The sequence below is a fragment of the Tsuneonella troitsensis genome, from assembly GCF_001441535.1.
GTDB classification, from domain to species: Bacteria; Pseudomonadota; Alphaproteobacteria; order Sphingomonadales; family Sphingomonadaceae; genus Tsuneonella; species Tsuneonella troitsensis.
Genome location: NZ_LMAU01000001.1, coordinates 1 through 112544 on the forward strand (window position 1 = coordinate 1; position 112544 = coordinate 112544).

109 protein-coding genes, 1 tRNA gene and 1 pseudogene (1 of these 111 running past the window's edge) are annotated in these 112544 nt (G+C 65.3%); 51 read left to right on the forward strand and 60 right to left on the reverse strand.

Going from position 1 to position 112544, the window contains the following annotated elements; all coding sequences use genetic code 11:
• Positions 1-279 precede the first annotated feature (279 nt).
• Genes AR323_RS15015 through AR323_RS00010 form a run of 3 tightly spaced genes read left to right on the forward strand, consistent with a single transcriptional unit; the run spans position 280 to position 2434 of the window.
• Positions 280-846 carry a ParB/Srx family N-terminal domain-containing protein gene (locus AR323_RS15015; RefSeq protein ID WP_235510396.1) on the forward strand — a complete coding sequence of 189 codons (567 nt, stop codon included), beginning with the start codon at positions 280-282 and terminating at the stop codon, positions 844-846.
• Positions 768-1610, forward strand: coding sequence for a DNA-methyltransferase (locus AR323_RS15020; RefSeq protein WP_235510397.1), 843 nt, complete (start codon positions 768-770; stop codon positions 1608-1610). The genes AR323_RS15015 and AR323_RS15020 overlap by 79 nt, the downstream gene beginning before the upstream one ends.
• The gene (locus AR323_RS00010) at positions 1607-2434 is read left to right on the forward strand and encodes a DUF5681 domain-containing protein (protein WP_057881912.1); all 828 of its coding nucleotides are present in this window, start codon (positions 1607-1609) and stop codon (positions 2432-2434) included. Before AR323_RS15020 ends, AR323_RS00010 begins: the two co-directional genes overlap by 4 nt.
• Positions 2435-2641: 207 nt before the next feature.
• On the opposite strand, the gene AR323_RS00015 is transcribed toward AR323_RS00010, so the two are convergent.
• The 5 genes from AR323_RS00015 to AR323_RS00035 are packed head-to-tail and all read right to left on the reverse strand — an operon-like array spanning position 2642 to position 5011.
• The gene (locus tag AR323_RS00015) at positions 2642-3103 is read right to left on the reverse strand and encodes a hypothetical protein (RefSeq protein WP_057881913.1); all 462 of its coding nucleotides are present in this window, start codon (positions 3101-3103) and stop codon (positions 2642-2644) included.
• Positions 3096-3596 (reverse strand): group III truncated hemoglobin, encoded by a 501-nt coding sequence (locus AR323_RS00020; RefSeq protein ID WP_321164516.1) that lies wholly within the window; start codon positions 3594-3596, stop codon positions 3096-3098. The genes AR323_RS00015 and AR323_RS00020 overlap by 8 nt, the downstream gene beginning before the upstream one ends.
• The gene (locus AR323_RS00025) at positions 3593-3931 is read right to left on the reverse strand and encodes a DUF1971 domain-containing protein (protein WP_057881915.1); all 339 of its coding nucleotides are present in this window, start codon (positions 3929-3931) and stop codon (positions 3593-3595) included. The genes AR323_RS00020 and AR323_RS00025 overlap by 4 nt, the downstream gene beginning before the upstream one ends.
• Position 3932: 1 nt before the next feature.
• Complete coding sequence (locus tag AR323_RS00030; protein WP_057881916.1) at positions 3933-4292, reverse strand: response regulator transcription factor; 360 nt, start codon at positions 4290-4292, stop codon at positions 3933-3935.
• 29 nt (positions 4293-4321) lie between these two features.
• Positions 4322-5011 (reverse strand): alternative oxidase, encoded by a 690-nt coding sequence (locus AR323_RS00035; protein ID WP_057881917.1) that lies wholly within the window; start codon positions 5009-5011, stop codon positions 4322-4324.
• Between the two features lie 557 nt (positions 5012-5568).
• On the opposite strand from AR323_RS00035, the pseudogene AR323_RS15025 reads away from it, so the two are divergent.
• From AR323_RS15025 to AR323_RS00060, 6 genes and pseudogenes are all read left to right on the forward strand, one after another.
• Positions 5569-5840, forward strand: a pseudogene (locus AR323_RS15025) (PAS domain S-box protein); the annotation flags it as partial.
• 114 nt (positions 5841-5954) lie between these two features.
• On the forward strand, positions 5955-6641 hold the full coding sequence (locus tag AR323_RS15030) for a sensor histidine kinase (protein ID WP_235510437.1): 687 nt from the start codon (positions 5955-5957) through the stop codon (positions 6639-6641).
• Positions 6631-7254 carry a response regulator FixJ gene (fixJ, locus tag AR323_RS00045; RefSeq protein ID WP_057881918.1) on the forward strand — a complete coding sequence of 208 codons (624 nt, stop codon included), beginning with the start codon at positions 6631-6633 and terminating at the stop codon, positions 7252-7254. Before AR323_RS15030 ends, fixJ begins: the two co-directional genes overlap by 11 nt.
• Positions 7255-7386: 132 nt before the next feature.
• Entirely contained in the window at positions 7387-8019 is a 633-nt protein-coding gene (locus AR323_RS00050) for a tyrosine-type recombinase/integrase (RefSeq protein ID WP_057881919.1), read from the forward strand.
• 128 nt (positions 8020-8147) lie between these two features.
• Complete coding sequence (locus AR323_RS00055) at positions 8148-9626, forward strand: serine hydrolase domain-containing protein (RefSeq protein ID WP_083495163.1); 1479 nt, start codon at positions 8148-8150, stop codon at positions 9624-9626.
• Positions 9627-10130: 504 nt separating this feature from the next.
• The gene (locus AR323_RS00060) at positions 10131-10733 is read left to right on the forward strand and encodes a hypothetical protein (protein ID WP_152980273.1); all 603 of its coding nucleotides are present in this window, start codon (positions 10131-10133) and stop codon (positions 10731-10733) included.
• Between the two features lie 211 nt (positions 10734-10944).
• Here AR323_RS00060 and AR323_RS00065 read toward each other — a convergent pair whose 3' ends face one another.
• From AR323_RS00065 to AR323_RS00100, 8 genes are all read right to left on the reverse strand, one after another.
• On the reverse strand, positions 10945-11742 hold the full coding sequence (locus tag AR323_RS00065) for a DUF305 domain-containing protein (protein ID WP_057881922.1): 798 nt from the start codon (positions 11740-11742) through the stop codon (positions 10945-10947).
• Positions 11743-11774: 32 nt separating this feature from the next.
• Positions 11775-12257: a DUF305 domain-containing protein gene (locus AR323_RS00070; RefSeq protein ID WP_057881923.1), complete on the reverse strand. Its 483-nt coding sequence runs from the start codon at positions 12255-12257 to the stop codon at positions 11775-11777.
• 12 nt (positions 12258-12269) lie between these two features.
• Positions 12270-12959, reverse strand: coding sequence for a DUF2231 domain-containing protein (locus AR323_RS00075; RefSeq protein WP_057881924.1), 690 nt, complete (start codon positions 12957-12959; stop codon positions 12270-12272).
• 99 nt (positions 12960-13058) lie between these two features.
• Complete coding sequence (locus AR323_RS15035) at positions 13059-13775, reverse strand: copper resistance protein B (RefSeq protein ID WP_235510398.1); 717 nt, start codon at positions 13773-13775, stop codon at positions 13059-13061.
• A gap of 556 nt (positions 13776-14331) precedes the next feature.
• Positions 14332-16338, reverse strand: a complete 2007-nt coding sequence (locus AR323_RS00085) for a copper resistance system multicopper oxidase (RefSeq protein WP_057881926.1) — start codon at positions 16336-16338, stop codon at positions 14332-14334.
• Between the two features lie 77 nt (positions 16339-16415).
• A complete protein-coding gene (locus tag AR323_RS00090) occupies positions 16416-16655 on the reverse strand; it encodes a hypothetical protein (protein ID WP_057881927.1) in 240 nt (79 codons plus the stop codon).
• A 36-nt stretch (positions 16656-16691) separates the two neighbouring features.
• Positions 16692-17021, reverse strand: a complete 330-nt coding sequence (locus AR323_RS00095; protein WP_057881928.1) for a hypothetical protein — start codon at positions 17019-17021, stop codon at positions 16692-16694.
• Between the two features lie 48 nt (positions 17022-17069).
• Positions 17070-17876, reverse strand: coding sequence for a glutaredoxin (locus AR323_RS00100; protein ID WP_235510399.1), 807 nt, complete (start codon positions 17874-17876; stop codon positions 17070-17072).
• Between the two features lie 14 nt (positions 17877-17890).
• On the opposite strand from AR323_RS00100, the gene AR323_RS00105 reads away from it, so the two are divergent.
• Complete coding sequence (locus tag AR323_RS00105; RefSeq protein WP_057881930.1) at positions 17891-18295, forward strand: MerR family transcriptional regulator; 405 nt, start codon at positions 17891-17893, stop codon at positions 18293-18295.
• Between the two features lie 349 nt (positions 18296-18644).
• Here AR323_RS00105 and AR323_RS00110 read toward each other — a convergent pair whose 3' ends face one another.
• Positions 18645-19136, reverse strand: a complete 492-nt coding sequence (locus AR323_RS00110; protein WP_057881931.1) for a MucR family transcriptional regulator — start codon at positions 19134-19136, stop codon at positions 18645-18647.
• Between the two features lie 235 nt (positions 19137-19371).
• Here AR323_RS00110 and AR323_RS00115 point away from each other — a divergent pair, with 235 nt between their 5' ends.
• From AR323_RS00115 to AR323_RS00125, 3 genes are read left to right on the forward strand one after another with little or no spacing between them, the layout of a single operon-like run.
• Complete coding sequence (locus tag AR323_RS00115) at positions 19372-19758, forward strand: DUF3489 domain-containing protein (RefSeq protein ID WP_057881932.1); 387 nt, start codon at positions 19372-19374, stop codon at positions 19756-19758.
• Positions 19755-20210 carry a DUF2924 domain-containing protein gene (locus AR323_RS00120; protein ID WP_152980274.1) on the forward strand — a complete coding sequence of 152 codons (456 nt, stop codon included), beginning with the start codon at positions 19755-19757 and terminating at the stop codon, positions 20208-20210. Before AR323_RS00115 ends, AR323_RS00120 begins: the two co-directional genes overlap by 4 nt.
• Before the next feature lie 7 nt (positions 20211-20217).
• The gene (locus AR323_RS00125; protein WP_057881934.1) at positions 20218-21867 is read left to right on the forward strand and encodes a recombinase family protein; all 1650 of its coding nucleotides are present in this window, start codon (positions 20218-20220) and stop codon (positions 21865-21867) included.
• Between the two features lie 186 nt (positions 21868-22053).
• Here AR323_RS00125 and AR323_RS00130 read toward each other — a convergent pair.
• The 5 genes from AR323_RS00130 to AR323_RS00150 all read right to left on the reverse strand — a co-directional run bounded on the left by AR323_RS00130 (position 22054) and on the right by AR323_RS00150 (position 25236).
• Positions 22054-22129: transfer RNA gene (locus AR323_RS00130), tRNA-Lys, on the reverse strand.
• Between the two features lie 27 nt (positions 22130-22156).
• A complete protein-coding gene (folK, locus tag AR323_RS00135; RefSeq protein ID WP_083495215.1) occupies positions 22157-22660 on the reverse strand; it encodes a 2-amino-4-hydroxy-6-hydroxymethyldihydropteridine diphosphokinase in 504 nt (167 codons plus the stop codon).
• Positions 22645-23511 (reverse strand): N-carbamoylputrescine amidase, encoded by an 867-nt coding sequence (gene aguB, locus AR323_RS00140; RefSeq protein WP_057881935.1) that lies wholly within the window; start codon positions 23509-23511, stop codon positions 22645-22647. Before aguB ends, folK begins: the two co-directional genes overlap by 16 nt.
• Positions 23512-23521: 10 nt before the next feature.
• The gene (locus AR323_RS00145) at positions 23522-24250 is read right to left on the reverse strand and encodes an SIMPL domain-containing protein (RefSeq protein ID WP_083495167.1); all 729 of its coding nucleotides are present in this window, start codon (positions 24248-24250) and stop codon (positions 23522-23524) included.
• A 137-nt stretch (positions 24251-24387) separates the two neighbouring features.
• Complete coding sequence (locus AR323_RS00150; protein WP_057882535.1) at positions 24388-25236, reverse strand: class I SAM-dependent methyltransferase; 849 nt, start codon at positions 25234-25236, stop codon at positions 24388-24390.
• A 102-nt stretch (positions 25237-25338) separates the two neighbouring features.
• Here AR323_RS00150 and msrA point away from each other — a divergent pair, with 102 nt between their 5' ends.
• Positions 25339-25881 (forward strand): peptide-methionine (S)-S-oxide reductase MsrA, encoded by a 543-nt coding sequence (msrA, locus tag AR323_RS00155; RefSeq protein ID WP_057881936.1) that lies wholly within the window; start codon positions 25339-25341, stop codon positions 25879-25881.
• Between the two features lie 254 nt (positions 25882-26135).
• On the opposite strand, the gene AR323_RS00160 is transcribed toward msrA, so the two are convergent.
• Positions 26136-27377: an RsmB/NOP family class I SAM-dependent RNA methyltransferase gene (locus tag AR323_RS00160; protein WP_057881937.1), complete on the reverse strand. Its 1242-nt coding sequence runs from the start codon at positions 27375-27377 to the stop codon at positions 26136-26138.
• Between the two features lie 57 nt (positions 27378-27434).
• Here AR323_RS00160 and AR323_RS14265 point away from each other — a divergent pair, with 57 nt between their 5' ends.
• Complete coding sequence (locus AR323_RS14265; protein WP_083495168.1) at positions 27435-27605, forward strand: DUF1674 domain-containing protein; 171 nt, start codon at positions 27435-27437, stop codon at positions 27603-27605.
• Between the two features lie 4 nt (positions 27606-27609).
• Here the strand turns inward: AR323_RS14265 and AR323_RS00165 are convergent, their stop codons facing one another.
• Genes AR323_RS00165 through AR323_RS00180 form a run of 4 tightly spaced genes read right to left on the reverse strand, consistent with a single transcriptional unit; the run spans position 27610 to position 33136 of the window.
• Positions 27610-29028, reverse strand: coding sequence for a cytochrome P450 (locus AR323_RS00165; protein WP_057881938.1), 1419 nt, complete (start codon positions 29026-29028; stop codon positions 27610-27612).
• 36 nt (positions 29029-29064) lie between these two features.
• Complete coding sequence (gene hemH, locus AR323_RS00170; RefSeq protein WP_057881939.1) at positions 29065-30087, reverse strand: ferrochelatase; 1023 nt, start codon at positions 30085-30087, stop codon at positions 29065-29067.
• On the reverse strand, positions 30084-32363 hold the full coding sequence (locus tag AR323_RS00175; RefSeq protein ID WP_057881940.1) for a molybdopterin cofactor-binding domain-containing protein: 2280 nt from the start codon (positions 32361-32363) through the stop codon (positions 30084-30086). The genes hemH and AR323_RS00175 overlap by 4 nt, the downstream gene beginning before the upstream one ends.
• Positions 32364-32365: 2 nt before the next feature.
• Positions 32366-33136: an Mrp/NBP35 family ATP-binding protein gene (locus tag AR323_RS00180; RefSeq protein ID WP_407701064.1), complete on the reverse strand. Its 771-nt coding sequence runs from the start codon at positions 33134-33136 to the stop codon at positions 32366-32368.
• A gap of 279 nt (positions 33137-33415) precedes the next feature.
• Between AR323_RS00180 and hflK the strand changes: the two genes are divergently transcribed.
• From hflK to AR323_RS00195, 3 genes are all read left to right on the forward strand, one after another.
• Positions 33416-34621 carry an FtsH protease activity modulator HflK gene (gene hflK / locus AR323_RS00185; protein WP_407701060.1) on the forward strand — a complete coding sequence of 402 codons (1206 nt, stop codon included), beginning with the start codon at positions 33416-33418 and terminating at the stop codon, positions 34619-34621.
• Positions 34621-35469 carry a protease modulator HflC gene (gene hflC / locus AR323_RS00190; protein WP_057881942.1) on the forward strand — a complete coding sequence of 283 codons (849 nt, stop codon included), beginning with the start codon at positions 34621-34623 and terminating at the stop codon, positions 35467-35469. Before hflK ends, hflC begins: the two co-directional genes overlap by 1 nt.
• A 73-nt stretch (positions 35470-35542) precedes the next feature.
• The gene (locus AR323_RS00195) at positions 35543-37102 is read left to right on the forward strand and encodes a Do family serine endopeptidase (protein WP_057881943.1); all 1560 of its coding nucleotides are present in this window, start codon (positions 35543-35545) and stop codon (positions 37100-37102) included.
• A gap of 62 nt (positions 37103-37164) precedes the next feature.
• On the opposite strand, the gene AR323_RS00200 is transcribed toward AR323_RS00195, so the two are convergent.
• The 7 genes from AR323_RS00200 to AR323_RS00230 all read right to left on the reverse strand — a co-directional run bounded on the left by AR323_RS00200 (position 37165) and on the right by AR323_RS00230 (position 42414).
• Positions 37165-37608 (reverse strand): PilZ domain-containing protein, encoded by a 444-nt coding sequence (locus tag AR323_RS00200; protein ID WP_057881944.1) that lies wholly within the window; start codon positions 37606-37608, stop codon positions 37165-37167.
• A gap of 18 nt (positions 37609-37626) precedes the next feature.
• Positions 37627-37950, reverse strand: coding sequence for a PilZ domain-containing protein (locus tag AR323_RS00205; protein ID WP_057881945.1), 324 nt, complete (start codon positions 37948-37950; stop codon positions 37627-37629).
• 124 nt (positions 37951-38074) lie between these two features.
• Complete coding sequence (locus tag AR323_RS00210) at positions 38075-40243, reverse strand: transglycosylase domain-containing protein (RefSeq protein WP_057882537.1); 2169 nt, start codon at positions 40241-40243, stop codon at positions 38075-38077.
• Between the two features lie 72 nt (positions 40244-40315).
• Positions 40316-40732 (reverse strand): peptide-methionine (R)-S-oxide reductase MsrB, encoded by a 417-nt coding sequence (gene msrB, locus AR323_RS00215; RefSeq protein ID WP_057881946.1) that lies wholly within the window; start codon positions 40730-40732, stop codon positions 40316-40318.
• Positions 40733-40778: 46 nt separating this feature from the next.
• Complete coding sequence (locus tag AR323_RS00220; RefSeq protein ID WP_057881947.1) at positions 40779-41450, reverse strand: glutathione S-transferase family protein; 672 nt, start codon at positions 41448-41450, stop codon at positions 40779-40781.
• Positions 41451-41519: 69 nt separating this feature from the next.
• Complete coding sequence (locus AR323_RS00225; protein ID WP_057881948.1) at positions 41520-41951, reverse strand: hypothetical protein; 432 nt, start codon at positions 41949-41951, stop codon at positions 41520-41522.
• A gap of 97 nt (positions 41952-42048) precedes the next feature.
• Complete coding sequence (locus AR323_RS00230) at positions 42049-42414, reverse strand: hypothetical protein (RefSeq protein ID WP_057881949.1); 366 nt, start codon at positions 42412-42414, stop codon at positions 42049-42051.
• Between the two features lie 95 nt (positions 42415-42509).
• On the opposite strand from AR323_RS00230, the gene AR323_RS00235 reads away from it, so the two are divergent.
• Genes AR323_RS00235 through fghA form a run of 5 tightly spaced genes read left to right on the forward strand, consistent with a single transcriptional unit; the run spans position 42510 to position 46845 of the window.
• Positions 42510-43931: an NAD-dependent succinate-semialdehyde dehydrogenase gene (locus AR323_RS00235; protein ID WP_057881950.1), complete on the forward strand. Its 1422-nt coding sequence runs from the start codon at positions 42510-42512 to the stop codon at positions 43929-43931.
• Between the two features lie 10 nt (positions 43932-43941).
• Complete coding sequence (locus AR323_RS00240; protein WP_057881951.1) at positions 43942-45054, forward strand: S-(hydroxymethyl)glutathione dehydrogenase/class III alcohol dehydrogenase; 1113 nt, start codon at positions 43942-43944, stop codon at positions 45052-45054.
• 59 nt (positions 45055-45113) lie between these two features.
• Entirely contained in the window at positions 45114-45488 is a 375-nt protein-coding gene (locus AR323_RS00245; RefSeq protein ID WP_057881952.1) for a VOC family protein, read from the forward strand.
• Between the two features lie 29 nt (positions 45489-45517).
• On the forward strand, positions 45518-46003 hold the full coding sequence (locus AR323_RS00250) for a prolyl-tRNA synthetase associated domain-containing protein (protein ID WP_057882538.1): 486 nt from the start codon (positions 45518-45520) through the stop codon (positions 46001-46003).
• Complete coding sequence (fghA, locus tag AR323_RS00255) at positions 46000-46845, forward strand: S-formylglutathione hydrolase (protein WP_057881953.1); 846 nt, start codon at positions 46000-46002, stop codon at positions 46843-46845. The genes AR323_RS00250 and fghA overlap by 4 nt, the downstream gene beginning before the upstream one ends.
• 74 nt (positions 46846-46919) lie before the next feature.
• Here the strand turns inward: fghA and rpoC are convergent, their stop codons facing one another.
• Together rpoC and rpoB are read right to left on the reverse strand one after the other, a co-directional pair.
• On the reverse strand, positions 46920-51245 hold the full coding sequence (gene rpoC, locus AR323_RS00260) for a DNA-directed RNA polymerase subunit beta' (RefSeq protein ID WP_057881954.1): 4326 nt from the start codon (positions 51243-51245) through the stop codon (positions 46920-46922).
• 73 nt (positions 51246-51318) lie between these two features.
• The gene (rpoB, locus tag AR323_RS00265; RefSeq protein ID WP_057881955.1) at positions 51319-55497 is read right to left on the reverse strand and encodes a DNA-directed RNA polymerase subunit beta; all 4179 of its coding nucleotides are present in this window, start codon (positions 55495-55497) and stop codon (positions 51319-51321) included.
• A gap of 578 nt (positions 55498-56075) precedes the next feature.
• On the opposite strand from rpoB, the gene AR323_RS14785 reads away from it, so the two are divergent.
• From AR323_RS14785 to rplL, 5 genes are all read left to right on the forward strand, one after another.
• Positions 56076-56618, forward strand: a complete 543-nt coding sequence (locus tag AR323_RS14785; protein WP_057881956.1) for a DUF2975 domain-containing protein — start codon at positions 56076-56078, stop codon at positions 56616-56618.
• Positions 56618-56854 carry a helix-turn-helix domain-containing protein gene (locus AR323_RS00275; protein WP_057881957.1) on the forward strand — a complete coding sequence of 79 codons (237 nt, stop codon included), beginning with the start codon at positions 56618-56620 and terminating at the stop codon, positions 56852-56854. Before AR323_RS14785 ends, AR323_RS00275 begins: the two co-directional genes overlap by 1 nt.
• A 143-nt stretch (positions 56855-56997) precedes the next feature.
• Positions 56998-57327: a hypothetical protein gene (locus AR323_RS00280; RefSeq protein ID WP_057881958.1), complete on the forward strand. Its 330-nt coding sequence runs from the start codon at positions 56998-57000 to the stop codon at positions 57325-57327.
• 316 nt (positions 57328-57643) lie between these two features.
• Positions 57644-58159: a 50S ribosomal protein L10 gene (rplJ, locus tag AR323_RS00285; protein ID WP_057882539.1), complete on the forward strand. Its 516-nt coding sequence runs from the start codon at positions 57644-57646 to the stop codon at positions 58157-58159.
• A 78-nt stretch (positions 58160-58237) separates the two neighbouring features.
• Positions 58238-58615 (forward strand): 50S ribosomal protein L7/L12, encoded by a 378-nt coding sequence (rplL, locus tag AR323_RS00290; protein WP_057882540.1) that lies wholly within the window; start codon positions 58238-58240, stop codon positions 58613-58615.
• A gap of 80 nt (positions 58616-58695) precedes the next feature.
• On the opposite strand, the gene AR323_RS00295 is transcribed toward rplL, so the two are convergent.
• The 4 genes from AR323_RS00295 to AR323_RS00310 form a co-directional block, all read right to left on the reverse strand.
• Entirely contained in the window at positions 58696-59292 is a 597-nt protein-coding gene (locus tag AR323_RS00295) for a phosphatase PAP2 family protein (RefSeq protein ID WP_057881959.1), read from the reverse strand.
• Positions 59293-59358: 66 nt separating this feature from the next.
• Positions 59359-60702, reverse strand: a complete 1344-nt coding sequence (locus tag AR323_RS00300; protein WP_083495170.1) for a cation:proton antiporter — start codon at positions 60700-60702, stop codon at positions 59359-59361.
• A gap of 45 nt (positions 60703-60747) precedes the next feature.
• Positions 60748-62541 carry a cation:proton antiporter domain-containing protein gene (locus AR323_RS00305; RefSeq protein ID WP_057881961.1) on the reverse strand — a complete coding sequence of 598 codons (1794 nt, stop codon included), beginning with the start codon at positions 62539-62541 and terminating at the stop codon, positions 60748-60750.
• A gap of 98 nt (positions 62542-62639) precedes the next feature.
• Entirely contained in the window at positions 62640-63173 is a 534-nt protein-coding gene (locus tag AR323_RS00310) for an acyloxyacyl hydrolase (protein WP_057881962.1), read from the reverse strand.
• Positions 63174-63282: 109 nt separating this feature from the next.
• Here AR323_RS00310 and AR323_RS00315 point away from each other — a divergent pair, with 109 nt between their 5' ends.
• The 4 genes from AR323_RS00315 (at position 63283) to AR323_RS00330 (ending at position 68020) form a co-directional block, all read left to right on the forward strand.
• Positions 63283-64671: an MATE family efflux transporter gene (locus AR323_RS00315; RefSeq protein WP_057881963.1), complete on the forward strand. Its 1389-nt coding sequence runs from the start codon at positions 63283-63285 to the stop codon at positions 64669-64671.
• A 139-nt stretch (positions 64672-64810) separates the two neighbouring features.
• A complete protein-coding gene (gene groES, locus AR323_RS00320; protein ID WP_057881964.1) occupies positions 64811-65098 on the forward strand; it encodes a co-chaperone GroES in 288 nt (95 codons plus the stop codon).
• Between the two features lie 53 nt (positions 65099-65151).
• Positions 65152-66795 carry a chaperonin GroEL gene (gene groL / locus AR323_RS00325; protein WP_057881965.1) on the forward strand — a complete coding sequence of 548 codons (1644 nt, stop codon included), beginning with the start codon at positions 65152-65154 and terminating at the stop codon, positions 66793-66795.
• Between the two features lie 208 nt (positions 66796-67003).
• Positions 67004-68020 carry a serine hydrolase gene (locus AR323_RS00330; protein WP_235510400.1) on the forward strand — a complete coding sequence of 339 codons (1017 nt, stop codon included), beginning with the start codon at positions 67004-67006 and terminating at the stop codon, positions 68018-68020.
• A 3-nt stretch (positions 68021-68023) separates the two neighbouring features.
• Here the strand turns inward: AR323_RS00330 and AR323_RS00335 are convergent, their stop codons facing one another.
• Both AR323_RS00335 and AR323_RS00340 read right to left on the reverse strand, forming a co-directional pair.
• Positions 68024-68683: a DJ-1/PfpI family protein gene (locus tag AR323_RS00335; protein WP_057881966.1), complete on the reverse strand. Its 660-nt coding sequence runs from the start codon at positions 68681-68683 to the stop codon at positions 68024-68026.
• A gap of 87 nt (positions 68684-68770) precedes the next feature.
• Positions 68771-69043: a hypothetical protein gene (locus AR323_RS00340; protein ID WP_057881967.1), complete on the reverse strand. Its 273-nt coding sequence runs from the start codon at positions 69041-69043 to the stop codon at positions 68771-68773.
• Positions 69044-69255: 212 nt separating this feature from the next.
• On the opposite strand from AR323_RS00340, the gene polA reads away from it, so the two are divergent.
• The 3 genes from polA to AR323_RS00355 are packed head-to-tail and all read left to right on the forward strand — an operon-like array spanning position 69256 to position 74580.
• The gene (polA, locus tag AR323_RS00345) at positions 69256-72099 is read left to right on the forward strand and encodes a DNA polymerase I (RefSeq protein WP_057882542.1); all 2844 of its coding nucleotides are present in this window, start codon (positions 69256-69258) and stop codon (positions 72097-72099) included.
• A gap of 39 nt (positions 72100-72138) precedes the next feature.
• On the forward strand, positions 72139-73449 hold the full coding sequence (locus AR323_RS00350; RefSeq protein ID WP_083495171.1) for a sensor histidine kinase: 1311 nt from the start codon (positions 72139-72141) through the stop codon (positions 73447-73449).
• Positions 73450-73500: 51 nt separating this feature from the next.
• Entirely contained in the window at positions 73501-74580 is a 1080-nt protein-coding gene (locus AR323_RS00355) for a mechanosensitive ion channel family protein (RefSeq protein ID WP_057881969.1), read from the forward strand.
• Here the strand turns inward: AR323_RS00355 and AR323_RS00360 are convergent.
• Positions 74577-76919: a CDC48 family AAA ATPase gene (locus AR323_RS00360; protein ID WP_057881970.1), complete on the reverse strand. Its 2343-nt coding sequence runs from the start codon at positions 76917-76919 to the stop codon at positions 74577-74579. The genes AR323_RS00355 and AR323_RS00360 overlap by 4 nt on opposite strands.
• A 376-nt stretch (positions 76920-77295) precedes the next feature.
• On the opposite strand from AR323_RS00360, the gene AR323_RS00365 reads away from it, so the two are divergent.
• From AR323_RS00365 to AR323_RS00390, 6 genes are read left to right on the forward strand one after another with little or no spacing between them, the layout of a single operon-like run.
• Entirely contained in the window at positions 77296-78015 is a 720-nt protein-coding gene (locus AR323_RS00365) for a CoA transferase subunit A (RefSeq protein ID WP_057881971.1), read from the forward strand.
• A complete protein-coding gene (locus AR323_RS00370; protein ID WP_152980275.1) occupies positions 78012-79049 on the forward strand; it encodes an HAD family hydrolase in 1038 nt (345 codons plus the stop codon). The genes AR323_RS00365 and AR323_RS00370 overlap by 4 nt, the downstream gene beginning before the upstream one ends.
• 14 nt (positions 79050-79063) lie before the next feature.
• Positions 79064-79714: a CoA transferase subunit B gene (locus AR323_RS00375; protein WP_057881973.1), complete on the forward strand. Its 651-nt coding sequence runs from the start codon at positions 79064-79066 to the stop codon at positions 79712-79714.
• 6 nt (positions 79715-79720) lie between these two features.
• The gene (locus tag AR323_RS00380; RefSeq protein WP_057881974.1) at positions 79721-80404 is read left to right on the forward strand and encodes a glutathione S-transferase family protein; all 684 of its coding nucleotides are present in this window, start codon (positions 79721-79723) and stop codon (positions 80402-80404) included.
• A 43-nt stretch (positions 80405-80447) separates the two neighbouring features.
• Positions 80448-81578 carry an NAD(P)H-dependent flavin oxidoreductase gene (locus AR323_RS00385; protein ID WP_057881975.1) on the forward strand — a complete coding sequence of 377 codons (1131 nt, stop codon included), beginning with the start codon at positions 80448-80450 and terminating at the stop codon, positions 81576-81578.
• A gap of 5 nt (positions 81579-81583) precedes the next feature.
• Positions 81584-82855 carry a spinster family MFS transporter gene (locus AR323_RS00390; RefSeq protein WP_057881976.1) on the forward strand — a complete coding sequence of 424 codons (1272 nt, stop codon included), beginning with the start codon at positions 81584-81586 and terminating at the stop codon, positions 82853-82855.
• 9 nt (positions 82856-82864) lie between these two features.
• Here the strand turns inward: AR323_RS00390 and metK are convergent, their stop codons facing one another.
• From metK to hisS, 6 genes are all read right to left on the reverse strand, one after another.
• Positions 82865-84082, reverse strand: a complete 1218-nt coding sequence (metK, locus tag AR323_RS00395; RefSeq protein WP_057881977.1) for a methionine adenosyltransferase — start codon at positions 84080-84082, stop codon at positions 82865-82867.
• A gap of 54 nt (positions 84083-84136) precedes the next feature.
• Positions 84137-85714 (reverse strand): apolipoprotein N-acyltransferase, encoded by a 1578-nt coding sequence (gene lnt, locus AR323_RS00400; protein ID WP_235510401.1) that lies wholly within the window; start codon positions 85712-85714, stop codon positions 84137-84139.
• A gap of 22 nt (positions 85715-85736) precedes the next feature.
• Positions 85737-86528, reverse strand: a complete 792-nt coding sequence (locus tag AR323_RS00405) for a DUF4167 domain-containing protein (protein ID WP_057881979.1) — start codon at positions 86526-86528, stop codon at positions 85737-85739.
• A 243-nt stretch (positions 86529-86771) separates the two neighbouring features.
• Complete coding sequence (gene prmC, locus AR323_RS00410; RefSeq protein ID WP_057881980.1) at positions 86772-87599, reverse strand: peptide chain release factor N(5)-glutamine methyltransferase; 828 nt, start codon at positions 87597-87599, stop codon at positions 86772-86774.
• Between the two features lie 6 nt (positions 87600-87605).
• Entirely contained in the window at positions 87606-88676 is a 1071-nt protein-coding gene (prfA, locus tag AR323_RS00415) for a peptide chain release factor 1 (RefSeq protein ID WP_057881981.1), read from the reverse strand.
• Entirely contained in the window at positions 88676-89995 is a 1320-nt protein-coding gene (gene hisS, locus AR323_RS00420; protein WP_083495216.1) for a histidine--tRNA ligase, read from the reverse strand. The genes prfA and hisS overlap by 1 nt, the downstream gene beginning before the upstream one ends.
• Before the next feature lie 93 nt (positions 89996-90088).
• On the opposite strand from hisS, the gene AR323_RS00425 reads away from it, so the two are divergent.
• Positions 90089-92023 carry a M61 family metallopeptidase gene (locus AR323_RS00425; protein WP_057881982.1) on the forward strand — a complete coding sequence of 645 codons (1935 nt, stop codon included), beginning with the start codon at positions 90089-90091 and terminating at the stop codon, positions 92021-92023.
• Between the two features lie 58 nt (positions 92024-92081).
• Positions 92082-92618 (forward strand): inorganic diphosphatase, encoded by a 537-nt coding sequence (ppa, locus tag AR323_RS00430; protein WP_057881983.1) that lies wholly within the window; start codon positions 92082-92084, stop codon positions 92616-92618.
• Between the two features lie 31 nt (positions 92619-92649).
• On the opposite strand, the gene AR323_RS00435 is transcribed toward ppa, so the two are convergent.
• Both AR323_RS00435 and AR323_RS00440 read right to left on the reverse strand, forming a co-directional pair.
• Entirely contained in the window at positions 92650-93993 is a 1344-nt protein-coding gene (locus tag AR323_RS00435) for a TldD/PmbA family protein (RefSeq protein WP_057881984.1), read from the reverse strand.
• A 56-nt stretch (positions 93994-94049) separates the two neighbouring features.
• The gene (locus AR323_RS00440; RefSeq protein ID WP_235510402.1) at positions 94050-94457 is read right to left on the reverse strand and encodes a hypothetical protein; all 408 of its coding nucleotides are present in this window, start codon (positions 94455-94457) and stop codon (positions 94050-94052) included.
• 195 nt (positions 94458-94652) lie between these two features.
• Here AR323_RS00440 and lptB point away from each other — a divergent pair, with 195 nt between their 5' ends.
• From lptB to ctrA, 3 genes are all read left to right on the forward strand, one after another.
• Entirely contained in the window at positions 94653-95438 is a 786-nt protein-coding gene (gene lptB / locus AR323_RS00445) for an LPS export ABC transporter ATP-binding protein (protein WP_407701065.1), read from the forward strand.
• An 8-nt stretch (positions 95439-95446) separates the two neighbouring features.
• Positions 95447-96916, forward strand: a complete 1470-nt coding sequence (gene rpoN / locus AR323_RS00450) for an RNA polymerase factor sigma-54 (RefSeq protein ID WP_057881986.1) — start codon at positions 95447-95449, stop codon at positions 96914-96916.
• Between the two features lie 185 nt (positions 96917-97101).
• Positions 97102-97797: a response regulator transcription factor CtrA gene (gene ctrA, locus AR323_RS00455; protein ID WP_057881987.1), complete on the forward strand. Its 696-nt coding sequence runs from the start codon at positions 97102-97104 to the stop codon at positions 97795-97797.
• An 86-nt stretch (positions 97798-97883) separates the two neighbouring features.
• On the opposite strand, the gene AR323_RS00460 is transcribed toward ctrA, so the two are convergent.
• Positions 97884-98588, reverse strand: a complete 705-nt coding sequence (locus AR323_RS00460; protein ID WP_235510403.1) for an SMI1/KNR4 family protein — start codon at positions 98586-98588, stop codon at positions 97884-97886.
• A gap of 223 nt (positions 98589-98811) precedes the next feature.
• Between AR323_RS00460 and trmB the strand changes: the two genes are divergently transcribed.
• Positions 98812-99513, forward strand: a complete 702-nt coding sequence (gene trmB, locus AR323_RS00465; protein WP_057881989.1) for a tRNA (guanine(46)-N(7))-methyltransferase TrmB — start codon at positions 98812-98814, stop codon at positions 99511-99513.
• Positions 99514-99525: 12 nt separating this feature from the next.
• Here trmB and AR323_RS00470 read toward each other — a convergent pair whose 3' ends face one another.
• Positions 99526-101799 carry an NADP-dependent malic enzyme gene (locus AR323_RS00470; RefSeq protein ID WP_057881990.1) on the reverse strand — a complete coding sequence of 758 codons (2274 nt, stop codon included), beginning with the start codon at positions 101797-101799 and terminating at the stop codon, positions 99526-99528.
• A gap of 136 nt (positions 101800-101935) precedes the next feature.
• Between AR323_RS00470 and mutS the strand changes: the two genes are divergently transcribed.
• A complete protein-coding gene (gene mutS, locus AR323_RS00475) occupies positions 101936-104539 on the forward strand; it encodes a DNA mismatch repair protein MutS (RefSeq protein WP_057882544.1) in 2604 nt (867 codons plus the stop codon).
• Positions 104540-104564: 25 nt separating this feature from the next.
• Entirely contained in the window at positions 104565-104948 is a 384-nt protein-coding gene (locus AR323_RS00480; RefSeq protein ID WP_057881991.1) for a hypothetical protein, read from the forward strand.
• Positions 104949-104957: 9 nt separating this feature from the next.
• Here AR323_RS00480 and AR323_RS00485 read toward each other — a convergent pair whose 3' ends face one another.
• From AR323_RS00485 to gluQRS, 5 genes are read right to left on the reverse strand one after another with little or no spacing between them, the layout of a single operon-like run.
• Entirely contained in the window at positions 104958-105236 is a 279-nt protein-coding gene (locus AR323_RS00485) for a hypothetical protein (RefSeq protein ID WP_057881992.1), read from the reverse strand.
• 56 nt (positions 105237-105292) lie between these two features.
• Positions 105293-106162, reverse strand: a complete 870-nt coding sequence (locus AR323_RS00490; RefSeq protein WP_057881993.1) for a 3-hydroxyacyl-CoA dehydrogenase family protein — start codon at positions 106160-106162, stop codon at positions 105293-105295.
• Between the two features lie 58 nt (positions 106163-106220).
• Positions 106221-106787: a cob(I)yrinic acid a,c-diamide adenosyltransferase gene (locus AR323_RS00495; RefSeq protein WP_057881994.1), complete on the reverse strand. Its 567-nt coding sequence runs from the start codon at positions 106785-106787 to the stop codon at positions 106221-106223.
• Positions 106788-106800: 13 nt separating this feature from the next.
• The gene (locus AR323_RS00500) at positions 106801-107028 is read right to left on the reverse strand and encodes an HIG1 domain-containing protein (protein WP_057881995.1); all 228 of its coding nucleotides are present in this window, start codon (positions 107026-107028) and stop codon (positions 106801-106803) included.
• A 4-nt stretch (positions 107029-107032) separates the two neighbouring features.
• On the reverse strand, positions 107033-107866 hold the full coding sequence (gene gluQRS, locus AR323_RS00505; protein WP_057881996.1) for a tRNA glutamyl-Q(34) synthetase GluQRS: 834 nt from the start codon (positions 107864-107866) through the stop codon (positions 107033-107035).
• 104 nt (positions 107867-107970) lie between these two features.
• Between gluQRS and AR323_RS00510 the strand changes: the two genes are divergently transcribed.
• Together AR323_RS00510 and AR323_RS00515 are read left to right on the forward strand one after the other, a co-directional pair.
• Entirely contained in the window at positions 107971-108576 is a 606-nt protein-coding gene (locus tag AR323_RS00510) for an HNH endonuclease (protein WP_057882545.1), read from the forward strand.
• 109 nt (positions 108577-108685) lie between these two features.
• Positions 108686-108997, forward strand: a complete 312-nt coding sequence (locus AR323_RS00515) for a GIY-YIG nuclease family protein (RefSeq protein WP_057881997.1) — start codon at positions 108686-108688, stop codon at positions 108995-108997.
• Between the two features lie 38 nt (positions 108998-109035).
• On the opposite strand, the gene AR323_RS00520 is transcribed toward AR323_RS00515, so the two are convergent.
• From AR323_RS00520 to dksA, 5 genes are all read right to left on the reverse strand, one after another.
• Positions 109036-109827 carry a tryptophan 2,3-dioxygenase gene (locus tag AR323_RS00520; protein WP_057881998.1) on the reverse strand — a complete coding sequence of 264 codons (792 nt, stop codon included), beginning with the start codon at positions 109825-109827 and terminating at the stop codon, positions 109036-109038.
• Between the two features lie 23 nt (positions 109828-109850).
• Complete coding sequence (locus AR323_RS00525) at positions 109851-110297, reverse strand: DUF4112 domain-containing protein (RefSeq protein WP_235510404.1); 447 nt, start codon at positions 110295-110297, stop codon at positions 109851-109853.
• Positions 110298-110337: 40 nt separating this feature from the next.
• Positions 110338-111708, reverse strand: a complete 1371-nt coding sequence (locus AR323_RS00530; RefSeq protein ID WP_235510405.1) for an ABC transporter substrate-binding protein — start codon at positions 111706-111708, stop codon at positions 110338-110340.
• A gap of 141 nt (positions 111709-111849) precedes the next feature.
• Positions 111850-112278 carry a PilZ domain-containing protein gene (locus AR323_RS00535; protein WP_235510406.1) on the reverse strand — a complete coding sequence of 143 codons (429 nt, stop codon included), beginning with the start codon at positions 112276-112278 and terminating at the stop codon, positions 111850-111852.
• Between the two features lie 69 nt (positions 112279-112347).
• Positions 112348-112544, reverse strand: the 3' end of a protein-coding gene (gene dksA / locus AR323_RS00540; protein ID WP_057882000.1) for an RNA polymerase-binding protein DksA. 262 nt of this gene lie beyond the right edge of the window; only the last 197 of its 459 coding nucleotides appear in the window; its start codon lies off the right edge, out of view — the gene reads right to left on this strand; it ends in the stop codon at positions 112348-112350.

Here is a 112544-nt window from a genome sequence, read left to right on the forward strand (position 1 = left end):
GAATTCCGCCATTTCCTGATGCCAATTCCCTGCGCCCGGAACAGGGAATTCACCCACCTCGAACAGCGACCGGTTGCGCGCGAACAGCGAACGTTCCGCAGCGAACAGCGATCGGGCGTCGGTTGCTGAACGATGGCTACAAGGCAGTGAGCTCGAGACCATTGCTCCTATTCTTGGCACCGGGCAAAGCGGTCCTGTTCCCCCTTCGTTCTTGACATTCCAGCCCAGTTGTGATAAGGGTCGCACTCCATCGCTGGATAGCCGAAGGAGACAACAATAATGAACTACCCTGCCCAGCAGGTGATCGAACTGTCGATCGACCTATTGAAGCCTTACCCGCGCAACGCGCGCACCCATTCCAGAAAACAGATCAAGCAGATCGCGGCGTCGATCGAACGGTTCGGGTTCACTAACCCGGTCCTCGTGTCGGACGGCGGCGAGATCATTGCCGGCCATGGCCGCGTCGAGGCAGCACGGCTGCTGGGACGCAGGACCGTGCCCACGCTGGCGTTGTCCCATCTCTCCGAGGTCGAGCGGCGCGCCTACGTACTGGCGGACACAAGCTCGCGCTCAATGCCGGCTGGGACAAGGAGATCCTCGCGATCGAGCTGCAGGCGCTGGTCGATCTCGAGTTCGACGTCGAGATCACCGGGTTCAGCCTGGCGGAGGTCGACCTTGCGATCGACGAGGCCAGCGAAGCGAGCACCGATGGTCCGCTTTCGCCCGAGGACGCAGTACCGACGGTCTCGGGAGAACCGGTTACCTGCATGGGTGACCTCTGGGAGCTCGGACGACATCGACTGCTATGCGGCGATACGCGCGATGCAGCCGGGATGGACCGGCTGATGGCAGGCCAGCGGGCCGACCTCGTGTTCACCGATCCGCCCTACAACGTCGCGATCGACGGCAACGTCTGCGGGTTGGGCTCGGTCAAGCACCGGGAGTTCGCGTTTGCATCGGGCGAGATGAGCGAGAGCCAGTTCACCGGCTTCCTGGCAGACACACTGGGCAACATCGCGCGGGTCATGCGCGACGGGGCGATAGCCTATGTCTGTATGGACTGGCGCCACATGGGCGAGCTGGTCGCCGCCGGGGAGCAGTGCTTCACCGCGCTCAAGAACCTGGTGGTCTGGAACAAGACCAACGGCGGGATGGGCGCCTTCTATCGCTCGAAGCACGAGCTCGTGTTCGTGTTCAAGCAAGGCACCGCCGCTCACACCAACAGCTTCGGGCTCGGCGAGACCGGTCGCTACCGGACCAACGTGTGGGACTATGCCGGTATCAGCTCGCTCGGGGCGAGCCGCTCGGACGAGCTCGCGATGCATCCCACGGTCAAGCCGGTTGCGCTCATCGCCGATGCGATCCGCGACTGCTCGCGCCGCGGCGAGATCGTGCTCGACGGGTTCGGCGGCTCGGGCAGCACGCTGATCGCAGCCGAGAAGACCGGGCGCTCGGCGCGGTTGATCGAGTACGATCCGATCTACTGCGACACCATCATCCGGCGCTGGCAGGATTACACCGGCAAGCGGGCATGCCTTGCCGGGACCAGCGACTGCTTCGAGGACGTTGCCGAGGAACGGCGGGGCCTTGGGCGGGAGGCCGCGGAATGAGCGCGGCCGAAGATCAGGATGACAAGGGCGAGGTGCTCCCCGTCCCCTACAAGGTGGGATACGGGCGTCCGCCGACCGAGCACCGGTTCCGCAAGGGTTACTCGGGCAACCCGCGGGGCCGTCCGCGCGGCGCGCGCAACAAGCCGAAGATAGATACCGGTATCGGCATGCGCGGCGCCGAGGCGTACCTGCGCGCCGAAGCCTACCGGATGGTCACGCTGCGCGAGGGGGACAATGTCATCGAGCTGCCGGCCATCCAGGCGGTGTTCCGGGCGATGGGCGTGGCAGCAATGAAGGGCAACCGGTTTGCCCAGCGCACGCTGGCCGACATGATCACCAGGGTCGAGCACGAGGACTTCACTTCGCGGCTCGATGCGTTCGGGAAGTGGGCCGAGTACAAGCACGAATGGGGCGAAGCGATTGAACGGGCCAAGCTAGCGGGCAGGGAGCCCCCACGCCCGATCCCCCATCCCGATGATGTGCTGCTTGATCCACACACCGGAGATGTGAAGTTCGCTGGCCCGCTGACGAAGGAAGCCCGCGACCGGCTCGACCAGGCGCTCATGCGCAGGGCCGACGCGCAGGAGGAGGTGACATACTTTTCGCAGAAGTATCGCGAGACCAGCGATGAGCAGTTGAAGGCCCGCTACCTCGAAGACTGGCACTGGGAGCAGCGCATGTTCGACATCATCAACGATACCGTCTCCGAGCGCTACAAGGTCAAGCTCGAGAACCGGTCCTACAAGCAGGGGGCCTCTCGAACAGGCGAAGCGCTCGAGGAAATGAGGGTGAACAAGCGGCTCAGGGACGAGTATGTGGAGTGAGGTCTGCTTTGCGCCACATCAGCGGTCATCCCGGCAACTGTTTCGTCGTCCCGATAGCGGTCGTTTGACGGCGAAGATCGTTATGACCTGCTCGCCTGCTCCCGCGTCGCGAACGCGGTGCGCAATTGCGGATGTCGAGTCGGCCAGGAAAGATCGGCTCTCCGCAGTCAGGACAGAACATGGCTGTTTCTTCTCATCGCAGTTCTCTCACATGACCGTCGCGCTGATGATTGCGATCGCTATTCCGAAGAACGCAACGGCTACGGGCACGACCAGTACCTGGCCGTAGACTTCGCTGCGGGTGAGGGGGCCGAACGCGGTCTGGAGGACGGCTCCGGTGCGCTGCAACGGACTGTCGGGTTGGGCGGGACCCTGGCGCAGGAGGGCCCGCGCAGTTCCGAAGAACATCGCGACATAGAACGCAGAAATCGCAATCGCGAACGCCGCACTTGCTCCGCCGGTCGCACCGAGCAGGGCGAGCAAAAAGACCACGTAGGAACCGATCATCGTAATCCAGACGGCGGAGGAAAGCTCGAATAGCCGCGCTTCCGGCGTAAGCACTCGCACGTTATCGTTCGCTTCGGTTTCGACGACGAGCGACGGACCCGGCGTACCGGTGCGAATGTCCCGAACCGGGTCAAGCTGCGAGCGGAGAAGTGCTTCAGGCATGAGGTAGGTCCTTTCCTGCGCGCCCGGCGGCCAATCCGTCGCGGCGCATTGCGATCGCTGTCAGAAGGCTGTCGGCGATCATCCGGGCGCGTCCCCCGACGAGTTGGGTCGCCTCGCGGTCACCCTCTGCCTCGCGGAGCGTTTCGTAGAAGAGTTCAAGCCAACGAGCGAAGTGTTGCAGTTCGAGGCCCGGGATCGCGAGGTGCTTGAGCATCGGGTTGCCCGAGAACTCGCCGCTGTTGTGCAGGACCGAACGCCAGAAGGTCTTCATGCGCGCCAGGTGCGGAGGCCAGTCGGCAATCCGCTCGGCGAAGATCGGACCGAGCAGGTCGTCCTCGCGGATCTTTCCGTAGAAATTCTCCACCAGATCATCGATGAATTCGGCATCCACTCCGATGGATTCAGCAGCTTCGCGCTTCTCGGCACGCTTGAGCGCTGCAATCTCGCGGGTGTCGGGTCGCTCCTCTTCCGGAAGCGCAGACTGCATGGTCATGCCCCGTCCCCTTCAGGGCGTTCGTCGGCTTGTAGTGGACCGGTCGGCTCCCGCAGGAACCGGACGTGGAAGCGCACCTCGCCAACGGGTTCGACACGGTGCAGGATCGTGGGCTCGACGATACCCGCGTCACCGCCAGCCACGAGAGTCTGTCCGCGATCCGCCCGGCGGGGGTCGGTCACCAGGTAGCGGAGCTGACCGCTCTCGATTTCGATCAGGCCCCAGACTCCTTCTTTCGTCGAGTGATCGCTCAGCAACCCTGCGGGAACGGTCGTTTCGGTGAAAGTCGCGGTTTGTTTGTAGTCCTCTAGGCCGGGGGGAAGCGCGGGTTTCATGTCATGCTGCCTTCTGTTGTCCGAGCAAGGCCGAAATCGCGTCGCTGAGCTCGTCCCCGAGCAGGGGCTTCTCGATGATGTGCGCCCCAAGCGCTCCTGCACGCGTTCGAAACAGCGGGTTCGGATTCGTCACGAGGATGATGGCCAGGGCCGCGCATCCTCTTTCCCGAAGCTCCGCAAGGAAGCGGAGACCGTCGTCCTGATAGCTCTGGTCGATGACCAGAAGACCCTCTGCCGGGATTCCGCTGCTCGCTCGGTCGCCTTCGATAGTCGTCAACCCTTCGGTGGCGAGCGAGAACTGCAGGGAGGAAAGGACCGGTGCATCGTCGATGAACAATCCGATCACGTTCGAGCGGTCCATGTCCGTTGCTCCTTGCTCGCGGCCCTCGATCAGGCCGCCTTCTTCCAGTTGGGTTCGAGAGCGACGTGCGGCGGGCACTCGGCCACCTGGGCCACCGGCAGGCCGGCGAGTTCGTTGGCGAAGCCGTGGTTCACATCGCGGTGGTGTGCCTCATCGGCCCGGACCACGAGGACGACGTCGCGTAGGGTCGCGTCGTCGGGCAGCCCCCAGTAGCGCTTGGCAATCTCTGGTGCCGGTACGTTCTCGCTGCGTCCCTCGTCGATTTCGGAGAGGTAATGGGTGTAGCTGATCACCGCCTCTTCCTCGAAGTAGCCGACGACCCGGTGCGCGGTCTTGCTGCTGACCAGGTAGAGCCCGAAGAAAAACAGGTAAAACACCCACTGGACGCCGATGATGACCGCTCGCTCGAACAGCGTAGGCTTGGAAATCTCGATGAAGGTCATCAGGTGCATGCGCTCATTCTCGGCTTCGTCCATGAGCGTCTTGATCCAGCCCTTGTCGTCGCACATGCGGCGCAGGCAGGCGAGGTGGTTGATCGTCGCCCCGACCATTCCGGGTACGGCAGCTACCGTCTCGAGCACGACGGCGCGGTGGCCGTAACGCTCGGCAAAGAAGGTATCGGCGCACCAGCGAAGCGCCTTGGTGAAACCGAATGCGATCCGGTCCGACATCCCGCGAGGGTTGTGGTGAACGCCCAGATCGATGAAGGGTGCAGTCATTGAAACTTCTCCGCATGGCGGCACGTTGAACTGAAAGCGCCGCTGCTGGAGTTGATCTAGGCCTTTGAACAGGGACGCGAAATTTGGATGATAACCCTACGGAGGGCGCCCTAAGGGCCTTACCGGAGCCTCCCCCCGCAAATCTTATGAGCCGGTTCCTGCCGCGCCTGTCGTTTGCGGCCGCTCTGTTGCTGGCACTCGTCGCGATCGGCGCCGGCGCGGGGATCCGGCTGCTCTTTGCCGAAGAACTGGCGCAGCGCGCGACGTTCATCTTCTTCGTCCCGGGCGTGGTCCTAGCCAGTGCCATGTCGGGCCTGCGCGCAGGCGCCGTTGCTGCCGTCGCCGGAGCGGCCGCGGGCTTGTGGTGCGACGCCCTCGCGGGACCGATTACCGAGGGCAGCTACATCGCGGCGGTCGCGTTCGTGGTCATCGGCGTTTCGGTCGCTTTCGGAGGCGAGTGGTTCCAGCGAGCAAGGGTTGAAACCGAAGCATCGGCATCGATCCTGGCGCGCCGGGAAGCGCACTTGCAGTCGATCCTCGACACGGTGCCCGATGCCATGGTCGTGATCGACGAGGCCGGAGCGATCAGCGAGTTCAGCCCGACTGCCGAGCGCATGTTCGGCTGGAAGGCGTCCGAAGTGGCTGGCCGCAATGTCGCCTTGCTGATGCCCGAGCCCTATCGCAGCGCGCACGACGGCTATCTCGCGCGATACTATCGCACCGGCGAGAAGAGGATCATCGCAAGGGCAGGATTGTGGTGGGATCACGGCGGGACGGTTCCACTTTCCCGATCGAACTCGCCGTCGGGGAAATGGCTGCGGACGGACAGCGCTTTTTCACCGGGTTCATCCGCGACCTGACCGAGCGGCAGCAGGCCGAGGCGAGGCTGCAGGAACTGCAGACCGAGCTGGTCCATATCTCGCGTCTGACCGCCCTGGGTGAGATGGCCTCTGCGCTCGCACACGAAATCAACCAGCCGCTGTCGGCGATTGCGAACTACCTGAAGGGCACGCGCCTCCTCCTAGGGCGCGACGAGGTCCCGCACGAGCGCGTGGCCGAGGCAGTGGAAAGGGCCGCGACCGAAGCCTTGCGCGCCGGAGAGATCATCCGCCGGTTGCGGGATTTCGTGGCGCGGGGCGAGACAGAGCGGACCATCGAAAGCCTGCCCAAGCTGGTCGAAGAGGCGAGCGCACTCGCCCTGGTCGGCGCAAAGGAGCACGGCATTCGAGTGCAATACGCATTCAATCCGGCAGTCGATCTTGTCCTCGCCGACAAGGTGCAGATCCAGCAGGTGGTTCTTAATCTCGTGCGCAACGCGGTCGATTCGCTTGCGGAATCGGAAGCGGGTGAGCGCCACCTGACAATCGGGATAGAGGCGGCGGACGAGGGAATGGCGCTTGTCCGGATAAGCGACACCGGGCCGGGCATCGAGCCCGACGTGGCCGAGAAACTGTTCCAGCCCTTCATCACGACCAAGCGAACCGGCATGGGCGTGGGCCTCTCCATTTCGCGCACGATCGTCGAAGCGCACGGCGGCAGGATATGGGGAAAGCGAGCGCCGGATGGCGGCGCCGAATTCGGCTTTACTCTGCAGGCAGTCGCAGATGAGGAACTCTACGATGGAGAATGAGGCGGTGAAGGACGCGATCGTTTACGTGATCGATGATGATGAGGGCGCACGTCAGTCGCTGGAGTTCCTGATCGACGTCGCCGGGATACGGGTGCGCTCGTTTTCGTCTGCGGACGCCTTCCTGCAATCCGCACCGCCGCTCGCTCGCGCCTGCATCGTTACGGACGTTCGGATGCCCGGCATGAGCGGGATCGATCTCGCCACCAGGATGTCGGAGCGGGATGGCGGGGCTCCCGTTATCGTCATCACCGGCCATGCCGACGTTCCGCTGGCGATTCAAGCGATGAAGGCCGGTGCCGCCGATTTCATCGAAAAGCCCTTCGACGACGAAACGATCCTATCCGCTATCCGCACGGCGCTGGCGCGAAGCGGAGAAGAGGAGGAGGTGCAATCGCGGCGGCGCGAAGTTCTTTCCCGGATCGAGACCCTGTCCGGCCGAGAACGCGAAGTCGTCGACGGCCTCGTCGAAGGCAAGGCCAACAAGGTCATCGCGATCGACCTCGACATCAGTCCACGGACGGTCGAGGTCTACCGGGCGAACGCGATGATGAAGATGCAGGCGAAGACGCTCTCCGACCTGGTAAGGATGATGACGATCGCGACGATCGTCTGATTAGGGCTGAGGCCGAATTACCAGAGTCGGCTTCGGCTGAATGCTGATCAGAAGCTGACAGTCCGTAACCGGCTCAAAAGCATCCACACTCTGCGTTCTGTACTCGGCCAATCATGGCCGAGGAGATGAACCATGGGATACTCTCGATTTGACACCGCCATCCAGGCACGCGCGGCATGGAACGCCGGCAAGACCGTCGGCACCAAGCGACCGCTGACGCAGAAGCAGATTTGGGCGATCCGCTTTCACTTAGATCGCGAAGGGCGACTACGGGACAAGGCGCTCTTCGACCTCGCAATCGACAGCAAGCTGCGTGGCTGCGATCTGGTGAAGATCAAAATTGGTGACGTGGTAGCCGGCGCGGATGTTCGAAACCGTGCGATCGTCATCCAGCAAAAGACCAATCGTCCAGTCCAGTTCGAGCTAACTGCGGATGTCCGCGCGACCCTGATCGCTTGGCTGGAGCGCCGAAAAGGTTCGACGCATGAATATCTGTTTCCGAGCCGAATTGATCACCATGGCCATATGAGCACACGCCAGTATGCCAGGCTGGTCGATGAATGGGTAACGGCCATTGGCCTGCGCAAGTCTGAGTACGGCACGCATTCGCTGCGGCGGACCAAAGCTGCGATGATCTACAGGGCCACAGGCAATATCAGGGCAATTCAAATCCTGCTCGGTCACACCAAGATCGAGAACACGGTCCGTTACCTTGGCGTCGACGTCGAAGATGCATTGCTGTTGGCAGAGCGGACCGAAATCTGACTTTCAAGCGGCCGGCCGGTCACCTCGGCCGGCTGCTTCAGGGTAAAGGCTGAGTTGCGCTGATCGACTGACTTAGGGTGGAAAGCAGACGTTGCGCATGGCGCTGCACTATTGCACCTTGGGCTTCGATGACCGCACCTTTTAGCCGTCGTGACTTCATTCGGTTGTCGGCTGTGGGAGCCGCACTGCCGCTGATAGCAGCATCGCCCGTTGCCGACCCGACCTTTGCCGCCGTGCGACGACAAGCCGTCAAATACATTAAGGACGGGCAGGCACCGTCGCTTTCAGTAGCTGTCTTTCGCGCCGGTCGCCCTATCTGGGTGGAAGCGTTCGGCTTTGCCGACCGAGTTCGGCGCGTGACGGCGAGTGCTGGCACTCGTTATGCCATCGCTTCAGCCTCCAAGGCCTTTACTGGAACTGCAGTCGCGCAGTTGATTGTCTCGGGGAAGTTCGTTCTCGACGAGCCGATCCGGCGACATCTTGGCAACATTGAAATCGCAGAGGAAGGAAGCCCAATAACCGTTCGGGAGGCGCTCCAGCACCGATCGGGAATACCGAAGCACTGGCGCAATTTCTTCAAGGGTCAGGGACGTCCGCCGCCATTTTCCAGGGTCACTCGGGATCACGCTTTCATCACATCAGCGAAGGGCAGGCGCTACCTCTACAGCAACATGAACTATGGCCTGCTCGCCGAGACAATCGAGCGAACCAGCGGCGGCTTTCACCGTTATCTGCGGAGGAACATCTTCCAACCCGCGGGCCTCGCTAGCGCCGGTTTCCTCAACGACCACTTCGAAGACTGGGAAGCCGCTGTCCCATACGAGGACGACGGTAGACCCATCCCACCATACCTCGTTGATGAGATGGGCGCCCGTGACATGGTGATGACCGCGACCGACCTCGCCCGGTTCGGCGTCGCCCATCTCGAAGGTCGCTTCGGCGAGGCGGCTCGCCTGATGCTGTCAGAACGGGCGCCGATTGGTTCAAACGGGCTCGCAAGAGCCTCTTATGGCCTCGGTTGGGTTGTTGAAGAAGACACGCCCGCGGCACTATTCAGCTATGGGCATACAGGCGAAGGGCCTGGCGGCGCGTCGAGTCTTACGATTGTTCCCGAGGAACGGCTGGTGGTCGCAACCATAGCGAACGCACAGGGTCCGCCCGCCTATGTGCTGAACGAGTCGATCGTCGATGCGATAAGCGAGAAGTTCGCAACGCGCCGCCTAGCGCACCCCTTCCAAGAGCCTGTCTCTAACGACAACGCCACTCAGGCATTTGCTGGTAGCTGGGCAGGTCAAGTTCGACTTCCGAGCGGCTGGCATCCCGTCGCCCTCAAATTAGGCTCACCAGCCGACTGTATGATTAGTCTGGGGTCCGGGGACGGCAAGAGCGAGCTGACGCAAGTCAAGGTAAGCGCGGATTTTCTGACTGCGCGAGCCACGATGACGTTGCCTGCAGAGGATGCGCTGCAATGGCCGCATCACGTTCGGCTTAGCCTTGAACGGGTCGGCGACGGACTGGACGGGTCGATTGGCGCCTATGCACAACGTGGGAGCATTCCGCACGATCAGTTCTGGCTAAGCTATCGTTTGCGCCTTCACCGAGATTGAGCGCCGCTCGTCAAATTTGCGAGCAGGGCAGGTCGACCGAACGTCCGCTATTGGGCCGCTACCTGACTGTCCGCTTTCAGCTAGGTAATCTGGCAAAACCGACCTTCAGCTAAAGCCCGCTTAGCGAATAAGGGCGCCACATATTCTGCGACTCTAATCTGAGCCCTTGGAGGTTGCTCCGTTGCTGTAAGTCAGCTTTAGCTCCGGTCTCTTGCTTATCATTGGCTAATGGCGCACTTTCTCAGCGGCACTCTCGAAATGACGAGTCGCAATCGAAGGCAAGTGAAAGTTCCAAAAGGGACGATACCTTCAAAATTGAAAAATGACATTGAGATGCCGACTCGTAGGCGCCTTCCGCAGCACGCGGGGGATCCCCCCATGCGGCTATCGAGCAAGGCGTCGGCTTCGACTTTGGTCAAAGGAGCGAATGTCATGCTAAGATTGGCTAGGAACCTGTTATTCAATTCTTGCGGCAACTCGGTCAGACTTTCGCAGCGGAAGCGCGTGAAACGGCAGACTGTTAGGTTCGCACTCGGTCTCTCTAGTGTTCTGATCGCACCTGCTGCGCTTGCCGAGGTGCCACGCACTCAGCCCGATCAGGCACTGCAAGAACTGGCAAGGCAACTCGAACCATTCAAGGATGTCGCTTACGCGGAGAGCCAAGGTTACGTGCGGTCATCGCCTTGTGAGTCTCATCCCACGCTTGGGACCATGGGCTACCACTACTCAAATCCACGGCTTCTCGGCATAACCGGTGTCGTGAACGGCCGAGTGAACGGCAATGGCACCTACACAGGCGTCAACCCTCCTGCCGTTCTACTTTATGTTCCCGACGGACACGGCGGAGTGAAGCTGGCGGGAATAGAACTGCTCGTTTTTGCAGAAGCTTGGCACGCCGAAAACAAGCGTCCGCCAATGTATCGTGGACGGGAGTATAATTACATGGCGGACGATCCCGCGACGCCGCAGGATGAGGCGCACAACTTCATGCCGCATTACGACCTTCACATCTGGCTGTTTGAGAATAATCCGAGCGGTTTGTATGCGCCGTGGAACCCAGCGCTAAGTTGCAACAACGTTGGCATCGTCGATTTTCCAGACCATTGAATTGGTGTCTTCCAACGGGCATCTTTGCCTCGGCCCGGGTAAGATTGGTCTTCACTCTTGCAGTTATCTGGGTGCGTCTCGGCAGGTCTCCAAGGAAACCCTGCCGAGACGACCTATAAAGCGGGCGACTACATGCGGCCGCATCTGAAAGCTTATCCTCCCGGTCATGGATGAGGAAAGGCGACGCACTCGCCGATGCCATCAACCAGGATCAGCAGTGGCCTGCCGCGCGGTGTTCAGGCGCGCAGGTAGGCGCATCGTCGGCCTCCGCCGTAGGTTCGGGCGAAGCCTTGGGGGCCGCAGCCCTGACGGGAGCCGGTTTCGCCGCAGTGGTCTTCGTAGCGTCAGGCTTTGCGGTGGCGGTCGGAGCAGCGACTGCGTTCTTCGTTTGCGTAGCCGGCGTCGGCTCGCCCTTCAGCATCGCTTCCACAAGGGCGATTTCCTCCAGCTGCTTTGCACGCGTCTGTTCGATCTGCGCCCGCACGGCGCCAGTCGCGCCGCTCGCAAGCGCGATGTCCGACATCGCGACGGCGCCGCGATGGTGCGCCAGCATCTTGGTAAGGTAGGTCTCTGAAGGCGTCGCGCCCGATGCCGCCATCATGTCAGAGTTCATTTCGGTCATCGCAGCTTCGTAGAGCTTGGCGCTGGCGGGATTAGCCGCACCATTGCGGGCCAGCGCCTTGAGCGCTTCGATCTCGGCGCCCTGCTTTTCGATCGTCATCTGCGCCATTTTCGCGAGATCGGCTGTGGGCTCTAGGCCCAGCGCGATCCGCGACATGTTGATCGCGCCTTCATGGTGCGCGATCATTTTCTTGACCCAGGTGTCGGCGGCATCGACGCCGACAGCGTCCTTCATGGCCTTGTCCATCGCCATCTCGGACTCAGCGTAGGGGCCGTCCATCGTCATCGCAGCATCTGGGGCGGTGTCTTCGGCAGGCTGTTCGACGCTTCCGCAGGCGCCCAGAGATGCGAGCAGCGCAAGTGCGGCAATTCCGGTGAGTTTGGTCATTGTGTATCTCCGTGATCCTAGGGCGTATCGGGTCAGAGGCGGTCCATGATCCGCTTCATCTCGGCAATTTCATCTTTCTGAGCCTGGATGATCTCGCGGCAGAGCCGGCGTATCTCAGGGTCGGTAAGCCTGGCTTCCTCGCACATCAGAATAGCCCCTGAGTGGTGCGGGATCATCGAACGCAGGAACTGGTCATCGCCAACGAGGCTCTGTTGCCGGATGCCGACGAGCGACAGGACAAAGATCGCTGCAAACGCCACATAGAGCGCGGCGTTGAGCTTCCGACTGCGATACATACCTCCCATTGTCGCAAGCATGATCGCGCCCATCGGCGCCCACATCACGAGGGCCATATAGAAGAAATTCACGTTCTGGATGAACTCGCCCCAGGTCCAGATCATCGCGAACATGGCGACGTACATCACCAGCAGGCTGAGGCCGAGATTGACGGCCAGCATCATATAAGGCTTCGAGCCGCCGCCACCGGAATGCGCGGACTTCGCGTGGTCTTCCATCGGTCGTTCTCCTTACCAGTTCAGGTGGTCGATGCCGTGCACCAGCGCGCCGCCGAACCATCCCTGCACGAGGATCGCTGCCGTTAGGATCGACAGCCCTACGATCATGGCTGAGCCGCGGTCCTGCTCGGGGCGTCTCAGCGCAAACACTCCCAAGGCAAACGCGCCGATCCCGATCCCGGTCCCAAGCCAGCGGTGGCTCTGCATGACCCAATCGTCGAGGCCGAGTACGAAGCCGCCGCTCAGCCAGCCGGAAAGAAGGGCGAACGGTGCGGTCACCCCCGCAGTCACCACGAGGAACTGGACGGGCTTGGCAAACCCCGGCCGCTTGCGGCCAACGATGGCGGTGAAGAGCGCCGCAGGGATAAAAGCGATCGGGAAATGCACTAGCATCGGATGGAAGCGGCCAAACCAGTCGAGCAGTCGCACACCAAAGCTCTGGGGTGGCTCCTCGGCATTGGCCATGCCAGTCATGGCCGCGGCATGGCCTGGCATCGACATGTCGTGATCCATGGGAGGCGCCTGTGCCGATCCACCCGCCACCGCACGCTTCGCCTCGCGTTGCGCTGCCTCCTGCTTGGCCTTGTGATCCTTGTGCGCCGAGGCGGGCGCTACCGGCATGGAAAGGATGGCGGTCGCTGCCAATAACGCCAACACCGACCGCGCCAGCAATGCATGCGACCATCGGATGACTGAGATCATCCCATGCCTCCGTGGGCCTGCGCGCCGGATTGTGCATGACCAGGATCTCCCAGCGATCTTCGATCCGCGTAAGGACGCATCAGCATTGTTCTTCTCCCCTCAGAACCAGAAGCGAATGCCCGCTAGGAAGCTGAAGCCTCCGGGCGATTCGCCTTCTTCACGCAGGAAATCACGCGTCATCCCGAAGGCGCGCTCATATTGGACGCCAACGTAAGGGGCGAACTCGCGGGCGATGTCGTAGCGCACCCGGACGCCGATCTCGGCATCGGTCAGCCCCGCGCCGACCCCGATGTCCTCGCTGCTTTGCGCCGCGAAATTGAGTTCGGCGCGCGGTTGCAGGATAAGCTTCTGGGTGATGCGCTGGTCGTAATAGCCTTCCAACCGTCCTATCAGCTCGCCCCGGTCCGACAGGAACATCGCGCCTTCGACGTCGAAGAAGCCCGGTGCGAGACCCTCGAATCCGATGGTGGCGTAAACGCGCGACGGGTTGGGCTCGAAATCGTAGCGGATACCGGTCTGGAGATCGAAATAGGGTCCGATGGCGCGGCTGTAGAGCGCCTGGACTTCGGCAGATTCGACGCCAGCGCCAAACTCACCTTCTCCTTCGGTCTTGACGACCAGGCGGTTGATGTCGCCGCCATACCAGGCCTCGCCGCCCCATTCGTAGGCATCGCGCCCATCCTTGACCTTCACCTCGGCGATGTTGAGTATCGCCATGAAGAAGTTCTGGCCGCCGTGATGCAGCGAGAGATGGTGTCGCCCCATCGCCATCGCGGACGGTCCGTAGATCGCATCTGCCGCGTAGTCGGTGGGCACCGGCGGAGCCGATCCCGAGCCCGCTGGCAAGTCCGTTCCCTCGGCGCCGATAGTCGCGGCCGGGGTGCAATGCCCCATAGCCGCGTGTTCCGGAGAACATGCAGCCGGCTGCGCGGGTTGCGGCGCCGGAAGCGAGCAATGCCCCATCGCCGCATGCTCCGGTGTACATGTCGACTGGCTAGGCTGCACCTGCTGCGGTGTCGCCGGGGCAGGCGAGGGAAGCGTACAGTGACCCATAGCGGCATGCTCGGGCGTGCAGGCCGGTTGAGCCTGAGGCGTCGCCTCGGGAGCCGTGGGTGGCGCCGCCGCGGCCGTGCAATGCCCCATCGCCGCGTGGTCCGGAGAGCACGCAGGTTGGCTCTGTCGGGCCGGTTCCGACGTTGCTGCGGGCAAAGGCTTGGGCAGCGTGCAATGGCCCATGGCGGCGTGTTGGGGCGTGCAGGTCAGCGCCGCCGGAGCGGACTGCTTGGGCGCCGCGGCCTGGTCCTGGGCGAGTGCAGGCACGCCGGCGAAGGCCGCCAGCGCAAGGAGCGGAAGTCTGTGAAGCGAGATCATCTTACGCGTCTCCATTGTCGGGACGCACGGTGACGACACGCATCATCCCGGCAGTCATGTGATAGAGATTGTGACAGTGGAACGCCCAGTCGCCCTGTGCGTCGAGGGTGACGTCGAAGGTCGCCGTCCCGCCGGGCTGAACGTTCACCGTGTGCTTGCGAGGGCTAAGGGCGCCGTGCCCGGTCACCAGCTCGAAGAAGTGGCCGTGCAGGTGGATGGGGTGCTGCATCATCGTGTCGTTGACCAGCCGCACCCGCACGCGCTCGTTATGGCGGAACGGGATCGGCTCGGCCGGCTCGCTCATTTTCACCCCGTCGAACGACCACATGTAGCGTTCCATGTTGCCGGTGAGGTGGATGTCGAGCTTACGCGACGGCGCGCGCACGTCGGGATTGCGATCGAGCGCAATGAGATCGCGGTAGGTCAGTACCCGATGGCCGACGTCTTCCAGGCCCGTTCCCGGATCGCCCATCCGGTCGACCGGCATCGGCGAGATCGTCTGCACGCCCGGGTTCCTGTCGACCTGCGGCGCGTTGGCGAAGTCGCGCATGCCCATCGAGCCGTGGTCCATCGGAGCGGCAGCATGGCCTGCTGACGCTGGCGCGGGCATCGAACGGCCCCTCGCGGCGTGATCGACGGGAGTGACGGCTGTGGCCGGGTCGGCGCTCGGGCCGTGCCCCATCGCCGCGTGATCCATGCCCGCCATGCCCGCTGCCGTTGCCGTTGCCGCCGCGGCGCCTGTCTCTTTCCAGCCGGTCAGCTTCCACAACTCGCCGGAGGCGTTCTGTCGGGCAGTCGGATCGACGCCGCGCGTCTTCGCAGGGGCAGTTGATCCAATGCCTATCGCGCCATGATCCATTCCGCCATGTCCCATGCCGGAATGATCCATGTCGCCCATGCCCATGTCCTTCATGGTGAGCAGCGGGCGCGGGCGCAGCGGCGGAACCGGCGCACTCATACCCTCGCGCGGGGCAAGCGTGGCCCGGCCCAGGCCTGACCGGTCGCTCGCCTCGCTGACGAAGCTGTAGGCCCGATCTTCGGGAGTAATGACGACGTCGTAGGTCTCCGCGGTGCCGATCTGGAACTCTTCCACGGTCACGGGCCGCACATTGAGGCCGTCGGCCTGCACGACCGTTATTGGGAGGCCGGGTATGCGGATGTTGAAGGTCGTCTGCGCCGAGGCGTTGATGACGCGGAGCCTTACCCGCTCACCTGGCGTGAACAGGCCGGTCCAGTTGTCGTAAGGTCCGAACCCGTTGATGGTGAACGCGTAGGTCGAGCCGGTGACGTCCGCGATGTCCGCCGCGTCCATCCGCATTTGCGCCCATTCCCACCGCTCCTGCGCGGTAAGGTCCTTGCCGGCCATCAGACCCGACAGCGTCATCCGCTGGCGGTTGAAATAGGGCCCGCCCATCTGCTTGAGCTTGCGGTAGATCGTCGCGCCTGCAAGCGGACTGTGGTCCGACAGAACCAGCACATGTTCGCGGTCATAGGCCACCGGATCGGGCCCGGCAGGATCGATCACGATCGGACCGTAGACGCCGTCCTCTTCCTGATAGGCGCTGTGGCTGTGGTACCAGTAGGTCCCCGCGTGGCTGAGGTCGAACTCGTAGTCGAAGGTCGAGCGCGGCATGATGCCGGGAAAGCTGACGCCTGGCACACCGTCCATCTCGAACGGCACCAGGAGGCCGTGCCAGTGGATCGAGCTGTCTTCGTCGAGCGTGTTCTGCACGCGCAGGCGGACGCGCTGGCCTTCCTTCAGGCGGATCAGCGGTCCCGGCACGGTGCCGTTGATGCCGATCGCACGGCTGACCTTGCCGTCGACCTCGACGCTGACCTGGCCGATGGCGAGCGAGATGTCGTTGCCACTGACGGTAGCCAGGGGCCGGACCAGACCTATCGAGAGAGGTTGGGCCCAGGCGGGCAGGGCCTGCGCCAGGCCGAAGCCTGCGCCGGAGACGGCGGCGGCGCGTAGCAGCGCACGCCGACCGAGGACGAGTTCATTCATCGATGGATTCCTTGGGCTCACTGACAGCGACGACCGTCTTCCGACGGAGCAATGCCCCGCCGGAAGTCCAGTGCCGCTTAGTGGTGCGCGTGCCCGTCGGCCGGAGCCGCGGACTTCATATTATGGCCTGCGTGCGGGTCAGCCGAAGGTGCCGAAGTGCCGCCGGCGGGCTTGCCCGACATCTTGTCGCAGCACGCGCACTTCTCCTTCATCTTCTCGCAGCATTCCATCTTTGGCTTTTCAGCGGGAGCAGCCTGGGCGTGCGCGACGCCGGGAAGAGCGATCGCCAGTGCGACCGCGGTCATCAACTTGTTCATGATCCTAAACTCCGTGAAATCTAAAAAAGAGCGATTTCACGCAAGTCTGGGAGGTGGAGTGGGCAGCTTTGCCAGGAAAGCGCGATGTTCGGACGAACGAAAGCCCGCAAGGATCGGTGCGTGAAAGGCTAGTCGCTCGACCGGGGCGGCACCGAGCGGCGTCACTGCAGAACACATCGCGATACAGCACTGCGTCATCGCGCCGGACCTGTCTTCGTCACCGGCATCCTCGTCGCCGCAATGCCCGGTTTGCGCCATCTCGCCATGATCCATCGGCATCGCCGCCATGGCCATGCCCGACTGCATCGCCAGCGGGGCGACCAGCATGGCAAGCGCAGCCAGGAGGAGATGGAGTCGGCGAAGCATCAGGGGGTGTCCTAGGCGTAGGCAAAAGAAGGGTCAAATTTCGTGCGGTCAATGCGTGACTAGCAACGCGGGCTTGGCAAGCATCCACACAGCCATGGCCACCATCATTACGTTCTCGGTTAGGGACACAAAGCCCAGCGGCACGCGGCTGTCGCCACCGACGCAGGCGCATTTGAGTTCGCGCTTATCGATATAGACCGCCTTGAACACCGAGACTGCGCCGATCGCGCCGATGAAGAGCGCAATGGGGATCGAGAGCCACATCAGAGCGCCCGCGAGCATCAAAACGCCGGCCGCCCCTTCCGCGAAGGGGTAGATGCGCCCGTAAGGAACCCATCTTGCAGCGAGCAGATCGTAGTTCAGGAACATGGTCGCAAAGGAATCGATGTCCTTGAGCTTTTGTAGTGCCAGCAAACACATCGAGATTGCGATGAACCATTCGGCGGCGCGAATTGTGAATAGTTCGCCGAGCGAGGCCCAGCTTCCAGCCAGTGCCATCGCCGCCGCCATCGCGAAAAGCGCGATCACCGGCGTATAGGTAACGGCATCCTTGTCCTTTACTTGGCCGCCCAGGTAGCGAACGAGGTCGTCGTGCCCCCCGATACGCTCACCGCCGATGAATATCTGCGGTGTCGTAGCGACGCCATGCTTGGCCTTGAACGCGTCGGTCTCTTCACGTGTGGCGAGGTGGTGATCCTCGACGGAGAAGCCCTTTCGCTTCAGCAAATCGAGAGCCTTGAGTCCGTAGGGACAGACATGATCGGCCTGAACCATTCGATAGAGAACCGCCGCCTTTGTAGGATGACCACTCTTATCCGACATTACATCACTCCTTGTGATCGGGTCGGCACTCATATAGGTTCTGTACTATGGTACAGAGTCAAGCGCCAAATTCGCTCACCATCTCGAAACTCGCCGCCGGCGGAGGTGTGGGGGTCGAGACGATCCGTTTTTATCAGCGCAAAGGGCTGCTTGAGACCCCAACGCGCGAGAGCGGTATACGGCGTTACGGATCAGAGGACCTGCGGAGGCTGCGGTTCATACGGCAAGCGCAGGCGGCGGGATTCACTTTGGAAGAGATCAAAGAGTTGATCGAGTTGGACGCCGGTCACGATCGCGCGCGAGCTCGAGAACTGGCCCGGCTTCGCATCGAGGCCTTGGATACAAAAATGTCTGAACTGAGCCGGGCTCGGGAGGCGTTGCAGAAACTCGCCAAGCAATGTGCAAAGGGCGCGAAAGGACCGTGCCCAATTCTCGCATCCTTTGGCATCTGACGATGGACCGTATTTGGCGCGTCTGCTTTCGGGACCCGCTTCCGGATCGTTCTATGACCTAATTTAGGGCGCAAAGCAGACACCCCTGAAAGCTGGTTATCGACTTCCCCAGCCTTCCGAGCATGGTCAGCTCATGCCCTCTGAAGCCAGCCTGCTCTTCGTTCAGCATCTCTGCCTCCAGGCAGGGAGCATTATGGAGAACGCAAGCGTTCACTTGGCCCACGCGCTTCCAGCCGACCTGGATGAGAGGGCCGCGCGCCTCTTGCGGATTCAAAGGGCCGCAGCCGACATCTCTTCCCTGATGAACGCCGCCGAGGCGTTGAACCGTCGAGGCAACGGACCGACTAGGTCACCCCGCCTTGGGCTTCCTGGCACCGCGGGGAGCCGAAGCAGCGCCCTTTCGCGCGCCGGGCCTCTCGCCCGGCTTTCGGCCAAGCCCGATCTTCTTCGCCATGTCGCGACGGACCTGTGAGTAGCTCTCGGACACCATCGGGTAGTCTACCTTGAGGCCGTAGCGCTCGCGGTATTGCTCCGGTGTCATGCCATGCGTCGATAGATGCCGACGCAGCGTCTTGTACGGCTTGCCGTCTATCATCGAGATGATGTGGTCTTTCGAGGCGAGCGATTTCCGGACCGAGACGGCCGGCTTATACTCAGGTTCATCGGGTGCCCCGTCGGATTCAGTTCCCGAACCAAGACTGGTGAGCGCGCCGTAGACCTTCTGGAGAAAGGCGGGGACTTCGTCAGCCGAAGCATTCGTATTCGGGTTGGACAACCACGCGATCGCCAGATCAGTCGCGAGCTCAAGCGGGCTGGACAGATCGTTCTCTTCGGCCACCATCGTTCTCCTTATTAAGATCTGCGATCCGAACTAGCATCACGCTGCCTTGCGTCAATCACCGCGAAATATTCGCAGCGGTTAGGACATTCCATTCGACTTCGTTGGCAGACGAAGCATTGGTGTCTTTACTGAATCGCAGCCGACCCGGTTGGCTGAGCCCCCCGACGACACGCTCGGTCGGGGCTGTGGGTGGTGGGAGCAGCGAAGGTCGCTGCCCGCATCAGGAGCGTCACCCATGACCAGCATCACCACAACCAAGCCCTCGACCAAGAACCCACGTCGCATGGCGCGCGCACCGCAGGAAAAGGTCGAAGTTGCCCAGTCTCCAGGCGGGCTGCCTGGCCAAGCTGCTGACGCTCCTCTTCCGGATGGAGATGCTGCGAAGCCTGCGACGAAGTCCGCCATCGTTATCGAGCTGCTGATGCGCAGAGAGGGCGCAACACTCGAGGCGATGGTCGCAGCCACCGGCTGGCTGCCCCACACGACACGCGCCGCGCTGACCGGCCTCAAGAAGAAGGGCATGACGATCAGCAGCGAGAAGGTGGACGGCGTCCGTAGGTACAGCGCGGACCTGCCCGACAAAAAGGTGGAGGTGGAGGTTGGCGAGGTAGCAGGATCGTGAACCTCGCAGCTCGGATGCAAGCTATCGAGGCCATGTCCGGCAAGGAACTCAAGGCGGAGTGGGAACAGTTGATGAAGTCGCCTGCTCCACCAGCATTCGGCAAGGGACTGCTCACCCGTGCCCTAACTTACCATCTACAGGAGAAGGCATTCGGCGGATTGCCGGGTGCAGACCGCAGACGCATCCGGTCGCTCGCAGCCCGTCCCGATGGCTCGCCGACTGATGCCGGGCAGCAGCAACTTCGCCCCGGAACCTGGCTGTCGCGGACGTGGCACGGCGAAGTCCATCAGGTCGTGGTGCTCGAACACGGCGTCGATTACCGCGGCGCAAGATATTCCTCGCTCAGCGCCGTCGCCCGCGAGATTACCGGCGCGCACTGGTCGGGCCCGCGCTTCTTCGGGCTGCACTCTCCACGGCTCGGCCCGCTCGGGGTCACCGCCAATGCGCAGTGACACGAGGATGCTGCGCTGCGCGGTCTACACCCGCAAGTCGACAGACGAGGGACTCGAGAAGGACTTCAACAGCCTCGATGCCCAGCGTGAAGCGTGCGAAGCCTACATCCTGAGCCAGCAGCACGAGGGCTGGTCGCCGATCGCCGAGCATTACGATGATGGCGGGTTCTCGGGTGGTGACATGGAGCGCCCTGCCTTGCGGCGGCTTCTTGCCGCGGTGAAGGCCGGACAGATCGACGTTATCGTCGTGTACAAGATCGACCGCCTGACCCGGAGCCTTTCCGACTTTGCCAGGATCGTCGACATCCTCGACGCTGGAGATTGCTCGTTCGTCAGCGTGACCCAGTCGTTCAACACCACCAGTTCGATGGGTCGCCTCACACTCAACGTCCTGCTCTCCTTTGCCCAGTTCGAGCGTGAAGTCGCGGCCGAACGCATCCGGGACAAGATTGCGGCCTCCAAGAAGCGCGGCATGTGGATGGGTGGGCCGCTGCCGCTCGGCTATGAAGCCATCGATCGCAAGCTCGTAGTCGTACCGGAAGAGGCCGAGACCGTTCGCGATATCATGCGGCGCTATCTTGCAGCCGATGGCGTCCCCTCGCTCGTCGAGGAACTCGAACGCAACGGTATCTTCAGCAAGCGGAGGAAGATGCGGGACGGCTCCATTGCCGGAGGGATACCATTCCGACGCGGTGCGCTCGCGCATCTGCTCTCCAATCGCGTGTACCTCGGGCTCACCACGCACAAGGGACAGGCGTACGAGGGGCAGCATAAGGCCATCGTCGACCGCGAGTTGTTCGATGCCGTGCAGGCGAAACTCGAAAGGCGCGAACATGACCGCTGGAGCGATCAGGACTCCGAAGCCATCAGCGTACTGGCGGGGCGCATCCGTGACCAGCATGGGCGTCCGATGGTCCCGACCCACACGCGCAATCATAGCCGGCGGTATCGCTACTATGCTTCGATTCCTCGCGATGGCAGCAACGAGCCTGCAGTGCGGATGCCCGCGATTGAACTCGAGCATGCGGTGACCAAGGCCATTGTCCAGAAGCTGGAGAACCCTTGGTCGCTTCGGGAGCAATTCGACCGGCTGCCTGATGACGTCCGGACCAGCGCTGCATCCGCGGTCGTCAGATTTGCCCGCGAGCTTAAAGCGTCCAGCGGTATCGATCGCAAGCGGATGCTTGCAAAACTCAACCTGGAAGTCTGCGTATCCTCGAAGTCCATCGAGGCCGCGATTGAGCTGAACAGCCTATTCCCATCTCACTCTGACGAGATGCCCGCCAAGCTCCGGGCAACAATCAGTGTTCCCGGCTCCCTTGTTCGCTGCGGTCACGAGCTCAGGTTGAAGCTTGAACCGCCTGCAGGTGATCCATCACGTCAGCAGTCAGCACTGGTCGATCTCATCACCCGGGCGTTCGAAGCGCGGGAGCAACTGATCTCCATGGATGACGGCGAGGTTGCGTCCATGCCGAATCGGCAGCGGCGGCATCTCGAGCGCACGGCACGGCTCAGCTATCTTGCCCCTGATATCATCAGGGGCATCCTCGATGGCAAACAGGGGCCAAACCTGGCAGCGCGCAACATGGTGCGCATGGCGTCGCTCCCGCTCGACTGGGCGGCGCAGCGCCGGGCCCTGCAGCTCGAGCCTAACTGACCCAATCCATTCGTAGGACAGGTTTTCAGCCCGAGAGACGCTTGGACCGGAATCTCGGTTGGTTTCGCCAAGCGAGACCGCTTCGTAGAGCGGCCGCTGAATCGGCCGCTCCAAAGTCGCGGAAATGCGGGCGAAATTTGGCACAGTCAGAGAATTGCCGGCAATCGCGGAAAACTCTGGACTGCGTGGTGAGCCCTGCTGGGTTCGAACCAGCGACCTACTGATTAAAAGTCAGTTGCTCTACCGACTGAGCTAAGGGCCCAAACGCGTGGCTTGGCGCGTGGGCGCCCTAGGCCAGCGGATCCGCGCGGGTCAAGCGTGCTTGGAGTTGGGCGAGAGTCAGGCCGGTGATCGGGTCGCGCCAGTCCGATGCGATTTGCGTTGCGGGGGCGAGCACGAAGGTGCGGGCGCGGAATTGCGGATGCGGGACGATTAGCCGCGGTTCGGCCCACGCGCCGCCGCTCCACAGCACGATATCGAGGTCCAGCACCCGCGCCCCCCACCGTGCGCCGCGGCGGATACGGCCGAAGGCGCTCTCTATGTCCTGCAACAGATCCAGCAACTCCGGTGGATCGAGCGAGGATTCCAGCACGGCGGCGGCGTTGGCGTAGCGGCGGCGCGATGGCCCGAGCGGCGGGGTTTCGATCACGCGCGAGACCGCTTCCACGTCCAGCCCCGCGTCCTGCAGCGCCTCGATCGCAGCCGCCAGGACTTCTCGCGGCGGGCCGAACCGCGGGTGGCGGACGTTGGAACCCAGCGCGATCAGGTACCTGTGGGTCAGATATCCTCGCAGATCCGGCCGTAGAGTTGCGGACGGCGATCGCGAAAGAAGCCCATGCCGGCGCGGTGCTTTGCCGCACGATCGAGATCGATCGCGGCGACCAGAACGCCGGTTTCGCCTGCGCCGAATTCGGCCAGGTAATCGCCCCACTCGTCCGCGATGAAGCTGTGGCCGTAGAAGCGCTGGCCGTCGCCTCCGCACTCCTTTTCGGTGCCGATCCGGTTGGCGGCGATCACCGGCATGCAGTTCGATACGGCATGGCCCAGCATCGCCCGGCGCCACATCCGGCTGGTGTCGAGCTCCGCGTCGTAGGGTTCGGAGCCGATGGCGGTGGGATAGAACAGCAGCTCTGCGCCCATCAGCGCCATGACGCGCGCTGTTTCGGGATACCACTGGTCCCAGCAGATGCCGACGCCGATGCGGGTGCCGGCGACGTCCCACACCTTGAACCCGTCGTTGCCGGGGCGGAAATAGTACTTCTCCTCGTAGCCCGGCCCATCGGGAATGTGGCTCTTGCGATAGGTGCCGAGGATCTCGCCCCGCTCGTCGATCATCGCCAGCGTGTTGTAATAGTGGTGCCCGTCGCGCTCGAAAAAGCTCGTCGGGATCGCGACCTTCAACCTTGCGGCGAGCGCCTGCATCGCCGCGACCGAGGGATGCTCGGCGGTCGGCCGGGCGAGCGCGAACAGCTCCTCGTCCTCGACCTTGCAGAAGTAGGGACCGGAGAACAATTCGGGCGGCAACACGATGCGGGCGCCCTTCCCGGCGGCCTCTTCGACGAGGGCCGAAACGGCGGCGATGTTCGCCTGCTCGTCCTGCGAGGACAAGTCGAGCTGAAGCGCGGCGACGGTGACGATAGCCATGCGGCGCGGACTATTTCGCTCGCAGCGCGAAGTCCACCTGAATGAACACGTCGGAGGCCGTGGTGCCGAGCATCACGCGCGGCGGCATCACCGCCGGCGGAGGGGGCTGCGCCACCGGCACTGCCATCCGTGGAGACGACGACTGCTCGGTCTGGATCGCCATCGCATCGGCGCCGCGCAGGTAGGTCTGCCCCTGCTGTCCGCCTGCGTCACGGATGTAGATCACCCGCGCGATCTCCATGTCGGCGGCTTCGGCATAGGCTTCGGCACGATTGCGCGCCGCCTTGTACGCGTTGGCATAGGCGACATTCGCGACGGCCTCGGGATCGGTCATCGACAGGTTCGGCCCGGACAAGACGTTCGCCCCGGCCTCGGTCACGGCGGTAACCGCTTCGCTTACCCGGTCGGCCCGACGCATGGTGACGTTGACCACGTTCGACGCCTGGTATTGCCCGCGGCGCGCTCCGTATTCGACGCGGCTCACGCTGACGGCACGGGTCTGGATGTCCTTTTCGTCAACCCCGACCTTTTCCAGCGCGGTCACGATCTCGGCGATCTTTGTTGCATTCGCGGCGCTTGCGGCGGTGGCGGACGCGGCGAACGTCTCGATCCCGGCCTGGAATTCGGCCTTGTCGGGCCGACTTTCGGCATGGCCCGACGCGCTGACCGAAAGCAGGGTTTCATTTCGGTCGATACCGCGCGGATCGGGGGGGCGTTTCGCCGCAAGCCGCAAGGGCAAGCGGAAGCGCCGTAGCGGCTAACAGGGTACGGATCGGCATGGCGGCTCTCCCGGGCGGCCCAATTGCCACCCGGTCGCCTTATTTTCGCCGCAATGTGAACCCGCTGTGAATGTTACCTTGTAACATGCATCTGCCGTCAAGCGCGCTTGCGGAACAACAGGGTCATCCGGTCGGTCTCGCCCAGGTTTTCGAGTTCTGGGCGCTTCGTCCGCCACGACGGCTTCATCTCCCACACGCCCTCGGCGTGGTTGGCCGGGTCGTTCGGGTTGGCATTGGTGTCCGCGCTGCCGACGAATTCGAAGCCGTTCACTTCCATGAACTTGATCACGTCCGCCTCGCGCAGATAGCCCTTGCTTCCGTCGGCGTAGCTGTACGGCGCATCGGGCTTCGCACGGTGCTGTTCGATGCCGATCATGCCGCCGGGCTTGAGCAGTTCGCGCATCGCCTTGATCTCGCTATCGGCGATGTTCCAGCGCATCAGGTTGTGCATCATCCGCATCACGAGGATGCGGTCGAACGTGCCCTTCTCGGCTTCGGGCAGGTTCTCGAGCGTCATGCCGGCAAAGCGGTCTGCCGGAATGCCGGACCAGCCGGCGATATCCGCCGGATACTTTGCCGCGCCGTCGCGGATGCCCTGCTGCGACTGGGCGTTGAACGGGCCCGATGTGGGATTGAAATAGAGCCCGACGAGCTTGCCCTTCGGCCCGAGGTAAAGGCCAAGGAGGCGTGAGTACCATTCGCCGCCGGGTGCATATTCGCCCACCTTCATGTCGGGCGCGACCTGGAAGAACGTCAGCGTCTCGCCGGGCTTGCGCCACTGGTCGCGCGCGCGGTCGGCATCGCGTTTCGGATCGGCGACCGCTGCGGCAAGTACGGGGTCGACCGTGATCGCGGCCGAATTGGTCACCGGCTTTGCGTGATGGTCGGCGGCAGCAGGTACGGCAAGTGCGAGCAAGGGGATCGTGCAAAAGGCGAGCAGGCGCATGGAAGTCTCCCGGGTTTCGTTGCGAGCAGCTTTATCGGCATGGCGAGCGATGACAAGCGCCGCCGCCATTCCTATCTGGATGGCCGAAGGAGATTTTCGAAGATGAGCGAACAGGCGATCGTTGCCGGCGGGTGCTTCTGGTGCACCGAGGCGGTATTCCGCGACATTGTAGGCGTAAGCCAGGTCGAGAGCGGATATATCGGCGGGCACACGGCGAACCCCACCTACAAGGAAGTCTGCTCGGGCAGCACCGGCCATGCCGAGGCGATCCGCGTCACCTTCGATTCCGCGATCATCACCCTGCCCGAGATCTTCGACGTGTTCCTGGGCACCCACGATCCGACCCAGCTCAACCGCCAGGGCAACGACGTCGGCACCCAGTACCGCTCGGCGATCTTCCCGACGGACGACGCGCAGCGCGCCGAGGCCGAGGCGGCGATCGCCCGCTGGAACGCCGATCATTCGGGCCAGCAGGCCGTGACCGCGATCGAAGGTCCGGCCGAATGGTATCCAGCCGAGGACTATCACCAGGAATACTGGGAAGGCGAAGGCCAGCGGAACCCCTATTGCCTCGCGGTGATCCCGCCCAAGCTGATGAAGCTTCGCAAGAGCTTCCAGGACAAGGTGAAGGGCGAGACCGCCTAGCGGTTCGCCTTCGCCCTGCGGGCGTGGCCATCGGAGCATTTTCCTACTCGCGCGCCGTGTGGCAGCGTGCTCCGTATGGATTGCGCCGGGAGAACAGTTGACGGACGAGGTTGCTGCGTCGGGTCGGCGGAGAAATGGAAAGTCACGCCTAATGCGGTGAGAAGCGCCTCAACCCGTTGTGATAACGATAGAAAATCTCTCGGGCGAGTTTCAAAAAGAGCCGCAAATCCGTGACATGCCAGCGAGAATCGCGTTCAGTCCGGATGGCGCCAACGGGCCACGAAGAACCCGTCGAGGCCGCCGGCGTCGGCCAGCATCGACGGCTCGGTCCGGAGCCAGCCCTCGGTCGTCGGGAGGAGGCCGGCGGGCAGTTCACCCGGGGCGATGGGCAACGGTTCGAGGTCTACGCCGGCGACTTGCGCCTCGCCTTCTTCGGGTTCGAGAGAGCAGGTGGCGTAGACCAGCGTCCCGCCGGGCGCGAGCCAGCCTTGCGCGCGGCCCAGCAAGGCGGCCTGCAGGTCGGCCATTTCTTCGATCTGGCGCGCGCCGATGCGGTGCAGCACGTCGGGATGGCGGCGGCAGGTGCCCGTGGCGGTGCACGGCGCATCCAGCAGGATCGCATCGTACGGGCGCGCCGGTTCCCACGTCAGCGCATCGGCGGCCACGACTTCGGCGGACAGGCCCGTGCGTTCGAGGTTCTCGACCAGCCGGTCGAGGCGTTTCAGACTCTTGTCGAAGCTCGTCACCTGCCAGCCCGCGGCTGCGAGCTGCAGCGTCTTGCCACCTGGCGCGGCGCAAAGGTCGAGAACGCGGCGCCCCTCCCCCTTTCCCAGCAGCCGGGCGGGAATGGTCGCGGCAAGGTCCTGCACCCACCATGCGCCTTCATCGAAGCCCGCCAGCCGCTCGACCGCCGTGCCGCGGGGCAGGCGAACATGGCCCGGGGCAAGCGACACTCCGCCGAGTTCTTCGGCCCAGCGCGCGGTGGCGATCCAATCGGCCAGCGCGAGGTCGAGCGGCGGAGGCTCGGCCAGCGCGGCGGCGATGCGCGCGGCCTTTTCACCCCAGCGCGCGATGACTGCGGCCGGAAGCGTCGGCACTTCGGGCAACGCCGCGTCCTGCTTCGTCAGCGCGGAGAAGACGCCGTGCGCAAGGCGCCGCGGGCCACCGCTCAGCAGCTCGAGCCCGGTCGCGATCGCGGCGTGCGGCGGAGTGTCCAGCCTGTACACCTGGGCCAGCATCATCCGCAGCACGGTGCGCGGTTTCGCATCGTCGGGCAGGACCTGCTTGGTCGCGCTGTCGATCAGCGCGTCGAGATCGACCAGCCAGCGCAGGCTCTCTCCGGCGATCGCCCGGGCAAGGCCGCGGTCGGACGGGGTCAGGCCCTTGGCGAAGCTTCGCTCGGCCAGGTCCAGCGTCTCGCCCCGGCGCAGAACCGCGTCGAGCATCCGCAACGCCGCGGCGCGCGCCGCCAATCCCTGAACTTTTGCCTGAGCCATCGCGCACGCCCCTATCGGCGATTGCACTCCGGCGCCAGCGCGCCCATCTCATGGGACATGACCAAGCGTGCCACCCAGCGTCCCGCTCAGTTCGTCAAGCCTGCCCACTGGTCGAACGACCCGCCGCCGGCTCCCGCCGAGCCTCCCGCACCGACCGGGGCGGAGGAGGAGCTGAGCCCCACCCGCTACGGCGACTGGGTCCGCAACGGCATCGCGGTGGATTTCTAGGAAGTCAGAGCGGCTTCAGGGTGATCCTGAGACCGTCCCTGGGCTTGGGTATCGGCCACGGTTGCCACTCGGGCACGTAGCCGTCCTCGACCTCGATCCGGTAGCGCTGGAGCATCTGCGCCATGAGGATCTTCACCTGCATGTAGGCGAAGTGCAGGCCCAGGCACATGTGCGCGCCGCCGCCGAAGGGCACCCAGGCGTACTTGTGCCGCGCCTTCACCTTGTCCGGCGTGAACCGCATCGGATCGAAGGTTTCCGGGCTGTCCCAGTAGTCCTCCATGTGATGCGTCAAGTGGACGTTGAATCCGCACGCCGCGCCCGCCGGGATCCGCACGCCCTTGAACTCGAAACTGCGCAGCGCGCGGCGCGGGATCGAGGGGACCGGCGCGATCAGGCGCAGCGATTCCTTGAAGGCCATCTCCAGCAGGTCGAACTTCGGCAGGTCGTCGTAAGTCGCGCCGCGTGGATTGCCCTTCGCATCGGGACCGCCGGTGACCGCGAACACTTCCTGCCGGACCTTTTCCTGCCACTCCGGGTGCTTGGCGAGCAGCCAGACGAGGCTCGTGGCCGAAGACGTGATCGTGTCATGCGCGGCCATCATCAAAAAGTTCATGTGATCGACGACCTCGTCGATCGGCAGCATCTTGCCGTCCTCGCTCGTGGCGGTGGCGAACTGGCTGAACATGTCCTGCCCCAGCCCCTCGCCCGCGCGCCGCTTGAGGGTTTCCTGGGTGAAATAGTCGACGAGAAACTCTCGCCCCTTCACGCCCTTGCGCATCTGGGTGAACGGCAGCGGCTTGCGGACCGGGGTAATCGAGGCCTGGACCATGTCCACGAAGGCCTGGTTGATCTTCGCCGATTCCGGCCCCCAAGGCACGCCGATGAAACTGTCGGCAGCCAGTTCGAGAGTGAGTTCCTTGATCGCCGGATAGAACAGCATCGTGCCGTTCCACTTCGCGACCTCGGCCGCGATCCCGCGATCGAGCGCGTCCGCATAATGCCGCATCGGCTCGGGCTTGAAGGCGATCGACAGCGCGCGGCGATCCGCGCGGTGCTTGTCGAAGTCGAGCAGCATGAGACCGCGCGGGAACAACTGGTGCAGCGTCGGGCCCCAGCCCTGTTCGGAAGAAAAGTTCTTGTCGCGATCGAACAGGAGAAGCTCGTTCGCTTCGGCCCCGATCAGCATCACGTGCCAGTAGCCGATCGTCTTGTTCTTGTAGACCGGCCCGTACTTGCGGAACATGCCCCAGTGGAACCCGTGAGGGTCCTTCAGCATCCGGAACAGGTTGCCGATGACCGGCGGACCGGCATCACCCGGGATGTGCGCCAGATCGGCATCGGTAAGCCGCCCCTCGGACCAGTGCGCGGGGGAAACTTCGGCAGGACGGTGCGGCGCAGTGATCGGTTCGGCGAGCGTCGCCATGGGTGGCTCCTTGAAACTTACCCTGTTGTAAGTGGGCTAGAGCCAGCCCGCAAGCTCCCGCCGTACAAGCGTTTCGAGCATCGCCATTCCGTGCTCGCCGGCGTTCAGGCACGTCAACGCGGTGAAGTGCGTTCCGCCTGCGTCGGTGAACTGTTCGAGACCGCGGATGGCCAGTTCCTCGAGCGTTTCGAGGCAATCCGCAGAGAAACCCGGCGCGGCCACCGCGAGCCGGCGGGTGCCCGCCTTCGCCTCTTCCTCGAGCATGTCGTCGGTCGCCGGTTCGAGCCACTTGGCCCGGCCGAACCGGCTCTGGAACGTGGTGACGATCCGAAGGCCCGGTCGGGCTAGGGCGCCCTCCAGCAATCTTGCCGTCTTGCGGCACTGGCAATGGTACGGATCGCCGAGGTGGAGCGTCCGCTCGGGCATGCCGTGAAAGCTGAGCAACAGCACCTCGGGCTCGAAGTCGAGCGCATCGAGCTGCGCGCCGAGGTCGGCGGCGAGCGCATCTATGTGAACCGGATCGTCATGGTAGGGGGGCAAAGTGCGGATCGCAGGTTGCCAACGCATCGTCCGCAGTTTGTCCGCAGCCTTGTCCACAACGGTCGCCGTCGTCGCACCGCTGTATTGCGGATAGAGCGGGGCGAGCAAGATCCGCTCGCACCCTTCGTCCATCAGCGCCTGCATCTCGTCGCCGATTTCCGGCCTGCCATAGCGCATCGCGTGGCGCACGCGGACGCCCGGCCCCAACCGGTCCTGCAAGCGCATCGCCTGCTCCGCGGTGATCGCGGCGAGCGGGGAACCCTTGTCGGTCCAGACCTGCGAATAGGCTTCCGCACTCTTCTTGGGGCGCGTGTTGAGGATGATGCCGCGCAGGATCGGTTGCCAGATGAGCGGCGGGATTTCGACCACGCGCCGATCCGAGAGAAACTCCGCGAGATAGCGCTTCACCGACTTGGTATCGGGCGCATCGGGCGTGCCCAGGTTCACCAGGAGTACGCCGATGCCTCCGCTCCTGACAGGCGGGTGATCGGCAGGCAGCGATGGCGGTTGCCAGGTCATAGGCCCTCGGAGAGCAGGGGAAGGCGGCGCAGGCGCAAGCCGGTCGCCGAGTGGAGTGCATTGGCGATGGCCGGAGGCGCGACCGCGACCCCGATCTCGCCCGGGTCGGCCGGCGGCCCGTCGCCCGGCACTATCTCGATTGCGATCTCGGGACAATCCGCAAGCGTCGGCAGATTGAGGCTGGCGAGGCGCCCGCTTGTGGGGAGACCCGCCGCGTATTGCAGCGCCGAACCGGTCGCGAGGCTGGCTCCGAACACCAGTCCGCCCTCGATCTGCTGGCGAGCCATGTCGAGATTGACCACGCGCCCCAGATCGACGGCGACCGAGAGCCTTTCGACCCGGACGCCGCCCTCGCCCGCGCGCGCGGTCGCCACGCAGGCGATCCTGGCGACCGGGCCGCCGCCCGCCGGGTCGCCAATGCGCCAGCAGGCGATCCCGTTGCCGCTCTGCCCCGCCCCGCCGTCCCACTGACCGAGCCGCGCGGCCCGCTGGAGGCATTCGGCCAGTCGCGGGTCGGCGCCGAGCATCGCCATGCGAAAGCTCAGCGGCTCTCGGCCGACGCGCGCTGCCAGTTCATCGATGAAGCTTTCGATCAGGAAGGCGAGGTAGCCGTCGGCATTGCCTCGCAGCCGCCCGCTCGGGAGGCCGACATCGACCGGAACGTGGTCGATCGCCACATCGGGTATCGCGTAAGCCGGAAGGGCGCCCGCGAACGCGAGCGGATCGGGGCCTGCGTCCGCCGCCCGGCGCGCCGCGAGAGCGGTCTTGTTGCCGAACAGCCGCGCCCCGAACTCGGTCGTCGTCGCGGGCATCGCGACCCGCAGACGCAAGGCCGTGGGCGTTCCGTCTTCGATCGCGGTCCAGGCGCTCGCCAGGCAGGCGAGGGGTGCGCGCGGACGCCCCGCGACATGCTCCTGCCAGCGCGACCAGACAAGCTGGACCGGCGCGCCCACCCTGGCGGCAATCACCGCTGCCTGGATCACGTGGTCGTGCTCGAGCCGCCGGTCGAAGCTTCCCCCGGCGGCCACCGGGTAGAGCACGGTGTCCTCCGCGCTCAGTCCTACGGCCTTGGCGGCAGCGGCCTTCGCCTGGGCAGGCGCCTGCGTGGCGGCCCACAGTTCCAGCCTCCCATCCGTAATTCGGGCCGTGACACTGGCCGTTTCCAGCGTTGCGTGGGTCGCGGGCGCGATTTCGTAACGATAGGTGGCTTGCGGTTCGTCCCGGTCGGCATCGCCGCCACCCCGGGTCGCGATCCTTTTCGCATCGCCCTGTGTCAGCGCCTGGTCGAGGGCGGTTGCGATACGCTCGCTGCTGGCACGCCCTGTGGTGCGCCAGACCGGGCTCATGGCCGACAGCGCCTTTTCGGCCGACCACCAGGTATCCGCGACCGCCGCGATCCAGCCGCGCGCCTTCACGACGTGCCGCAATCCGGAAACGCGTGCACCCGCTTTCTCGTCGAAGCCGAGAAGCTCGGTATCGCCGATCGGACCGTGCCGGATGGCGGCGTAGAGCATGCCCGGCATCCGGACGTCACCGGCAAACGTGAACGAACCGTCCACCTTCGCGGGCAGATCGAGGCGCGGGAAGCGCACGCCCTCCGCTTCCGCTACCGGGTCGGGCACCTCGCCATAGGCTGCGGACTTGAGCGGCGGCGGATCGGGCGGTTCGTAAGCCGCCGCATCTTCGGCGAGCGCGGCGAACGACAGGTATTTCTCTCCATGGAAAACAAGGCCGCCGCGCACCTCGCATTCCTCCCACGACACGCCCCAGCGATCGGCGGCGGCCATGCAGAGCATCGCCCGCGCCGCTGCGCCGGCCTTGCGCGCGGGCGCTTCGTAGGCCGCCAGCGCCGTGCCTTCGGCGGTCGCGGTGAACCCGGTCATCCCCGCCCAGCGTTCGGTGACGAGCGCATCGGGATCGTCGGCCAGGCCGGCGGCGAACGGCATCCACAACGGAGCCCATTTCGCCGCAAGCGGGAGATTCGGGTATGCCCCCGATACGGGCGCGGGCTCCACCGCCACCGTGCGCCAGTCCGCGCCCATTTCGGCGGCGACGACCTGCGGTATCAGCGTGGTAATGCCCTGCCCCATCTCGAGCTGCGGGACGGCGACGGTCAGTACCCCGTCGCGCGCCAGCTTGAGCCAGGCGGAATAGGCCCACTCGCCGCGTCCGGGAGTGAGCGGTGTGCCATAGTCGCGCGGCCACAGCCCCCAGGCGACGAGCAAGCCGCCGCCGACCGCGGCTCCTGCAAGGATGCCCCGGCGGCTGAGGTGCATCGCTACCCGGCCCTCTTGTCTAGCCAGTCCGACACCTGCCCGCCGATGCCGGCGAACAGGTTGGCGACCTCGCCCTCGCCTGCAGCGGGCGGCTCTCCCGCGTCGCTGGCCTCGCGCAAGCTGAGCGTGAGCGGTATGCGTCCGAGGAACGGCAGACCGGCGGCTGCGGCTGCCGCCTCGACCCCGCCCCGCCCGAACGGATCGCTGACCTCGCCGCAGTGTGGACAGGCGTATCCGGCCATGTTCTCGACCAGACCGATGACCGGGATCGAGCCTTTGGAAAAGAGCTCGGCGGCGCGCTGCGCGTCGATCAGCGCCAGATCCTGCGGCGTCGATACGATGACCGCGCCCGCGGGCTTGTGCTTTTGCAGCATCGTGATCTGCACGTCGCCGGTGCCCGGCGGGAGATCGAGAAGCAGCAACTCGACCCCGTCCCAGTGCGCGTCGATCAACTGGCCGAGCGCGCCGCTCGCCATCGGACCCCGCCAAGCCAGGGCCCGTCCCGGCTCCACGAGGTGCCCCATCGACAGCATCGGCACGCCGAAGCGGCTCTGCACCGGCACCAGCTTGTCGTCGCGCGCTTCGGGCCGCTGCCCCAGCGTATCGAGCAGTGTCGGCTGGCTGGGCCCGTAAATGTCGGCATCGACGAGGCCTACCTTGCGCCCAATCCGCGCCAGCGCGACCGCCAGGTTGGCGGTAAGCGTGGACTTCCCCACACCACCCTTGCCGGATCCCACGGCAATCATCAGCGGCTTGACCGGCTTGTCAGCCATGACCGCCACCCGCACCTCCGAAACCCCTTCGGATTGGCCGAGCAGGTCCTTGACCGCAGCCTCCAGATCCGCCCTCGCGCTTGCCGCCAGCCCCGATCCGTCGAGGATCGCGGTGACGATGCCGTCGCGTAGCTTGAGTGACCGGACCCGGGCCGCGACTAGATCGGGCAAGCGGGCGGCTAATGTGCTCTCGTCCATCCTGACGGGGCACCTAGCAGCAAAATCGAACGTGCCACCCCTGTTTTTCCGCTGGATGGTTCCTATAAGTGGCCCATGGACATGAAGGATGGGTTGGGACGCGTGATCGGCCTCGCAATGGCGGGCAAGAGCCCGTGGGGCGGCGGCAAGAAGCCTGGCAGCGAGCCGGAGCCGGATGTGCCCGCGGGCGACGAGCCTGCCGTGCCGTTCGAACCCGCGGCGGACAAGCCGGCGGACGACAAGCCGGCGGACGACAAGCCCGCGCGCAAGGGCCCGCGCAATCCGTGGCTGCCTCCCAGCGACGAACCGCGCCGCTCCGCGAGCATCGAGGACATATTCAAGAACCGCGGCCCCGAGGGCCCTCGCCGCAAGATCGGCGGCGGCGGCGGAGGAGGCCCTGGCTTCCGCATCCCCGAGCGGCCCGGCGGCAAGAGCTGGTTTCCGCTGGCCGTCGGCGCGATCCTCGTGGTGTGGCTGGGCTTTTCGATGGTCCACCAGGTCGGCCCGAAGGAAGAAGGCATCGTCACGACCTTCGGCAAGTATTCGAGCACGATGAGCCCGGGCCTCAACGTCTCTCTTCCGTGGCCCATCCAGAATGTCGACATCGAGCCGGTGAGCGAGTTCCGGATCGAACAGATTCCGGAAGGAACCGCACAGAAGCTCATGCTGACCGGCGACCAGAACCTGGTCGACCTCAGTTATATCGTGCGCTGGTCTATCAAGGATCTGAAGCAGTTCCGCTTCGAGCTCTCCGACCCCGAGGCGACCCTGCGCGACGTTGCGGAAGCGGCGATGCGCGCGTCGGTCGCGACCAAGCAGCTCGACGACGTTCTTTCTGGCGCCGGTCGCGCGGACATCGAAGGCTCGGTCATGACGCGGATGCAGGCCATCCTCGACGCCTATCAATCGGGCATCGCGGTCCAGGGCGTGCAGATCCGCAAGACCGACCCGCCGAAGGAGGTCGAAGAGGCATTCAAGGACGTTTCGGCGGCGCAGCAGGATGCCGACGCCGAGATCAACAAGGCCGAGCTTTACGCCCAGCAGGTGCTTGCGCGCGCGCAGGGTGATGCCGCCTCGTTCGACAAGATCTACGCCGAATACAGGCTCGCGCCCGAAGTCACCCGGCGGCGCCTCTATTACGAGACCATGGAGCGCGTCTTGCGCAACACCGACAAGACCGTGATCGAGGCACCCGGCGTGACGCCGTACCTCCCGCTGCAGGAAGTGCGGCGGCGACCGGCGCCGAACACCCCTGCGGGCACCCAGGCCGGCGAGGGAGCCCAGTGATGGAAAACTTCTTCGAAACCCACCGCAATTCGCTGATCGCGGTCGCTGTCGCTCTCGTCGCGATGCTGTCCTCGATCGTGGTCGTCCCCGAGACCGAGGAAGCGGTGATCATCCAGGCGGGCCGGCCCGACCGGGTCGCCAACCGCTTCGTCCCCGATCAGGCCTACGGCGAGACCGGCGCAGGGATCATCCTGCGCATCCCGTTCTACGAGCGCGTGCAGCGTGTCGACAAGCGCGTGCTGAATGTCGACATGGAGCCGCAGACCGTCCTTTCGACCGATCAGCTTCGCCTCAATGTCGATGCCTATGCCCGCTACCGGATCATCGACCCCGTCCTGATGGTGGAGACCGCGGGCACGCTCACCACGGTAGACAGCCAGTTGGCGGCGGTCCTTTCCTCGGTCGTCCGACAGGAGCTCGGCCGCCGCAGCTTTTCCTCGCTGTTGACCGCCGAGCGGGGCACGACGATGGCGAACATCCGCGCCAAGCTCGACGATCAGGCGCGCCGTTACGGTGCCCAGGTGATCGACGTGCGGATCAAGCGCGCCGACCTGCCCGATGGCAGCCCGCTCGAGTCCGCGTTCCGCCGGATGCAGAGCGCCCGGAAGCAGGAGGCCGACACGCTGCGTGCGCAGGGCCTGAAGGAAGCGCAGATCATCCGCGCCACCGCCGAGGCCGAAGCCGCCAAGATCTATGCCGACGCATATGGCAAGGATCCGGAGTTCTACGACTTCTACCGGGCAATGCAGAGCTACGACACGACCTTTGCCCAGGATTCGCAATCGGGCAGCTCGATCATCCTGTCGCCCGACAACGAGTATCTGAAGCAGTTCCGCGGACAGCGTTGACCGTTGGTCGATGCGTTCAATCGCGGTTAAGCCCCGCAGGCGAGATTCAGGCCACGGGGGACATGGAAACAAGATGCAAGACAAGGAAAACACGCGCGTGCGATATTCCTACGGATTGACTTCTGCGCTGCTCGTGGGCGGCGCTGCACTGACCCTGGTTACCGGCTTTCCCGCGGGCGCGCAGGTGGCACAGAACGACGAGGGCCAGATGGCCCGTGTGGTGCCCCGCGCCGGCGCGCCGGAGAGCTTTGCCGACCTGACCGCGCAGCTACAGCCGGCGGTGGTCAACATCTCCACCCGGCAGCGCATCCAGGTAACGTCCGGTGGCAACCCGTTCGCCGGAACTCCCTTCGAAGGACTGTTCGGCAATCGCGGAACCCCTGCGCAGCCGCAGACCCGCCAGGCCCAGTCGCTGGGTTCGGGCTTCATCATCTCGGCCGACGGCTACATCGTTACCAACAATCACGTCATCGCGCCGCAGGGCCGCGGCGAGGTGGAAGAGATTACAGTGACACTGAGCGACGGCACCGAGCTGCCGGCAACGCTTGTCGGCAACGATGCCTCCTCGGACCTCGCGGTCCTCAAGGTCGAGCGGCGCGAAGCCTTTCCGTTCGTCAAGTTCGGCGATTCCAGCCAGGCCCGCGTCGGCGACTGGGTGATCGCCATCGGCAACCCCTTCGCGCTGGGCGGAACTGTGACGTCCGGCATCGTGTCGGCGGTTTATCGCAATACCGGGTCGGGCGGAGCGTACGACCGTTACATCCAGACCGACGCCAGCATCAACCGCGGCAATTCCGGCGGCCCGCTGTTCGACATGCAGGGCAACGTGATCGGCATCAACAACGCGATCTTCTCTCCTTCGGGCGGCAGCGTCGGCATCGGCTTCGCCATCCCGGCCGAGATCGCCGCGCCGATCGTGCAGAAGCTGCGCAGCGGTCAGGAGATCGAGCGCGGATATCTGGGCATCCAGATCCAGCCCGTCGCCGGCGATCTCGCCAATTCGCTGGACCTGCCGCAAAACCGGGGCGAATTCGTCCAGTCGGTCGAGCCGGGTCAAGCCGCCGATCGTGCCGGCATCAGGCCGGGCGACGTCGTCACCAAGGTCAACAACCAGGACGTGACGAGCGACCAGACCCTGTCGTTCCTGGTCGCCAACATCGCACCGGGAACGCGCATCCCGATCGAGCTCTACCGCGAGGGCCAACGCCGGACGGTAACGGCTACGGTCGGCAAGCGCCCGAGCGACGAGGAACTGGCCCAGTCGCAGATCCTCAACGGCGACGGTTCGGACGAAGCCGATCGCCCCGCCCCCGATGCCAACAGCGGCGAAGCGCTGGCGCAGAGCCTTGGGCTTCAGGTCTCCCCGCTGACGCCGCGCTACGCCCAGCAACTGGGTGTAGCGGCGGATAGCGGCGGCCTCGTGATCCTGGGAATCGATCCGAACTCGGATTCGGGCCAGAAGGGGCTTCAGCGCGGCGACATCGTGGTCACTGCGAACTATCGCCCGGTGAATACCGTCGCCGATCTGGAAGGCATCGTCAGCCAGGCCAAGGCCGCAAATCGCGAAAGTGTGCTGCTGCGCATCCAGCGCCGGGGCCGTCCGCTGACCTACGTTCCCATCCGACTGCGCTGATCGGCAGCGTCGGTCTGTAGCGACAGCCCCGCCCGGTTTCGACCGCGGCGGGGCTTCGCATATCAGGTCGGGCCGCGCAGTATGCGCCGTAGCCAGTGGGGTAGTTTCCGAGCGGGCGCGATCGGCGGCTCCGGGATATCCTCGATCTCGACCGTCGCGGCCGGCTCTACGCCGAGCGCCGAGGCGAGCGGCCCGGATATCGACTGCGAAAACCGGATTCCTGCCGTACGCGGACCGGACCACATCACCATTCCGGTCAACCGTCGTCCCGGTCCGAACTCGAGATGCACCGTCGATCCGATCGGCACGGCGATCCCACCTGCGATTCGCACCTGGCAACCGGTTCGCGACACGTCGATCAGAGTGACGCGGTGCGGGCTGGCCGGAATGCGGGCGATGGCCGAAGCGCCGGATGCGATGCGATCGGACCGGCGCCGGTCCCGCCCTTCGCCCTGAGGACCAGTCGGGACCGGCTCCTCACTCGTCTGATGTGCTCCGCTGATCATAAACGCCCCGTTCCGAACCTATTCGTCGTCGACCATGGCGGGGTGCGCGCGGACCACGTGGTCGAGCACTGCAGGATGCAAGGGATGCGAGAAGCGGAAGCCCGCGCGTTCGGACGCCGTCCAGCAAAGCTCCGCACCCAGACTCTCGAGACCGGGCATCCGTATCGCGAAGCCACTGTCCGCGGTAAGGCCAGGCTGCGCCATCTCGGCGTTGAAGCCACTAGTCGACAGATCGACGATCTCGACCTTCGATCGCGAGCCGTTGCTGCAATCGAGGATGCCCTTCATCGATGTTTCGTGGCGCACTGCCTTTCGGCGCTCCGCGCTGTAACCCTTCGTCATGTGACGCGCTCTTTCGTTGATCAGGGACGAGAGCGACCTTGTGTTATCCGTACTTTTTCGCAGGAATAACTGAAGAGTGCGTTAATCGGCACGCCGGAAAAACGCTTCCCAGCCTGGGCGACGACTATTGCGGCACCGGCTGCGCCGGCTGTACGGGCGCACGCTGACGCTGCGGCTGCGGCGCGGGAGGCGGCGGACGATCGCCGATTGCTCGATCGAGGAAATCGTCGCTCGCCGCCTGGGTCGCTTCGTCGACGGGTGGCGGACGGCGACCGGGTATGGCCTGCGGTTGTTCCCCCTCGACCGGGAAAGGATCGCCCCCGTCAGCCGGACCCGGCCGTTGCGGTTCGATCAGGTTACCCGCTTCGTCGATGTAATAGTAATCGTCGGGGTCGCCGCCGAACATGTATTCCTCGTCGGGCTCGAGCTGCCATTCGGGCAGTTCGAGATCGGTTTCGAATTCCTCTACCGGGCGGTCCTTCACCGCGTATCGCATATAGGCGGCGAACGCGCGCGCCGGCGCCGTGCCGCCCTGCAGGCCGGCCACCGCCTTTGCGTCGTCGCGGCCCATCCAGACACCCGTGGTGATCCCGCTGGAGAAGCCGAGGAACCAGCCGTCCTTGTTGGAGGTCGTCGTTCCCGTCTTGCCTGCCACCGGACGACCGATCTGCGCGGCGCGCCCGGTCCCGGTGCTGACGGCGGTCTGCAAAAGGTCGGTCATCCCCGCCGCCACGTAATCGGGCACCAGGCGCGTCGTGCGGGTGTCCTCGTGCTGGTAGAGCAACTCGCCGTCGGTGGTCGTCACCTTGACGATGCCGAAAGGCTCCAGGCTGATCCCGCCGGCCGACACGCTGGCGAAGGCGCGGGTCATGTCGATCACGCGGGTCTCGCTCGATCCGAGAACCATCGAGGGATAGGTGGAGATCGGGGTGGTTATCCCGAACCTGCGCGCCATCGACGCGACCGTCCCGAATCCCACTTCGTTGCCGAGCTGGGCCGCAACGGTGTTCTTCGAATAGGCGAATGCCGTTCGCACGTCGATCTCGCCGGCAAAGCCGCCGCCCGAATTGCGCGGGCTCCAGCCATCGATCGTGACGGGCACGTCCTTGACCCGGTCCTCGGGCTGATAACCGGCCTCGAGCGCGGCGAGATAGACGAACAGCTTCCAGGCCGAACCCGGCTGTCGGACCGCTTCGGTCGCCCGGTTGTAGTTGGATGTCACATAATCGGTTCCGCCCACCATCGCGAGGATGGCTCCATCGCGGTCCATGCTGACGAGCGCGCCCTGTGCTCCGCCCGGCACGTTCGCCTTGATCGCCGTGGCAGCCGCCTGCTGCATGCCGACGTCCAGCGTGGTCCAGACCTCGATCGGCTCGAACGTCTCGGGAAGCAATATCTCGAGCTGCGGAAGGGCCCAGTCGGTGAAATAGCGAACCGAGTTCTGGCTGGTGTCCTTCTTGAGCCGGACCGCACTGGGATCGACCTGGGCCTGGCTCGCGCTGATGCGGCCTTGCTCGCGCATCAACCGCAGCACGACGTTCGCCCGGCCCACGGCGGCGTCGACATCGGCAGTGGGCGAATAGCGACTGGGCGCCTTCACCAGGCCGGCGATGATCGCGGCCTCGGCTACCGACAGTTCGGTCGCGTCGTGGCTGAAGAACTTGCGGCTGGCGCTGTCGACCCCGTACGCGCCGCCGCCGAAATAGACCTTGTTGAGATAGAGCTCGAGGATCTGCTGCTTCGAGAACTTCGTTTCGAGCGCCATCGCCAGCACGATCTCGCGCAGCTTGCGATCGACCGAGCGGTTGGAATTGAGGAACAGGTTGCGGGCGAGCTGCTGGGTGATCGTCGACGTGGCGCCAAGGCGGCGATCGCCGGTCAGCCAGACATAGACCGCACGTGTCAGGCCGATCGGGTCGATGCCGGGGTGGGAGAAGAAGCGCCGGTCCTCGACCGAGATCATCGCGTCCTTCATCACCTCGGGAATCTGCGAACTGTCGAGCCATTTGCCATAGCTCGGCCCCAGCTCGACGAGCTCGGTACCGTCGCGGGCGCGCACGACGATCGTCTGGCCCGGCTGGGTTGCCTTGAGGGTCGAATATGTGGGCAGCGACCGCGCGGCGAACAGCACCGCGATCGCCAGGAAGATCACCGCGAGGATGGTCGCACCGCCGCCCCAGATGACGCCGCGGCGCAGCCACAGCCGCCAGCCGCCCGGCTCGCGCTTCGTTACCGAAGATTGTCGCCGGCGCTGCGCCTGTCCCGCCGCGCGCCGGCTACCTCGCTCCGCCATCTGGCCTTCCCGCACCCTTTGTCCGCGTCATGCGTGGGGGTGCATAGGCGAACAGGAACCCGGCGTGAACGGCTATTCGCCGTCGCCCGCCGCGGGCTTGAAATCGAGCGAGGCCGAATTGATGCAGTAGCGCAGGCCGCCGGCTTCGCGAGGTCCGTCGGGGAACACATGGCCCAGGTGTCCGTCGCAGTTGGCGCAGACGACCTCGGTCCGGATCATCCCGTGGCTGACGTCGCGATGCTCTTCGACGGGGGCGCCGTCCGCCGGAGCGGTGAAGGCGGGCCAGCCGCAGCCGCTATCGTACTTGGCGTCGCTCTCGAACAGGATCTCACCGCACCCGGCGCAGCGGTATTCGCCTTCGGCCTTGTTCTTGTCGTACTTGCCGGTGAAGGCGCGCTCGGTACCCTTTTCGCGCAGGACGTGAAACTGCTCGGGGCTCAGTTTCTGGCGCCACTGGTCGTCGGTCAGATATTTGGGGTCGACAGTCATCGGAAGGTCTCCTTCCCAGGCGATATGGGAAGCGATCGCCTCTCCCTCAACCGTCGACCTGCGCGTAGTGGACCGGCGGCTGGATCACTTCCATCCTTTCGGTCAGCAGCGGGCGGAAGCTCGGCCGGCTCTTGAACACGGCATACCACCCGCGCGACTGTTCGTGCCCGGTCCAGTCGATCCCGCCCAAGTAGTCCGCGACCGAGATCTGCGCCGCCGCGGCCAGGTCCGCCAGGCTCATCGTCGAACCGGCCAGCCACGCGCGGGTATCGACCAGCCAGTCGACGTATTCGAGATGTTCGTGCGCCAGCTTCATCGCTTCGCGCAGGACGCGGCTGTCGGGTGGCTGACGCAGCACGAGGCGCTTCTTCATCCGCTCGTGCAGCAGCGGGGCGACGACATCGCCGTAGAAATTCTCGTCGAACAGGGCGACCAGCCGGCGGATTTCCGCCCGGTTGGCGGCGGTGCCGTTGATCATCGCGGCCCGGTCGACCGTTTCCTCGAAATATTCGCAGATCGCGCGGCTATCGGCCAGCACGATGCCCTTGGCCTTGTCTTCGAGCACGGGCGTACGGCCCGCCGCATTCAGCCGCCAGAACCCCTCGCTTGGCTCCCACGGGTTTTCGCGCCAGAGTTCATAGCCGACGCCCTTCTCGCTCAGCAGCAGGCGAACCTTGCGGCTGAAAGGGCAGAGCGGGAATTGATAGAGGCGCCACATCGCCTGCGCTCATGCACCAGCGTCGGCGGCAAATCCACCGATGAAGCGAGATTTACGCGGCGAAAACCGTCAGTAACGTGGGCTGGCCGCTTCGACGGCGGCGCGCATCCGATCAGCCATTTCGCGCAAGGCCGGAATCATCGCGCCCATGCCGCCTGCCATCGAGCCCATCGCCCCCATTACGCGCGGCAGGCTTTCGCGCACCCGATCGGGCGCGTCCTGGGCGTCGGGGGAGACGCTGCGCAGCGTCATGTCCGGATCGACATCGTCGGGATTGTCGCCCGCAGCTTCGGCCACCGCCTTGGCGAGCGGGGCCAGCGGAATGTCGAGCAGCGCCTCGCTCGCAGCGGCCATGCCTTCGGCGATGGCGGCCTGGGCGACCGGATCCTTGAGCGTCGCTTCGACTTCGGCGGTCGCAACCTCGGCATCGCTGACCTGCGCCAATGCGGGCAGCGGTGCTGCGAGCGCGACAAGCGCGGTGATACGGGTCAGGGTTCGCATAAGCGTGTCTCCAGCCGGCAAAATTCCGGCGAATCGAACGCAGATTCTACCCAGTTTTCAGTTGCCGCGACCTGAACGCCGCCCTCGGCCTGTCGCGTCAGAGGCCCGACGCGTCGAGCAGCAGCAGGCACGGAGGCATCGCCGCATCGAGCGCGCCACGGTTTGCCGCGAGGGGCCGCGCGTACTCTGCGAGCGAACTAGCCACCGCCTCGCGCGTGCGTCCGGTCTCGTCCATCACCTGGGCGGATGTCCGCACGAAGAATTCGCGCCCGCGCGCGGCGAGCGGCGGCCAGGTCGTCGCTTCCCCACGGGACTGCAGCGCGGCCCCCAGCGCGAAAGCCGCCGAGCAGCGCAGCGCCGTCGATTGCTGCAGCGAGAGCGGTGTCGGCTCGACCGGCGCGGATTGCGCCGATGCGGGAACTGCGAGGAACAGCGATGCGGCGGCGATGGCGATGCGGATCATACCGCGGCTCTAGCGCGCTTCACCTGAACCGCGCCAGACCGCATTGACGCGGGCGCACCCCGTGGGCATCGCATCGGCAACCAAGGAGATCATGCATGAACGACAGTCACCTTCTCATCGGCGGCAAGACACTGACGGGCGGCGGGCGCGACGATGCGGAAGTGCTCGATCCCGCAACCGGCGTGACGGTCGGCCGGGTCACCCATGCCACCCCGGCGGATCTCGACCATGCGCTCGACGCCGCGGAAAAGGGCTTCAAGGCCTGGCGCGATACCAACGCCGATCAGCGGACTGCCATTCTGCTGAAGGCCGCCGGCCTCATCCGCGAGCGCGCGAAGGACATCGGCACGTCCATCACCCGCGAGCAGGGCAAGCCGCTGAAGGAAGGCATCGGCGAGACGATCTATTGCGCGATGTTGCTGGAATTCTACGCGCAGGAGATCAAACGCATCTACGGCCGCACGCTGGTTCGACCCGCCGGAAGCCGCGTCGAGGTGCAGTATCATCCGGTCGGTCCGGTCGCGGGGTTTGCCGCATGGAACTTCCCGGCCCTCAACGTCATGCGCAAGATCGGCGGCGCGCTGGCTGCCGGCTGCTCGACGATCGTGAAACCGTCCGAGGAAACGCCGTCCGCCGGCCTGGCGCTGGTTCAGGCGCTGATCGATGCGGGCGTTCCCGGCGACGCGGTGCAATGCGTTTTCGGTGAGCCTGACGCGGTCAGCCGACACCTGCTCGCCAGCCCGGTGATCCGCAAGGTGACCTTCACCGGGTCCACCGCCGTCGGCAAGCACCTCGCCAAGCTCGCTGCCGAAGACCTCAAGATCGCGACGATGGAACTGGGCGGACACGCTCCGGTGCTGGTCTTCGCCGACGCCGATATCGACAAGGCGCTCGATACGATGGCCGCCGCCAAATTCCGCAACGCGGGGCAGGTCTGCGTCAGCCCGACCCGGTTCCTGGTCGAGGAGCCGGTGTTCGAGAAATTCCGCGACGGGTTCGTGGAACGCGCCAAGGCGGTCAAGGTCGGCAACGGCTTCGACGCCGATACCGACATGGGCCCGATGGCCTCGGCCCGCGGGCTGGAGCGCATGGAAAGCATGATCGGAAATGCGAAGGGCCAGGGCGGCAAGGTGCTCACCGGCGGGGAGCGCATCGGCAACCAGGGCGGATTCCACCAGCCGACGGTCCTGTCCGAAGTCCCTGTCGATGCCGAGATCATGAACGAGGAGCCGTTCGGCCCGGTCGCGATCATCAACTCGATGAAGGGCGAAGACGCGATGATCGCCGAAGCCAACCGCCTGCCTTACGGACTGGCGGCATACAGCTGGACATCGAACCCGGCGCGCCGCCGACGCCTTGCCGCGGAGGTCGAAACGGGGATGCTCGCGATCGATACCGGCGGCGTGTCGGCAGCCGACGCACCGTTCGGCGGCGTAAAATGGTCGGGCTACGGCAGCGAGGACGGACGCGAAGGCGTGCTCGCCTGCATGGTCACCAAGACAGTTCACGAAGGTTGAGGATCGTTCGATGAAAACCCGCGCCGCCGTAGCCTTTGCGCCCAAGCAACCGCTCGAAATCGTCGAACTCGACCTCGAAGGCCCCAGGGCCGGAGAGGTGCTGGTCGAGATCATGGCGACAGGCATCTGCCATACCGACGCCTACACCCTCGATGGCCTGGACAGCGAGGGCATATTTCCGAGCGTCCTGGGCCATGAAGGCGCGGGGATCGTGCGCGAAGTCGGCGCCGGGGTCACCTCGGTCAAGCCGGGCGATCACGTGATCCCGCTCTACACGCCGGAATGCCGCCAGTGCAAAAGCTGCCTTTCAGGCAAGACCAACCTGTGCACCGCGATCCGAGCCACGCAGGGGCAGGGCCTGATGCCGGACGGCACGTCGCGCTTCTCGTACAAGGGGCAGACGATCCATCACTACATGGGCTGCTCGACGTTCTCGAACTTCACCGTCCTGCCCGAGATCGCGGTGGCCAAGATTCGCGAGGACGCGCCGTTCCAGTCGAGCTGCTACATCGGCTGCGGCGTGACCACCGGGGTGGGCGCGGTGATAAATACGGCGAAGGTACAGGTCGGCGACAATGTCGTGGTCTTCGGACTCGGCGGGATCGGCCTCAACGTGATCCAGGGCGCGCGACTGGCCGGGGCGGACAGGATCGTGGGTGTCGACATCAATCCGGACCGCGAGGAGTGGGGCCGCCGCTTCGGCATGACCGACTTCCTCAATTCCAAGGGGATGAGCCGCGAGGAGACGGTCGCGAAGATCGTCGAAATGACCGACGGGGGGGCCGACTACACCTTCGACGCCACGGGCAATACCGAAGTGATGCGCACCGCGCTGGAAGCCTGCCATCGCGGCTGGGGCACCTCGATCATCATCGGTGTCGCCGAAGCGGGGAAGGAGATCGCCACGCGCCCGTTCCAGCTCGTCACCGGTCGCAACTGGCGCGGCACCGCGTTCGGAGGCGCCAAGGGCCGCACCGACGTTCCCAAGATCGTCGACATGTACATGACCGGCAAGATCGAGATCGATCCCATGATCACGCACGTCATGGGGCTGGAGGAGATCAACACCGCCTTCGACCTGATGCACGCCGGCAAGAGCATCCGCAGCGTCGTGGTCTATTGACGCCTTCGACTGCGCCGATACGGGTAGCAAGTCGCAACGGAAATCACGGAGAGAGCCCGATGTACAGCCACATGATGGTCGGATCGAACGACATCGACCGGTCGAAGAAATTCTACGATGCCACGTTCAAGGCGATGGGCGGCCGCGAAGGCAGCGTCGATCCGAAGGGGCGCCTGGTTTACGTCCACAACGGCGGCGTGTTCCTGGTCACCAAGCCGATCGACGGTAACGGGGCGACCGCCGGTAATGGATGCACCGTCGGCTTCGCGATGACGCCCGAGCAGGCCGACGCCTGGCATCAGGCCGGGATCGAGAACGGCGGGACCGCGATCGAGGATCCGCCGGGCGTTCGCGACGGCGGCGCGGTCAAGATGTACCTCGCCTACCTGCGCGATCCCGACGGCAACAAGCTTTGCGCGCTTCACCGGATGTGACGATAAGCCGGCGCGGCGAGACTGGCCTCATGGCCGACCTCGCCGCGCTCGGCATATCTTTTGGATCGCACGAGCACGTGGCGGTGTTCACCGTCGCCGAAAGCCAGGCGATCGATCGCGACATTCCCGGTGCCCATACCAAGAACCTGTTCCTGAAGGATGCGGCGGGCGACTTCTGGCTCGTCACCGTCCCAGCGGAGGCGCGGGTCGACCTCAAGGCATTGCCGGATGCCATCGGGTGCAAGCGGGTAAGCTTCGCCAAGCCCGAGGACATGGTCCGGTTGCTGGGGATCGAACCCGGCTCGGTGACGCCGCTCGCGATGATCAATGCCGCGCCCGGAAGCGTCGGCGTCGCGCTCGATACCACCCTGGCCGAAGCGCACAGGATCAACGTCCACCCTTTGCGCAACACCGGCACGCTCGGCTTGGCGGGCAAGGACGTGGCGAGTCTGCTGAAGCACTGGGGCCACGCGCCGATCATCGCCGCGATCCCGACGAAGGAAACTGCTCCATGACAATCGAAACCGTCAGCGAGATCCGCAGTTATGACGGCGTCCAGGGGGTCTACCGCCATCCCTCGACCGCCACGGGCACCGACATGCAGTTCTCGGTCTTCGTGCCCGACCATGCGCCCGGCACCAAGCTGCCGGTGCTGTGGTTTCTTTCCGGCCTGACCTGCACCCACGCCAACGTGACCGAGAAGGGCGAATATCGCGCCGCTTGCGCCGAGCACGGCATCGTCTTCGTCGCGCCGGATACAAGTCCCCGCGGCGAGGGCGTGCCGGATGCCGAGGGTTACGACTTCGGGCAAGGTGCGGGCTTCTACGTCGACGCGACTTGCAGCCCCTGGGACGAGCATTTCCGGATGCGCAGTTACATCGAAGACGAGCTTCCGGCGCTGGTCGCCGCGCATTTCCCGATCGACGTCGATCAACAGGGCATCACGGGGCATTCGATGGGCGGGCATGGCGCATTGACGATCAGCCTGCGCAATCCGGGGCGGTTCGCCTCGACCAGCGCATTCGCCCCGATCACCAGCCCGCTGAATTGTCCGTGGGGCGAAAAGGCGCTTGGCGGATACCTCGGGCCCGATCGCGCGGCCTGGCCCCCGTACGATGCGTGCGCCTTGATCGCCGACGGCGCGCGGTTGCCTGCGCTTCTGGTCGACCAGGGGACCGCCGACCCGTTCCTCGACGAGCAGTTGAAACCCCACTTGCTGGAAAAGGCGTGCCGCGAAGCCGGGATCGATGCGACGATCCGGATGCAAGAAGGCTACGACCACTCGTACTACTTCATTTCGACGTTCATGGCCGACCACATCGGCTGGCACGCAGAAATCCTCGGCCGAAAACGCTGAATTCATCGCATCCGGAATAGAGAAAACCCGCCGGATCGCTCCGGCGGGTTTTCCTTTTGTCGCTCGTGAGCGGCTCAGCTTTCGGTTTCGGTATCCTCGACCGGAGCCTCGTCGCTCTGCTGCAGGTACTCGCCTGCATCCGCGTCGGTGCCGTGGGTCTCGCCCTCCATCACCGCCAGCGGATCGTCGCCGATCGCCGCTTCCGGACCCTGCTCGAGCTCGGCAGCGTGCTCCTCTTCGGCGGTGTTCGCCATGATGAGGTGATCCTGTGCCTTGCGCCATGCGGCGCGCAGCGCGGCATCCCGACCCGACGCGGCGACCCGCATGCGGTTCATGCCCGCGCCGGTACCCGCCGGAATGAGGCGGCCGACGATGACGTTCTCCTTGAGCCCGATCAGGCTGTCCTTCTTTCCTTCGACCGCCGCCTGCGTAAGCACGCGAGTGGTTTCCTGGAACGAGGCCGCCGAGATGAACGAACGCGTCTGGAGCGAGGCCTTGGTGATGCCGAGCAGCACCGGGGTCCCGCTGGCGGGCGACTTGCCCTTGCCCAGCTTGCCGTTGATCTCGTCCATCTCCTCGCGGTCGACCTGTTCGCCCGGCAGCAGCACCGTGTCGCCGCCGTCGGTGATCTCGACCTTCTGCAGCATCTGGCGAACGATCACTTCGATGTGCTTGTCGTTGATCTTCACGCCCTGGAGTCGATAGACTTCCTGGATCTCGTTCACGAGGTACTCGGCCAATGCCTCGATCCCCATGACCTCCAGGATGTCGTGCGGGTTCGGAGAGCCCGAAACCAGCGTATCGCCCTTCTTGACGTGGTCGCCTTCCTGGACGTCGATCACCTTGGTCTTGGCGATCAGGTACTCCACCGGATCCCCCTCCTCGGGCACGATCGCGATCTTGCGCTTCGCCTTGTACTCGCGGACGAACTCGACCCGGCCGGAGATCTTGGCGATCACCGAAACGTCCTTGGGCATGCGCGCCTCGAACAGTTCGGCGACGCGCGGCAGACCGCCGGTGATGTCGCGGGTCTTGGCGGCTTCGCGGCTCGCACGGGCAAGAATGTCGCCCGCTTCGACCTGCTGGCCGTCCTCGACCGAGAGCGAGGTGCCCGGAGCCAGCATATAGCGCTGGGCCTCGGTCTCTTCGCCCTTCTTGCCCGCTTCCTCGCCCAGCAGGGTCAGGCGCGGACGAAGGTCGTCCTTCTTCTTGCGGCTCGACGCGCGCAGTTCGGTAACGACGCGCTGGGCGATGCCCGTCGCATCGTCCACGCGTTCTTCCATCGTCACGCCGTCGACGAGATCCTGGAAGCGCACGATACCCGACTGTTCGGTGATGATCGGCAGGGTGAACGGATCCCATTCGGCAAGCCGTTCGCCGATCGTCACCATGTCGCCGCTCTTGTGCATCAGCACCGTACCGTAAGGCACGCGGTGAAGCTCGCGCTCGCGACCTTCGGCGTCGATCACCACGATCTCGCCGTTGCGGGCGAGGCTGAGGATACGGCCACGCTTGTCGACGATCGTGGGCATGTCGCGGTATTCCACGCGGCCTTCCGAAATCGCCTCGAGGTGCGAAGTTTCGTTGAGCTGCGCCGCGCCGCCGATGTGGAACGTGCGCATGGTGAGCTGGGTACCCGGCTCGCCGATCGACTGCGCCGCGATGACGCCGACCGCTTCGCCGATGTTCACCGGCGTACCGCGGGCAAGGTCACGACCGTAGCAGGTACCGCACACGCCCTGTTCGGCCTCGCAGATCAGTGGCGAGCGGATCTTGGCCGACATCACCTCGGCAGCCTCGATCTCGGCGACCATCGGCTCGTCGAGCAGGGTGCCCGCCTTGACGATGACTTCGCCGGTTTTGGCGTTGACTAGGTCTTCGGCCGTGGTGCGACCGAGGATACGCTCGCCCAGCGAAGCGATCACCGAACCGCCCTGCACGATCGCGCGCATTTCGAGCGCACGCTCGGTGCCGCAATCGTCCTGCACGATCACGCAGTCCTGCGACACGTCGACGAGGCGGCGAGTCAGGTAACCCGAGTTCGCCGTCTTGAGCGCCGTGTCCGCGAGGCCCTTGCGTGCGCCGTGGGTCGAGTTGAAGTATTCAAGAACGGTCAGACCTTCCTTGAAGTTCGAGATGATCGGAGTCTCGATGATCTCGCCCGAAGGCTTGGCCATCAGACCGCGCATACCGGCGAGCTGCTTCATCTGCGCCGGCGAACCACGGGCGCCAGAGTGGCTCATCATGTAGATCGAGTTGATCTGCGCCTCACGACCGTTCTCGTCCTTGGGACGGGCTCGGATCTCGTCCATCATGGCGTTCGCCACCGTGTCGCCGCAACGGCTCCAGGCGTCGATCACCTTGTTGTACTTTTCCTGCTGGGTGATCAGGCCGTCCTGATACTGCTGCTCGTAATCGGCCACCAGCGACTTGGTTTCTTCGATCATTCCTTCCTTGCTGTCGGGAATGATCATGTCGTCCTTGCCGAAGCTGATGCCGGCCTTGAACGCGTGGCGGAAACCCAGCGCCATGATGGCGTCGGCGAACAGCACCGTGTCCTTCTGACCGGTGTGACGATAGACCTGATCGATGACGTCGCCGATTTCCTTCTTGGTGAGAAGGCGGTTGATGACGTCGAACGGCACGGTGTGCCGCTTTGGCAGGCATTCGCCGATCAGCATGCGGCCCGGAGTCGTCTCGACCCGCTGCATGTACTCCTTGCCGGCTTCGTCGGTCTGGGGAACGCGGCTGACGATCTTCGAGTGCAGCGTGACCGCACCGACGTGAAGCGCCTGGTGCACTTCGGCCATGTCCGACAGCATCATGCCTTCGCCCGGCTCGCCTTCGCGATCCATCGACAGGTAGTACAGGCCCAGCACCATGTCCTGCGAAGGAACGATGATCGGCTTGCCGTTGGCAGGCGACAGGATGTTGTTCGTGCTCATCATGAGCACGCGCGCTTCCAGCTGGGCCTCGAGGCTCAGCGGAACGTGCACGGCCATCTGGTCGCCGTCGAAGTCCGCATTGAACGCGGCGCAGACCAGCGGGTGAAGCTGGATCGCCTTGCCTTCGATCAGCACCGGTTCGAACGCCTGAATGCCAAGGCGGTGGAGCGTCGGAGCGCGGTTCAGGAGGACCGGGTGTTCGCGGATGACTTCATCTAGGATGTCCCAGACTTCCTTGCGCTCCTTCTCGACCCACTTCTTCGCCTGCTTGAGGGTCATCGACAGACCCTTGGCGTCGAGGCGCGCGTAGATGAACGGCTTGAACAGTTCGAGCGCCATCTTCTTGGGCAGGCCGCACTGGTGCAGCTTGAGTTCCGGACCGGTCACGATGACCGAACGGCCCGAATAGTCCACGCGCTTACCGAGCAGGTTCTGGCGGAACCGGCCCTGCTTACCCTTGAGCATGTCGGACAGCGACTTGAGCGGACGCTTGTTGGCACCCGTGATCACGCGGCCGCGGCGGCCGTTGTCGAACAGAGCGTCGACGGCTTCCTGCAGCATGCGCTTTTCGTTGCGAACGATGATGTCCGGCGCGCGCAGCTCGATCAGGCGCTTGAGGCGGTTGTTGCGGTTGATGACGCGGCGATAGAGATCGTTGAGATCCGACGTCGCGAAGCGGCCACCGTCGAGCGGCACCAGCGGGCGCAATTCGGGCGGGATGACCGGGATCACTTCGAGGATCATCCATTCGGGACGGTTGCCCGAATCGATGAAGCTCTCGACGACCTTCAGCCGCTTGATGATCTTCTTGGGCTTGAGCGTCGACTTGGTCGTTTCGAGCTCTTCGAGCAGGGCATCCCGCTCTGCCACGAGGTCGAGGTCCATGAGCATGAACTTCACCGCCTCGGCGCCGATCCCGGCGCTGAAGGCGTCCTCACCATACTCGTCCTGCGCGTCGAGCAGTTCGTCCTCGGTGAGGAGCTGGAACTTCTCGAGCGGGGTCAGGCCGGGCTCGGTGACGATGTAGCTTTCGAAGTACAGCACGCGCTCGAGCTGCTTGAGCTGCATGTCGAGCAGCAGGCCGATTCGCGAAGGCAGCGACTTCAGGAACCAAATGTGCGCGACCGGAGCTGCAAGCTCGATGTGACCCATGCGCTCGCGACGCACCTTGGTCACGGTCACCTCGACGCCGCACTTCTCGCAGACGACGCCCTTGTACTTCATGCGCTTGTACTTGCCGCACAGGCACTCGTAGTCCTTCACCGGACCGAAGATGCGCGCGCAGAACAGGCCATCACGCTCGGGCTTGAACGTGCGGTAATTGATGGTCTCCGGCTTCTTGATCTCGCCGAACGACCACGAGCGGATACGCTCGGGGCTGGCGATGCCGATCTGGATCTGGTCGAACGTCTCGGGCTTGGCGAGCTGGTTCGTGAATTTCGAAAGTTCGTTCATGGCTTTAGTCCCTTACGGGTGAATTTCTCTGGGCGGAGTGGGAGGGGACCACGCAGGCGTGGCCCCCGCCGATTTACTCCGCCGCCTCGGCCAGCGGCTCGCCGTCTTCGCCGACGTCGATCGACGACAGCTCGACGTTGAGTCCCAGGCTGCGCATTTCCTTGACCAGCACGTTGAAGCTTTCCGGAATGCCGGCCTCGAAGGTGTCGTCGCCCTTGACGATCGCCTCGTAGACTTTCTGCCGACCGACGACGTCGTCCGACTTCACGGTGAGCATTTCCTGCAAGGTATATGCCGCGCCGTAGGCCTGGAGCGCCCAGACCTCCATCTCGCCGAAGCGCTGTCCGCCGAACTGCGCCTTGCCGCCCAGCGGCTGCTGGGTGACGAGCGAGTAGGGCCCGATCGAGCGCGCGTGGATCTTGTCGTCGACCAGGTGGTGAAGCTTCAGCATGTAGATGTAGCCCACGGTCACCTTGCGGTCGAAGGCTTCGCCCGACCGTCCATCGAACAGCGTCACCTGGCCCGAGGTGGGCAGGCCGGCCTGCTCGAGCATGGCCGACACGTCCGCCTCGCGCGCACCATCGAATACCGGCGTTCCGAACGGCACGCCGTTCTTCAGAGTTCCGGCCATCTCGATGATGTCGGCAGCCGTGCGGCTTTCGATGTCGGCGTGGTACTGTTCGCCGTACACTTCCTTCAGCTTCTCGACGACCGCGGTCGGTGCCGCGGCAGCCTCCGGATCGGGATTCGCCTCGCGCCATTCGTCGAGCGCCGCGGTCACCTGCTGGCCGAGGCCGCGTGCGGCAAGGCCAAGGTGGGTCTCGAAAATCTGGCCCACGTTCATGCGGCTAGGCACGCCAAGCGGGTTCAGCACGATGTCGACCGGAGTGCCGTCTTCCATGAACGGCATGTCCTCGGCAGGCAGGATGCGCGAGATGACACCCTTGTTACCGTGGCGGCCGGCCATCTTGTCGCCCGGCTGCAGCTTGCGCTTCACCGCGACGAAGACCTTGACCATCTTCAGGACACCCGGAGCGAGCTCGTCGCCGCGTTCCAGCTTTTCCTTACGATCCTCGAACCGGTCGTCGATGACCGCGACGGCCTCGTCGTACTGGCCCTTGATCGCTTCGATCTGGGCCTGGCGACCATCGTCGGCGACGGCGAACTTGAACCACTCGAAGCGCTCGATCCCTTCGAGCAGCTCTTCGGTGATCGTCTCGCCCTTCTTGACACCCTTGGGCGCTGCCGAAACGACCTGACCCACCAGCATTTCGCGCAGGCGGTTGTAGGTCGCACGGTTGAGGATCGAACGTTCGTCCTGGCTGTCCTTGCGGAGCGCCTCAATCTCCTGGTTCTGAATCGCGCGGGTACGGTCGTCGACCTCGATGCCGTGGCGGTTGAAGACGCGCACGTCGACGATCGTACCGGCCACGCCCGGCGGCAGGCGAAGCGACGTGTCGCGCACGTCGCTGGCCTTCTCGCCGAAGATCGCGCGGAGGAGCTTTTCCTCAGGCGTCATCGGGCTTTCGCCCTTCGGCGTAATCTTGCCGACAAGAATGTCGCCCGGGTGCACCTCGGCGCCGATGTAGACGATGCCCGCTTCGTCGAGGTTGCGGAGCGCTTCCTCGCCGACGTTCGGGATGTCACGCGTGATGTCTTCCGGCCCGAGCTTGGTGTCGCGCGCCATGACCTCGAATTCCTCGATATGGATCGAGGTGAAAACGTCGTCCTTCACGATGCGTTCGGAGATCAGGATCGAGTCCTCGTAGTTGTAGCCGTTCCACGGCATGAACGCGACGAGGCTGTTGCGGCCCAGCGCCAGCTCGCCGAACTCGGTCGACGGACCGTCGGCGATGATGTCGCCCTGCTCGACCACGTCACCTACTTTCACCAGCGGGCGCTGGTTGATGCAGGTCGACTGGTTCGAACGCTCGAACTTCTGCAGGCGATAGATGTCGACGCCCGACTGGCCGGGTTCGACATCACCGACTGCGCGGATGACGATGCGAGTCGCGTCGACCTGGTCGACCACGCCGCCGCGGCTGGCGGTGATCGCCGCGCCGCTGTCACGCGCCACGGTTTCTTCCATGCCGGTGCCCACGAACGGAGCCTCGGCCTGGATGAGCGGCACCGCCTGGCGCTGCATGTTCGATCCCATGAGCGCGCGGTTGGCGTCGTCGTTCTCGAGGAACGGAATGAGCGATGCGGCGACCGAGACGAGCTGCTTGGGCGAAACGTCCATCAGCGTGATCTGGTCGTTGGGCAGCATCACGAACTCGCCGCTCTGACGGGCGGACACGAGGTCCTCGACGAAGCGACCTTCGCCATCGGTTTCTGCCGAAGCCTGCGCAACCGCATGCTTCTGCTCTTCCATGGCCGACAGGTACACAACGTCACCGGACACCTTGCCGTCCTTGACCAGACGGTAGGGCGTCTCGATGAAACCGTACTTGTTGACGCGGGCGAAGGTCGAGAGCGAGTTGATCAGACCGATGTTCGGGCCTTCCGGCGTTTCGATCGGGCAGATGCGGCCGTAGTGCGTCGGGTGAACGTCGCGCACTTCGAAGCCGGCACGCTCGCGAGTGAGACCGCCCGGCCCGAGAGCCGACACGCGGCGCTTGTGGGTGACCTCGGACAGCGGGTTGGTCTGGTCCATGAACTGGCTGAGCTGCGACGAACCGAAGAACTCGCGCACCGCGGCAACGGCGGGCTTGGCGTTGATCAGGTCGTTCGGCATCACGGTCGACACGTCGACCGAGCTCATGCGCTCCTTCACGGCGCGCTCCATGCGGAGCAGACCGACGCGGTACTGATTCTCCAGCAGTTCGCCGACAGAGCGGACACGGCGGTTGCCGAGGTTGTCGATGTCGTCGACCTCGCCCTTGCCGTCCTTCAGGCCGACCAGCTCCTTGACCACGGCAAGGATGTCTTCCTTGCGCAGGGTGGTCACGGTGTCCTCGGCATCGAGGCCCAGGCGCATGTTCAGCTTTACGCGGCCCACGGCCGAGAGGTCATACCGTTCGCCGTCGAAGAACAGGCCTTCGAACAGGGCTTCGGCGGTCTCCTTGGTCGGCGGCTCGCCTGGGCGCATGACCTTGTAGATCGCCTCGAGGCCCTCTTCGCGGTTCTCGGCCTTGTCGACCTTCAGCGTGTTGCGGATCCACGGGCCGGTGTTGACGTCGTCGATGTCCAGCAGGTCGAGTTGGTCGACGCCTGCCTTGTCCAACGCTTCGAGGTTCTCGGGGCCGACTTCATCCCCGGCTTCGATCCAGATGCGGCCGGTCTTCTCGTCGATGAGGTCGTTGGCGGCGTAGCGACCGAAGATTTCCTCGGTCGGAATCAGCAGCGCCTCAAGCCCGTCCTTGGCAGCCTTGTTGGCGGCACGGGGCGAAATCTTCTGGCCTGCGGGGAAGACTTCCTCGCCGGTCTTGGCATCGATGAGCGCGAACGCCGGCTTCTGGCCGCGCCATGCCTCGGCGGTGAAGGGGACCTTCCAGCCATCCTTCGCGCGCTTCCACGAAACGGTTTCGTAGAAGTGGTGAAGGATTTCCTCGGCCGACAGACCGAGCGCATAAAGCAGCGCCGTGACGGGCAGCTTGCGCTTGCGGTCGATGCGAACGTTGACGATGTCTTTGGCGTCGAACTCGAAGTCCAGCCACGAACCGCGGTACGGGATCACCCGCGCGGCGAACAGCAGCTTGCCCGAAGAGTGGGTCTTGCCGCGGTCGTGATCGAACAGCACACCCGGCGAACGGTGCATCTGCGAGACGATGACACGCTCGGTGCCGTTGATGATGAAGGTGCCGTTGTGCGTCATCAGCGGCATGTCGCCCATGTAAACGTCCTGCTCCTTGATATCGAGCACCGACCGGGTCTCGGTCTCGGTGTCGACTTCGAAGACGATCAGGCGCAGCGTCACCTTCATCGGCGCCGCATAAGTGATCCCGCGCTGACGGCACTCGGTGGTGTCGTACTTGGGGTCCTCGAGTTCGTAGTGCACGAAATCGAGCTCGGCGGTACCGGCGAAATCGCGGATCGGGAATACGCTGCGGAGCGTCTTCTCGAGGCCGGAGACATATCCAGTGGACTTGTCGGAGCGAAGGAACTGCTCGTAGCTCTCGCGCTGCACCTCGATCAGGTTCGGCATCTTCACGACTTCGTGAATGTCGCCGAAAATGCGCCGGATGCGCTTCTTCGCGGTGCCGGTTTGCTTGGTGCGGGTCGGGGCCGGAGCCTTCGCCTTGGTAGCCATAGGAGGGATATCGCCTCTTCATCTTCGCCGCGGAGAGCGGCGGTGCCTTGAATCTCGTGCGCGAGCGAGAACCGTGACGCGAAAAGCCCGCAGCACAAACGCACCCCTTCCGGAGGCCGGCTGCAGGACTGTGCATCGCGATTATGGAAACGCCGCTTCCATTCCTTGGTCCGTCGCCGCGCAACGACAGACCTTGCCCGAAGCGAGCGGTCGGGGGCGCATATAGGCAGGCGACCCAGACGAGTCAAACGAGTCCAAGGCGATTCGCGGGCCTGTTCGACCCTGTCACCCCACGCTCGGCCCAAAATTTTCGTTTCTCGATCAATCAATTATCGTTTTTCGATATTTATCGATTGACGATAATTTTTAGCGTGTTTATCGATTATCGACATCAACCGTATTGGAGTTCAACAAATGACGCGCTATTCGAACTACATCCTCGCCATCGCCGCCTCGCTCCTCCTAACTCTGGTGACGTTTCAGCAGGCAGTGTCCGTACCTGGTGCGCCGGCACCGGTCGGCACAGTCCAACTCGCCTGATCGCATCGCGAAGCCGACCGGCCAAAGGGGACTTTCTCGTGCAGACCATCATTAGGGATCCGCTGCTTACTGCAGCGCGGCTCATCATCACGTTTTTCATCGGCGTCTTTGCCTTCGTGATCGCGGCGATCGCGATCGGCATACCGGTGATGCTGCTCAACCAGGAGCGGATCCTGGCTGCGGTTTCCGCAGAAGGGGTCGAAGTAGGGACCGAACTGTTCGGCGCGCTTGGCCTCATGTTTGTCGGACTAGCCGCCTTTCTGGCGCTAATGATCTGGTTCCTGGTCCTGCTGCGGCGGATCGTGAACACGGTCGGAGAAGGCGACCCCTTCGTACCCGAGAATGCCGATCGGCTTTCGCGCATGGGATGGATCGCAGTCGGCACGCAGTTGCTGGCGATACCTATGGGGGCGATGGTCCTCTGGCTGGCAGAGGTTTTCAAGGAAGCCGACGACATCCACGTCGATGCCGACATGGGAATCGATGGCGGCGCGATCGTCCTTATCCTCGTATTGTTCATCCTGGCGCGCGTGTTCCGTCGCGGTGCCGCGATGCGCGAAGACCTTGAAGGAACGGTGTGATGCCAGCCGAAGAAGGAACCAGCATCGTGGTTACACTCGACGACCTGCTCTACGCCCGGCGGATGACACTCACCGAATTGGCGGAACGTGTCGGCCTCACTCTCGCCAACTTGTCCATTCTCAAGACCGGCAAGGCCAAGGCGATCCGGTTTTCCACCCTCGAGGCGATCTGCCGCGAACTGGAATGCCAACCCGGTGACCTGCTTGGGTACCGCCCGACAAGCTCCGCCGAGTGACCGTCTCTCTCCGGGGATTGTGATACCCGTCCCCACCCCTGGTCCCCCGGACAGACACCCGCCGGGCCCGCAGCAAGCGCGGGTCCGGCGGGAACCTTGTCAGATTGTGGCGATTGTATGGCGCAGATATCAGGAGAATTCCTATGAAGAAACTCGCACTTTTCGCCGCCCTTCCGTTCGTTCTCGGCCTCGCAGCCTGTGGTGACAGCACCCCCGAAGTTGCCGAAGGCGACATGACCGCCGCCGAAGCCACCGACGACGCCATGGCGACCGACACCAGTGCCGTCGGCCCGACCGATACGTCCCCCGCCGGCTCGGCCATGACCGACGCCCAGGAGGCCGAGATCGCCGACGAAACTGCCGAAAACCTCGAAGAGCGTGCCGATCGGGTCGAGGACGTGAACGAGGCCGAAGCCGACCGTCTCGAGGCCGAGGCGAAGCGCCTTCAGGAAGAACGCGACGCCAAGCGCTAAGCGATCGCCAAACGGCGCGCAGTTGACTTCGCGCCGCTTTAGTCTAGAGGCCCGCCCCGTCCGGCGGGCCTCTTTGCATCTGCAAGAGGCGTGCAGGGCGTCCGTCCGAGACAGTTGGTGGCCGGGAATCGCCCGGCCTTAATCTCCAGCCTAGACGGGGAAACGAGATTTTTCGCGATCACACTTATGGGTGGTCGCCTGCACGGTGTTCGCACCGCTCCTTCCCCATCGGTGGACTCGCCCATTCGTGCTTCGGCGCGGGTGGCAACGTGAGCCGGTCGCGGGTCCGCCCGCGGCCATAATGAAGGAGCAAGGCATGGATCGTTCGCAGAAAGCCGACGCGGTCGCCGAGCTGAGCGAAGTCTTCAACGAGGTCGCTGTGGTGGTCGTCACCCGCAACCTCGGCATGTCGGTGGCCCAGTCCACCGCCCTGCGTACGAAGATGCGCGACGCCGGTGCGACCTACAAGGTAGCGAAGAACCGTCTGGCCAAGCTGGCACTCAACGATACCCCCTATACGGGCCTGGACGAGTTTCTGTCCGGACCCACGGGCCTCGCCTGGTCGACCGACCCGGTGGCGGCGGCGAAAGCCGCGGTGGATTTCGCCAAGACGAACGACAAGCTCGAGATCGTCGGCGGATCGATGGGGAGCCAGGTGCTCGACGCGGAAGGTGTCAAGGCGCTCGCCTCGATGCCCAGCCTCGACGAGCTGCGTGCCAAGCTGATCGGCCTCGTCAACGCGCCGGCGACCAAGGTCGTCCAGCTCGTCAACGCGCCCGCCAGCAAGCTTGCCCGTGTCTTTGGCGCCTATGCCGCCAAGGACGCTGCGTAAGCGGTTTTTCCCGGAAGCAACAATTCTCGGGCCACGGCAATCCAGCCACTGGCCCGGCCCTAATTTGGAGTGAACATCATGGCCGATATCGCCAAGCTTGTTGAAGAACTGTCGAAGCTGACCGTCCTCGAGGCGGCTGACCTTGCCAAGGCCCTGGAAGAAGCATGGGGCGTTTCCGCCGCTGCTGCCGTGGCCGTGGCTGCTGCCCCCGCCGGTGGCGACGCCGGTCCGGCTGCCGAAGAGCAGACCGAATTCGACGTCATCCTGACCGGAGACGGCGGCAAGAAGATTCAGGTGATCAAGGAAGTCCGCGCCATCACCGGCCTCGGTCTGACCGAAGCCAAGGCGCTGGTCGAAGCCGCGCCGAAGGCCGTCAAGGAAGGCGTCAACAAGGCGGAAGCCGAAGACATCAAGAAGAAGATCGAGGAAGCCGGCGGCACCGTCGAGCTCAAGTAAGCCTTTCGCTTACTTACCTCGTCTCTTTCTTCGAGACGTTCGAGAGGGCGGCCTGCACCAGCGGGCCGCCCTTTTCGCGTTCAGGCGCGCCGCGCGACCAGCCGTGCGGCTTGTCGCCACGCCGCGTTGACGAGCCCGGCTGCGACCGCGCCGATGGCGGCGCCTGCGGCCACATCGGACGGGTAGTGCGCACAGCCTGGTATCCGCGCGAGTGAGACGCCCGCTGCTGCTGCATTCGCAGCGGCAGCGTGCTGCGGATAGACCGCCGCTGCGGCCCGCGCGACGGCGACCGCACCCGCGCTGTGTCCCGATGGAAAGCTCGACGCCTCCTTGCGGGTGTCCCGCCCCTTGCGCGGCTTGTGTTCCTTGCCCGCGGCGCTGCGCGGCCGCGCGCGGATCACGCGTCGCTTGACGAAATCCTTCATCAGCGTGGCGACTTCGTGCGCTATTAGCATGCGGACCCCGGCCCCGATCATGCGCGGATCGCACCGAACCAGACCAAAAACGACGGTTCCCCCGGCCAAGACCCGCAACTGCGCCTGATCGCCGATCTGGCTGAGCCGGCCGATCGCCTCGACGGGCTTCGTCTCGCGATACGGTAGCAGCGCCTTGCGGACTTTCTTGTCGATCTCGAACACCGGCTCGGCAGGTTTCGCGGCGCGTTTCTTTTTGCTCATGGCATGACAACCGCCGCCGCCGAGTTCGGTGCCGACCTTTCGAGGGATTTCCGACCTACTGTCCTGTCACTCGGAAACGGCAGGGCTCTCCGTCTCGGGCGTCCGGCGGAATCTTGTCGGCCAGTTTGCATGGTATTTCTGACTGAGCCGGTCGAACGCCGCGGTCACCGTCACGCCGTGCATCACGATCGAGGCAGCGATGATGAGGCCTAGCGTGCCCCACAGGCTATACTCGTAATCGAAGGTGCCGTGATTGAACCCGTAGCTGAGATAATAGACCGAGCCCAATCCGCGGATGCCGAAGAACGCGATCACGCCACGCTCGTATGCGGGGCGCTTGAAACCGATCAGGCTGATCCAGCCTGCGAGCGGCCGGATCACCAGAAGCATCGCGGCAGCGAAAGCCGCTTCCTCCCACCCCACATTCGCCAGCAAGCCGCCGGCGATCATCCCGCCGAACATCAGCAGCATGAACATCGCCAGCAGACGTTCGGCCTCATCGGCGAAATCGTGGAGGCGCTTGTTGAAGTCATGGCCCTCGGCCGCACGGCGGATCATGACCCCCGCGACGAACACGGCAAGGAAGCCATAACCGTGCGCGAATTCGGTGGCCGTGTAGGCGACCAGCGTAACTCCCAAGGCGACAAAGCCATCACCCGTCCGCGACAACCGGGTCGTCGCGGGTAACCGGTACGTCATCCAGCCGATCAGCCAGCCGATGCCCGCGCCCATCGCGAGACCGGCGGACAGCTTCCACAGCACGTCCTTAATCAGCCAATCGGTAGCCACCGACTGCGTGAGAGCGCCGGCGGCAGCAATGGCGATCGCCAGATGGATGAAGGGAAAGGCCAACGCATCGTTGAGCCCCGCTTCGCTGGTCAGCGCGAATTTCGCCTCGGCCTCGCGCTCGTCTTCGTCATGCTCGATTTGGACGTCCCCGGCCAGCACCGGATCGGTCGGTGCGAGCGCCCCGCCGAGCAGCAACGCAGTGGCAAGGCTCAACCCAAGCAGCCAGTGGCCCAGCCCCATAACCATCAGGATCGTGAGCGGCATGGCGATACCCAGCAATCGCCATGTCGCGTTCCAGCCCTTCCAGCTCACCTTCCGACCCATCTTCAGGCCGGCCCCCATCAGCGAAACGATGACGATCAACTCAGCCGATCGCTCGACCAGTGCAGGAGCCTTGTCGGGATGCGGTGCCCAGCCCGAAAGCGGAGTGAATGTGAAGATCGCAATGCCGATGAGGACGCAGACCATCGGCAGCGACAACGCCATGCGGTGCAAAGCGATGGGTAGCCATGCGACAAGGAGGATCAGCGCTCCGAGCGCAAACAGTATCTCGAAATAGTAAGCGCCGATCGTCGGAGCCTGTGCTGCGATCGTCGCGGCCTCTGACAGCACCGTAAGCACGCATGTTCCTCCTCAGGGCGGGGAGGCCCTAGACGCACCAGACGATCACGAGGGGCGTACCGTTCCCGCCGATTGCACGGCATCCCCGCCCTCGCGGCGACGGCGGGGTCGGATGACCATGTCCCGCGCCGCCCGATAATCGCCTGCCTCGCGCTGCAGATCGAGCCGTTCGCGATCGGCCTTACGGTAGTCCTCCTCCGCGTCGTCGATGGTCTGGAGCGAGTTGCCGAGCACTTCGAGTGCGGCGCGACCCATCGCGACGGCCGATTCCATGACTTCGCGCACTGCATAGTCATGCGGCGCGTCGCGCAGATCGATGAGTGTCCGCCGGTCGAACGCCCGAATGAATATTCGTGCGTCGGGAAAGGCCTCGCGCACAGCCTCGAGCGTTCCATCGCCCAGCTGGCTACCGTCGAGACAGAACAGCAGCACGTCGGCCTCGCCTGCGCCCGCCTGTCGCAACAGGTCGATGCGCGTGCCGTCTCCGAAATAAACCTTGCTGCCGAACTCGCCGGCGACGTCTATAATTTCGGTGTCGCGATCGATCAGCGTCACGTGGATGTCGCTTGCCATCAGCATTTGCGCGACGGTTTGCCCGAAACGTCCGTAGCCGATCACGAGCGCGCTTGCGCCGTCTGCGTGCGGGCCCTCGCGCTTCTCACCCTTCTCGGGCGCCCGGCGCAACGGGGTGGTGAGCATCATCAGGAACGGTGTCGCAGCCATCGAGATCGTCACGACCGCACCGAACAGGCTGGCGGCTTCGGGCTCGATAAGCAGGCCTTGCTGGGCCTGCGCGAACAGCACGAAGCCGAATTCTCCACCTTGGCTCAGCAGCAGGCCCAGCGCCAGCGAAGCGCGCCAGCCCATGCCCATCAGCATTCCCAATCCGCCGATAACGGCGGCCTTGATCGCGATGAGACCGATGGCGGCGAACAGAACGAAGAACGGTCGCTCGGCAATCGCCTGAAGGTCGAGCATCATCCCGACGGCAAGGAAAAACAGGCCGAGCAGGATCGAACGGAACGGCTCGACATCGGTCTCGAGCTCGTGCCGGTAGGGTGAATCGGCGAGCATCACACCGGCGATGAACGCCCCCAGCGCCGTGGACAAGCCGAGCAGCGCCATCGTCGAGGCGCTGGCGGCGACGGTGAACAGTGCCGCGACCACGAACATTTCGCGTTCGCCAAGCCCGCCGATCAGCCGGAACATCGGCCGGATAACGAACCGGCCCGCCAGTATCAGCCCCACGATGGCCGCGACGGTCGTGAGGCCGAGCTGCCAGCCCGGAGGACCGGCCGTGTCGGCCGGGTTGCGGCTGAGCGCTGCTACGACGGTGATCATCGGGATCAGAGCCAGGTCCTGGAACAGCAGGACCGAAAACGCCCGCTCGCCGAACGGTGTTCGCAGTCGACCCGCGGACTGCAGCATCGGCAGCACCTGCGCGGTCGACGACAGCGCCAATGGCATGCCGAGGGCAACCGCGGCGGGCCAGGAAAAACCGGTCGCCAGCCCGATTGCACCGGTCAGCGCGACACCGCACAAGACGACCTGCGCGAGCCCGAGCCCGAAAATTTCCTTCCTCATGCGCCACAGGCGTTGCGGCGCAAGTTCCAGCCCGACAACGAACAAGAGGAGGACGATGCCCAGCTCGGCAATGGCAATCTTGCTTTCGGCTTCGCCCGTCAGGCCGAGAACCTGCGGCCCGATGACCGCGCCGGCAACGAGGTAGCCCAGCGTCGCCCCCAGTCCCAGGCGGCGGAACAGCAGCACGAAGCCCAGCGCGAAGCCGAGCATGACAACCGCATCGCGCAGGAAATGCGAAGCGGCTTCGTGCTCCATGGGCAGACTTTCGTGCGGGCGCCCGGCTTGCTTCGAACGGAGCTTGCCGGAGACGCGAGGTTACGGTCCCGGTGCTTCTACGATTTAGCGCCCCGTGGTCAAAGCCTCAGGTTGGCCCGCACACCGATCATGTCGATTCCGGGGTTCTGCTGGCTGTCGAACAGCCGGGCGTTCGAGATGTGCACCCAGCTGGCTTCGATGCTGAGACGCGGAGCAACCGCCATGCCAATGGCGATCTCGGGCGCGAACAAGACCCTGCTCCCAAGATCGGTTCGCAAGCCAGTCAGTGGATCGACCCGCAGGTCCGGTGCGTTGTGAACCACCAGGCCGACACCGGGGCGCACGAAGACGCCCCCAAAGCCAAACTTGCGGCTGACGCCGCCACCCACGAAATCGGTCCCGCCCTGCTCGCTGTTGACCGAACCGAAGACATACGGCTCGATCCGGGCAAGAGGCAGGACCGGGTCGAAGCGATAGCCAAGCTGGAGGTCGACACCGTCTTCGCGCGTATCGAGGGTAAACGGCGTGTCGACGGCGTGCTTATAAACGCCCCCATACAGCTCTCCTGCGAATGCCGGTGCGGCGACTACGAAACTGGTGATGGCCCCTGCGAGCGCGACGATCCTGAACATGGTGCGGCCATACGCTGTGACTTGCTTGCCGCAAGCTGAAGGGAAAATCCTGCCCCCATCGATCTCCCGCTTTTCGGGATCGAGCGGCGCGACTATCCGGGCCGGCTTTATGTCAGAGACACGCGCCCTTTCCCCCTGGCGGATCGAGCTTCGCGAGACCCTGCGTCTCGCATGGCCGCTGGCGCTCGCCAACCTTCTCCAGATGCTCGTCCATGCGGTGGACGTGATCTTCGTCGCCCGCCTGGGTGAGCGCGAACTGGCCGCCTCGGCGCTCGGCATCGCGCTGTTCGGCCTTCTGATGTGGGCTTTTTCCGGCCTCACCGGAATCGTCGCCGCGCTTATCGCCGAGGAGCTCGGTCGCAGACGTCATGCCGTCAGGCAGGTGCGCCGTTCGGTTCGCATGGGGTTGTGGCTGGCGGTCGCTTCGGGCGTCGTCGGCATGGCGATCTGCTGGCAGGGCGAGGCGCTCATGCTGCTGAGCGGGCAGTCCGCAGAGCTTTCCGCGCGGGCTGGCGATTTCCTGCGGATCATCATGTGGGCGATGATCCCGATGGTTCTCGCCAGCGTCCTACGCAATTTCGTGTCCGCGCTCGGCCGGCCGATTTTCGCGACCGCGATCACCGGGCTGGCGCTGGGCGCGAGCCTGCTGTTCAACTGGATGTTCGTGTTCGGCAACCTCGGCGCGCCGGCCCTTGGCCTCGAGGGATCGGCGCTGGCAAGCGTGCTGACTTCGGTGTTCGTCTTGACGAGCTATGTCGTCGCGATCGGTGCCGATCGCCGGCTGCGACGCTATCGCGTCTTCGGCAACTGGTGGCGGCCCGAGTGGTCGCGCCTGCGCGAGATCGTAACTCTGGGCAGTCCGGTGATGATAATCATCATCGCCGAAGCAGGCTTATTCAGCGGTGCGGCACTGCTGATGGGTCGCATCGGCGAATCCGAATTGGCGGGTCATACGGTAGCGCTGCAGATCGCCGCGCTCGCCTTCCAGGTGCCGTTCGGCGTGGGTCAGGCCGCGACGATCCGGGTCGGATATCACTTCGGCGCTGGCGACCACGCCGCAATCGGTCGTGCCGGCTGGATCGGTATCGGGGTCGCTGCAGGCTTCATGTGCCTGACGGCGGCGCTGATGATATTCGCGCCGATGCTGCTGCTGCAGATCTACGTCGATCCCTTCGCGCCCGAGAATTCGGCGATGGTCGGCTTCGCGGTCGCCTACATGCTGGTGGCCGCCGGCTTCCAATTGTTCGACGGGGTCCAGGCCGTTGCCGCTGGCGCCTTGCGCGGCTTGCAGGACACCCGGGTGCCGATGCTCATCGCGATATTCAGCTACTGGGTGCCCGGGTATGGAGTGGCCATCTGGCTCGGCTTCTACACCCCGCTCAAAGGAACGGGCGTATGGATCGGGCTTGCCATCGGGCTGGTGTTCGCCGCCGGGCTGCTTACCTATCGCTGGGCCCGGCGCGAGACGTTCGGCCTGCTGCCCTCCCCGTCGGCCTGAAATAGCCATCGGCCTGAAATAAAGGTCGGCCAGACGGGTTGACGCTCCTTCGCGGCGCACTAAATGCGCTCTCGCTGGCACTCTCCATGGGGGAGTGCCAAGGATATCCATTCATTCAACCCGAGAGAGGGCAAGCACTATGGCATTCCGTCCGTTGCACGACCGCGTTCTCGTCCGCCGCATCGAGGCAGACAGCAAGACCGCCGGCGGCATCATCATCCCCGATAGCGCGCAGGAAAAGCCGAGCGAAGGCGAGATCGTCGCCATCGGAGACGGCGCGCGCGACGACGATGGCGATCGCATCGCGCTCGACGTCAAGGTCGGCGACCGCGTGCTCTTCGGCAAGTGGTCGGGCACCGAAGTGAAGATCGACGGCGAAGACCTGCTGATCATGAAGGAAAGCGACATCATGGGGATCCTCGGCTGATTGCCGGATCCTGACGCTTTCCACCAACCAGACGAATTCCAGGAGAAACGAAAATGGCTGCCAAGGACGTAAAGTTCGGCCGCGACGCACGCGAGCGGATTCTCGCCGGCGTCGACACTCTCGCCAATGCCGTAAAGGTCACGCTGGGCCCCAAGGGCCGCAACGTCGTGATCGACAAGAGCTTCGGAGCTCCGCGCATCACAAAGGACGGCGTTACCGTCGCCAAGGAAATCGAACTCAAGGACAAGTTCGAGAACATGGGCGCGCAGATGCTCAAGGAAGTTGCGAGCCGCACCAACGACAACGCCGGTGACGGCACCACCACCGCCACCGTGCTGGCCCAGGCGATCGTGACCGAGGGCATGAAGTCGGTTGCCGCCGGCATGAACCCGATGGACCTGAAGCGCGGGATCGACATGGCGGTCGAGAAGATCACCGAGAACCTCAAGGCGCGTTCGAAGGAAGTCTCTGGCTCCCATGAGATCGCCCAGGTCGGCATCATCTCGGCCAACGGCGACACCGAAGTCGGCAACAAGATCGCGGAAGCGATGGAGAAGGTCGGCAAGGAAGGCGTGATCACCGTCGAGGAGGCCAAGGGTCTCGAGTTCGAACTCGACGTCGTGGAAGGCATGCAGTTCGACCGCGGCTATCTGAGCCCCTACTTCATCACCAACCCCGACAAGATGACCGTCGAGCTGGATAACCCCTACATCCTGATCCACGAGAAGAAGCTGTCGTCGCTGCAGGCGATGCTGCCGATCCTCGAGGCCGTGGTGCAGTCGGGCCGTCCGCTGCTGATCATTGCCGAGGACATCGAGGGCGAGGCACTCGCCACCCTCGTGGTCAACAAGCTGCGCGGCGGCCTCAAGGTCGCGGCCGTCAAGGCCCCCGGCTTCGGCGATCGCCGCAAGGCGATGCTGCAGGACATCGCGATCCTGACCAAGGGCGAGATGATCTCCGAAGACCTCGGCATCAAGCTCGAAAACGTGACCGTGGGCATGCTCGGCGAAGCCAAGCGCGTGTCGATCGACAAGGACAACACCACGATCGTCGATGGCGCTGGCTCGGCCGACGACATCAAGGCGCGCGTGGGCGAGATCCGCACCCAGATCGACGCCACGACCAGCGACTACGACCGTGAGAAGCTGCAGGAGCGGCTGGCCAAGCTCGCCGGCGGCGTTGCCGTGATCAAGGTCGGCGGCGCGTCCGAAGTCGAGGTGAAGGAGCGCAAGGACCGCGTCGACGACGCGCTCCACGCGACCCGCGCTGCGGTCGAGGAAGGCATCGTCCCCGGTGGCGGTACCGCGCTGCTCTACTCGGCCAAGGCCCTCGACGGCCTGACCGGTGCCAACGAAGACCAGACCCGCGGCGTGGATATCGTCCGCAAGTCGCTGACTTCGCTGGTTCGCCAGATTGCCTCGAACGCCGGCCATGACGGCGCGGTCGTTTCGGGCAAGCTGATCGATGGCAACGACGAGAACATGGGCTTCAATGCCCAGACCGACACGTACGAGAACCTCGTCACTGCCGGCGTGATCGACCCGACCAAAGTCGTCCGCACCGCACTGCAGAACGCGGCATCGGTCGCCGGTCTGCTGATCACCACCGAAGCGGCGATCAGCGACAAGCCGGAAGACAAGGCTGCCGGCGGAATGCCCGGCGGCGGCATGCCCGACATGGGCGGCATGGGCTTCTAAGCTCGCACCAACATCTGAGCTACACGAGGGGCTGGCGGAGCGATCCGCCGGCCCCTTTCATTTTGTGTCCGCGTCCCATCGTTGCCGAGCCATTGGCATGTCTGAGCCGCCGAGGTGGCTTCGTGTCGCGTTCAGGACACTTTTCGTCGCGTGGCCCTTGATGGAAAATCGAATGCCCTGTTAATCTAATGCAAAGCATGATGGGGACATGATCGGGATCATGACTATGGGACGGATAGCGCGGCTGGGGGCCGCATTCGCGCTCGCGTTGACGGGCATTTCGACCGCTCACGCAGCGGAGGCCGACTTCAAGACATCGTTCGACGCGGTGCTGGGCACCGAAGTCCGCAAGCCGCAAAGCTTCGACGCAAAGTACGCCTGGCCGCTCGAAGCGACGGTCGCCCAAATCGCCAATGGTTCGGCTGGGCGGATCGGTGTCTATGCCGTCGACCTGGCCAGCGGCCGCGAAGTCTCCGTGCTTGGCAACCAGCGCTTCCCGATGGCATCGACCAGCAAGATCGCGATTGCCGCGACATTCCTCGAAGGCGTTGAGAAGGGCCGCTGGAGCCTGACCAGCGAATTCCCGCTGATGGTGCCGGTCGCATCCCCGCGCTTCTCGGGCAGCAAGGCGCCCGTCCGCCCTGGTCAATACATGAAGGCGATCGACCTGATCGAAATCATGATCACCCGGTCGAGCAATCCGGCGACCGACGCGCTGCTCGCAGTGGTCGGCGGACCTGCGGCGGTGAACAACTGGGCGAGCCGCAACGGCATTACCGACTTCAACATCACGCGCGACATCGCCACGTTGGTGCGCGACGACGGCGAGGTCGACCCTGCCCATCGGATCGACGTGCGCGACAGCGCCACGCCGCAGGCGATGGTCCAGCTCCTCGCCGGATTGTATCAGGGCAAGTTCCTCAAGGAATCGAGCCGCAAGGTCATCCTCGGCGCGATGGAGCGCTGCCGGACCGGCACCCGCCGTATTCCGGGCATGCTGCCCGACGGCGCGCGCGTCGCCCACAAGACCGGCACGCTGTCGAACACCGCCAGCGATATCGGCATCATCCATACGCCGGACGGCCGCGCGATCGCGGTTGCCATCTATGTCACGGGTCAGGGTTCGAAGCCCGCGCGTGACGCCAAGATCGCCAGCATAGCCCGGGCGCTGTACGATGGCTACCAGGCGACGCCTGCGCGCGCATACGCCAACGCCAATTACTAAAGGCTAGACCAGCGCGGCGGCCATGCGCGCCGCCGCCGCATCGTAGATGTGCTCCCTGAGTTCACGAGTCTGCTCTTCGCCAGCAGATGAAGGCGTCCCGCTGTCGAAGGGCGGATGCGGATCGTATTCCAGGGCGAGTTGCACCCTGCGTGCCGCTTCCTCGCCGGCGTAGCGCGCGGTCAATGTGAGCGCGAAGTCGATCCCGGCGGTCACTCCGCCGGCGGTGATCACATTTCCGTCTTCGACCACCCGTTCGGCAACGTGCCTTGCGCCGACGAGGGGGAGAAGGTGCGTGTAGGCCCAGTGGGTCGTGGCGCTCTTTCCTTCGAGCAATCCTGCCCGCCCGAGCAGGAACGCACCGGTGCATACGCTGGTCACCCATTTCGCGCCGAGCGCCTGGCGACGGATGAAATCCACCGTCGCATGATCTCCCAACGCCTCGGTTACGCCGTGGCCGCCAGGAACGCAGAGGATGTCTGGCTGAGGCGCGTTGTCGAAAATCGCGGTCGGAACGAGGGCAAAGCCGGAATCGGTGTCGACAGGGTCGAGCGTTCTTGCAGCGACAGCCACCGTGCCACCCGGAATTCGGCTCAGGACCTGTGCCGGCCCGGTCATGTCGAGCTGGGTCACCCCTGGAAACAGGACGAATACGATCTGGGTCATTGCGATTGCCTAGGCCGCGTCTGGGCAAACGAAAAGGGCGGCGCCTTGCGGCACCGCCCTTCCCGAATTTCGCGTGAAAGCGAAGGCTCAGTCGACCTTGGCTTCTTCCACGGTCTCGTCCTGCACTTCGGCTTCAGCAGCAGCAGCAGCTTCGGTCGTCGCAGCAGCAGCTTCGGTCGCGGTCGCGGCGGTCGCGTCGGCAGCAGCGTCAACGGCTTCGCCAGCGGCGTCGGCATTGGCTTCAGCGTCGGCCATCGCAGCGTCGGCGGTCTCAGCAGCGGCGTCTTCGGTCTTTTCCGAGCAAGCCGAGAGGGTCAGGGCGGCGGCGCCAGCGGCGGCGGCGAGAATGATCTTACGCATAGTTCGTTGTTCCCTTGAACAGCGGTTTTAAAAGCCCGGCGAAACCCGCCGTGCGCCGCCTAAATAATGGCGACTTTGTGGCACTGCAAGTCGATTCGCACATTTTCGCCCGAATTCTGCCGCAAACTGCCTTGAAGTTGCCCGAATTCCGCCATTTTTCCGTCCGGTCAAAATCGGCTGACCGGCCCGTCATCGGATGCTAGCAGGTGTCGATGGCAGACAAGCAGCATCTCTATCTGGTCGACGGGTCGGCCTACATCTTTCGCGCCTATCACCGCCTTCCTCCGCTTACGAACCCGGCGGGCACCCCCGTTGGCGCGGTTTACGGCTACACGACGATGCTTTGGAAGCTGGCGGAGGACCTGAACAAGGCCGACGGGCCCACCCACCTGGCCGTGATCCTCGACAAGGGTTCGACGAGTTTCCGCAACGCGCTTTACGACCAGTACAAGGCCAATCGCCCGCCCCCACCGGAAGATCTGGTGCCGCAGTTTCCGCTGATCCGCGACGCAACGCGGGCGTTCAGCCTGCCGTGTATCGAAGAGGACGATCTCGAGGCGGACGACCTCATCGCCAGCTATGCGCGCGAAGCGACGCTGCGAGGATGGGACGTGACCATCGTCAGTTCCGACAAGGATCTGATGCAGCTAGTGGGCAAGTGCGGCGAGGGTGGCGGCTGTATCGACATGCTAGATACGATGAAGAATCAGCGGATCGGCATCCCCGAAGTGGTGGAGAAGTTCGGCGTCCCGCCCGAGCTGGTGGGCGACGTCCTCGCGCTGATGGGCGACAGCGTCGACAACATTCCGGGCATCTACGGCGTCGGCCCCAAGACTGCGACAAAGCTGATTCAGGAGCACGGCAGCCTGGCGGGCGCGCTCGACGCGGCACCTTCCATGAAACCGTCCAAACTGCAGGAGCGGCTGGTCGCAGGCCGGACGATGGCGGAACTTTCGCGCGTGCTGGTCCAGCTCAAGGAAGACTGCGCGCTGCCGATTCCGATCGACGAAATGAAGCTGGACGGCGTCCCGCCCGAACCGCTCGCGGCGTTCCTCTCCGAGCACGGGTTCACCAGCCTTCTGAAGCGCCTCGATGGCGGCAGGGGCAGCCCGGACCGACCGACCCAGCTCCATCCGGCGAAGCCTCAGACACCCGGCGCTGCGGCAAGTTCGAGCGGCAACCGCCAGCCGCTGCCGGACATGCCTTCGATCGACCGCACCACATACGAGTGCGTGACCTCGATGGAGCGGCTTACCTACTGGATCGAACGCGCATTCGCGGCTCGGGTGGTGGCCATCGATACCGAGACGAGCAGCCTCGACGCCATGCGCGCGGAACTCGCCGGGATCAGCCTCGCGCTCGGTCCGAACGACGCCTGCTACATTCCGTTGGGCCACGGCGGCAGCGACATGTTCGCCGAAAAGCCCGTGCAGGTTCCGCGCGCGGCGGCCTACGACGCGCTGCGCCCGTTGCTCGAGAGCGATGCGGTCCTCAAGATCGGACAGAATATCAAGTACGATCTCAACATCCTCTCGCGCTGCGCCGGGATAAGCGTGGCCCCGATCGACGACACGATGATCCTGAGCTTCGCGCTGGATGCCGGACGCAGCCTCGACGGGATCGGGGGTGGGCATGGCATGGACGAATTGAGCCAGCGGCACCTCGGTCACACCACGCTGACGTTCAAGGACATCTGCGGTAGCGGCAAGAAGGCGATCCCGTTCGGCGAAGTCCCGCTCGACCGGGCAACCGAATACGCCGCGGAAGATGCCGACGTCACCTGGCGCCTGTGGAAGCACCTGCGGCCGCGACTCTCCGAAGAGGGCGGCACCCAGGTCTATGAGCGGGTGGATCGCCCGCTGATCCCGGTAGTCGCGCAAATGGAGCGGCACGGCATCAAGGTCGATCGCCAGCGACTTGCACGCTTGAGCGATGAGTTCGCGACCGAGATGGCGCGGATCGAGCGCGAGATCTTCGACATCTGCGGCTTCGAGTTCACGATCGGCAGCCCCAAACAATTGGGTGACGTGCTGTTCGACAAGCTCGGCTACAAGGGCGGCCGCAAGGGCAAGAGCGGCCAGTATTCGACCGACCAGGCCATTCTCGAAGGACTCGCCGGACAGGGTGCTGTCGTGGCGACCAAGGTGCTCGAATGGCGCCAGCTGACGAAACTCAAGTCGACCTATACCGACTCGCTCCAGGCCGCCATCAATCCGGACACTGGCCGCGTCCATACCAGCTACAGCCTCGTGGGCGCGCAGACCGGTCGGCTTTCCTCCACCGACCCCAACCTGCAGAACATTCCCATCCGCACCGAAATCGGGCGCCAGATCCGGGAGGCCTTCGTGGCCGAGCAAAGCAACGTCCTGCTCGCGGCGGACTATTCGCAGATCGAACTGCGCCTTGCCGCCCATATGGCCGACGTTCCGCAACTGAAGGAAGCGTTCGCCGCAGGCGAGGACATACATGCGCGCACGGCGCTGGAAATGTTCGGCACCGTCGACCGCGACACGCGCGCTCGTGCAAAGACCGTCAACTTCGCGATCCTGTACGGCATCAGCCGGTGGGGCCTTGCCGGAAGGCTGGGGATCGAGGCGGACGAGGCGCAGGCGATCATCGACACCTATTTCCAGCGTTTTCCGGGCATTCAGGCCTACATTCACTCCACGCTCGAGAGCGTGCGCGAGACGGGCTATTCGCAGACATTGTTCGGTCGCAAGACGTGGTTCCCGCGGATCAAATCCGGCAATCAGGCAGAACGACAAGGCAGCGAGCGCGCTGCGATCAACGCACCGATCCAGGGCACGAGTGCCGATATCATCAAGCGCGCGATGGCGCGGATGATGCCGGCGCTGAACGATGCAGGGCTGGGCCATGTGCGGATGCTGCTGCAGGTCCACGACGAGCTCGTGTTCGAATTGCCCGAAGGCGACGTTGCGGCGGCATCGCCCGTCATCGAGCGGGTGATGGCCGAAGCGGCGCTTCCGGCGGTCGCGCTCGAGGTGCCGCTCGGAATCGAAATCGGCCACGGGTCGAACTGGGGCACGGCGCACTAGCGCTTGTCTGCCTACTCCCGGGACCGTAATCGACCGCATATGGACGAGAGGGCAATAGCGGCCGAGGCTGGCCAAGCGCGATACAGCGCCCCTGCCATGCGCAGGCACTGGGGCACGCTTGCCACGCTGGGAGTCGTCGCGGCCGCCCTCATCTCCGCGATCTTCCTGATCTACCAGACCATCGAAGCCGAGCGCGCCCAACGGGCCCAGGTCGTGCGAACCAACGCGATCCTGGTGGAACTGCAGAACGTCAGCCGGTCCGCGCTCAATGCCGAGACCGGTCAGCGCGGATACGTGCTCACGCTCGATCGCCGCTACCTGCAGCCCTACAACCTCGGCAGCGCACAATATCGGCCGGCTCTCGAACGTCTCCGCACGCTGCTGGGGAACGAAACGACACCCCGCCAGCGCGAGCTGGTCGACGAGATCGAGACCTTGTCGGGCGCCAAGTTCGCAGAGATCGAGCAATCGCTGGAACTCGTTGCGGACGGCAATCTCATCGGGGCCCGCAGCCTGATCCTCACCGACGAAGGTCAGGAGGCCATGGAGCGCCTGCGGCAGGCGGTGCGCGAAATGGAGGACATCGAGCGAGGCATCCTCCTCGAAGCGTCCAGCGATGCGGCCCGCGCGGAAGGTCGCGTTCTGCCACTGCTGCTGGGGCTGCTCGCGCTCATCCTGGTGGCGCTTTGGCTGGGCCTTCGCCTGTCGATCCGCACTGCCAAGGCAGAGGCCGAGGCCGCCCAGACTACCGCGCTGGCCGAAGCGCGCGACCGGGCCGATCTGCTGGCCCGCGAACTCAACCACCGGGTGAAGAATCTCTTCGCCGTCATCCTGGCGATCGTGCGGATGAGTGCGAAGGACAGCCCCGAAGCCAAGCCCACGGTCGATCGAATTGCCGAACGGATCAACGCGCTCCTTACCGCTCACGAGGTGACCCAGGGGACCCTGGAGACCCCGGTGGCTTCCCTGAGGGCATTGGTGGAAACGACCGTGCGTCCTTACCTGACGTCGGCCCGCAAGGCGGATCTATCAGGCCCCGAGGTCCAGTTGCCCGCGAAGCAGGTCACGCCGCTCGGCCTGGTTCTTCACGAGTTGACGACCAACGCCGTCAAGTATGGCTGCTGGCAATCGGGCGGGACCCTGAAGGTCCACTGGAAGCAGCAGGGCGATACGGTCACGATCGAATGGCGCGAGGAATGCCCGGGCGACGGCGTGGAGCCCGAACGGCAAGGTTTCGGCAGTTTGCTGATGACCGGTTCGGCAAAGCAACTTCGCGGATCGATCGATCGCCAATTCACCAAGGACGGCGTCGAGGTGACCATAAGTTTCCCCGCGAATGGCAACGCATGAGGAAACGCGACCAACTTGCCACCGCCCCGTGCGAACCATAAGCGGCAAGGAATGTTCAGCGATTTCGATCTCGGCCGTCTAGACCCTGCGCGATATACCATCGACTGGGCCGCCATCGTCCACGCTGCGATCTTCGCGGTCGGTGCGATCCTGTTGGCTTTCGCGTTCCACCGGCTCGTGTTCGCGATTGCCGGGCGCCTTGCCGCGCGCACGGAGACCCAAGTCGACGAAATGGTCGTCGATCAGTTGCGCGGGCCAATGCGCTGGGCTGCGGTGGCAATCGGCCTTTCAGTTGCCGCGCAGGGGGATCCCTCGATCGCAACCGTCTGGCACGCGATTGCGCGGTTTGCCGTTCCCGCCCTGCTCGGATGGATCGCGTACACGCTGGTCAAGGCGTTCGCGGCTGCGATCGATTACAGGGCGGAAATTTCCACCGACGTGGCTGCCGCACGAAGCCGCCGCACCCGCGTCGCGATCCTGTCGCGGACGGCGATCTTCGCGATCGTCTTCGTAACCGTCGGCCTCATGCTGTTCCAGCTTCCAGGGGTGAGCGAGGTCGGCGCTACCTTGCTCGCCTCCGCGGGCCTCGCGGCCCTCGCGGTGGGCGCTGCGGCCCAACCGGCGCTTAAGTCGTTGATCGCGGGCCTGCAGATGGCAATTACCGAGCCGCTGCGCTTGGGCGACATGGTGGTCATCGATGGCCATACCGGCCGTGTCGAGGATATCCGCATGAGCTTCGTCGTCGTGCGGATGTGGGACGAACGGGCCGCGATCGTGCCCACGAGCCGGTTCCTCGACAATACGTTCGAAAACTGGTCGCGCGCCAGCGAAGTCCTGACCGGCCCGGTGTTCCTGCACCTCGCGCCCGAAACGCATGTCGCGCCGATCCGAGCCGAGTTCGAACGATTCCTGGGCGAGCAGCCACAGTGGGACCGGCGCACCGCCACCGCCCTGATGACCGAAGCGCGCGCCGGGTCCATCGAACTGCGACTGGCGATGAGCGCGGCAACCATCGGCGAACTGTTCGAACTGCGCTGCGCGGTGCGCGAACACATGCTCGACTGGCTGCGGCGGGAACAGCCCGATGCGCTGCTCCACGCCGCCATTACCGCCGGCGCCGGTCGGCCCTAGTCTTCCTTGCGGTCGACCGCCACGGGCGCGTGCTTGTGCTCTCGGGTCGGTGTGAGAATACCATCCGGAACGAAGCCGATGCCCGTCGCTGCCGCGGCGACACGTTTCTTCAGTTCGCCGCGCATCTTGCGGTATTCCTCTTCCATTGCGGGAGTCACCGTCGCGCGTGAATCCTCGAGCGCGTCGGCGAAATCTGCGGCGGTCACTTCCTTGACCTCGCCGCCTGCCCGGCGAAGCGCGTTGAGACCGGCTCGCCTGACCACGTCCTCCAGGTCTGCGCCCGTGAAACGATCCGTATCCGCAGCCACCTTGCCCAGATCCACGTCCTTGGCGAGCGGCATGGCGCGCGTGTGGATGCCCAGGATCATCGCCCTGCCCGCCTTGTCCGGTGTGCCGACATACACGAGCTCGTCGAACCGCCCCGGCCGAAGCAAGGCGGGATCGACCAGCGTCGGCCGGTTGGTGGCTCCGATCACGACGACCGACTGCAGTTCTTCCAGTCCGTCCATTTCGGCCAGGATCGTATTGACCACGCGGCCCGTCACCTGCGGCTCGCCCTGGCCGGAGCCGCGGGCGGGCACGAGGCTGTCGATCTCGTCGATAAACAGGACGCACGGCGCGACCGAGCGGGCGCGCTGGAAGAGGCGGGCGATCTGCTGTTCGCTCTCGCCGTACCATTTCGACAGGAGGTCCGAGCTCTTGATCGATATGAAATTTGCCTCGGCCTCCTTGGCGACGGCCTTTGCGAGCAAGGTCTTGCCGGTGCCCGGAGGGCCGTAGAGCAGGAATCCCTTAGCCGGCCGGATGCCCAAGCGGCGGAAGGCTTCTGGGTTCTTGAGAGGGAGTTCGACCCCTTCCTTCAGCTTGTCGATGGCATCGGTAATCCCCCCGATATCGGACCAGCCGATGTTGGGAACCTGCACCATCACCTCGCGCATCGCGCTGGGCTGCACGCGCTTCAGCGCCGCAACGAAATCCTCGCGACCGACATACAGCTCTTCAAGCACCTCGGCGGGAACCTCGCGCGCATCGAGGTCGAGCTTGGGCATGATCCGCCGCACGGCTTCGATCGCCGCCTCGCGCGCCAGCGCCGCGATGTCGGCACCAACGAAACCGTGGGTGGTGCGGGCGAGTTCGTCCAGGTCGACCTTGTCGCCAAGCGGCATGCCGCGGGTGTGGATCGACAGGATTTCGCGGCGCCCCTTCTCGTCCGGCACGCCGATCACGATCTCGCGATCGAACCGGCCCGGCCGCCGGAGCGCCTCGTCGATTGCGTCGGGACGGTTGGTTGCCGCGATCACCACGATGTTGGACCGCGCCTCGAGGCCGTCCATCAACGTCAGCAACTGCGCGACGAGGCGCTTTTCGGCCTCCCCCGACACCTGGCTACGCTTGGGCGCGATCGAATCGATCTCGTCGATAAAGATGATCGCGGGCGAACTTTTCGATGCTTCTTCGAAAACCTCGCGCAGGCGCTTCTCGCTCTCGCCATAACCCGAACCCATGATCTCGGGCCCGTTGATGGTGATGAAGTGCGCATCGCTTTCGTTCGCGACCGCCTGTGCGAGCCGGGTTTTGCCGGTTCCAGGCGGGCCGTGAAGCAGCACGCCCTTCGGCGGATCGACACCCAGGCGCGTGAAGAGTTCGGGATACCGGAGCGGCAACTCCACCATCTCGCGCAGCTGCTGGATGGTGTCGCCTATACCGCCGACGTCATCGTAGTTGACCACTGCGCGGCCATCGCGCGGCTCTTCGAATTCGGCGCGCAGTTCGACCTCTGTGTTCTCGTCTATATGGACGATGCCCTTGGGCGTCGTCGAGACGACCGAGAGCCTGATCTGCGTGAGCGCATAGGCCGGGGCGTTGAACATGCGGCGCACTTCGGGCGGCATGTTCTGCACCGGTTGCTGCCCGGTAGTCGCGACAACGTCTCCCGCGAGCAGGGGTTTGCCGAAGAAGTTGCGCTGCAGGGCCTGCGTCGGGCCCTGAAGGCGCATTTCACGCTGTGCCGGGGCGAACACGACGCGGGTGGCCGGCCGCGACTGCGCGGCTCGGATTGTGACGTGCTCGCCGGATCCGATTTCTGCATTGCCACGCTGCAGCCCGTCCAGTCTGACGACTTCCAGCGCCTGATCCTCGTCATAGGTTGGAACGGCGACCGCCGCGGTCGTCCGCTTGCCTTGGATTTCGACGATATCGCCCTCGGTAATGCCGAGCGCCTTAAAGGCAGAACGCGGCATACGCGCGATACCCTGTCCGCTTTCTTCCTGCCGGGCCGCCGCGACCTGCAGCCGGATGGTCTTTTCGCCTGCCGATGTATCGGCGTCCACTTCGGCCATTGATGCGGGCCCCTTCCTCGTCGTTCCTGTCGTTCCCCTTCAGCTAGGGAGCGGGGGGCACTTTGCCAATGAACGGGGGACGATTTGGTGCCGGGACCTGCGTGGGCTCGAGGCGAAAAAAAGGCCCGGAGGGAAAACCCGCCGGGCCTTGAAAGTCTTGGGAGAGGATGCCTGAAAGGCAGAGAGGGATATGCTGCGTTGCGGCAGATTGTGCAAGTGCGAAAAGAACAAACACCCTGCCGTTTTTTGCAACTGCAGTCCGATTTTAGCTTTGCGACCGGTTCGTTACGGCAAACCGACAATGGTGCACTGCGGCGTGAACGGGCCTACGCAACAGGATGACAGCCCCGCCGACGAACGCTAGAGCATGGCGCCAATGGACAAGATCTACCCTTCCGCAGCGGCCGCGCTCGACGGCGTTCTCACCAACGATATGCTGATCGCAAGCGGAGGCTTCGGCCTTTGCGGGATCCCCGAGCGTCTGCTCGACGCAATCCGAGACAGCGGCGTGACCGGCCTGACGTTCGCCAGCAACAATGCCGGGATCGACAACGAGGGTATCGGAAAGCTGCTCCGGACCCGGCAAGTCAAGAAAATGATCGCATCCTACGTGGGCGAGAACAAGGAGTTCGAAAGGCAATTCCTCGCCGGCGAACTCGAGGTCGAGTTCTGTCCGCAGGGAACGCTAGCCGAACGGATGCGCGCCGGCGGCGCGGGTATTCCGGGCTTCTACACGAAGACCGGTGTCGGCACACAAGTGGCCGAAGGTAAGGAAAGCAAGATTTTCGACGGCCCCAATGGCGCCGAAGAGTACATCCTCGAGCGCGGCATTTTCGCCGACCTTTCGATCGTGAAGGCCTGGAAAGCGGACGAGACCGGGAACCTAGTCTTTCGCAAGACCGCCCGGAATTTCAACCTGCCGGCGGCGACGTGCGGCAAAGTGTGCGTGGTCGAGGTGGAAGAGATCGTCCCCGTGGGTAGTCTCGATCCCGACTGCATCCACCTGCCGGGTGTCTATGTGCAGCGGATGATCGTCGGCGCGCCGTACGACAAGAAAATCGAGTTCCGCACCGTCCGGGAACGAGAAACGGCATGACGGAGGCTCGGCGGCGGGCATTGCGCAGCGCGTTTCGCGCCGCGGCGACTGTCATGCTGGCCGCCCCTTTCCTTTCCGGATGTGTTGCGGCGGCTCTCCCCGTACTCGCGGCAGGCGGCATCATCACGACTCGCGGAGACGACCGGCCCAAGACAGCCCGGCCGCCGGTCGCACTCCCATCGCAGGCAGTCACCGCGTCTGCCGGTACTGTAGTTGTTGCACCTGGCACCTTGCCCTCTCCGGTCTCGCGCGAAGTGACCTATGCGGACGGTTCCGTCGTCACCGTCACCAATGCTCTGCCCACCGCGCGCGAAGGGGCTGCGACCGTCGGGCCGCAAATGGCAGCCGCAGAAGCGTTGGCCCCTTCGGAACGGGACGCGATCCCATCCGCATCGACGATTTCGCCACCTGTGGCGCAGCTCACCGGTTTGACAGAGCTACCACCGCCTTCCGGGTACGATGGCAAGGCCGTCGCGAGCGGAGCTCAGGCCGCATTTGCGGCTTTCGCCGTGGAGCAAGCTGCCATTCCCGTCGTAGGCTCGGAGCGTCGCTCGGTGTTGCTGGCGGACCCCTTCGCGATGACGCCCGAGACCCGGACATGCTCGATCCACCCGGCAGCGGTGCTGGTTGATCTGGACCCCGAAGGCACCACGATCGATCTGTCTCGACCGCTGTCCGGCGATCGAATGCTGGCTGAAAAGCTTGCCGCTCTGCGCGCCGAGGGCGTCACGGTTGGTTGGACGAGTAGCCAGACTGCCGACCGGGCCGGCGAAGTTCGAAAAGCGCTGGTTTCGTCCGGTCTCGATCCTGCCGGGCGGGACGAACTCGTCCTGTTGCGGTTTCCCGAAGAGCGCAAGCAGACCCGGCGCGACGAATTCGCGCGGGCGCACTGCGTCGTGGCCATCGCGGGCGACGAACGCGCCGACTTCGACGAGCTGTTCGCCTACCTGCGCAATCCCGCTGCCGCAGCGCCACTCGAGCGCCTGATAGGTGCGGGCTGGTTCATCATCCCCGCACCGCTTTCCCCGAATTAAGGACCCGACGACCGATGCCCGAAACTACGAACGGCTGGACGCGTGACGAAATGGCCGCGCGCGCCGCGCGCGAATTGCAGGACGGATATTACGTCAACCTCGGCATCGGCATCCCGACGCTGGTCGCAAACCACATCCCCCAAGGCATGCACGTGACCCTGCAGAGCGAGAACGGGATGCTGGGAATTGGACCTTTCCCCCACGATGACGAAGTCGATCCCGACCTAATCAATGCCGGCAAGCAGACGATCAGCGAGCTGCCGCACAGCGCCTATTTCGACAGCGCGGCCAGCTTTGCGATGATCCGCGGTGGGCACATCGACCTTACCGTGCTTGGCGCGATGGAGGTCTCCCAAGGCGGCGACATCGCCAACTGGATGATTCCGGGCAAGATGATCAAGGGCATGGGCGGTGCGATGGACCTCGTCGCAGGCGTCAAGAAGATCATCGTGGTGATGGAGCACACCGCCAAGGATGGCAGCCCCAAGTTCATCCCCGAATGTACCCTGCCGTTGACCGGGCGCAACGTCGTCGACATGGTCATCACCGACCTAGCGGTATTCCAGCGACCAGATCACGACAGCCCATTCCGCCTGATCGAGATGGCGCCGAGCGTCACCACCGAAGAGATCGCCGCGAAGACGACCGGGCATTACGAATTCTGAGCGGACATGGCGGCCTATACCCTCGTAACCGCCAACCGGAACTATTCGAGCTGGTCGCTCAGGCCGTGGGTACTGATGAAGGCGCTCGGGATACCCTTCGCCGACCGGATCGAGCCGTTTACGAAACCGTCGAACTACGAAGAGTTTCGCGCCTTCTCTCCAACGGGGCAGGTGCCCGTGCTGATCGACGGAGCGCGTACGGTCTGGGATTCATTGGGGATCGTGCTCTACCTGGCCGACAGACATCGGGGCGTCTGGCCGAACAGCGATGAAGCGCGTGCCTTCGCGCAATCGGCAGTCACCGAAATGCACGGCGGATTTTCCGCCCTGCGCAGTGCCTGCACGATGAACGTTGGAGTACGCGTCGAGCCGGTCGCGCACAGCCCTGCCCTTGCCCGTGACATCGCGCGCATCGGCGAATTGTTCGAGACTGCGCTGGACCGCTTCGGGGGTCCCTGGCTGGGCGGTGCCACGTTCACCGCGCTCGACGCGTTCTACGCTCCGGTTGCGTTTCGCGTGCGGACCTATGGGCTCAATGTCGGCAGGGGACTGGGTTGGGTCGAGCGGGTCATCGACCACCCGGCCATGCAGGAATGGGAAGCGGCCGCATTGGCCGAGGAATGGCGGGAGGCGAGCCACGAAGAAGAGCTTGCCGCCGCGGGCCGAATCGTCGCAGACTATCGCGCATAAACCCGGCGGTCGCCCTTATGATGATCGCGGGTCGGGAGAGTTCATGGACAATCGCGTTTGCGCGCTGACCGGCGCGGAGTTTCCCTTGTTCGCGTTCAGCCACTGCCGCGACGTCGTGGCCGCGGTCAGCAAGGCGGGCGGTTTCGGCGTGCTGGGTGCAACGCGCTTCAGCCCGGAACAGCTCGAGGAAGAGCTCGCCTGGATCGATGCCCACGTGGGCGGCGCCCCGTATGGCGTCGACGTGATCGTACCCGAAACGATCGATCCGCGCGTGGCCGCATTGTCTGACAACGCCACCCGCGCAGCGGCGATCGATCCCAAATATGCCGAGTTCGCCGCCGATCTCCTGGCGGAATACGGGATTGAGGCAAACCGCACGGTCGCGCCTTTGCGTGAACGGATGGGCATCACTCCAGAAAACGGCATGGCCCTGATGGAAGTCGCCTTCCGCCACCCGATCCGCCTTATCGCCAACGCGCTCGGGATCGCACCTCCCGCCATGATCGCTGAGGGCAAGAAGCGCGGCGTTCCGGTCGCGGCCCTTGTCGGAGCCAAGGAGCACGCGATCCGCCAGGCCGAGGCCGGGGTCGACATCATAGTCGCGCAAGGGGGTGAGGCTGGCGGCCACTGCGGCGAGGTATCGACGCTCGTCCTCATTCCCGAAGTCGTCCGCGCGCTGCGGAATGCCGGTCACGATACGCCGGTGCTCGCCGCCGGCGGCATCATGACCGGCGGGCAGATGGCCGCGATGATGGCAGCGGGCGCGGATGGGGCCTGGACCGGCAGCGTCTGGCTCGCCACTCCGGAAAGCGAGGCGAGCGAGACGTTTCGGCAGAAGATGGTGACCGCGCGCAGCCGCGACACCGTCCGCTCGCGCAGCCGCACGGGCAAGCCCGCGCGCCAGCTGCGCACCGCCTGGCACGAGGCGTGGGATTCCGAAGGGGGCCCCGGCGCGTTGCCGATGCCGCTGATGGGCATGGTGTCCGAACCCGCGTTCGCCCGCATCGAACGCGCCGCCGAGGCAGGAAACGCCGAAGCGCGCGATCTCGTCACTTATTTCGTCGGTCAGGGTGTGGGGCTGGTGGAGGAAATCCGGCCCTCGCGCGCTGTCGTTCAATCGTTCCGCGAAGAATACGTCGAGGCGATTGAACGCCTCGCTGCATCGCTCGGCTGACCGGCTTGCGCCGTTTTCGCAGCACCTCGCCCCAGCGAGCCCTGTTCCTGCTGACGGCCATCGGCACGATAGGCTTCGTCGACCGGATCGTCGTCAACGCGCTGGTCGAGCCGCTGAAGGCAGAGTTCGCACTGTCCGATGCCCAGATCGGTCTCCTCGGTTTCGCCTATGCGGCGCTCAACATTTCGCTCGGCGTGATCGTCGCACGACTGGCGGAAAGTCGGCGACGCCTGACCTTTACGGCAGTCGGCACATTCCTGTGGTCGCTCGCCGCGACCGCCAGCGGCCTGGTGACGACATGGGGGCAACTGCTTGCCGCGCGGATCGCAGTGGGCGTTGGCGAGGCGGTGGGCCTGCCCGCGAATCAGTCGGTCATCGCCGACTATTACCCGCCGCACAGGCGGGCGAGCGCCATGTCGATCCTGCTGCTGGCGCCGCCGATCGGCGCGTTCATCGGTTTGGCCGGGGGAGGTTACATCGCGCAGATATGGGGCTGGCGCTGGGCGTTCATCGTCACGGGCGTCCCGGGCCTGCTGCTGGCGTTGCTCGTCTGGCTGCTCGTATCCGAGCCGCAGCGCGGCGTGCATGACGCCAACACCGACGACAACGTCCCCTCGACATGGGCGGTCGTACGCCGCTTGTGGGATGTCCGCAGCGCGCGTCATCTGGTTGCGGGCTCCTCGCTTGCCGCGCTCATGGGATTCGGGCTGCTGGCGTTCGTTCCGGCGCTACTTTCGCGGCGCTTCGGCCTAACCACCGGAGAGGCGGGCCTGGCAACCGCGCTGATGGCCACGGTGCCTGCCGCACTGGCGATCCTGGGAGGCGGGTTCATCGCCGATCGTTTCGCGGACCGCTTTCCGCGTATCTACGCCTGGCTGCCGGGAATGAGCCTGCTGCTTGCCTTTCCCGTTTATGCGCTCGCCATTACCCGCTCGGATCTCTGGACGCTGATCGCGCTGATCCTCGTGTCGACACTGCTGCAGTTCAACTATCTCGGGATGACGACGGGGACGGTTGCCAATCTCCTGCATCACCGGATGCGGGCGACTGCCAATGCGCTCACGAACGTTCTGGGCGGACTGGCGGGCGGAATCGGCCCACTGATGATCGGCTGGGGAAGCGATCGCCTGTCCGACGCCGGTTACGACACCGGACAGGCGCTTGCGCTCTCAATGGCGGCATGCGCTGCGATCTACCTATGGGCAGGCGCGCACTACATGCTGGGGGCGCGCACGATCGCAGGCGACCTCGCGGCCGTGCGCGAAGGCCGGATTTAGTCGTACGACTTAGGCGGCGGCAGCCTTCAGCGCGTCGACGAGGTCGGTCTTTTCCCAAGGGAAGTCGTCACCGGTCGCGGTGCGGCCGAAGTGGCCGTATGCGGCGGTCTTGCGATAGATCGGCTTGTTGAGGGCAAGTCCCTCGCGGATGCCGCGCGGGGTAAGCCCGCCCAGCTTGTCGCCAGCCACCTTCGTGATGGCCGCTTCCAGCTTTTCGTCCGAGACCGTGCCCGTCCCGTGGGTGTCGACGTAGAGCGAAAGCGGCTGCGACACACCGATCGCATAGGCGATCTGGATCGTGCAACGCTTCGCAAGGCCGGCGGCGACGACATTCTTGGCGAGATAGCGGGTCACATATGCGGCAGACCGGTCGACCTTGGTCGGATCCTTGCCGCTGAACGCGCCGCCGCCGTGCGGCGCCGCGCCACCATAGGTATCGACGATGATCTTGCGACCGGTCAACCCGGCGTCGCCGTCAGGTCCGCCGATCTCGAAGCTGCCGGTCGGGTTGATGTGGTAGACGGTCTCGTTGGTCAGCAATTCGCGCGGCATGACATCCGCGATCACGCCGCGGACATAGGTGTGCAGCTCCGCTTCCTTGGCGCCTTCGTCGTAGCCCTTGGCGTGCTGCGTCGAGACGACGATCGCGGTCGCCGCGGCGGGCTTGCCGTCACGAAAACGCAGGGTCACCTGGCTCTTGGCATCGGGCTCGAGAAAGGGCGCCGCTCCGCTCTTGCGGTCGCGCGCCATGCGCTCGAGGATCTTGTGGCTGTAGTCCAAGGTCGCCGGCATCAGGTCGGGCGTCTCGTCGCAAGCGAAACCGAACATGATGCCCTGGTCGCCCGCGCCTTCGTCCTTGTTTTCGCCGGCATCGACGCCCTGCGCGATATGCGCAGACTGCGGATGCAGGTTGTTGGAAAAGTCGAGCGTCTTCCAGTGGAAGCCGTCCTGTTCGTAACCGATATCGCGCACAACGCCGCGCACGGTATCCTCGATCTCCTGCTCGACGCCGGGGGCCCAGTTGCCGTCGGTGTCCATGATCCCCTCGCCGCGAATCTCGCCCGCCAGGACGACTTTTTGCGTGGTCGTCATGGTCTCGCAGGCCACGCGTGCGTGCGGGTCCTTCGAAAGGAACAGATCGACGATGGCATCGGAAATCTGGTCGGAAACCTTGTCGGGATGGCCCTCGGAGACCGATTCGGACGTGAACAGGAAATCGGAACGCATGGCTTTTTTGGACCCCGATATAAGGAAAGCTTTATGTGTGAATGTGGCCGCGACCTAGCCGCCGATGCGCCGCCTGACAAGCAACGAAAGTGCAAACAGCAACAGGCCCCATCCCAGCGATAGCGGGTTGCCGAGGCGTGAGAACCAGGTCGGTTCGAGTGCGGGGGGCACCCGCGCGTCCATGCGCCCGCCGGTGAAACTGGTTGGAAGATGATCGCGAACCACGCCGTTCGCGTCGATAACCGCACTGATGCCGCTCACCGTGGCGCGCAGGACCGGGAGGCCCTCTTCGATCGCGCGCATACGGGCCTGAGCAAGATGCTGGGGTGGCCCGAACTTCCCGAACCAACCGTCGTTCGACGGATTGAAGATGTAATCCGGCCGGTTTGCGCGATCGACCACCTGGCCTGCAAAGACGATCTCATAGCAAATCTGCATCCCCGCTTGGCCCCATCGACCCAGATCGAGGGTGCGCGGTCCCGGACCGGGTATGAAGTCGATCGCGCCGGCTACCAGCCGCGTCGCGCCGAGCGGTTCGAGGAGCCAGCGAAGCGCCAGATATTCGCCATAAGGTACAAGGTGCGCCTTGCTGTAGCTGCCGACGAATTCGCCCCGGTCGTCGAGCGCGGTCACGGCGTTGTAAGCACCGACGGCCTTGCCATCCTCGATCTCGAGATCCACCGCCCCGGTCAGCAGGACACTGCCAGGCCCGATAACCCTCGCGATCCGGGCGCGCGCGAAGTCGGGGTCGGCCCCGGCCGTGGTCGCGAGATAGTAGCGCTTCGGATAACCCGGGCGAAGGTAGTCGGGCAGGCCGGACTCCGGCCAGAGCACAAGCCGCTCGCCAGCATCGCGTCGCGGTGCAGTGAGAGCCGCCAACTCGCGAAACTGTTCCTCGTAGAGGGCTGGATTGTCGAGTTCGCGCTGGGTAAAACCGGGCTGGACAAGCGCGACCTCGACCGAGCCCTCGCGCGATGGCGGCGCGGGTAAGTACATGGCCACCCCCAACAGCGCGAAGACCGCGAAAGCACGCAGCCAAGCACGCCGGGAAAGCAGCACGACCACGCCTGATCCCACCAGTGCCGCCAGCCCAGACAGCGCATAGGTCCCCGTCCACGGCAGGAGGGCGGCGAGGCCGGGCCGATCCCAAGGCCCCAGGAACATCAGCCCCAGCGGATCCCATGCATAGCCGGTAAAGACCCAGCTTCTGAGCCATTCGGAAATGACCCAGGCACCGCCGAACGCAAACGCCAATGGCAGGGGACGCGCGCCGCCGACCGCGCGAGACAGGCCCGCAGCGATCGCGGGATAGACCGCGAGATAGAGGGCCAGCAATGGCACCGCGATCATGCCCAGGAAGGCGGGCATCTGCGACTGGTGGGTAAAGGCGGCCGCGATCCAGTTGTTCGCGAAGGTGAAGTGCGAGAGGCCGAATAACCAGCCGAGCAGCGCGGCCCTGCGCCAGTCCGGCGCCGCCCCGATTAGCCCGACCAAGCCTGCAACTCCGATGAGCGCAAGTGGCCAAAGGTTGAGCGGCGGGAACCCGGTCGCTGCAAGCAGGCCGAAAGCCAGCGCCGCCGTGCGCGGCCACGAAGTGATCGCCGACCAGACGCGGGAAAGCCGTTCCTCCACCGCGCTCGCCTCCGTCAGCGGATCAGCCGAGTGCCTTCAGGCTTTCGCCGTCGTCGCCCGCCTCGTCGGCAGCAGGCCGTCGGCGGCGGGGCGGAAGCTTGCGCTTGGGCTTTTCATCAGCCTCGTCCGCGTCGCCGACTGGAGCGTCGATCGAGGAAGAAATCGAAGGCGGAAGCGCGGCTACGTCGATTTCACCGCCATTGCCGGCCGGCGCTTCGTCGCGGACGCTGTCGCGGCGCGGGCGACCGCGGCGCGGGGCGGCATCCGCTCCGGCATCGCGCGAACGGTCGCGGCTGCGGTTATTGCGCGTGAACGGATTGTCCGTCGGGACGAAGTCATCGTCCTGTGTGGACTCCCCGTCCTGCCGGGGGTCGATGCGCTGCTGGCCGGAGGCGTCATCGCGCTCGTCGCCGCGATTGCGCGAACGTTGCCGATCGTTCGGCCTGTCCTGACCGCGATCGTTCGCGCGATCATTCAGGCGACTCTGCGGCTGGCGCAGCACGTCGAATTCGTCGTCGTCGCCGTCTTCCTCGGGCTGGAAGTCGCGATCGTCGCGCCGGCCGCTACTACTGCGGGTATCGTCCTGCCGCGACTTGTTGTCGGCGATGACGCGGAAATAGTGGTCCGCGAACTGCAGGTAGTACTCGGCCTGCACCCGGTCGCCGTTATGGGCGGCGTCCTGTGCCAGCTTCTTGTACTTGTCGAGCATCTGCGGGGCATTGCCCCTTGCGCGGCTGTCGATGCGGTTCTGGTTGCCACCGCCCTGCGGACGGTTGCCGCGGCCGCGGCGGCGATTGTTGCGATTGTTATTCAAGGAAAAATGCTTCCTTCTGAGTGGTAGTCCCGATTATCTCCCTGATACCGGGTACGACCGCATGACCCCTTTTGCCGCGGGTCGAGACCGACGCGCGGTGCCCCATTTGTCCTGTGCAGAACAGGTTCTCACCCGGACAGCGCAGCAAATGTAGGAGCTAGACCTGACCGGGAGGCGTCATGCCATGACCGGTCGGTCTGGAATCAGAGTTAGACACCGCGACGCGGTTTGCCAAGCCCTAACTCAGTCGCGGCGGAGGATAAGCGCTCGTGCGCGCCCCCCGAGATCGCGGCGCAGTTGGGCCGTGAAGCCGGCATCGGCGGCGATCGCCGTTACGCTTTCGGCCTGCGAAAAGCCGATTTCCAGCACCGCTATGCCCGATGAATTCATCACCAGAGGCAGTCGAGGTATGAGGATTCGATAGTCATCGAGGCCGTCGGGACCCGCGAAAAGCGCCGAAGCGGGTTCATGGTCGCGCACATCGGCCGAAAGATCGGCATCGTCCTCAACATATGGCGGGTTGGCGACCACCAGGTCGAACGATCCCAAGCCGTCGCTCCATCCGCTTGTGGTCCAGTCGGAAACAATGATTCGCGCGCGGTCGGCGAGTCCGTTTGCCGCCGCGTTCGCTTCGGCGACCGCGCAGGCTGCCGCGCTCGCGTCGATCCCCACGCCCGTCGCAGCCGGAAGTTCCGCGAGCAAGACCAGGAGCAAGGCGCCCGAACCCGTGCCGCAATCGAGAATGCGAAGCGCGTCCGGATTTGCTTCGAGCGCCGCGTCGACGACAGTCTCGCTATCGCCGCGCGGGATCAGGACGGCAGGCGACACCTCGAGGGTGAGCCCGCGAAATTCGGCCTCGCCGAGGATGTAGGCGACCGGCTCTCGACCCATACGGCGGCGAACGACATGCCCCCAGCCCGACGGCACCTCGTCGGCCATGCGGCGCAGCAGCATGTCGCTGCGGTTCGTGCCGAGCAGCCCCGCCATCAGCAATTCCGCGTCGAGCCGCGGAGTATCGGACGTTGGCGCGAGCGCCTCGGCAGCTTCGACGATGGCGACCCGGACGCTCACCCGCGTCTATTCGCCCAGCGCGGCAAGCCGCTTCGCCTCGTCCTCGGCGGTGAGGGCGTCGATCAGTTCACCAAGGCCCGGACCGGCCAACACTTCGTCGAGCTTGTGCAGCGTCAGGCCGATCCGGTGATCGGTGACGCGCCCTTGCGGGAAATTGTAGGTGCGGATGCGCTCGGACCGGTCGCCCGAACCCACCATCGCCTTGCGCGCCTCGGCCTCGGCCCCGTGCGCCTCGGCGCGCTTGAGGTCGTAGAGGCGGGTGCGGAGCACCTGCATCGCCTTGTCGCGGTTCTTGTGCTGGCTGCGCTGGTCCTGCTGGATCACGACGAGGCCGGTCGGCAGGTGAGTCAGGCGCACGGCGCTGTCGGTGGTGTTCACGTGCTGGCCGCCCGCCCCGCTGGCGCGGTAGATGTCGATCTTGACCTCGTTCATGTCCAGCTGGACGTCGACTTCGTCGGGTTCGGGCAGGACGGCGACGGTCGCGGCGCTGGTGTGGATGCGTCCGCCGCTTTCGGTCACCGGCACGCGCTGGACGCGGTGGACGCCCGATTCGAACTTGAGCTTGGCGAACACCCCGCTGCCGGCGATGTTGGCTACGATTTCCTTGAATCCGCCAAGGTCGTTGGCGTTGATGCTGACCGGCTCCACCCGCCAGCCCTGTTCGGCGGCGAACCGCTCGTACATCCGATAGAGGTCCGCCGCGAACAGCGCGGCCTCGTCACCGCCGGTGCCGGCGCGGATTTCGAGCATCGCGGGCCGCGCATCGGCCGAATCGCGCGGTAGCATGGCGACCGCCAGGGCGCGCTCGGCGTCGGGAAGATCGTTGCGCAGGCGCATGATCTCTTCCTCCGCCAGCGCCTTCATGTCGGGGTCGGCGTCGTCGAGATCCTGCAGTTCGGCCAGCTCGCCGCGCATGGTCCGGACCTGCTCGGTCAGGCGCACGATCGGTTCGAGCTCGGCATAATCGCGGCTCGCGGCGACGAACGCCTCTCCGTCCAGCGTGCCCGACGCCAGCCGCGCCTCGAGCTCGGCGAAACGATGCGCGATCTGGTCGAGCCTTTCGGCGGAAATCGTCATCAGGCGTCCGGATCGATCCAGTCGGGGAGGCCGATGCCCGAATGCTCCGTCTGGCGCAGCCACTGCGCGTTCTGGGCCTTCGCGACGATGCCGGACACGTCGGCGGGAGCGACGCGGGCTTGCTCGCCATCGTGGAGGTCGCGCACGGTGACTTCGCCGGCGGCGATTTCGTCCTCTCCGATGAGCACGGCGACGAGCGCGCCCGCCTCGTTGGCGCGGGCCATCCGCTTCTTGAGCTTGCCGGTGGCGTAGATCTCGACGTTGTTCCACTCGGCCCGCAGGGAGCGGGCGAGCGAATTGGCCTGGGCCAGACCGGCATCGTCCATCGGGATGATCGCGACGTCGAACCGCTCTTGCGGGGCACGTTCGCCCACCAGCATCGCCAGCCGCTCGATCCCGGCGGCCCAGCCGACCGCCGGGGTTGCCGGTCCGCCGAGCGATTCCATCAACCCGTCGTAGCGCCCGCCGCCCAGCACGGTGCCCTGCGCACCGAGGCGGTCGGTGACGAATTCGAACGCGGTGTGGCGATAGTAGTCGAGACCGCGGACCAATGCAGGGTTGCGTTCCCACGCCACCCCGGCGGCGTCGAGGCCGGCGGTGACCGCCCCGAAGAAGTCCTGCGCTTGCGGCGACAGGAAGTCGTCGATCTTCGGCGCATCGGCGACGAAGGCCCGGTCGCGCGGATCCTTGCTGTCGAGGATGCGCAGCGGGTTCTTCTCGAGCCGTTCCTGCGAATCCTCGCTGAGTTCGCCGCGCACGCCGCGAAAGTGCTCGACCAGCGCGGCGCGCCAGGCTTCGCGGCTGTCGCCATCGCCCAGCGTGTTGAGGTTGAGCGTCACCCCGTCGGCAATGCCGAGTTCCTTCAGCAACTGGTCGGCCATCGCCAGCAGTTCCACATCGGCCTGCGGCTCGCCCGCGCCCAATATCTCGGCATCGAGCTGGTGGAACTGGCGGTAGCGGCCCTTCTGCGGGCGCTCGTAGCGGAACAGCGGGCCGTGGGTCGCGACCTTGAGCGGCGCGTGCTGCTGCCAGCCGTTGGTGATGTAGGCGCGCGCGATCCCGGCGGTGAATTCGGGCCGCAGCGTCAGGGATTCGTCGCCCCGGTCGAGGAACGAGTACATTTCCTTCGAGACGATGTCGGTCGTCTCGCCGATCGAGCGGGCGAACACCTCGGTCCGTTCGAACACCGGCATCTCGATCCGGCGGAAGCGATAGAGCTTGCGGACGCGCTCGAAGGTCTCGACCACGAATGCGAACGCCTCGGCCTCGGCGCCGAAGATGTCCTGTGTCCCTCGAATGGCCTGTGGCGTCTTGCTCATGGTGCGGGCCGTTAGCGCGTTCGTGCCGCGCACGGAAGCCACTCGTCGAACCGAGGGTTGCGCGGGGCGAAACGTTCCCCCATGCGGCGCGCCATGAAGTCACGTGTCACGGTCGCAGCCGCCCTTCTCGCCGCATCGCTTTCCACCCCCGCAATCGCCGAACGCTCAACGCCGCCGGTGACCGCCGCGGCGCCTGTTCCGGCCCTGCCGCCAAGCCGCGACGTGGCCTATCCCGGAACGATGGCGCTTACCGTCGATGCCAGCGACACCGTCGGCCGCGCATTCCGCACCGTGCAGACGATCCCGGTCGAACGCGGCGCGCGCGAGATCGTGCTGGTCTATCCCAAGTGGCTGCCCGGCAACCACGGCCCGACCGGGCAGATCCACCGGCTGGGCGACCTTCGGTTCTCCAGCGGCAACCGCACGCTGGAGTGGGAGCGCGATGCAGGAGAGCCATACGCCTTCCGCGTGACGCTGCCCGCCGGCACGCGCGAGGTGACCGCGCACCTCACCTATACATCGCCCTTCTCGTCGGGCGACTGGCGCCCGCTGATGACGCAGGCGATCGCCAACGTGCAGTGGGAGAAGATGACCCTCTATCCCGCCGGTCACGCGGTTCGCCAGATCCGGGTCAAGCCGAAGCTGATCCTGCCCGCGGGCTGGACCGCCGCCGCCGCGCTCGACGGGGCGAGGCAGACCGGGCGCACGGTGGAATGGGCCGAGACCGATTACGAGACGCTGGTCGATTCGCCCGTGTTCGCCGGCGCGCACCGCGCGAACTGGGACCTGGGGCAGAACGTCACGCTGAACGTCTTCGCCGACCAGCCGCGCCAGCTTGCCGCACCCGACGAGCTCTTGCCGACCCATCGCAAGATGGTCGCGGAGACCATCGCCCTGTTCGGCACCCGCCAGTTCGACCGGTACGAATTTCTCGTCGCCCTGACCGACGAGCTGGGCGGGATCGGGCTGGAGCATCACAGGTCGAGCGAGAACACCTTTTCGGGCAATGCCTACACCGACTGGAAGGGCCAGGCGCATCGCCGCAGCCTGCTGCCGCACGAGATGGTGCACAGCTGGAACGGCAAGCACCGACGCCCGGCGGCGCTGTGGGCACCGGATTATCACACGCAGGTCAACGGCGGCCTGCTGTGGGTCTACGAAGGCCAGACGAGCTTCTGGGACAGCGTGCTCGCCGCACGATCGGGCGTGCAACCCAAGGATATCGCACTGGGCGAAATCGCCGAGAACGCCGCGAACTATTCGACGCAAGCGGGGCGGACGTGGCGGTCGGTCGAGGACACGACCTTCAACCCGGCGCTGGCCTATCGCAAGCCGCAGCCGTTTTCGTCGCTGTCGCGCGGGACCGACTACTACAGCGAGGCGGCGCTCATCTGGCTCGAGGCCGACCAGATCATCCGGCGCGGGACCGGCGAAGCGAGGGGGCTAGACGACTTCGCCAAGGCGTTCTTCGGTACGGCAGAGGGCGACTGGGGAACGAAGCTCTACACCTTCGAGGATGTCGTTTCGACGTTGAACGCCGTTCACCCCTACGACTGGGCGACGTTCCTCGACGCGAAGTTCCGCAAGCCGGGTCAGCCCGCGCCGACGAAGGGCATCGAGATGGCGGGCTACAAGCTCGTCTGGAAGCCCGAGCCCAACCCCTTCACCAAGGCCGGCGGCGCGGCGGGCGATTTCGCGTGGTCGCTGGGCTTCTCGGTCGGAACCGACGGCGCGGTATCGGGCACCCGCTGGGGCAGCCCCGGCCACGACGCGGGCCTCGTCCCCGGAACCACGGTCGTTTCGGTCGACGGGTTCGCCTTCACGCGCGACCGGCTCACCACCGCGGTCAAGGAAGCGAGCGGAGGCAAGGCGCCGATCAAGCTGATCGTGAAGCGCGGAGACCGGTTCGACACCGTGGACCTGCAATGGAACGGCGGTTTGCGCTTTCCGTGGATCGAACCGGCGGGCGAAGGCGAACAGCCGCTCGACCGTCTGCTCGCGCCCCGCACGGCCCAACCCACGCAATAGCCTCGCCCCGCCGTATTCGTGTTGCGGCGCAGCAAGGCTGCGCCTAAAGGCCCGCCCCATGCAGATCGACAAAATCCCCGTGGGCGACAATCCGCCCGAGAGCCTCAACGTGATCATCGAAGTGCCCACCGGCGGCGAACCGGTGAAGTACGAATTCGACAAGGCCAGCGGCGCGCTGTTCGTCGACCGCATCCTGCACACGCCGATGCGCTACCCGGCGAACTACGGCTTCATACCGCACACCCTGTCGGACGATGGCGATCCGCTCGATGCGCTGGTCATCAGCCGCTCGCCGTTCATTCCCGGCTGCGTCGTGCGGGCCCGCCCGATCGGCGTTCTAAACCTCGAAGACGAGCACGGCGGCGACGAAAAGCTGATCTGCGTGCCGGTCGACACGACGTTCCCCTATTACTCGGACGTCGCGGAGCGGCAGAACCTGCCCTCGATCGTGCTGCAGCAGATCGAGCACTTCTTCACCCACTACAAGGATCTCGAAGCCGAGAAGTGGGTCCGCGTCGGCAAGTGGGGCGACGCCGCCGAAGCGCGCCAGATCGTGCTCGACTGCATCGCCCGCGCAAAGGCCGCGAAAGCCTAACCCGGCAGGCTGGCGTGGGCGCCATGGCGCCTTAGCCGCCGGCCACCGTCATCCCGTCGACCCGCAGGCTGGGCGCGTTGACCGGGCGCCACGTCTCGAGGTCGTTCGCCGCGCGCAGGCTGGCGAACATGTCGAGCAGGTTGCCCGCGATGGTGAACCCGGCGACCGGTCCTTCGACCCTGCCCTTCACGATTCGCCGCCCGGCAGCGCCGCGGCTGTAGTCGCCGGTCACCATGTTGACGCCCTGGCCGATGAGGTAATCGACCAGGATGCCGTCCTCGATATCGGCGATCAGTTCGTCGAAGCTCGCATCGCCCGCGAGCAGGTCCACGTTGGATGCGCCCACGCCCGGCGCGCCGCCGGTGCCCCGGCTCGCATGCCCGGTCAGCGGGAGCGAAAGCTGCGCGGCCGAGGCGACGTTGGTCAGCCAGCCGGTCACCCGTCCGTCCTCGACCAGCACGCGCGGGGCGCAGGGCACGCCCTCTCCGTCGAAGGGCCGCGATGCGATTCCCCGGGGACGCAGCGGATCCTCGACCACGCGGATGCCCGGTGCGAACAGCGCGGCACCCTCGCGCCCGGCGAGGAAGCTCGCCTTGCGCGCGATCTGCGGCGCGCCCATCGCCCCCAGCAGGTGGCCGACGATCGAGGCCGAGACGCGGTTGGCGAACACCACCGGCATCGGCCCGCCGGCAGTCGCGGCGGGTGCGAGGCGGGCCACCGTGCGCTCCCCCGCCAGACGGCCGATCACCTCGGCTCCCGGCAGGTCGGACAGGTGCCGGGCGCTGCGCATGGCATAGTCGCGCTGCATCGCCTCGCCCTCGCCCGCGATCACGCTGACGCCGATGCTGTAGGCGGTCCCGTGATAGAGCGCGGCGAACCCGGTGCTGGTCGCCAGCGCGGCTGCGGCGCGGGTGGCGCTGGCCGAGCCGCCTTCGCTGTTGGTCACGCCGGCAACCGCGCGCGCCGCTTCCTCAACGGCGAGGGCGGTTTCGCGCAGCTCCTCGGGCGACGGATCGGCGTGGTCCGCGATGCCGAGGTCGGGGAACGGGCCTTTCGCCAGCGCTTCGACGGCCGCGAGGCCGGCATAGGGGTCTTCGGGCGCGAGCCGGGCCATCGCCACCGCGCGCTCTGCTAGCGCCTCGATCCCGGCAGGAGAGAGGTCGGCGCTCGATACGCTTGCCGAGCGGCGGCCGACGAACGCGCGCAGGCCGACCTCGACATTTTCGGAGCTGTCGACGTCTTCCAGTGCGCCGAGCCGGACGCCGACACCGCGCGCGATGCTGCCGCGACCGACCGCGTCGGCCGAATCCGCGCCGTGCCGGCGAGCGGCGGCTACGAGTGCCTCTGCGGCATCGAGCAGGTTTTGCGTGTTCATGCCATGCCGCTAGGCGGCGGCGCGGCGCGCGGCAAGCGCGCCCTTGGCGGGACCGCTCAGATCGAGGAGATGAACCGGAACAGGGCGGTCAGCGCGAACGGCAGTCCAATCGCGAGCGCCCAGAGCATCATCTGGTCGCGGCGGTAGGCAGGGCGAAACGAAGGATCCGCCGCGGCTTCGTCCGAAATCTGCATCCAGCGCGCTTCGAACAGGCGGCAGGCCGGAATGATCGCGGCGACGAGCACGGCCAGGGCGAGATAGGGCAGGAGCGAGGTCGATCCGGATCGCAGCGCGCCCACGGTCACGAAAATCTGCAGGCCGGTATAGACGAGCAGCGCATAGGCGATGTTGTCGCTCATCCGCTTGCGCCAGTCGAGCTTGCGCTCGCCGCGTTCCTGATAGCTCGAATAATGCGGCTGCGAACCGTGCGGCTCCGCGTCGGTGCGATCGATCGCCTTGACCATCGGTCTTGTCTCCCCAGACCTCTCTCCGGCAGCGACTATCTCACTTTCGCCCGCGCCCTACAAGGCTGCTGTAACGATAGTGTAACGCAATGATACGCCAGTGCCCTGCCGCGTATCATGCACGAATCCTGCCAAGCGGATGCCGATGGGGGTTTTCAGGCACTCGCACGGTGCTACATGCCTGTTCCGATGAGCATGCTCGATCCCCAGGCCCCGACGCAGGCGCCGCCCGTCGCCCACGCCAATGCCCCGCTCCCCAACGGCGGGCTCGAGGTGATCTCGATCGCCAAGAGCTACGACAAGCGTTCGGTGCTGTCCGACATTTCGCTGACCGTCGGCAAGGGCGAAGTACTCGGCCTGCTCGGCCCCAACGGCGCGGGCAAGACGACCTGCTTCTATTCGATAATGGGCCTCGTGCGCCCCGATTCGGGCCGCATCCTGATGGACGGCGAGGACGTGACGAAGCTGCCGATGTACCGCCGCGCGGTGCTGGGCCTCGGCTACCTGCCGCAGGAAACGAGCATTTTCCGCGGGATGACGGTCGAGCAGAACATCGACTGCGTGCTCGAACTGGTCGAACCCGACAAGGCCACCCGCGCGCAGGAGCTTGAGCGGCTGCTCGACGAATTCGGCCTGACACGCCTGCGCGAGAGCCCGGCGATGGCGCTTTCGGGCGGCGAGCGGCGGCGTTGCGAGATCGCCCGGGCGCTGGCCGCCAAGCCTTCGATCATGCTGCTGGACGAGCCGTTCGCCGGGATCGATCCGCTGTCGATCAGCGACATCCGCGACCTGGTGAAGGACCTCAAGACCCGCGGCATCGGGGTCCTGATCACCGATCACAACGTGCGCGAGACGCTGGAGATCGTCGACCGCGCGTGCATCATCTATGGTGGCCAGGTGCTGTTCGCAGGCACGCCCGAGGCACTCGTCGCCGACGAGAACGTCCGCAGGCTCTACCTCGGCGAGAACTTCACGCTGTGACCTGACCGATGGCGCTGGGTCCCCGTCTCGACCTTCGGCAGTCCCAATCGCTGGTGATGACGCCGCAGCTGCAGCAGGCGATTCGCCTGCTCGCGCTGTCCAACATGGAGCTCGAGGCGTTCATCGGCGAAGCGCTCGAGGCCAATCCCCTGCTCGAGATGGGCGAGGTCAGCCGCGACGATGCAGCCGATGCGCCGCTCGAGGCGATGCCTTCGGAAACCGGGGCCGACGCGCTGGGCGAAGGCGAATCGGCGCTCGACATCGACCCGGCCACGCTCGACCGCGATCGTGACACCGGCGATGCCGACTGGAGCGCCGCGTCGTCCGGGTCCGGCGATTCCGGTCCCTCGATCGACGAGCGCGGGTCGGGCGACGGGCCGAGCCTGGCCGATCACCTCCACGCGCAGATCGGCGCCGCGGCGCGCGACAGCCGCGAGGAATTCATCGCCCGCGCGCTGATCGACCAGCTCGACGAGGCGGGATATCTGTCCGTGCCTCTCGGCGAAGTCGCCGCCGCCCTGGGCGTGCCGCTGGCCGAAGCCGAACGGGCGCTGGGCATCGTCCAGACGCTCGAGCCCACCGGCGTCGGCGCGCGCACGCTGGCCGAATGCATCGCGCTCCAGGCCAGGGAAGCCGACCGCTACGATCCCTGCATGGCGCGGCTGATCGACAACCTAGACCTGGTCGCACGCGGCGACGTCGCCCGCCTCAGGCGCCTGTGCGAGGTCGACGAGGAGGATTTCGCCGAAATGCTCGCCGAGCTGCGCGCCTACGATCCGCGTCCGGGCCTGCGCTTCGGCGGCGGCGGCGAGGCGGCGATCGTGCCCGACGTGCTGCTCAAGCCCGCGGGCACTGGATGGGACATCGCGCTCAACGAAGCGACCCTGCCCCGCCTTATCGTCAACCGCAGCTACTTCGTGGAACTGCGCGGCGGAGCGGGGGGCGACAAGGCCGCACTGGGCTGGCTGAAGGAACAGCTGGCGGAGGCGAACTGGCTGATGAAGGCGCTCGACCAGCGCGCCAAGACGATCCTGAAGGTCGCCGCCGAGATCGTGAAGCGGCAGGACGGCTTCTTCCGGCGCGGCGTATCGGAACTGAAACCGCTGACGCTGCGCGCCGTGGCCGAGGCGATCGAGCTGCACGAAAGCACCGTCAGCCGGGTGACGAGCAACAAGTACCTGTCGTGCCCGCGCGGCACGTTTGAGCTGAAGTACTTCTTCACCAGCGGCGTCGCCACGTCCGACGGCGAAGGCGCGGCGAGCGCCGAGGCGGTCAAGTCGGCGATCCGCCAGCTCATCGAGGCGGAGGATCCGCGCGCCATCCTGAGCGACGACACCCTCGTCGACCTGCTCAAGGACAAGGGCTTCGACCTCGCCCGCCGCACGGTCGCCAAGTACCGCGAGGCGCTGGGGATCGGTTCGAGCGTCCAGCGGCGGCGGCAGAAGAAGCTGGCGGGAGCGGCCTGCGCCGGGCTCTGACGGCATCGCCTGCGGGGCGGGAATCGTCCGCAAGTGACTGTTGCACAAAAGACTCGTTAATTTTCGCGGGTGCGCTTTACTCGCCGTTAACCTTTTTCCTTCAGATGTTTTGTGGTTAATCCGAAGCAACACCCGTTGACGGGTCGTTACTACGGGGACTTGGGCACTCAGGGGGGAACCTGGCCATGCGCGTGTTGCTGATCGAAGACGAGCCGACGACGGCCAAGGCGATCGAGCTGATGCTCACGACTGAAGGATTCAACGTCTACCAGACCGATCTCGGCGAGGAAGGCTTGGACCTCGGCAAGCTGTACGATTACGATATCATCCTGCTCGACCTGAACCTGCCCGACATGCACGGGTACGACGTTCTGAAGAAGCTGCGCGTCGCCAAGGTGCAGACGCCGGTTCTGATCCTGTCGGGCATCTCGGAAATGGATTCGAAGATCCGGAGCTTCGGCTTCGGTGCCGACGACTACGTGACCAAGCCGTTCCACCGCGAAGAACTGGTGGCGCGCATTCACGCCGTGGTTCGCCGCAGCAAGGGACATAGCCAGTCGGTCATCCGCACGGGCAAGCTGGCGGTCAACCTCGATGCCAAGACGGTCGAGGTCGACGGCGCCCGCGTGCACCTGACCGGCAAGGAATACGCCATGCTGGAGCTGCTTTCGCTCCGCAAGGGCACGACGCTGACCAAGGAAATGTTCCTCAACCACCTCTACGGCGGGATGGACGAACCCGAGCTCAAGATCATCGACGTGTTCATCTGCAAGCTGCGCAAGAAGCTGAGCCACGCGTGCGGCGGCGAGAACTACATCGAGACCGTCTGGGGCCGCGGCTACGTGCTGCGCGATCCCAACGAGGAGGCAGAAGCCGCCTGAATTCAATCTTTCCTTTTGGACGGGGGAAGAGCCGCCCGGAGTGTTCGCACTCCGGGCGGTTTTCGTTTGCCGGCAGACAAGTCGGCTCAGATGAACTGACCAGGCGCTCCGAGCAGCATGCGGGCGCCTTCATGGAAATGGTCGACCGGCGGGTCCTTCAGGCGGAATTCCCGCAGGACCTGTTCGCCCGGCGCTACCCCCAGTCGGAAGTTGCCGCCTTCGAGCAGTCCGGCGATCCATTCCAGGAAGCAGCCGAGCGATTCGGCCAGCACGACCTTCACGTCCTCGTCCCGTCCGAACAGGATCACCTGACCCACGCGCCCGCCCGGCCACGGATCGAAATCGAGGCCGATGTTTCCGCTCGATCCATCGTTGGTGAGTGGTATCCATTTCGGGTTCACGTATGCAGGGTCCACCGCGCCCTCGGGCCAACCTGCCCCGGGCACCGGATACCGGTTGCCCCCGAATTCGGCCAACGTCTTCTGCCACTGCTGCCAATCCCGCGCCGCCTGTTCGAGCGGCAGGATCGGCAGGCCGTAGATGTGGCCTCGGCGATCGTCGTTCTCGCCATCGTGCCACTTGTAGAACTGGCGCCAGGATCGCGGCATCGCGATGCCGACCACCTGCTCGAACGCATCGATCTGCGCGTCGGTGGCCGGCGGATTGAACGCGTATTTCTCCGGCGGCAGATGGGCGGCGTACCACGCGTCCAGCCGGGCCAGCACCGGCGCGATATCCTCTTCGAGCAGCGGCCGCGGTTCGCCGCTCGGGCGCGCAGGAGATTCGGTCATCGACAACTCCGGGTTTCGGTTGAAGCGCATGATCGCGCAAGCGGTCGGCAGCAATCCACCGGCGGCAATGACACCGAGAATCGAACCGCCGATCAACAGCTTGCGCCTCGTGGGGTCATGCTCGTCCATCCGCACGGACTATCGCGCAGTTGCTAACGTCCGGTCACCAGTGTGCGCGAGGTCTGGACCGCCCGACGCAAATGCGGCTAGGCGCGCGGCCCTTATGACCGCGCACAAACCCGGCGATCCGACGACCCTCAACCGCCTCTACGGCCGCAGCCAGGGCAAGCCACTGCGCGCCGGGCAGCAGGCGCTGGTCGATACCCTGCTGCCGCAGATCGCGGTGCCCGCCGAGGGGCCGGTGACGGCGCAGGCGATGTTCGGCGATGCGCGCCCGCTCCATTTCGAAATCGGCTTCGGCGGCGGCGAGCACCTGGCCTACCGCGCGGACCTTTTGCCCGATCACGGCTTCATCGGGGCCGAGCCGTTCGTCAACGGCGTGGCCCAGGCGCTCGTTCACGTGCGCGAAGGCGGGCTCGCGAATGTCCGCATCCATCACGGCGACGCGCTCGAGGTGCTGCGCCGCGTGCCCGACGAGTCGCTGACGATGCTCTACCTGCTCCACCCCGATCCGTGGCCCAAGGCCAAGCACGCCAAGCGGCGGATGATGAACGACGGTCCGGTGCGGATGATCGCTGACAAGCTGAAGCCGGGCGGCGAATTCCGCTTCGGCACCGATCACCCGGTCTATCTGCGCCACGCGCTGATGGTCATGCGGCGCTTCGCGGACGCGTTCGAGTGGGTCGTCGAAGGCAAGCAGTCCTGGCAAAACCGCCCATCCGGCTGGCCCGAGACCCGCTACGAACACAAGGCCCGCACGGTCTATGGCCACGAGGTCTGGTACTTCAGGTTCCGCCGCCGCTGACTGGTCGCGTCGTCAGCCCACCACACCCGCTGCCGCGAGCACCGCAAGCGTCAGGACGTCGGGCGCCAGTGCGGTCATCGGGGCGATCTGGACCGGCTTTTCCATGCCGACCATCATCGGGCCGATCGTCGTCGCGCCGGCGAGTTCGCGCAGCAGCTTGGCCGAAAGGTTGGCCGACTGCAGCCCGGGCATGATGAGCACGTTCGCGGGCGCCGACAGGCGGCTGAACGGATAGAGCTCCATCACCTTGGGATTGAGCGCGGCGTCGGGCGCCAGTTCGCCTTCGTACTCGAAACCCGGATCCTCGGCATCGAGGACGGCCACCGCCTCGCGGATATTGCCCAGCCATTGCCCCGGCGGATTGCCGAAGGTCGAATAGGACAGGAACGCGACCCGCGGCTCGTGCCCCAGACGCTTGGCGACCGCCGCGGTTTCCTTGGCGATGTGCGCGAGCTGGACCGCCGTGGGCCGCTCGTTGATCGTGGTGTCGGCGAGGAACACGGTGAAGTTCTTGCCGATCATCAGGTGAATGCCGAACGGCACGGCCCCGGGCTTGTCGGCTTCCTTGGCATCGAGGACCAGGCCCACTTCGCGCGCGGTCTGCGCGAACGTGCGGGTGAGCCCCGTGATCATCGCATCGCCGTGGCCCAGCGCCACCAGCAATGCGGCGAACACGTTGCGTTCCTGGTTCACCATCCGCCGCACGTCGCGCATGGTCCGCCCGCGCCGCTGGAGCCGCTGGTAGAGATATTCGACCATCTGCGGCACCAGGCTGCTGTCGGCCGAGTTCTGGATCTCGAATTCGCCGGGCCTGCTCGCGCCCAGCATGTGCAGCTTGTCGACGATCGCCTTGGTCCGGCCGACGAGGATCGGGGTGCCGTATCCGAAATCGCGGAACTGGATCGCGGCGCGCAGCACGACGTCTTCCTCGGCCTCGGCAAAGACCACGCGCTTGGGATTGGCTTTCGCGTCCTCGTACACGCGGGTGAGCACCGATGTCGTCGGGTTGAGCCGCGCCTTCAGGCTGTGGCGATAGGCCGCCATGTCGGCGATCGGCGCCTTGGCGACACCCGAATCCATCGCCGCCTGCGCGACCGCGCTGGAGACGACCTCCATCAGGCGCGGATCGAACGGCGCGGGGATGATGTAATCGGTGCCGAACTTGTGGTTCACGCCGTAAGCGGCGGCGACCTCGTCCGGAACGCGCTCGCGAGCCAGGCTGGCGATCGCCTCGGCCGCGGCCATCTTCATCTCTTCGTTGATCGCGGTCGCCTGCACGTCGAGCGCGCCGCGAAAAATGAACGGAAAGCCGAGGACGTTGTTCACCTGGTTGGGATAGTCCGAGCGGCCGGTGGCGATGATCGCATCCGGACGCACGGCCTTTGCAGCTTCGGGGCGGATCTCGGGCTCGGGATTGGCCATCGCGAAGATGATCGGACTGGGTGCCATCTTCGCGACCCATTCCGGCTTGAGCGCACCCGCCGCGCTGAGGCCGAGGAACACGTCGGCGCCGACCAGCGCCTCTTCCAGGCTGCGGGCGTCGGTGACGGTGGCGTGCGCGCTCTTCCACTGGTCCACGTCCGCGCGGCCCGGATAGATCGGACCCTGCCGGTCGCAGACGATCACATGGTCGCTGGGCACGCCGAGCGACTTGATGAGTGCGGTGCAGGCCAGTGCGGAGGCGCCGGCACCGTTCACCACCATGCGCACGTCCTTCAGGCTACGCCCGGTCAGGTGGCAGGCGTTGATCAGGCCCGCCGCGGCGATGATCGCGGTACCGTGCTGATCGTCGTGCATGACCGGGATCTTCATCCGCTCACGCAGGGCCGCTTCGATCACGAAGCATTCGGGCGCGGCGATGTCTTCCAGGTTGATGCCGCCGAACGTCGGCTCCATCAGCGCGACCGCTTCGATGAACTTGTCCGGGTCCTCGGTATCCAGCTCGATATCGATCGAATCGACGTCGGCGAAGCGCTTGAAGAGGACGGCCTTGCCTTCCATCACCGGCTTGGCCGCCAGCGCGCCGAGATTGCCCATGCCCAGGATCGCGGTGCCGTTCGTGATCACCGCGACAAGGTTCGAACGGGCGGTGTAGCGCGCGGCGTTCGCGGGGTCGTCGGCGATGGCCTGGACGGGGGCCGCGACGCCGGGAGAATAGGCCAGGCTCAGGTCGCGCTGGGTCGCCATCGGCTTCGATGCGACGATCTCGATCTTACCGGGACGAATCGTTTCGTGGTAGAACAACGCCTCGCGTTCGGTGAAGGCGGTGGGCTTGTCGTCGGCCAAGGTGTCCCCCTGTTGTGTGGCGCGGCTGCCCTAACGGAACTTGGCGCGAGGCAACAGGGGAAAGGCGCGCGGTGCGCCGTTCCGAATCGGCAGGCCAGCCGCTACCCCCCCTGGCGTGGCGGCAGGCGCAACTCCGATGATGGCCCAATACCTTGCGCTGAAGGCGCAGGCCGATGGCTGCCTGCTGTTCTACCGCATGGGGGATTTCTTCGAGCTGTTCTTCGACGATGCCCGCATCGCCGCGCAGGTACTCGACATAGCCCTGACGAGCCGCGGCGAGCACGACGGGGCGCCCATCCCGATGTGCGGCGTGCCGGTGCATTCCGCGGAAAGCTATCTCGCGCGGCTGATCCGTTCCGGGCAGCGCGTCGCCATCGCCGAACAGGTCGAGACGCCCGACGAGGCAAAAGCCCGTGCCAAGCGCGAGGGCACGCCATCGTCGAAGGCGCTCGTCGCGCGCGACATCGTGCGGTTCGTGACGGCGGGCACGCTGACCGAGGAATCGCTGCTCGAACCGCGGCGCGCGAACGTCCTTGCCGCGGTCTGCGACGTGCGCGGCACCTGCGGCGTCGCGGCGGTGGACGTGTCGACCGGTCGGATGACGCTGGAGGAATGTGCTCCCGAAGACATCGCAGCGGTCATCGCGCGGCTTTCACCAAGCGAGACGGTCGCGCCCGAAGGCTGGGACCAGGCGCCGGACCAAGTCATGCCCCGCCCCCGCCAAGACTTCTCGAGCGACGGCGGCGTCGAGCGACTGTGCAAGGTCCACGGCGTCGCGACGCTCGACGGGTTCGGCGTATTCGGCCGCGCCATGACGGCGGCGGCGGGCGGACTGATCGCCTACCTCGACCATGTCGGGCGCGGCACGCTGCCGCTCCTGTTGCCGCCGGTCGCGGTCGGCAGCGGCGGAACGCTGGCGATGGACGCGGCCACACGCGCGAGCCTGGAGATCGTCGAAGCGAGCCGAGGGGGCCGCGCGGGCAGCCTGATCGACGCGATCGACCGCTGCGCGACGGGCGCGGGGGCGCGGCAACTCGCCGAAGACCTGTCCGCGCCGCTGACCGACAGGGCGGCGATCGTCGACCGGCTGGCGCTGGTCGATCGGCTGCACGGCGACCCGCTGCTGCGGGCGGACGTTCGCTCCGCGCTGCGCGCCTTGCCCGACATCGGCCGCGCGATCGGGCGCGTGGTGGCTGGACGCGGCTCGCCGCGCGATCTCGGCCAGTTGCGCGACGGCCTCGACGGCGCGCGGCGCCTGCGCGATCACCTGGCGGCCCAGCCCGATCGCCCCGCAATGCTCGACGCGCTCCTGCCGGACCTCGGCGGGCATGGCGCGCTGACCGATCTGTATACCCGCGCGCTGGTCCCCTCGCCGCCGACCGAGCGCGGCCAGGGCGGCTTCATCGCCGAAGGCTACGACGCGGCACTCGACGACCTCCGGCGCACCAGCGGCAACGCCCGCCGCGCGATCGCCGCGCTGGAGGCCAAGTATCGCGCGGAAACCGGCACGCCCTCGCTGAAGATCCGCCACAACGGTGTGCTCGGCTACTTCATCGAGGTGCCCGCCAGGCACGCGGACGCGCTGATGGCGCCGGACAGCGGGTTCACCCATCGCCAGACGATGGCCGGCGCGGTCCGCTTCAACTCGCTCTCCCTGCACGAGGAAGCGAGCCGGATCGCCGAAGCCGGCGGCCATGCGCTCGCAGCCGAGGAATCGCATTTCGAGGAGCTCGTGACCCATGCCGTGGCCGCGCGCGAGAATATCGCGCGCACCGCAGCAGCGCTGGCCCGGATCGACGTGGCCGCCAGTCATGCCGAACGCGCGGCAGAGGGCGGATGGGCGCGTCCTGAGATCGTGGACGAGCCGGTTCTGCGGGTGACGGGCGGGCGACATCCCGTGGTCGAGACCGCTCTCGCCGCGTCCGGCGAGCGGTTCGTGGCGAACGATTGCGCACTGGCCGATGACGACCGGCTGTGGCTCATCGGCGGGCCCAACATGGGCGGCAAGTCGACATTCCTGCGCCAGAACGCGCTGATCGTCCTGCTGGCCCAGTCGGGTGCGTTCGTGCCCGCTCTCGGTGCCGTCGTGGGCCTCGTCGACCGCCTGTTCAGCCGGGTCGGCGCGAGCGACCAGCTGGCCCGAGGCCGATCGACGTTCATGGTCGAAATGGTCGAGACCGCCGCGATCCTTTCGCAGGCGACCGAACGCAGCTTCGTGATCCTCGACGAGGTCGGTCGCGGCACCTCTACCTATGACGGCCTCGCACTTGCCTGGGCCGTCGCCGAGGCGGTCCATTCGACCAACCGCTGCCGGTGCCTGTTCGCGACGCACTATCACGAACTCGCGCGACTGGCGGACACTTGCGAGGCGCTTTCGCTGCACCATGTTCGCGCGCGCGAATGGAAGGGCGATCTGGTTCTGCTGCACGAACTGGCGGAAGGGCCGGCGGACCGCAGCTATGGCCTTGCGGTCGCGCGGTTGGCCGGCGTGCCGCAGCAGGTCGTCGCGCGTGCGAAAGCCGTGCTCGACAAGCTCGAAAAAGGTCGCGCCGAAACCGGAGGGCTGGCTGCGGGGCTCGGCGACCTGCCGCTGTTCGCCGCCGCCGCGCACGCGGAAGAAGCGGCGTGCGACACCCTGCGCGATCGTCTGCGCGCGCTCGACGTAGATGCGTTGTCTCCACGCGAGGCGCTGGAAGAACTCTATTCACTCAAGCGCGAGGCGGGTGAAAGCGAGCCTTAACCTTCCGCGGGCATGATAGCGTCCCATGCGCGGGTACATGTTTCGCAATCGCTGGCTGGCCATGCTGTTCGTCGCCCTCGTCCTAGCGGGGGTGACCCGGGTTGTCGGCACCGGCAAAGGCGACGGCATCATCGACGAAGCGACCGAGCAACTCGCAGCACAGCGCGAGCGGGCCGAGGCATTATCGGACGAGATCGAGGCGGAAGCCCCCGAACAGGCCGAGACGGAAGATGATGCCGCCGAGTTACTCGCATCCGACGAGGACCTTATCGATCCCGCGATTGGCGAAGACCCCACGCCGCCGGACGAATTCGCCGGCGACAATGGGGTCGATTCGGCAGTCGTGGAAGAAGGCGATATCTTCCTGGTCGACAACGGCCCGGCGGAGACGGTCCAGCCGGGCTATTGATCGGTTCGGTCAGGCGTCGTCGGGATCGCGGCTCTCGCCGTACGTTTCGTCCTCGTCGTCCATGTTCGGCTCGCCCCGGAAGGCGCCCATGTCGATCCGGCCCGACGCTTCCATGTCGCGCATGTGATCGACCAGATCGGGAGTCTCGGTCGTGTCGTGCTTCACGCTGGCGGTCGGATCGCCCTTGCGCAGGGCGTTCGCCTGCTCGGCGACCGTCTGCGCCTGCGACTGTTCGTCGTCCTGTTCGGAATTGTGGGTTTCGGGGGCGAGGTTCGGATCGGTAGCCATCGGTCGTGTCTCCTTTGCTCCCTGAACCAGCAGCGGCTCGGAGTCGTTCCCGCAGCTCAGCGCGACGGAACGGGCTCCGGACCCGAATAGTCGTAGAATCCCCTGCCGACCTTGCGGCCGAGCCAGCCGGCCTCGACATACTTCACCAGCAGCGGCGCGAGCCGGAACTTGGGATCGCCGGTCGAGCCGTGAAGCACCCTGACGATCTCGAGGCAGGTATCGAGCCCGATGAAGTCCGCCAGTTGCAGCGGTCCCATCGGATGATTGAGGCCGAGCCTGCAGGCCGCGTCGATGTCGGCCACGCTCGCCACGCCCTCGCCGAGTGCAAAGGCGGCTTCGTTGATCATCGGCATCAGGACGCGGTTCACGACGAAGCCGGGGGCATCCTGCACCTCGACCACGTGCTTGCCCAGGCTTTCGCCGAGCGCCTTGGTCCGTGCGATGGTATCGGGCGAGGTGGCGAGGCCGGCGATCACCTCGATCAGGCCCATCACCGGAACCGGGTTGAAGAAATGCAGCCCGATGAAGCGGGCAGGGTCGGCGGACCAGTTCGCCATGCGCGTGATCGGGATAGAGCTGGTGTTGGAGGCCAGGATCGCATCGGCGCCCAGCACCTTGCTAGCGGCCTCGAAGATTGATTGCTTGACGCGCTCGGTTTCCGTCGCGGCCTCGATCACGAAGCCTGCGGCGGACATCGGCGCGAGGTCGGCGACGGGCTCGATCCGGGCGAGGGCCGCTTGGGCGTCCGCAGCAGCGAGCTTGTCCTTGGCAACCAGCCGGGCAAGGCCCTTGTCGATCCCCGCCTTGCCCTTTTCGGCGGCGGCCAGATCGATGTCCGACAGGAGCACCCGGTAGCCGTGCTGGGCGAGGGTCTGGGCAATGCCGGTCCCCATCTGTCCCGCGCCGATGACGCCGATCGTGTCCATGCCGAAATCCCTTCGCAGTTGCAGCGAAGGGGCGGTTAGCGAGCGGGCCGATGTAAAGCTAGCGGTTTGCTCCCGGCACCCAGGTCACGTCCGTACGACCCTCGTCGTTCTCCAGCCGGGCAAGCTGGAAGAGAAAGTCGGACAGCCGGTTGATATAGGCAAGCGCGGCGGGATTCACCGGCTCGTGACCGGCGAGCGCGGTCATCGCACGCTCGGCCCGGCGCACCGAAGCGCGGGCGACGTGAACGCGCGCAGCGCCCTCGCTGCCGCCGGGCAGGACGAAGCTCGTCAGCGGCTTCAAGCGCTCGGTCGCGGCATCGATCCGGCCTTCGAGCCAGTCGACCTGCGCGGAGACCACGCGAAGCGTCATCTCGCCCGGCTCGAAGTCGTCTCCGGGCGTCGCGAGATCGGCGCCCAGGTCGAACAGGTCGTTCTGGATGCGGATAAGGTAGGCGCGCGCCTCTTCGCTCGCCGCGAGTGCGGCCAGACCGATCGCCGAGTTCGCTTCGTCGACCGCGCCGATCGCTTCGATCCGCGCCGAGTGCTTTAGGCACCGCGATCCGTCGACGAGACCCGTGGTGCCGTCGTCGCCGGTGCGCGTGTAAATCTTGTTGAGCTTTACCACCGAAGGAAGCGGATCAGCGCGCCATCATGATGATGACCGCCACCACCACGATAGCCAGCGCCTGATACTTGATGCGGTTGAACATCATCTTGTTCTGCAGGAGCTGCATCTCGTGCTGGCGTTCGCCGCCCGCGTCGATGTCTGCCCGGTGCGATTGCAGGAACGCGACGATGCCGCGCACCAGCGAATAGGCGACCAGTCCCATGAGGACGACGAGCACGATGATCAGGAAGGTCTGCATGGCGCTAATCTAGGTGGTGCCCAAGCGAAATGCCAGCGGGGAAGCGATGCGCGCGCAAAGCGTCCGCTAGCGCGCGTCCATCCTCGCCGCGCAGGCGCATTTCGTCCAGCCCGCTGGAGCCGCGCCGCTTGGCGAGCTTCCGGTTGCCCGCCTCGACGAGCAGCGGATGATGATGCCAGCGCGGCACCGGCAGATCGAGCAGTGCCTGCAGCAGGCGGTGCACATTGGCCGCGGCGAACAGGTCCATGCCACGGGTGACCAGGGTCACCCCGTCGGCAGCATCGTCGATGGTCGCGGCGAGGTGATAGCTTGCGGGCGCATCCTTGCGCACCAGCACCGGATCGCCCGCCAGCTCCGGCTGCGCCTGCCGGATTCCGGCAAGCTCGTCTTCCCATGACAGCGACCCGGCCATCGCCATCGCCTTGCCCAGGTCCAGCCGCCATGCCGCGCCCGCCGGATCGACCTCGCGGCCACGGCAGGTTCCCGCATAGACCGGCCCCTCTGGCCCGGTTCGCCTGGCCGCTTCGGACACTTCGGCGCGGGTGCAGGTGCAGGGATAGAGCAGCCCCATTTCGCGCAGCCGCTGCGCCGCCGCGTCGTAGCTTGCCAGCCGCGTCGACTGCGCGGGCACCTCGTCCCAGGTCAGGCCCAGCCACGCGAGATCGGCGCGGAATTCGTCCGCCAAGTCGGACCGCGAGCGCGCGCCGTCGATATCCTCGATCCGCAAGAGGAACCGTCCGTCGCGCGATCGGGCGATGTCGTGCGCCACGATCGCCGCGAACGCGTGCCCCAGGTGCAGCGATCCGTTGGGGCTCGGCGCGAATCGGGTGACTTCCATTTCGCCGCCCTAGCCGCAATCGGCTGTGGATTCAGCCGGTGTCATGAACTTGACTCGCGAATCGGCAAATGGTCCTTTCGGTCAATCGAGAGGGCATAGGACACGTGTTCAAGGCCGATCTGATCGAGCGAGCCGCGCAATTCCGCCGCGCAGAGGACGATCCCTCGCGCAAGCTGGAAAGCTGCCCCGCGCTCGTCCTCAACGCCGACTACACTCCGCTGTCGTATTACCCGCTGAGCCTGTGGCCGTGGCAGACCGCGATCAAGGCGGTATTCCTGGAACGGGTGGACATCGTCGCCAGCTACGAACGCTGCGTGCATTCGCCCAACCTCGACATGCAGATCCCCAGCGTGATCGCGCTGCGGCAATACGTTCGCCCAAGCGAGTTTCCCGCCTTCACCCGCTTCAACCTGTTCCTGCGCGACCGGTTTGCCTGCCAGTACTGCGGCAGCGAGAAGGACCTGACCTTCGACCACGTGATCCCCCGCCGCCTCGGCGGCCGGACGACGTGGGAGAACATCGCCACCGCCTGCGCGCCCTGCAACATGAAGAAGGGCGGCCGCACTCCGCAGCAGGCTCACATGAACCTCGTCCGCCCGATCCGCCCGACGAGCTGGCAGCTCCACCAGCACGGCAAGGCCTTCCCGCCGGGGTACCTGCACGAGACGTGGCGGGATTGGCTGTATTGGGAGATCGAGCTGGAGGCTTAGCGAGTTTGTCTGTCGCGCTTGATTCCCGCATGCGCGGGAATGACGAGTCGCACCATACATTCGTCATCCCCGCGCATGCGGGGATCCAGCGACCGAAAGATTCGTGCGAATGCACCCAGATTTCCAGCCTACCGTGTACTTAATGGCCTCCGCCCGAAATGGCACGCTTTACATCGGCGTGACTTCAAACCTGCTCCAGCGGGTCGCCCAGCATCGCGAAGGCACCTTCGGCGGCTTCACGACCAAGTACGCTGTGAAATGCCTCGTCTGGTTCGAACAGCACAGCACGATGGAGCACGCGATCGTGCGCGAAAAGCAGCTCAAGAAATGGAACCGGGCGTGGAAGCTCGACCTGATCAAGAAGGCTAACCCTGAGTGGCGCGACCTCGCGGAGGATTTCGGATTCGAACCGTTGCGCTGACTGGATCCCCGCGTTCGCGGGGATGACGAGATGGGGCGCTAGATGGCCGTCCGAACGCTCAGCAGTTCGGGAAAAAACGCCTGCTTCAGCACGCCTTCGAGGTAAGGCACCCCCGCGGTCCCGCCGGTGCCGCGCTTGAAGCCGATGATGCGTTCGACCGTCTTCAGGTGACCGAAGCGCCAGCGCTGGAAGTGGTATTCGAGGTCGACCAGCTTTTCGGCCAGTTCGTAGAGGTCCCAGTGCGCTTCGGGGTCGCGGTAAATCTGGGCCCAAGCGGCCTCGACCGCCAGCGACGGGGTCCAGCCGCCCGAATGATCGCGCTCCAGCAGCTCCGCCGGAATTGCGAACCCGCGCCGCGCGAGCAGGCGCACTGCCTCGTCATACAGGCTCGGGCGGGCGAGTTCGGCGCGAAGCTCCGCCGCCACCTCTGGTGTCGCCTCGTGCATCGTCACCATCTTGGGATTGCGCCCGCCCATCAGGAATTCCATCATCCGGTACTGCGGACTCTGGAAACCGCTGGAGTTCGCGAGGTGCGGGCGGACCTGCGAGTAATCGGCCGGGGTCATCGTGCTCAGCACTTCCCACGAGGAGATCAGCTGACCCTGTGCCCGCGCGACGCGGGCGAGCATCTTGAATGCGGGCCGCAGATCGTCGGCGACGATCTCGTCGCGCGCGGCCTTGAGTTCATGGAGGCAGAGCTTGAGCCACAGCTCGCTCGCCTGGTGAACGATGATGAACAGCATCTCGTCATGCGCGCCCGAGGTCGGGTGCTGCGCCGACAGGATTTTGTCGAGATCGAGATACGAGGAATAGGTGACGTCGCGGGCCATGCGGCGGCTTAGCCCGGGGCGGTTCAGCCGTCGATAGTGCGCGCCGCCGGGTGATGCTTGTCGAGGTGCCGCTTCACGATCTTCAGGTTGCGGGTGTTCGACTTGAACACGAAGTCGATCGCGTCACCCACCACCGGAATCGCGCCGACTGCGGTATCGAACAGCACGTTGCCGCTCATCCGCCACAGCTTCCATTTCGGAAGGCCGAGGTTCCTGGCCTCCCAGACGATATACATGCCCATCGCCGCGGCGACGAAATCTCCGATGACGGGGACCAGGCCGATGATCGAATCGAGGCCGATGCGATAATTCACGCCGGGGATCGCGAAACTGTTCTCGAGCAGTTGCTCCATCGCCTCGATCCGGCGGCGGATCGAGACGGGGTCCGTCCCCATCGGCACCTCGAAGCCCATCGGGCGTGCGCCCTTGTCGCGCTCGCTCGCGGGATCGATCCTGGTCGTCGGTTCCATCGGCGTAATCTCCTGCCCGTCCTGCGTGGTGCGGGGCCGTTTATGTGGGGGCCAGCGCCAGCGGGTACAACGGATGGACCGCCCAGCGGTTCTCGGCAAATCCCTGGATATCGCCGCGCACCAGCGACCAACGGACCGGCGCGCCGAGCGGGATATAGCCCTGCTGCGCGGTCAGGCGGGTTTCCGCCTCGGCCAGCAAGGTCGCCCGCGCCGCCGGGTCTACCTCGCGATTGGCGGCGCGGACAAGCTCATCGGCCTTGGGATCGCACAGCACCCGCCGTACGGCGCAGGCGAACTGGTTGAGGTACCACCGCCGGTTGCCGAACCGGGCGAGCGTGTCGATCAGTTCGAGGTCCGCCGCCTGGCCCGCACGCGCCCGTACGGCATTGACGCCGACCTCGCGCCAGTCGGCGGCGATCTCCCGCAGGAGCAGGTCGGACCCCGGTCCTTCGGGCAAGGCGACGGTCAGGGTCTTGTCGCCCGCATAACCAGCGATCCGGCGCGCTGCATCGGCGCGCCGCTCTTCTATCGTCGAATTGGACCACCGTTCGGTCGCCGTTTCGCCGACCGCCGAAACGGGCACGATCCGCGTACTGGGAATCCACCCGGCGATGTTGAACGGGGCGAGCAGCGTCTCGCGCTCGATCGCCAGCCCCAGCGCCTCGCGCCGGGCAGGCTCGGCCAGCAGACCCTCGGGACGCAGCACGCGCAGACCGAGCAGCCCCTGTGCTGCGTCGAGCCGCACCGTTCCGCGCGACAACGGCCCGGTGGGGGCGAGCGGAAAGTCGACGATCGTCCCGCCCAGCACCAGGTCGACTTCGCCCGCCACGAAGGCATCGACCGCTGCACGGGACGGCAGGGCGCGTATCGCGAGCACGCGGGTCCCTTCGCGCCAGTTCTCGCTGATCGGCAACCCCCGCGCCTCGGGCGGCAGGAGCGACAGCCGGACCGCGCGCTCGTCTCGCTCGAGGGTCATCGGTCCGGAGCCGGCCTGGCGATGGAATACCCCCATCTCGGGCTGCGCCAAAAGCTGCAGCAAGTCCGGCATCGGACTGGACAACCGAATTTCGATCACGCGCCCGGTCATGGCGCGCACTTCGGATACGGGCGCGAGGTCGAGACCGAGCGAGGTCCCCGACAGATCGCGAAGGGTGCGCCGCAGGGCGTCGCGGACCTGTTCGGCGGTCATGGGACGACCATCGGGCCAATCGGAGTTCCGCAGCCGGAAGATGTACGACATTCCGTCGTCGGTCACGATCCAGCGCTCCGCCAGCGCTGGGATCACTTCGCCGGTAGCGTCGAGACCGACGAGGCCCTCCACGGTCGCGGCGCGTACCTGCTGTCCCGGCATCGACAAACGCAAGCCCGTTTCGAACGGGGCATCGCGGTCCCCGATAAGCGCGATCCGCACGGCTCCCGAATCGGCAGAGGAACCGCATCCCGCAAGCAGGAGAACTGCGGCGGCGATGCAGAAAGTTCGGGTGCGGTCGAGCATTGCCGACCGGTTAGCAGGTCCGCGCCCGCCAGTCAGCGGCCCGATTGGCCGCAAAGCTCAGATAGTGCGAAGCCGCTTCGGGTCGGGTTTCGCCAGCGGCCCGATCGACGCCGGTCGCACAAAACGCGGAGCCGCGGTTTCCCCTGTGCCGACGGTGCTGCGCGGCGCCTTGGGATCGATTTCTTCGCCAAAGGCTATTCCGAAGCGCGTGTCGTGCACCCACGCCACGTTGCCCGTCACCGGCGGCAGGTTTTTCAGCGTGACGGTAACCCTTGTTCCCGCGAGCACCTGCAGATCGCTTTCGGCCATCATACCCGCGGGAGACAGATTGCGTACGCGCACGCGGTGCGTGGCGGGATCGCCGTCGAAGCGCAGTTCCGCGCTCAGGAACAAGCTGTCACGGTTGACGTGTCGTGTATCCACACCAGACATCGCGAGCGTGTTCTCCGGAATCGTTTCTTCGGCCCAGCCTGCCTCGAACGGCACGCATGGCCAGAGCGTTAGGCCGGACAATCTAAATAATGCTTAACCCGGCGGAAGGGTTTGCCGCGCGTATCAATCGTCGCGAGAGATCTTTTCGCGGCGTTCGTGCGCTTCCTGCGCCTCGACCGTCATGGTCGCGACCGGCCGGGCGATCAGCCGCTTCAGGCCGATCGGATCGCCGGTGACTTCGCAGAAGCCGTATTCTCCTGCGTCGATCCGCCGCAGCGCCGAATCGATCTTGGCGATCAGCTTGCGCTGGCGGTCGCGGG

Bases quoted from the DNA above. Each gene is read 5' to 3' on its own strand.
- AR323_RS14265 (WP_083495168.1), top strand. From the start codon at position 27,435: ATGACCAAGCGTGCCACCCAGCGTCCCGCTCAGTTCGTCAAGCCTGCC.
- groL (WP_057881965.1), top strand. From the start codon at position 65,152: ATGGCTGCCAAGGACGTAAAGTTCGGCCGCGACGCACGCGAGCGGATT.
- AR323_RS00030 (WP_057881916.1), bottom strand. From the start codon at position 4,292: ATGGACCGCTCGAACGTGATCGGATTGTTCATCGACGATGCACCGGTC.
- AR323_RS00150 (WP_057882535.1), bottom strand. From the start codon at position 25,236: ATGCGCCTGCTCGCCTTTTGCACGATCCCCTTGCTCGCACTTGCCGTA.
- rplJ (WP_057882539.1), top strand. From the start codon at position 57,644: ATGGATCGTTCGCAGAAAGCCGACGCGGTCGCCGAGCTGAGCGAAGTC.
- AR323_RS00115 (WP_057881932.1), top strand. From the start codon at position 19,372: ATGACCAGCATCACCACAACCAAGCCCTCGACCAAGAACCCACGTCGC.
- mutS (WP_057882544.1), top strand. From the start codon at position 101,936: ATGATGGCCCAATACCTTGCGCTGAAGGCGCAGGCCGATGGCTGCCTG.
- AR323_RS00360 (WP_057881970.1), bottom strand. From the start codon at position 76,919: ATGGCCGAAGTGGACGCCGATACATCGGCAGGCGAAAAGACCATCCGG.
- prfA (WP_057881981.1), bottom strand. From the start codon at position 88,676: ATGACGATTTCCGCCGAAAGGCTCGACCAGATCGCGCATCGTTTCGCC.
- ctrA (WP_057881987.1), top strand. From the start codon at position 97,102: ATGCGCGTGTTGCTGATCGAAGACGAGCCGACGACGGCCAAGGCGATC.
- trmB (WP_057881989.1), top strand. From the start codon at position 98,812: ATGACCGCGCACAAACCCGGCGATCCGACGACCCTCAACCGCCTCTAC.
- hflK (WP_407701060.1), top strand. From the start codon at position 33,416: ATGAAGGATGGGTTGGGACGCGTGATCGGCCTCGCAATGGCGGGCAAG.
- AR323_RS00370 (WP_152980275.1), top strand. From the start codon at position 78,012: ATGACGGAGGCTCGGCGGCGGGCATTGCGCAGCGCGTTTCGCGCCGCG.
- AR323_RS00160 (WP_057881937.1), bottom strand. From the start codon at position 27,377: ATGGCTCAGGCAAAAGTTCAGGGATTGGCGGCGCGCGCCGCGGCGTTG.
- lptB (WP_407701065.1), top strand. From the start codon at position 94,653: ATGCTCGATCCCCAGGCCCCGACGCAGGCGCCGCCCGTCGCCCACGCC.
- AR323_RS00385 (WP_057881975.1), top strand. From the start codon at position 80,448: ATGGACAATCGCGTTTGCGCGCTGACCGGCGCGGAGTTTCCCTTGTTC.
- AR323_RS00245 (WP_057881952.1), top strand. From the start codon at position 45,114: ATGTACAGCCACATGATGGTCGGATCGAACGACATCGACCGGTCGAAG.
- AR323_RS00250 (WP_057882538.1), top strand. From the start codon at position 45,518: ATGGCCGACCTCGCCGCGCTCGGCATATCTTTTGGATCGCACGAGCAC.
- AR323_RS00195 (WP_057881943.1), top strand. From the start codon at position 35,543: ATGCAAGACAAGGAAAACACGCGCGTGCGATATTCCTACGGATTGACT.
- rpoB (WP_057881955.1), bottom strand. From the start codon at position 55,497: ATGGCTACCAAGGCGAAGGCTCCGGCCCCGACCCGCACCAAGCAAACC.
- AR323_RS00280 (WP_057881958.1), top strand. From the start codon at position 56,998: ATGAAGAAACTCGCACTTTTCGCCGCCCTTCCGTTCGTTCTCGGCCTC.
- AR323_RS00305 (WP_057881961.1), bottom strand. From the start codon at position 62,541: ATGGAGCACGAAGCCGCTTCGCATTTCCTGCGCGATGCGGTTGTCATG.
- AR323_RS00105 (WP_057881930.1), top strand. From the start codon at position 17,891: ATGGTACAGAGTCAAGCGCCAAATTCGCTCACCATCTCGAAACTCGCC.
- AR323_RS00295 (WP_057881959.1), bottom strand. From the start codon at position 59,292: ATGAGCAAAAAGAAACGCGCCGCGAAACCTGCCGAGCCGGTGTTCGAG.
- AR323_RS00340 (WP_057881967.1), bottom strand. From the start codon at position 69,043: ATGCGTAAGATCATTCTCGCCGCCGCCGCTGGCGCCGCCGCCCTGACC.
- AR323_RS00015 (WP_057881913.1), bottom strand. From the start codon at position 3,103: ATGCCTGAAGCACTTCTCCGCTCGCAGCTTGACCCGGTTCGGGACATT.
- AR323_RS00310 (WP_057881962.1), bottom strand. From the start codon at position 63,173: ATGTTCAGGATCGTCGCGCTCGCAGGGGCCATCACCAGTTTCGTAGTC.
- AR323_RS00050 (WP_057881919.1), top strand. From the start codon at position 7,387: ATGGGATACTCTCGATTTGACACCGCCATCCAGGCACGCGCGGCATGG.
- AR323_RS00485 (WP_057881992.1), bottom strand. From the start codon at position 105,236: ATGGCTACCGATCCGAACCTCGCCCCCGAAACCCACAATTCCGAACAG.
- AR323_RS00335 (WP_057881966.1), bottom strand. From the start codon at position 68,683: ATGACCCAGATCGTATTCGTCCTGTTTCCAGGGGTGACCCAGCTCGAC.
- metK (WP_057881977.1), bottom strand. From the start codon at position 84,082: ATGCGTTCCGATTTCCTGTTCACGTCCGAATCGGTCTCCGAGGGCCAT.
- AR323_RS00275 (WP_057881957.1), top strand. From the start codon at position 56,618: ATGCCAGCCGAAGAAGGAACCAGCATCGTGGTTACACTCGACGACCTG.
- AR323_RS00525 (WP_235510404.1), bottom strand. From the start codon at position 110,297: ATGGAACCGACGACCAGGATCGATCCCGCGAGCGAGCGCGACAAGGGC.
- rpoC (WP_057881954.1), bottom strand. From the start codon at position 51,245: ATGAACGAACTTTCGAAATTCACGAACCAGCTCGCCAAGCCCGAGACG.
- AR323_RS00225 (WP_057881948.1), bottom strand. From the start codon at position 41,951: ATGCGAACCCTGACCCGTATCACCGCGCTTGTCGCGCTCGCAGCACCG.
- AR323_RS00460 (WP_235510403.1), bottom strand. From the start codon at position 98,588: ATGACCGAATCTCCTGCGCGCCCGAGCGGCGAACCGCGGCCGCTGCTC.
- AR323_RS15030 (WP_235510437.1), top strand. From the start codon at position 5,955: ATGGCCTCTGCGCTCGCACACGAAATCAACCAGCCGCTGTCGGCGATT.
- AR323_RS00100 (WP_235510399.1), bottom strand. From the start codon at position 17,876: ATGAGTGCCGACCCGATCACAAGGAGTGATGTAATGTCGGATAAGAGT.
- AR323_RS00095 (WP_057881928.1), bottom strand. From the start codon at position 17,021: ATGCTTCGCCGACTCCATCTCCTCCTGGCTGCGCTTGCCATGCTGGTC.
- AR323_RS00010 (WP_057881912.1), top strand. From the start codon at position 1,607: ATGAGCGCGGCCGAAGATCAGGATGACAAGGGCGAGGTGCTCCCCGTC.
- AR323_RS00515 (WP_057881997.1), top strand. From the start codon at position 108,686: ATGCACCCAGATTTCCAGCCTACCGTGTACTTAATGGCCTCCGCCCGA.
- AR323_RS00090 (WP_057881927.1), bottom strand. From the start codon at position 16,655: ATGAACAAGTTGATGACCGCGGTCGCACTGGCGATCGCTCTTCCCGGC.
- AR323_RS00500 (WP_057881995.1), bottom strand. From the start codon at position 107,028: ATGCAGACCTTCCTGATCATCGTGCTCGTCGTCCTCATGGGACTGGTC.
- AR323_RS00205 (WP_057881945.1), bottom strand. From the start codon at position 37,950: ATGACGAAGGGTTACAGCGCGGAGCGCCGAAAGGCAGTGCGCCACGAA.
- AR323_RS00220 (WP_057881947.1), bottom strand. From the start codon at position 41,450: ATGTGGCGCCTCTATCAATTCCCGCTCTGCCCTTTCAGCCGCAAGGTT.
- AR323_RS00085 (WP_057881926.1), bottom strand. From the start codon at position 16,338: ATGAATGAACTCGTCCTCGGTCGGCGTGCGCTGCTACGCGCCGCCGCC.
- AR323_RS15015 (WP_235510396.1), top strand. From the start codon at position 280: ATGAACTACCCTGCCCAGCAGGTGATCGAACTGTCGATCGACCTATTG.
- AR323_RS00180 (WP_407701064.1), bottom strand. From the start codon at position 33,136: ATGGCTGACAAGCCGGTCAAGCCGCTGATGATTGCCGTGGGATCCGGC.
- hflC (WP_057881942.1), top strand. From the start codon at position 34,621: ATGGAAAACTTCTTCGAAACCCACCGCAATTCGCTGATCGCGGTCGCT.
- ppa (WP_057881983.1), top strand. From the start codon at position 92,082: ATGCAGATCGACAAAATCCCCGTGGGCGACAATCCGCCCGAGAGCCTC.
- AR323_RS00070 (WP_057881923.1), bottom strand. From the start codon at position 12,257: ATGGAAGACCACGCGAAGTCCGCGCATTCCGGTGGCGGCGGCTCGAAG.
- AR323_RS00230 (WP_057881949.1), bottom strand. From the start codon at position 42,414: ATGATCCGCATCGCCATCGCCGCCGCATCGCTGTTCCTCGCAGTTCCC.
- AR323_RS00055 (WP_083495163.1), top strand. From the start codon at position 8,148: ATGACCGCACCTTTTAGCCGTCGTGACTTCATTCGGTTGTCGGCTGTG.
- AR323_RS00350 (WP_083495171.1), top strand. From the start codon at position 72,139: ATGGACGAGAGGGCAATAGCGGCCGAGGCTGGCCAAGCGCGATACAGC.
- AR323_RS00480 (WP_057881991.1), top strand. From the start codon at position 104,565: ATGCGCGGGTACATGTTTCGCAATCGCTGGCTGGCCATGCTGTTCGTC.
- AR323_RS15020 (WP_235510397.1), top strand. From the start codon at position 768: ATGGGTGACCTCTGGGAGCTCGGACGACATCGACTGCTATGCGGCGAT.
- AR323_RS00440 (WP_235510402.1), bottom strand. From the start codon at position 94,457: ATGGTCAAGGCGATCGATCGCACCGACGCGGAGCCGCACGGTTCGCAG.
- hemH (WP_057881939.1), bottom strand. From the start codon at position 30,087: ATGACCTGGCAACCGCCATCGCTGCCTGCCGATCACCCGCCTGTCAGG.
- hisS (WP_083495216.1), bottom strand. From the start codon at position 89,995: ATGAGCAAGACGCCACAGGCCATTCGAGGGACACAGGACATCTTCGGC.
- msrB (WP_057881946.1), bottom strand. From the start codon at position 40,732: ATGACTGTCGACCCCAAATATCTGACCGACGACCAGTGGCGCCAGAAA.
- polA (WP_057882542.1), top strand. From the start codon at position 69,256: ATGGCAGACAAGCAGCATCTCTATCTGGTCGACGGGTCGGCCTACATC.
- AR323_RS00025 (WP_057881915.1), bottom strand. From the start codon at position 3,931: ATGAAACCCGCGCTTCCCCCCGGCCTAGAGGACTACAAACAAACCGCG.
- AR323_RS00065 (WP_057881922.1), bottom strand. From the start codon at position 11,742: ATGACCAAACTCACCGGAATTGCCGCACTTGCGCTGCTCGCATCTCTG.
- AR323_RS00075 (WP_057881924.1), bottom strand. From the start codon at position 12,959: ATGATCTCAGTCATCCGATGGTCGCATGCATTGCTGGCGCGGTCGGTG.
- AR323_RS00235 (WP_057881950.1), top strand. From the start codon at position 42,510: ATGAACGACAGTCACCTTCTCATCGGCGGCAAGACACTGACGGGCGGC.
- rplL (WP_057882540.1), top strand. From the start codon at position 58,238: ATGGCCGATATCGCCAAGCTTGTTGAAGAACTGTCGAAGCTGACCGTC.
- AR323_RS00035 (WP_057881917.1), bottom strand. From the start codon at position 5,011: ATGACTGCACCCTTCATCGATCTGGGCGTTCACCACAACCCTCGCGGG.
- AR323_RS00355 (WP_057881969.1), top strand. From the start codon at position 73,501: ATGTTCAGCGATTTCGATCTCGGCCGTCTAGACCCTGCGCGATATACC.
- AR323_RS00315 (WP_057881963.1), top strand. From the start codon at position 63,283: ATGTCAGAGACACGCGCCCTTTCCCCCTGGCGGATCGAGCTTCGCGAG.
- gluQRS (WP_057881996.1), bottom strand. From the start codon at position 107,866: ATGGAAGTCACCCGATTCGCGCCGAGCCCCAACGGATCGCTGCACCTG.
- groES (WP_057881964.1), top strand. From the start codon at position 64,811: ATGGCATTCCGTCCGTTGCACGACCGCGTTCTCGTCCGCCGCATCGAG.
- AR323_RS00375 (WP_057881973.1), top strand. From the start codon at position 79,064: ATGCCCGAAACTACGAACGGCTGGACGCGTGACGAAATGGCCGCGCGC.
- AR323_RS00200 (WP_057881944.1), bottom strand. From the start codon at position 37,608: ATGATCAGCGGAGCACATCAGACGAGTGAGGAGCCGGTCCCGACTGGT.
- msrA (WP_057881936.1), top strand. From the start codon at position 25,339: ATGAGCGAACAGGCGATCGTTGCCGGCGGGTGCTTCTGGTGCACCGAG.
- AR323_RS00020 (WP_321164516.1), bottom strand. From the start codon at position 3,596: ATGACCATGCAGTCTGCGCTTCCGGAAGAGGAGCGACCCGACACCCGC.
- AR323_RS00240 (WP_057881951.1), top strand. From the start codon at position 43,942: ATGAAAACCCGCGCCGCCGTAGCCTTTGCGCCCAAGCAACCGCTCGAA.
- AR323_RS00165 (WP_057881938.1), bottom strand. From the start codon at position 29,028: ATGGCGACGCTCGCCGAACCGATCACTGCGCCGCACCGTCCTGCCGAA.
- rpoN (WP_057881986.1), top strand. From the start codon at position 95,447: ATGGCGCTGGGTCCCCGTCTCGACCTTCGGCAGTCCCAATCGCTGGTG.
- AR323_RS00210 (WP_057882537.1), bottom strand. From the start codon at position 40,243: ATGGCGGAGCGAGGTAGCCGGCGCGCGGCGGGACAGGCGCAGCGCCGG.
- AR323_RS00330 (WP_235510400.1), top strand. From the start codon at position 67,004: ATGATCGGGATCATGACTATGGGACGGATAGCGCGGCTGGGGGCCGCA.
- AR323_RS00425 (WP_057881982.1), top strand. From the start codon at position 90,089: ATGAAGTCACGTGTCACGGTCGCAGCCGCCCTTCTCGCCGCATCGCTT.
- AR323_RS00380 (WP_057881974.1), top strand. From the start codon at position 79,721: ATGGCGGCCTATACCCTCGTAACCGCCAACCGGAACTATTCGAGCTGG.
- AR323_RS00125 (WP_057881934.1), top strand. From the start codon at position 20,218: ATGCTGCGCTGCGCGGTCTACACCCGCAAGTCGACAGACGAGGGACTC.
- aguB (WP_057881935.1), bottom strand. From the start codon at position 23,511: ATGGCTATCGTCACCGTCGCCGCGCTTCAGCTCGACTTGTCCTCGCAG.
- fghA (WP_057881953.1), top strand. From the start codon at position 46,000: ATGACAATCGAAACCGTCAGCGAGATCCGCAGTTATGACGGCGTCCAG.
- AR323_RS00175 (WP_057881940.1), bottom strand. From the start codon at position 32,363: ATGCACCTCAGCCGCCGGGGCATCCTTGCAGGAGCCGCGGTCGGCGGC.
- fixJ (WP_057881918.1), top strand. From the start codon at position 6,631: ATGGAGAATGAGGCGGTGAAGGACGCGATCGTTTACGTGATCGATGAT.
- AR323_RS00490 (WP_057881993.1), bottom strand. From the start codon at position 106,162: ATGGACACGATCGGCGTCATCGGCGCGGGACAGATGGGGACCGGCATT.
- AR323_RS00365 (WP_057881971.1), top strand. From the start codon at position 77,296: ATGGACAAGATCTACCCTTCCGCAGCGGCCGCGCTCGACGGCGTTCTC.
- AR323_RS00520 (WP_057881998.1), bottom strand. From the start codon at position 109,827: ATGGCCCGCGACGTCACCTATTCCTCGTATCTCGATCTCGACAAAATC.
- AR323_RS00110 (WP_057881931.1), bottom strand. From the start codon at position 19,136: ATGGTGGCCGAAGAGAACGATCTGTCCAGCCCGCTTGAGCTCGCGACT.
- AR323_RS00435 (WP_057881984.1), bottom strand. From the start codon at position 93,993: ATGAACACGCAAAACCTGCTCGATGCCGCAGAGGCACTCGTAGCCGCC.